Source organism: Mycobacterium shinjukuense (assembly GCF_010730055.1).
Lineage (GTDB): Bacteria > Actinomycetota > Actinomycetes > Mycobacteriales > Mycobacteriaceae > Mycobacterium > Mycobacterium shinjukuense.
Genome location: NZ_AP022575.1, coordinates 173,014 through 288,356, shown reverse-complemented (window position 1 = coordinate 288,356; position 115,343 = coordinate 173,014). Strand labels below are relative to the sequence as shown.

General features: G+C 67.8%; 100 protein-coding genes, 3 tRNA genes and 8 pseudogenes (2 of these 111 only partly in view). 53 read left to right on the top strand and 58 right to left on the bottom strand.

The genetic code is table 11. The annotated features are described in order from the left end of the window. The 4 genes and pseudogenes from G6N20_RS01285 to G6N20_RS20865 all read right to left on the bottom strand — a co-directional run. Positions 1-110: the beginning of a peptidoglycan-binding protein gene (locus tag G6N20_RS01285; RefSeq protein ID WP_083051645.1), read on the bottom strand. 904 nt of this gene lie to the left of the window's left edge; 110 of the gene's 1,014 nt are visible here — the first part of the coding sequence; the start codon lies at positions 108-110; its stop codon lies beyond the left edge, outside the window. Positions 111-309: 199 nt separating this feature from the next. Then, positions 310-383, bottom strand: a tRNA-Leu gene (locus tag G6N20_RS01280). 48 nt (positions 384-431) lie between these two features. Next, positions 432-638, bottom strand: a pseudogene (locus tag G6N20_RS20870) (tyrosine-type recombinase/integrase); the annotation flags it as partial. Then, positions 623-805 carry a hypothetical protein gene (locus G6N20_RS20865; protein ID WP_232065564.1) on the bottom strand — a complete coding sequence of 61 codons (183 nt, stop codon included), beginning with the start codon at positions 803-805 and terminating at the stop codon, positions 623-625. The gene G6N20_RS20865 and the pseudogene G6N20_RS20870, both read right to left, overlap by 16 nt. A 184-nt stretch (positions 806-989) precedes the next feature. On the opposite strand from G6N20_RS20865, the pseudogene G6N20_RS01270 reads away from it, so the two are divergent. From G6N20_RS01270 to G6N20_RS01255, 4 genes and pseudogenes are all read left to right on the top strand, one after another. Further along, positions 990-1,928, top strand: a pseudogene (locus tag G6N20_RS01270) (IS1380 family transposase); the annotation flags it as partial. Positions 1,929-2,371: 443 nt separating this feature from the next. Continuing rightward, a pseudogene (locus G6N20_RS01265) lies at positions 2,372-2,573 on the top strand (IS3 family transposase); the annotation flags it as partial. 8 nt (positions 2,574-2,581) lie between these two features. Continuing rightward, on the top strand, positions 2,582-4,210 hold the full coding sequence (locus G6N20_RS01260) for an EspA/EspE family type VII secretion system effector (RefSeq protein WP_158084801.1): 1,629 nt from the start codon (positions 2,582-2,584) through the stop codon (positions 4,208-4,210). A gap of 102 nt (positions 4,211-4,312) precedes the next feature. Beyond that, positions 4,313-4,675 (top strand): annotated as a pseudogene (locus G6N20_RS01255) (transposase); the annotation flags it as partial. A gap of 119 nt (positions 4,676-4,794) precedes the next feature. Here the strand turns inward: G6N20_RS01255 and G6N20_RS01250 are convergent. The 6 genes and pseudogenes from G6N20_RS01250 to G6N20_RS01225 form a co-directional block, all read right to left on the bottom strand. Next, positions 4,795-5,608 (bottom strand): annotated as a pseudogene (locus G6N20_RS01250) (ExeA family protein). Next, positions 5,605-7,013 (bottom strand): annotated as a pseudogene (locus G6N20_RS01245) (DDE-type integrase/transposase/recombinase). The pseudogenes G6N20_RS01250 and G6N20_RS01245 overlap by 4 nt, the downstream one beginning before the upstream one ends. Before the next feature lie 54 nt (positions 7,014-7,067). Next, complete coding sequence (locus G6N20_RS01240; protein WP_163662697.1) at positions 7,068-7,694, bottom strand: hypothetical protein; 627 nt, start codon at positions 7,692-7,694, stop codon at positions 7,068-7,070. A gap of 150 nt (positions 7,695-7,844) precedes the next feature. Continuing rightward, complete coding sequence (locus G6N20_RS01235) at positions 7,845-8,687, bottom strand: hypothetical protein (RefSeq protein ID WP_142272233.1); 843 nt, start codon at positions 8,685-8,687, stop codon at positions 7,845-7,847. Between the two features lie 197 nt (positions 8,688-8,884). After that, the gene (locus tag G6N20_RS01230) at positions 8,885-11,497 is read right to left on the bottom strand and encodes a S8 family peptidase (protein ID WP_083052439.1); all 2,613 of its coding nucleotides are present in this window, start codon (positions 11,495-11,497) and stop codon (positions 8,885-8,887) included. Then, positions 11,494-12,450, bottom strand: a complete 957-nt coding sequence (locus G6N20_RS01225; protein ID WP_083052442.1) for an AAA family ATPase — start codon at positions 12,448-12,450, stop codon at positions 11,494-11,496. Before G6N20_RS01225 ends, G6N20_RS01230 begins: the two co-directional genes overlap by 4 nt. 223 nt (positions 12,451-12,673) lie before the next feature. Here G6N20_RS01225 and G6N20_RS01220 point away from each other — a divergent pair, with 223 nt between their 5' ends. Then, positions 12,674-13,582, top strand: a complete 909-nt coding sequence (locus tag G6N20_RS01220; protein ID WP_142272232.1) for an RpnC/YadD family protein — start codon at positions 12,674-12,676, stop codon at positions 13,580-13,582. Between the two features lie 616 nt (positions 13,583-14,198). Here G6N20_RS01220 and G6N20_RS01210 read toward each other — a convergent pair. Next, entirely contained in the window at positions 14,199-14,687 is a 489-nt protein-coding gene (locus tag G6N20_RS01210; RefSeq protein ID WP_083052437.1) for a DUF6933 domain-containing protein, read from the bottom strand. A 417-nt stretch (positions 14,688-15,104) separates the two neighbouring features. On the opposite strand from G6N20_RS01210, the gene G6N20_RS21860 reads away from it, so the two are divergent. Beyond that, positions 15,105-15,353, top strand: coding sequence for a hypothetical protein (locus G6N20_RS21860; protein ID WP_308206079.1), 249 nt, complete (start codon positions 15,105-15,107; stop codon positions 15,351-15,353). A 411-nt stretch (positions 15,354-15,764) separates the two neighbouring features. Here G6N20_RS21860 and G6N20_RS20860 read toward each other — a convergent pair whose 3' ends face one another. Beyond that, positions 15,765-16,220 carry a hypothetical protein gene (locus G6N20_RS20860; RefSeq protein ID WP_232065407.1) on the bottom strand — a complete coding sequence of 152 codons (456 nt, stop codon included), beginning with the start codon at positions 16,218-16,220 and terminating at the stop codon, positions 15,765-15,767. A gap of 496 nt (positions 16,221-16,716) precedes the next feature. On the opposite strand from G6N20_RS20860, the gene G6N20_RS01190 reads away from it, so the two are divergent. From G6N20_RS01190 to G6N20_RS01175, 4 genes are all read left to right on the top strand, one after another. After that, positions 16,717-17,586, top strand: coding sequence for a PPE family protein, SVP subgroup (locus G6N20_RS01190; RefSeq protein WP_083052436.1), 870 nt, complete (start codon positions 16,717-16,719; stop codon positions 17,584-17,586). 72 nt (positions 17,587-17,658) lie between these two features. Then, positions 17,659-18,846, top strand: a complete 1,188-nt coding sequence (locus tag G6N20_RS01185) for a PPE family protein (protein WP_083052435.1) — start codon at positions 17,659-17,661, stop codon at positions 18,844-18,846. A gap of 148 nt (positions 18,847-18,994) precedes the next feature. After that, the gene (gene esxJ, locus G6N20_RS01180) at positions 18,995-19,291 is read left to right on the top strand and encodes a type VII secretion system ESX-5 protein EsxJ (RefSeq protein ID WP_163662691.1); all 297 of its coding nucleotides are present in this window, start codon (positions 18,995-18,997) and stop codon (positions 19,289-19,291) included. A gap of 38 nt (positions 19,292-19,329) precedes the next feature. Then, the gene (locus G6N20_RS01175) at positions 19,330-19,614 is read left to right on the top strand and encodes a WXG100 family type VII secretion target (protein WP_083052703.1); all 285 of its coding nucleotides are present in this window, start codon (positions 19,330-19,332) and stop codon (positions 19,612-19,614) included. Positions 19,615-19,701: 87 nt separating this feature from the next. Here the strand turns inward: G6N20_RS01175 and G6N20_RS01170 are convergent, their stop codons facing one another. Both G6N20_RS01170 and G6N20_RS01165 read right to left on the bottom strand, forming a co-directional pair. Continuing rightward, positions 19,702-20,631, bottom strand: a complete 930-nt coding sequence (locus G6N20_RS01170; protein WP_232065406.1) for an adenylate/guanylate cyclase domain-containing protein — start codon at positions 20,629-20,631, stop codon at positions 19,702-19,704. 295 nt (positions 20,632-20,926) lie between these two features. Then, positions 20,927-23,929 (bottom strand): protein kinase domain-containing protein, encoded by a 3,003-nt coding sequence (locus G6N20_RS01165; protein ID WP_232065405.1) that lies wholly within the window; start codon positions 23,927-23,929, stop codon positions 20,927-20,929. A gap of 480 nt (positions 23,930-24,409) precedes the next feature. On the opposite strand from G6N20_RS01165, the gene G6N20_RS01160 reads away from it, so the two are divergent. From G6N20_RS01160 to G6N20_RS01125, 8 genes are all read left to right on the top strand, one after another. Beyond that, on the top strand, positions 24,410-25,195 hold the full coding sequence (locus tag G6N20_RS01160) for a response regulator transcription factor (RefSeq protein WP_083047128.1): 786 nt from the start codon (positions 24,410-24,412) through the stop codon (positions 25,193-25,195). 7 nt (positions 25,196-25,202) lie between these two features. Then, the gene (locus tag G6N20_RS01155) at positions 25,203-26,717 is read left to right on the top strand and encodes a sensor histidine kinase (protein ID WP_083047126.1); all 1,515 of its coding nucleotides are present in this window, start codon (positions 25,203-25,205) and stop codon (positions 26,715-26,717) included. Between the two features lie 190 nt (positions 26,718-26,907). After that, positions 26,908-26,997, top strand: coding sequence for a potassium-transporting ATPase subunit F (locus tag G6N20_RS20855; RefSeq protein WP_142271963.1), 90 nt, complete (start codon positions 26,908-26,910; stop codon positions 26,995-26,997). Continuing rightward, positions 26,997-28,667 carry a potassium-transporting ATPase subunit KdpA gene (kdpA, locus tag G6N20_RS01145; RefSeq protein WP_083047122.1) on the top strand — a complete coding sequence of 557 codons (1,671 nt, stop codon included), beginning with the start codon at positions 26,997-26,999 and terminating at the stop codon, positions 28,665-28,667. The genes G6N20_RS20855 and kdpA overlap by 1 nt, the downstream gene beginning before the upstream one ends. A gap of 4 nt (positions 28,668-28,671) precedes the next feature. Beyond that, positions 28,672-30,804: a potassium-transporting ATPase subunit KdpB gene (gene kdpB, locus G6N20_RS01140; RefSeq protein ID WP_083047120.1), complete on the top strand. Its 2,133-nt coding sequence runs from the start codon at positions 28,672-28,674 to the stop codon at positions 30,802-30,804. A gap of 2 nt (positions 30,805-30,806) precedes the next feature. Continuing rightward, positions 30,807-31,739, top strand: a complete 933-nt coding sequence (locus G6N20_RS01135) for a potassium-transporting ATPase subunit C (RefSeq protein ID WP_083047118.1) — start codon at positions 30,807-30,809, stop codon at positions 31,737-31,739. 7 nt (positions 31,740-31,746) lie between these two features. Then, positions 31,747-34,323, top strand: a complete 2,577-nt coding sequence (locus tag G6N20_RS01130) for a sensor histidine kinase (RefSeq protein ID WP_083047116.1) — start codon at positions 31,747-31,749, stop codon at positions 34,321-34,323. Then, positions 34,320-35,000, top strand: coding sequence for a response regulator (locus G6N20_RS01125; RefSeq protein ID WP_083047114.1), 681 nt, complete (start codon positions 34,320-34,322; stop codon positions 34,998-35,000). Before G6N20_RS01130 ends, G6N20_RS01125 begins: the two co-directional genes overlap by 4 nt. Positions 35,001-35,117: 117 nt before the next feature. On the opposite strand, the gene G6N20_RS01120 is transcribed toward G6N20_RS01125, so the two are convergent. The 9 genes from G6N20_RS01120 to G6N20_RS01080 form a co-directional block, all read right to left on the bottom strand. Next, complete coding sequence (locus G6N20_RS01120; RefSeq protein WP_083047112.1) at positions 35,118-35,420, bottom strand: hypothetical protein; 303 nt, start codon at positions 35,418-35,420, stop codon at positions 35,118-35,120. Positions 35,421-35,522: 102 nt separating this feature from the next. Then, a complete protein-coding gene (locus G6N20_RS01115; RefSeq protein ID WP_142271969.1) occupies positions 35,523-36,482 on the bottom strand; it encodes a Ppx/GppA phosphatase family protein in 960 nt (319 codons plus the stop codon). Further along, on the bottom strand, positions 36,473-36,964 hold the full coding sequence (locus G6N20_RS01110) for a DUF501 domain-containing protein (protein WP_083047108.1): 492 nt from the start codon (positions 36,962-36,964) through the stop codon (positions 36,473-36,475). Before G6N20_RS01110 ends, G6N20_RS01115 begins: the two co-directional genes overlap by 10 nt. Continuing rightward, complete coding sequence (locus tag G6N20_RS01105; RefSeq protein ID WP_083047106.1) at positions 36,957-37,610, bottom strand: FtsB family cell division protein; 654 nt, start codon at positions 37,608-37,610, stop codon at positions 36,957-36,959. The genes G6N20_RS01110 and G6N20_RS01105 overlap by 8 nt, the downstream gene beginning before the upstream one ends. Before the next feature lie 11 nt (positions 37,611-37,621). Then, positions 37,622-38,911 (bottom strand): phosphopyruvate hydratase, encoded by a 1,290-nt coding sequence (gene eno / locus G6N20_RS01100; RefSeq protein ID WP_083047104.1) that lies wholly within the window; start codon positions 38,909-38,911, stop codon positions 37,622-37,624. A gap of 70 nt (positions 38,912-38,981) precedes the next feature. Continuing rightward, positions 38,982-39,713 carry a lytic transglycosylase domain-containing protein gene (locus G6N20_RS01095; RefSeq protein WP_083047150.1) on the bottom strand — a complete coding sequence of 244 codons (732 nt, stop codon included), beginning with the start codon at positions 39,711-39,713 and terminating at the stop codon, positions 38,982-38,984. A 210-nt stretch (positions 39,714-39,923) separates the two neighbouring features. Further along, complete coding sequence (locus G6N20_RS01090; RefSeq protein ID WP_083047102.1) at positions 39,924-40,949, bottom strand: nucleoside triphosphate pyrophosphohydrolase; 1,026 nt, start codon at positions 40,947-40,949, stop codon at positions 39,924-39,926. Beyond that, positions 40,946-44,611 carry a transcription-repair coupling factor gene (gene mfd, locus G6N20_RS01085; protein WP_083047100.1) on the bottom strand — a complete coding sequence of 1,222 codons (3,666 nt, stop codon included), beginning with the start codon at positions 44,609-44,611 and terminating at the stop codon, positions 40,946-40,948. Before mfd ends, G6N20_RS01090 begins: the two co-directional genes overlap by 4 nt. 72 nt (positions 44,612-44,683) lie before the next feature. After that, positions 44,684-45,277, bottom strand: a complete 594-nt coding sequence (locus G6N20_RS01080) for a TetR/AcrR family transcriptional regulator (RefSeq protein ID WP_083047148.1) — start codon at positions 45,275-45,277, stop codon at positions 44,684-44,686. Positions 45,278-45,526: 249 nt separating this feature from the next. On the opposite strand from G6N20_RS01080, the gene G6N20_RS01075 reads away from it, so the two are divergent. The 7 genes from G6N20_RS01075 to pth all read left to right on the top strand — a co-directional run bounded on the left by G6N20_RS01075 (position 45,527) and on the right by pth (position 50,720). Next, positions 45,527-45,598: transfer RNA gene (locus tag G6N20_RS01075), tRNA-Gln, on the top strand. Positions 45,599-45,656: 58 nt separating this feature from the next. Continuing rightward, complete coding sequence (gene glmU, locus G6N20_RS01070; protein ID WP_083047098.1) at positions 45,657-47,168, top strand: bifunctional UDP-N-acetylglucosamine diphosphorylase/glucosamine-1-phosphate N-acetyltransferase GlmU; 1,512 nt, start codon at positions 45,657-45,659, stop codon at positions 47,166-47,168. Positions 47,169-47,259: 91 nt separating this feature from the next. Next, a complete protein-coding gene (locus G6N20_RS01065) occupies positions 47,260-48,240 on the top strand; it encodes a ribose-phosphate diphosphokinase (RefSeq protein ID WP_083047096.1) in 981 nt (326 codons plus the stop codon). Next, positions 48,241-48,597 carry an arsenate reductase (glutaredoxin) gene (gene arsC, locus G6N20_RS01060; protein ID WP_083047094.1) on the top strand — a complete coding sequence of 119 codons (357 nt, stop codon included), beginning with the start codon at positions 48,241-48,243 and terminating at the stop codon, positions 48,595-48,597. Positions 48,598-48,647: 50 nt separating this feature from the next. After that, the gene (locus tag G6N20_RS01055; protein ID WP_083047146.1) at positions 48,648-49,256 is read left to right on the top strand and encodes an LpqN/LpqT family lipoprotein; all 609 of its coding nucleotides are present in this window, start codon (positions 48,648-48,650) and stop codon (positions 49,254-49,256) included. Between the two features lie 192 nt (positions 49,257-49,448). Then, positions 49,449-50,108 carry a 50S ribosomal protein L25/general stress protein Ctc gene (locus G6N20_RS01050; RefSeq protein WP_083047092.1) on the top strand — a complete coding sequence of 220 codons (660 nt, stop codon included), beginning with the start codon at positions 49,449-49,451 and terminating at the stop codon, positions 50,106-50,108. Positions 50,109-50,120: 12 nt separating this feature from the next. Beyond that, positions 50,121-50,720 carry an aminoacyl-tRNA hydrolase gene (gene pth / locus G6N20_RS01045; RefSeq protein WP_083047090.1) on the top strand — a complete coding sequence of 200 codons (600 nt, stop codon included), beginning with the start codon at positions 50,121-50,123 and terminating at the stop codon, positions 50,718-50,720. Positions 50,721-50,793: 73 nt separating this feature from the next. Here the strand turns inward: pth and G6N20_RS01040 are convergent, their stop codons facing one another. The 5 genes from G6N20_RS01040 to G6N20_RS01020 form a co-directional block, all read right to left on the bottom strand. Next, the gene (locus G6N20_RS01040; protein WP_083047088.1) at positions 50,794-52,428 is read right to left on the bottom strand and encodes a fatty acyl-AMP ligase; all 1,635 of its coding nucleotides are present in this window, start codon (positions 52,426-52,428) and stop codon (positions 50,794-50,796) included. A 301-nt stretch (positions 52,429-52,729) separates the two neighbouring features. Beyond that, complete coding sequence (locus G6N20_RS01035) at positions 52,730-53,689, bottom strand: 4-(cytidine 5'-diphospho)-2-C-methyl-D-erythritol kinase (RefSeq protein WP_179961532.1); 960 nt, start codon at positions 53,687-53,689, stop codon at positions 52,730-52,732. Positions 53,690-53,743: 54 nt separating this feature from the next. Next, the gene (gene rsmA, locus G6N20_RS01030) at positions 53,744-54,673 is read right to left on the bottom strand and encodes a 16S rRNA (adenine(1518)-N(6)/adenine(1519)-N(6))-dimethyltransferase RsmA (RefSeq protein ID WP_083047086.1); all 930 of its coding nucleotides are present in this window, start codon (positions 54,671-54,673) and stop codon (positions 53,744-53,746) included. Further along, on the bottom strand, positions 54,637-55,764 hold the full coding sequence (locus G6N20_RS01025) for a resuscitation-promoting factor (RefSeq protein ID WP_197745489.1): 1,128 nt from the start codon (positions 55,762-55,764) through the stop codon (positions 54,637-54,639). Before G6N20_RS01025 ends, rsmA begins: the two co-directional genes overlap by 37 nt. Positions 55,765-55,923: 159 nt before the next feature. Continuing rightward, positions 55,924-56,793: a TatD family hydrolase gene (locus G6N20_RS01020; protein ID WP_083047082.1), complete on the bottom strand. Its 870-nt coding sequence runs from the start codon at positions 56,791-56,793 to the stop codon at positions 55,924-55,926. A gap of 20 nt (positions 56,794-56,813) precedes the next feature. Here G6N20_RS01020 and metG point away from each other — a divergent pair, with 20 nt between their 5' ends. Continuing rightward, entirely contained in the window at positions 56,814-58,358 is a 1,545-nt protein-coding gene (gene metG / locus G6N20_RS01015) for a methionine--tRNA ligase (RefSeq protein WP_083047080.1), read from the top strand. A 50-nt stretch (positions 58,359-58,408) separates the two neighbouring features. Here the strand turns inward: metG and G6N20_RS01010 are convergent, their stop codons facing one another. Continuing rightward, positions 58,409-60,100 (bottom strand): hypothetical protein, encoded by a 1,692-nt coding sequence (locus tag G6N20_RS01010; protein ID WP_083047078.1) that lies wholly within the window; start codon positions 60,098-60,100, stop codon positions 58,409-58,411. Between the two features lie 515 nt (positions 60,101-60,615). Between G6N20_RS01010 and G6N20_RS01005 the strand changes: the two genes are divergently transcribed. Genes G6N20_RS01005 through G6N20_RS00990 form a run of 4 tightly spaced genes read left to right on the top strand, consistent with a single transcriptional unit; the run spans position 60,616 to position 65,302 of the window. Then, complete coding sequence (locus G6N20_RS01005; protein WP_083047076.1) at positions 60,616-61,797, top strand: NAD(P)/FAD-dependent oxidoreductase; 1,182 nt, start codon at positions 60,616-60,618, stop codon at positions 61,795-61,797. After that, positions 61,794-62,699, top strand: a complete 906-nt coding sequence (locus G6N20_RS01000; protein ID WP_083047074.1) for an RNA polymerase sigma-70 factor — start codon at positions 61,794-61,796, stop codon at positions 62,697-62,699. Before G6N20_RS01005 ends, G6N20_RS01000 begins: the two co-directional genes overlap by 4 nt. A gap of 50 nt (positions 62,700-62,749) precedes the next feature. Then, positions 62,750-64,015 carry an aminodeoxychorismate synthase component I gene (locus G6N20_RS00995; RefSeq protein WP_179961503.1) on the top strand — a complete coding sequence of 422 codons (1,266 nt, stop codon included), beginning with the start codon at positions 62,750-62,752 and terminating at the stop codon, positions 64,013-64,015. 51 nt (positions 64,016-64,066) lie between these two features. Next, positions 64,067-65,302, top strand: a complete 1,236-nt coding sequence (locus tag G6N20_RS00990; protein ID WP_179961531.1) for a hypothetical protein — start codon at positions 64,067-64,069, stop codon at positions 65,300-65,302. Between the two features lie 13 nt (positions 65,303-65,315). On the opposite strand, the gene rsmI is transcribed toward G6N20_RS00990, so the two are convergent. Further along, positions 65,316-66,179, bottom strand: a complete 864-nt coding sequence (gene rsmI, locus G6N20_RS00985; RefSeq protein WP_083047068.1) for a 16S rRNA (cytidine(1402)-2'-O)-methyltransferase — start codon at positions 66,177-66,179, stop codon at positions 65,316-65,318. Between the two features lie 25 nt (positions 66,180-66,204). Here rsmI and G6N20_RS00980 point away from each other — a divergent pair, with 25 nt between their 5' ends. Beyond that, positions 66,205-67,773 (top strand): dolichyl-phosphate-mannose--protein mannosyltransferase, encoded by a 1,569-nt coding sequence (locus G6N20_RS00980; RefSeq protein WP_083047066.1) that lies wholly within the window; start codon positions 66,205-66,207, stop codon positions 67,771-67,773. A gap of 12 nt (positions 67,774-67,785) precedes the next feature. On the opposite strand, the gene arcA is transcribed toward G6N20_RS00980, so the two are convergent. Then, positions 67,786-68,994 carry an arginine deiminase gene (gene arcA / locus G6N20_RS00975; protein WP_083047064.1) on the bottom strand — a complete coding sequence of 403 codons (1,209 nt, stop codon included), beginning with the start codon at positions 68,992-68,994 and terminating at the stop codon, positions 67,786-67,788. Positions 68,995-69,073: 79 nt separating this feature from the next. On the opposite strand from arcA, the gene G6N20_RS00970 reads away from it, so the two are divergent. Continuing rightward, complete coding sequence (locus tag G6N20_RS00970) at positions 69,074-69,670, top strand: alpha-ketoglutarate-dependent dioxygenase AlkB (protein ID WP_179961502.1); 597 nt, start codon at positions 69,074-69,076, stop codon at positions 69,668-69,670. 3 nt (positions 69,671-69,673) lie between these two features. On the opposite strand, the gene G6N20_RS00965 is transcribed toward G6N20_RS00970, so the two are convergent. Genes G6N20_RS00965 through G6N20_RS00955 form a run of 3 tightly spaced genes read right to left on the bottom strand, consistent with a single transcriptional unit; the run spans position 69,674 to position 72,052 of the window. Further along, positions 69,674-70,339 (bottom strand): DUF5642 family protein, encoded by a 666-nt coding sequence (locus G6N20_RS00965; RefSeq protein ID WP_083047142.1) that lies wholly within the window; start codon positions 70,337-70,339, stop codon positions 69,674-69,676. Positions 70,340-70,367: 28 nt separating this feature from the next. Next, the gene (locus G6N20_RS00960) at positions 70,368-71,060 is read right to left on the bottom strand and encodes a DUF5642 family protein (RefSeq protein WP_083047062.1); all 693 of its coding nucleotides are present in this window, start codon (positions 71,058-71,060) and stop codon (positions 70,368-70,370) included. Further along, on the bottom strand, positions 71,060-72,052 hold the full coding sequence (locus tag G6N20_RS00955; protein WP_083047060.1) for a GNAT family N-acetyltransferase: 993 nt from the start codon (positions 72,050-72,052) through the stop codon (positions 71,060-71,062). Before G6N20_RS00955 ends, G6N20_RS00960 begins: the two co-directional genes overlap by 1 nt. 85 nt (positions 72,053-72,137) lie before the next feature. Between G6N20_RS00955 and G6N20_RS00950 the strand changes: the two genes are divergently transcribed. Next, positions 72,138-72,884, top strand: a complete 747-nt coding sequence (locus G6N20_RS00950) for a class I SAM-dependent methyltransferase (protein ID WP_083047058.1) — start codon at positions 72,138-72,140, stop codon at positions 72,882-72,884. Positions 72,885-72,895: 11 nt separating this feature from the next. On the opposite strand, the gene G6N20_RS00945 is transcribed toward G6N20_RS00950, so the two are convergent. Both G6N20_RS00945 and G6N20_RS00940 read right to left on the bottom strand, forming a co-directional pair. Next, positions 72,896-73,147: a hypothetical protein gene (locus tag G6N20_RS00945; RefSeq protein ID WP_083047056.1), complete on the bottom strand. Its 252-nt coding sequence runs from the start codon at positions 73,145-73,147 to the stop codon at positions 72,896-72,898. 224 nt (positions 73,148-73,371) lie between these two features. After that, the gene (locus G6N20_RS00940; protein ID WP_083047054.1) at positions 73,372-75,018 is read right to left on the bottom strand and encodes an FAD-binding protein; all 1,647 of its coding nucleotides are present in this window, start codon (positions 75,016-75,018) and stop codon (positions 73,372-73,374) included. A 175-nt stretch (positions 75,019-75,193) separates the two neighbouring features. Between G6N20_RS00940 and G6N20_RS00935 the strand changes: the two genes are divergently transcribed. Further along, on the top strand, positions 75,194-75,334 hold the full coding sequence (locus tag G6N20_RS00935) for a hypothetical protein (RefSeq protein ID WP_158084751.1): 141 nt from the start codon (positions 75,194-75,196) through the stop codon (positions 75,332-75,334). Between the two features lie 392 nt (positions 75,335-75,726). On the opposite strand, the gene G6N20_RS00930 is transcribed toward G6N20_RS00935, so the two are convergent. The 10 genes from G6N20_RS00930 to G6N20_RS00885 form a co-directional block, all read right to left on the bottom strand. Beyond that, positions 75,727-76,026, bottom strand: a complete 300-nt coding sequence (locus tag G6N20_RS00930; protein WP_083047052.1) for a hypothetical protein — start codon at positions 76,024-76,026, stop codon at positions 75,727-75,729. Between the two features lie 4 nt (positions 76,027-76,030). Further along, the gene (locus G6N20_RS00925) at positions 76,031-76,891 is read right to left on the bottom strand and encodes a phage major capsid protein (RefSeq protein WP_083047051.1); all 861 of its coding nucleotides are present in this window, start codon (positions 76,889-76,891) and stop codon (positions 76,031-76,033) included. Between the two features lie 102 nt (positions 76,892-76,993). Continuing rightward, positions 76,994-77,449, bottom strand: coding sequence for a hypothetical protein (locus tag G6N20_RS00920; RefSeq protein ID WP_083047050.1), 456 nt, complete (start codon positions 77,447-77,449; stop codon positions 76,994-76,996). After that, positions 77,446-77,631, bottom strand: coding sequence for a hypothetical protein (locus tag G6N20_RS00915; protein WP_083047049.1), 186 nt, complete (start codon positions 77,629-77,631; stop codon positions 77,446-77,448). Before G6N20_RS00915 ends, G6N20_RS00920 begins: the two co-directional genes overlap by 4 nt. Then, entirely contained in the window at positions 77,621-78,925 is a 1,305-nt protein-coding gene (locus G6N20_RS00910; RefSeq protein ID WP_083047140.1) for a phage portal protein, read from the bottom strand. Before G6N20_RS00910 ends, G6N20_RS00915 begins: the two co-directional genes overlap by 11 nt. A gap of 29 nt (positions 78,926-78,954) precedes the next feature. After that, complete coding sequence (locus tag G6N20_RS00905; protein WP_083047048.1) at positions 78,955-80,409, bottom strand: terminase large subunit domain-containing protein; 1,455 nt, start codon at positions 80,407-80,409, stop codon at positions 78,955-78,957. Between the two features lie 406 nt (positions 80,410-80,815). Next, positions 80,816-81,058 carry a hypothetical protein gene (locus G6N20_RS00900; RefSeq protein ID WP_083047047.1) on the bottom strand — a complete coding sequence of 81 codons (243 nt, stop codon included), beginning with the start codon at positions 81,056-81,058 and terminating at the stop codon, positions 80,816-80,818. Further along, positions 81,055-81,351, bottom strand: coding sequence for a hypothetical protein (locus G6N20_RS00895; RefSeq protein WP_142271961.1), 297 nt, complete (start codon positions 81,349-81,351; stop codon positions 81,055-81,057). Before G6N20_RS00895 ends, G6N20_RS00900 begins: the two co-directional genes overlap by 4 nt. A 129-nt stretch (positions 81,352-81,480) precedes the next feature. Then, the gene (locus G6N20_RS00890) at positions 81,481-82,785 is read right to left on the bottom strand and encodes a hypothetical protein (RefSeq protein ID WP_179961501.1); all 1,305 of its coding nucleotides are present in this window, start codon (positions 82,783-82,785) and stop codon (positions 81,481-81,483) included. Further along, positions 82,782-83,729, bottom strand: a complete 948-nt coding sequence (locus G6N20_RS00885; protein WP_232065402.1) for a bifunctional DNA primase/polymerase — start codon at positions 83,727-83,729, stop codon at positions 82,782-82,784. The genes G6N20_RS00890 and G6N20_RS00885 overlap by 4 nt, the downstream gene beginning before the upstream one ends. Positions 83,730-84,027: 298 nt before the next feature. Here G6N20_RS00885 and G6N20_RS00880 point away from each other — a divergent pair, with 298 nt between their 5' ends. Both G6N20_RS00880 and G6N20_RS00875 read left to right on the top strand, forming a co-directional pair. Beyond that, positions 84,028-84,606 carry a helix-turn-helix domain-containing protein gene (locus G6N20_RS00880; RefSeq protein ID WP_158084750.1) on the top strand — a complete coding sequence of 193 codons (579 nt, stop codon included), beginning with the start codon at positions 84,028-84,030 and terminating at the stop codon, positions 84,604-84,606. After that, complete coding sequence (locus G6N20_RS00875; protein ID WP_083047044.1) at positions 84,603-85,802, top strand: tyrosine-type recombinase/integrase; 1,200 nt, start codon at positions 84,603-84,605, stop codon at positions 85,800-85,802. The genes G6N20_RS00880 and G6N20_RS00875 overlap by 4 nt, the downstream gene beginning before the upstream one ends. A 41-nt stretch (positions 85,803-85,843) precedes the next feature. Here G6N20_RS00875 and G6N20_RS00870 read toward each other — a convergent pair. The 5 genes from G6N20_RS00870 to G6N20_RS00850 all read right to left on the bottom strand — a co-directional run bounded on the left by G6N20_RS00870 (position 85,844) and on the right by G6N20_RS00850 (position 90,079). Then, a tRNA-Ala gene (locus tag G6N20_RS00870) sits at positions 85,844-85,916 on the bottom strand. A gap of 48 nt (positions 85,917-85,964) precedes the next feature. After that, a complete protein-coding gene (sepX, locus tag G6N20_RS00865; protein WP_083047043.1) occupies positions 85,965-87,014 on the bottom strand; it encodes a divisome protein SepX/GlpR in 1,050 nt (349 codons plus the stop codon). A gap of 177 nt (positions 87,015-87,191) precedes the next feature. Further along, positions 87,192-87,845, bottom strand: a complete 654-nt coding sequence (locus G6N20_RS00860) for a GNAT family N-acetyltransferase (protein ID WP_083047042.1) — start codon at positions 87,843-87,845, stop codon at positions 87,192-87,194. A 21-nt stretch (positions 87,846-87,866) separates the two neighbouring features. Continuing rightward, the gene (glp, locus tag G6N20_RS00855; RefSeq protein ID WP_083047041.1) at positions 87,867-89,141 is read right to left on the bottom strand and encodes a molybdotransferase-like divisome protein Glp; all 1,275 of its coding nucleotides are present in this window, start codon (positions 89,139-89,141) and stop codon (positions 87,867-87,869) included. A 26-nt stretch (positions 89,142-89,167) separates the two neighbouring features. After that, on the bottom strand, positions 89,168-90,079 hold the full coding sequence (locus tag G6N20_RS00850) for a UTP--glucose-1-phosphate uridylyltransferase (RefSeq protein ID WP_083047040.1): 912 nt from the start codon (positions 90,077-90,079) through the stop codon (positions 89,168-89,170). A gap of 76 nt (positions 90,080-90,155) precedes the next feature. Between G6N20_RS00850 and G6N20_RS00845 the strand changes: the two genes are divergently transcribed. From G6N20_RS00845 to mscL, 4 genes are all read left to right on the top strand, one after another. Continuing rightward, on the top strand, positions 90,156-90,749 hold the full coding sequence (locus G6N20_RS00845; RefSeq protein WP_083047039.1) for a 5-formyltetrahydrofolate cyclo-ligase: 594 nt from the start codon (positions 90,156-90,158) through the stop codon (positions 90,747-90,749). A 73-nt stretch (positions 90,750-90,822) separates the two neighbouring features. Next, a complete protein-coding gene (locus tag G6N20_RS00840) occupies positions 90,823-91,140 on the top strand; it encodes an FmdB family zinc ribbon protein (RefSeq protein ID WP_083047038.1) in 318 nt (105 codons plus the stop codon). A gap of 72 nt (positions 91,141-91,212) precedes the next feature. Further along, positions 91,213-91,881 (top strand): SAF domain-containing protein, encoded by a 669-nt coding sequence (locus G6N20_RS00835; protein ID WP_083047037.1) that lies wholly within the window; start codon positions 91,213-91,215, stop codon positions 91,879-91,881. 66 nt (positions 91,882-91,947) lie between these two features. Further along, on the top strand, positions 91,948-92,391 hold the full coding sequence (mscL, locus tag G6N20_RS00830) for a large-conductance mechanosensitive channel protein MscL (protein WP_083047036.1): 444 nt from the start codon (positions 91,948-91,950) through the stop codon (positions 92,389-92,391). Positions 92,392-92,413: 22 nt separating this feature from the next. On the opposite strand, the gene G6N20_RS00825 is transcribed toward mscL, so the two are convergent. From G6N20_RS00825 to rpmF, 5 genes are all read right to left on the bottom strand, one after another. Beyond that, positions 92,414-92,959: a MogA/MoaB family molybdenum cofactor biosynthesis protein gene (locus G6N20_RS00825; RefSeq protein WP_083047035.1), complete on the bottom strand. Its 546-nt coding sequence runs from the start codon at positions 92,957-92,959 to the stop codon at positions 92,414-92,416. Continuing rightward, positions 92,959-94,353 (bottom strand): S1C family serine protease, encoded by a 1,395-nt coding sequence (locus G6N20_RS00820; RefSeq protein ID WP_083047034.1) that lies wholly within the window; start codon positions 94,351-94,353, stop codon positions 92,959-92,961. The genes G6N20_RS00825 and G6N20_RS00820 overlap by 1 nt, the downstream gene beginning before the upstream one ends. 105 nt (positions 94,354-94,458) lie before the next feature. Further along, entirely contained in the window at positions 94,459-96,003 is a 1,545-nt protein-coding gene (locus tag G6N20_RS00815; protein ID WP_083047032.1) for a HAMP domain-containing sensor histidine kinase, read from the bottom strand. Beyond that, a complete protein-coding gene (mprA, locus tag G6N20_RS00810; RefSeq protein ID WP_083047031.1) occupies positions 96,003-96,689 on the bottom strand; it encodes a two-component system response regulator MprA in 687 nt (228 codons plus the stop codon). Before mprA ends, G6N20_RS00815 begins: the two co-directional genes overlap by 1 nt. A gap of 92 nt (positions 96,690-96,781) precedes the next feature. Then, the gene (gene rpmF, locus G6N20_RS00805; protein ID WP_083047030.1) at positions 96,782-96,955 is read right to left on the bottom strand and encodes a 50S ribosomal protein L32; all 174 of its coding nucleotides are present in this window, start codon (positions 96,953-96,955) and stop codon (positions 96,782-96,784) included. Between rpmF and G6N20_RS00800 the strand changes: the two are divergent. Then, a pseudogene (locus G6N20_RS00800) lies at positions 96,954-97,143 on the top strand (hypothetical protein). The gene rpmF and the pseudogene G6N20_RS00800 overlap by 2 nt on opposite strands. Here G6N20_RS00800 and G6N20_RS00795 read toward each other — a convergent pair. Then, the gene (locus G6N20_RS00795) at positions 97,104-100,334 is read right to left on the bottom strand and encodes a PecA family PE domain-processing aspartic protease (protein WP_163662686.1); all 3,231 of its coding nucleotides are present in this window, start codon (positions 100,332-100,334) and stop codon (positions 97,104-97,106) included. The pseudogene G6N20_RS00800 and the gene G6N20_RS00795 overlap by 40 nt on opposite strands. Before the next feature lie 203 nt (positions 100,335-100,537). Here G6N20_RS00795 and G6N20_RS00790 point away from each other — a divergent pair, with 203 nt between their 5' ends. The 6 genes from G6N20_RS00790 to G6N20_RS00765 all read left to right on the top strand — a co-directional run bounded on the left by G6N20_RS00790 (position 100,538) and on the right by G6N20_RS00765 (position 109,047). Then, positions 100,538-102,220 carry an acyclic terpene utilization AtuA family protein gene (locus G6N20_RS00790; protein ID WP_142271965.1) on the top strand — a complete coding sequence of 561 codons (1,683 nt, stop codon included), beginning with the start codon at positions 100,538-100,540 and terminating at the stop codon, positions 102,218-102,220. A 16-nt stretch (positions 102,221-102,236) separates the two neighbouring features. Further along, positions 102,237-103,385, top strand: a complete 1,149-nt coding sequence (locus G6N20_RS00785) for an acyl-CoA dehydrogenase family protein (RefSeq protein ID WP_083047134.1) — start codon at positions 102,237-102,239, stop codon at positions 103,383-103,385. Between the two features lie 103 nt (positions 103,386-103,488). Beyond that, positions 103,489-105,078: an acyl-CoA carboxylase subunit beta gene (locus G6N20_RS00780; RefSeq protein WP_142271964.1), complete on the top strand. Its 1,590-nt coding sequence runs from the start codon at positions 103,489-103,491 to the stop codon at positions 105,076-105,078. Positions 105,079-105,083: 5 nt separating this feature from the next. Continuing rightward, the gene (locus G6N20_RS00775; protein ID WP_083047132.1) at positions 105,084-107,084 is read left to right on the top strand and encodes an ATP-binding protein; all 2,001 of its coding nucleotides are present in this window, start codon (positions 105,084-105,086) and stop codon (positions 107,082-107,084) included. After that, positions 107,081-108,247, top strand: coding sequence for an acyl-CoA dehydrogenase family protein (locus G6N20_RS00770; RefSeq protein WP_083047026.1), 1,167 nt, complete (start codon positions 107,081-107,083; stop codon positions 108,245-108,247). Before G6N20_RS00775 ends, G6N20_RS00770 begins: the two co-directional genes overlap by 4 nt. After that, positions 108,247-109,047: an enoyl-CoA hydratase family protein gene (locus G6N20_RS00765; protein ID WP_083047025.1), complete on the top strand. Its 801-nt coding sequence runs from the start codon at positions 108,247-108,249 to the stop codon at positions 109,045-109,047. The genes G6N20_RS00770 and G6N20_RS00765 overlap by 1 nt, the downstream gene beginning before the upstream one ends. A gap of 60 nt (positions 109,048-109,107) precedes the next feature. Here G6N20_RS00765 and G6N20_RS00760 read toward each other — a convergent pair whose 3' ends face one another. Further along, a complete protein-coding gene (locus G6N20_RS00760) occupies positions 109,108-110,475 on the bottom strand; it encodes an HNH endonuclease signature motif containing protein (protein WP_163662683.1) in 1,368 nt (455 codons plus the stop codon). Between the two features lie 303 nt (positions 110,476-110,778). Here G6N20_RS00760 and G6N20_RS00755 point away from each other — a divergent pair, with 303 nt between their 5' ends. From G6N20_RS00755 to G6N20_RS00730, 6 genes and pseudogenes are all read left to right on the top strand, one after another. Continuing rightward, on the top strand, positions 110,779-111,381 hold the full coding sequence (locus G6N20_RS00755; protein ID WP_083050260.1) for a DUF1707 SHOCT-like domain-containing protein: 603 nt from the start codon (positions 110,779-110,781) through the stop codon (positions 111,379-111,381). A gap of 322 nt (positions 111,382-111,703) precedes the next feature. Beyond that, complete coding sequence (locus G6N20_RS00750; RefSeq protein ID WP_158084780.1) at positions 111,704-112,099, top strand: MarR family transcriptional regulator; 396 nt, start codon at positions 111,704-111,706, stop codon at positions 112,097-112,099. Further along, a pseudogene (locus G6N20_RS00745) lies at positions 112,095-112,542 on the top strand (hypothetical protein). Before G6N20_RS00750 ends, G6N20_RS00745 begins: the two are co-directional and overlap by 5 nt. Positions 112,543-112,641: 99 nt before the next feature. Beyond that, entirely contained in the window at positions 112,642-114,222 is a 1,581-nt protein-coding gene (locus G6N20_RS00740) for an alpha/beta hydrolase family protein (RefSeq protein ID WP_232065401.1), read from the top strand. Further along, complete coding sequence (locus G6N20_RS00735; RefSeq protein WP_083050265.1) at positions 114,219-114,890, top strand: LppA family lipoprotein; 672 nt, start codon at positions 114,219-114,221, stop codon at positions 114,888-114,890. Before G6N20_RS00740 ends, G6N20_RS00735 begins: the two co-directional genes overlap by 4 nt. After that, positions 114,890-115,343, top strand: the 5' portion of a protein-coding gene (locus G6N20_RS00730) for an LppA family lipoprotein (protein WP_083050268.1). The gene runs 215 nt beyond the window's last position; only the first 454 of its 669 coding nucleotides appear in the window; the start codon lies at positions 114,890-114,892; the stop codon falls past the right edge of the window. Before G6N20_RS00735 ends, G6N20_RS00730 begins: the two co-directional genes overlap by 1 nt.

Sequence of the window (115,343 nt, the reverse complement as noted above, 5' to 3'; positions counted from 1 at the left end):
TAGCTGCCGTCGACCACGAGGTTGGAGTACAGCGGATAGTCGCGATTGAGCCGAGCCTGCAGCAGCCGAACCAGGTCATTGGTGTCGCCGGGACGCAGCACTACCGCCATCGGAAACCCCTTCGGTCGGCGTTGACACCTCCCACGGTACGCCCGCGGGAATCCTTTCCTGAGCAAGGTGAAAACGCGGCAACCGCCGTACCCGCCGGATTCGCCGGTGTCCGCCGGCGAGGCGGTGGACAGGCTCGGCACGCCCGGACCGGTGGCCGAGCCGCCCTTCAGAAACGGTCCCTCACCGGCGCCCTTTCGGTGCCCCCAGTCGGACTCGAACCGACACTGGGCGGATTTTAAGTCCGCTGCCTCTGCCAATTGGGCTATGGGGGCTTTGCAGGCCAGAGCCTATTTCGTGGCTGGCTCCGGGTCTGCCTCCGGCTACAAATACCGCAGTGATACCGCGGTGCTCTCGATGGCCTTACCCAGCGCATCGGCCACGCCACTCAGATCGTCGTTGAGCAGATGGCCGTATCGGTCGAGCGTCATCGCCGCTGTTGCGTGTCCAAGGAGCCGTTGCACGACCTTGACGTTAGCGCCTGCGCTGATCGCCAGTGAGGCCGTAGTGTGCCTCAGACCGTGCGGGAGCCGTCCACCGACAATCCCCCCAGCCAGGTCGAATACGACGCATAGCCAATACGCTTCAGTGGCACGCCCGCCCATTTGGGAAGGACCACGGTGTCCAGCAGGGAGCGATAGCCCGCGACAGTTTTGGGCTTGCGGTGCTGCTTCGTAGCGAACCACTGCTCGGCCACCGAATCCGAATGTCTCGGCGCTCCTGCGTGGATCGACGTATTCCCCGCGCTGCGCATCGGCGGTCAGCCCGTTGAGGTAGGTCTGCGCGTCAGGTTTGCGCTGGAAGCTCTTGCTGCGCTCCTCTCCGGCGCCGTCAACTCGCCTGACGCGCCAGCGCGAAACCCGGCCGTAGACAGCACCCCGCTGCTGGCTGGCGCCGACGAGCAGATGTTCTTGGACATCGACTCGCTGCTGCGCCCGGTCTACGGCAAGGCCAAACAGGGCGCCTCGTGCGGGCATGCCAAGATCGCCGGCCGCGCGCTGCTGCGGCTGGGCCTGTCCCCGCAGATCACCACCATCTCCACGGCGACCGCCCCGCCGGTGATCGCCGAGGCGCAGCTACGCAGCGGCAAAGCCGCCTCCGGGCGCGGTGCCGCGTCCCAGCTCAAGCAGGCGATCACCACCGCGAAAGCGATCAACCCGGACGCGCCGATCATGGTGCGCGGCGACTCCATGTTTGGCACCAAGAAAGTGATCACCACCTGCACTCAGCGAGGCGTCGAGTTCTCCCTGTCGGTCAGCCGCAACAAGCGCATCAGCTCCGCGATCGAGTCCATCGACGAGGCCGCCTGGATCCCGGTGCACTACCCGGGCGCGGTCACTGACCCCGACACCGGGGCGCTGATCTCCGATGCCTAGGCCGCCGAGACCCCCTACAGCCTGCGCCCGGGCCGGCACCGCACGCTGACCGTGCGGCTGGTGGTGCGCCGGGTCAAAGACACCCGCTACCCCGACGCGCTGTTTCCGGTGTGGCGTTATCACCCGTTTGTCACCAACTCCACCCTGCCGGTCGCCGAGGCCGATATCACCCACCGCCGCCACGCCATCATCGAAACCACTTTCGCTGACATGATCGACGGCCCGCTGGCGCACATCCCGTCGGGGCTGTTCGCGGCCAACTGCGCCTGGCTGGCCTGCACGGTGATCGCCCATAACCTGCTGCGCGCCGCCGGGACCCTCGCCCGCGGCCACCACACCATGGCCCGCGGCGCCACCCTACGCCGCGACCTGGTCAACGTGCCCGCCCGCTTCGCCGCCCCGGCCCGCAAACCAATGCTGCACCTGCCCGCCCACTGGCCCTGGCAAACCGGGTTGAAAACCCCTGTAGGACAAAGTCATCGGCTCCTGCTACCCGACCGCCCAACCCCGCGCCGCCTGACCCCACCGACTAGCCCCTTCCACCCCGCCATCCCAGGCCCGACCCGAGAAACCCCAAAGGAAAGCTGGTACCGGCCAGCGGATCACACATGCCCCGTCACGCCACACTCGGCCCCAGATCAGGGCAACCGCATCCACGCCATCACGAAATCGCCCATCCACGGATTCAGGCTTAGTCTGGACCCCGCCGAGGGCTCATGACACAACCAAGCGCCAGATGGCGACCTACGACGCTGCCGGACCTCGAATCGGCGATCAGCAATGGGCTGATCGAAGAGAATCATCTGCTTGAAATCAAGCGTGAGCTCAAGTCCGGTCAGAGTGCAAACAAAGACATCGCAAAGGACATCCCTGTGCGCCAGGGTTAGGTGAGACAGGACTCCCCGTTTCGCCGCGGCCCGCTGAGCACCCTGAGCGAGGTCGAGTACATCACCGCCGACTACATCGCCTGGTATAACCAGCAGCGCCTGATGCACCGCCTCGGACGCATTCCACCCGCCGAGGCCGAGTCCCTGTACTATTCCCACTCGTGACCGACCGGCCGGCTCACAAAACCCCGAGGGTGCATGAAACCCGGGATGGTTCACTTTCACCGGGTCGGCAGTAGTTTTGACAAGTCGGTATACAGCGAAAGGATTCAACCGGAAATGACAAGTCCTCGAGAGGTAGAAAGTACTGGAAATCCGTTCTACAATGTCGGTTTCGACGAGACATCTCATCCTTTTCATTCGCGCGGTGTCACCTGGCGCTCGACAGGAAAAGAAGAGGATCCTGGTGACGAAATGGATCCTGGGGGCGAATCATCTGGTTCTGAACGTGGGGGTAAAGAGGAAGAGTCCGACTCCGAGTCTGAAGATTCAGAAGTAGAAACATCCAAATCCGAAAAATCTTTGGATCGTACTGGTGGCGGTAAAGAGGAAATACAAGCCGAAGACAGCGGATCTGAAACCGAAGAGACTAAAGACCTTAAAGCCGAAGAACCTGCTAAAGATGGGTCTGTTGATGAGGTTGATAAGTTAGGTAGCGACGCCGCTGAGCGTAATGTATCTGATGAAGTTGATTCTGTTGATTGCTTCGGTCACAAAGCCGCTGAGGTTCAAGAGGGCGTTAAGGTTGAAAATCCCGTTGAGCGTGCTGGTGGCAAACCTGATGAGTTGAAGACGTCGGGTGCGGCGATTATTCAGGCGACGATAGCTGTTCTCACCGCGATGACCTTGTTGGATGGGTTTGGGGATGAGAAGGGGGAAAGGTTCGGCGCGGGTGCCAAGAAGTTGGAGTCCCTTGCTGAGCGGCTGGGGTCGGCCTGGTCGGATCCCGAGTGGCAGGGGGTGGCCGCGCACGCTTATGACACCCGAAACAGCAGGCTGCGGGACCTGATCGAGCAGATGGCCGACGCGGACAAGACGATGGCACATCGAGTGAGCGAGCACGCCGAGAAGATCACCGCCACGCGCATTGCGCTGGGCACAAACATCGGGTTCCTTACCGCCTGCGGCTTTGTTGCGGCATATCTGGAGTCCCTGGGGCAGTTGGCCGCCTCGATCGCCCTCCAAATACAGGTGTGCACACCCGCGCTGGGCGTGTGCGCCACAATGCAGGGCCTGTTGATCAAGCATGCCGAACAGACCGCATCATCGATACATGACGCGATCGCCCACTACCACCAGGTGTCAGCGGGCGCCAGTGCAATGCGCCCGGCCATGTCGTTGACCGGCGGGGCGCCGACGGGGGCGGGTCCGACCGGTGGCGGCGTGGGCCGGCCCACGCACAGGACGCCACGGGTGACCCCGGACGAGCCCACAATCCCCCCCGGCGCGCTGGCCGGGCCCGCTACCCCCGAGAATCACACCGACGACCCAGGGGATCGCCGGCCCACACCACCACCACCCAGACCGCACCCGGTCAGTGCAATACCGCACACCGCGGCCCAGACCACCAACGCTGGCTTGCCGGCCACACCGTCAATGCCAGTCCAACCCCGCCGATCCGCGGCACCCACCCCAGCACGGCCCGGCGCCACCCCCCAAACCCCCACACCGCCCGAGAACACCCCAAAGACCACCCGCACCGCCACCCGCACCACCGACGCCGACGACCAGACCACGGCCGCCACCACCAACCACCCAAGCCGACGCGCACCCATCAACGACAACCACGCAACCAGCCACACCCAACAACCCCAGAATCCCACCACGCGCACCGGTTGACACCTATCGGCAAACACAGCACCGCCGCAGCACCAACAACCATGCACACACTGAACCGTCCCGCGTTTGATGCGCACCTTCTTCCTTGGGAAGGTGCATGCCATGCCGAGCAAGTACGACCCGGAGACCCGGGCGAAGGCCGTGCGTCTGGTGCTGGAGCATCGGGAGGACTATCCCAGCGAGTGGGCGGCGATCACGGCGGTGTCCAAGCGGCTGGGAATGACCGCCGAGACGCTGAGAAGCTGGATCCGTCAACATCAGGTCGATGACGGCGAGCGTGACGGTGTGTCGTCGGCGGCGGCCGCGGAGATCCGCGCGCTCAAGCGTCGTAACGCCGAGCTCGAACAGCGTCGAGATCCTCAAGGCAGCAACGTCTTTCTTCGTGCGGGAGAGCGACCCGCGCCGCCGCCACTGACCGGTTCGGTCTGCGAGTTCATCGCCAGCCACAAAGACCGTCTCGGGGTGTTGACCGGCATTCAGGATGAGCATGGTGGCGGCGTTGGTGATGAGGACGTTTGGCATGAAATGACCCCGCCGGGGGGTGTCCGGCGGGGTCGGTGGTGGCTAGGGTGTCGGTGTGGTGTTCAGTCTGCCGTGACTTCGGCGATGGCTGTGCGGGTGGAGGATTCATCCACGATGGCCTTATCGGCGGCGAACGCGGCAACGAGGGCTTGTAGTGCGAGGTTGTTGACCGCGCGTGGATAGCCTCGGCTTGTCTGATGCACGAGGGTGACCGTGTCGTTGGAGAACAGCGTGTCGTCACGCCCGGCCAGGGCCAGGTGGTGGCGCAGGTAGCTTGCGGTCTCCTTGTCGGTCATGGGCGGCATTGCGTAGCGCAGGCCGATTGGGCTGGTCGAGCGCGGCGAGCACGCCAAGTTTCATCCGGCGCCGTAGCGTGGGCTGGCCGATGAGCAGGCACGCGAAGGGGCTTGACGAGTCGAGGTCGTGATTGGTCAAGAGCCGCAACGCTTCCAACTGGTCATAGCCGAGCAGGTGTGCTTCCTCGACGACCACGACAGGGGTGCGTCCGCGCTCGGCTTGTTCGGCGGCTAGGGCGTCGGCGGCTTGGGGAGCCAAAGTTGCGTGGTGGGTAAGGGGTTGTCCGCCCAACGAGGCGACGATGCGGTGGTGGATGCCGCGCACCCCGACGGTGGGGTCGGGCAGGTAGATGACGGCGTGGCGGCTTCGGTCCAGGGCGGTCAGCGCGGCGCGCACGGCTACCGTCTTGCCGGCGCCGACCTCGCCGGTGATCACACCGATGCGGCGGTCGGCGACACACCAGCCGATGCGAGCGACCGCTTCGTTGTGCGCGCCGTGGCGGTGCAGCATGGAAGGGGCCAGATCGCGGCCGAAGGGGATGCGCGAAAACCCGTAGTAGGAGATCAGTTTGTCCATCATTTCGGTTGGGCCTCCTGGCCGGTGAGTAGGTCGAGTTGCCCGGGGATCTGGTCGGTGTTGGCGGTGAGGGCGGCGTAGTTGACCTCGCGGGCGAGCTCGGCGGCGTGGGCGGTTTCGATCAACTGCGCGTAGTCGATGCCCGACGGTCGGGGTGGTGCGGAGGGGGTTTCGGGTTTGGCCTTGGGGTGTGCATGGCGTCCGATGTGATGCGGGATGGCCAGGCCCATCGGTACGCCGCCGGCACGGACCTGGATGCGGGTCAAATCGAACGGGTCGAACACCAGCTCTACCTTGCGCCCGACCAGCGCCGGGTCGACCTCGTAGCTGTTGCCGTGCAGCGAGACGGTGGCGGTCTTGGTGACCCGGCGGTGCTCCTCCCACAGGAATGCCTCGGTGAGCGCCTCTGGGGCGGGCAGCGCGACGGAACCGGCAGCGCACCAGCGGGCCAGCGGGTCTGCCCGGTTTCGGAATGCACCTGCCGGTGGTAGACGGTTTCGACCCCGGCCGCGAACAGCCGATTCAATTCGTTCAGGTCGGTCACGTGGTGGCGGCCGACGGTGTCGGGTTCGCCGCTGATCTCAACCAGGAACTGCTCGCGCACCGTCCTGAAGAACCTCTCGATCTTGCCCCGCCCTTCGGGCCGACCTGGTGTGGAATGAACAAGACGCACACCGAGTTTCGCGCATGCCCGCAACAGCCACGTGTCGACGAACGCCGAGCCGCAGTCGACGTAGATCGCCTTGGGGACACCGCGGGACGCCAGCGCCGGGCGCAGCGCGGCGGCTAGGCGCACGGTGTCCTCGGCGTAGCCCCACCGGTAGCCGGGCAGCAGCCGGGAATGGTCGTCTAAGAACGCGAACAGATACGTCTTGTGGACAGTAATTCGTATGCCGTGCAACGCATCTCCAGTCCACAGGTCGTTCGGGTGCTCGGCCTGGAACCGGCCGAACACCGCGGGCGCCGACCCGGTGGCGGCGCCGGTCAGGCCGAGCCGGTGAAAGTTGCGCTGCAGGGTGCGTTCATCGGGCGCCCAGCCCAGCTGGGTGCGCAAGATCCGCCGGATCGCCGCCGCGGTGCGTTCCGGGTTTTCCCGACGCAGCGCCACCGCCAACTCCAGCACCTCGACCGGAGTGCGCGGGGTGCACTGGCGGGGGTTGGGCACCAGCGCGTCAAACCCGCCGGCCCGCCAGTCGCGGATCCAGCGGTCGATGGTTTGACGGCTCATCCGCACCCGCCGCCCGAACGGGTCGACGTGCTCCCGGGAAGCCAACTCGCGCACCATCTTCCCGCGCTCCTTGGTAGAAAGCGCCGCATCGGCGGCCTCCCGGATCAACTGGTACCGAAACAACCCGATCGCCCGCGCACGCTCCGCGCGCACCTTCTCCTCATCGCCGCCGACCGCCACCGGGCCGCTCCCTTCTGTTTGCTGTCGTTGAAAAACACACAACAGCGCACAGATTTACGGCGTGATTCGCGCCGCCGGCAGGGTCGACTCGTGTTGCACCGGCTCGCCGGGCCAGCCCGGCGCCAACAACCGGCCACCCGAAACCGCTACCGCCACCTCGGCCAGCGACACCCTGGGCAGCGAAAAACGACGCCCGATGGCCGCCGCGAGCGCGACAATCGCGCTCACCGCATCGATGAACACCCCGCCGGCCGCATCGGGCATCACCGGATCGGCAGCCACCGCGGCTAGCCACACGGTGAACACCCAACGCACCGCCTCGGCCCGCTCGGCGAAGCGCCGTAGCCAGCCCCGCACCGTCTCGGCCGGCCGAGCCACATCCGCAGCGATCCGCCGAAACCCCACCCGGCTGGCGCCCTTGGCCACCAGCGCCGACACGACCACCGCCGCGGTGTCCGCACGGCGCAGCAACGCCGTCACCGGCAACAACACATGCGTCACCCCGCACCCGGTGCACCGCGACCGGCGTGGATGCAGCTCCACCGGCCCATCCACGCCGCGCAACTGCCGCGCCCGCGCCCGCCCCCACCCCGCCAGCACACCCCCGCAGAACGGACAGCTCAGCTCACCAGCCGCCAACCTGCGCTCGACTAGACCGACATCTGCTTCTACGGTGACCACAGCGCCTCCGAGCGCGAAAAGGCGGCCCTCCCGTAGCACTCGGCCAAGAGACGACGGGAGGGCCGTCGCCTACCAATGACTTGATCACCGTGCCGCCCCGGCACCACACACACCAAACCGGGCACCAACCGGCCGACACGCTCCTCACCGTCAGCGCCGGAACCCTACCCCCGCGTGCTCACCCTGAATGCCCCCGAACATTCGGTTATCTCGTAGGTCGCTGAGCACCCCGATCAACACATCGCAAAACCGGTCGCTCGCATCGGAGATGTGCCGCAACAGCTCACTGTCCAACATCCGCCGAATCCGTTCGTGCGCATCGCGGTAGCGGTTGTTCTCGTCTTCGCTGAACGAACACACCTTCGTAAAGATGATGGCCACATCGAGATTGGGATCGCGGTAACCCAAGACCGCACCGTATGGATCAGCAGCCGCAGCCGCGTCGTCGGCGTCCTCATCAGCCGCAATCTTCGCGTTGACCTCCAGCGCCGACTTCATGCTCGCGCCAACGTCAGCAGTACGCTGCTTGATTTCTTCGAGTGATGGCAGCCCTTCGGCCAACCAGCGCCGGGCGTCGCGTCGCACACCGTCCAGGGCATCGGTCAGGGAGCCTTGCGCGGACTCCCGGGTTATTCGATCTCTGACGTCGGGTGTCGTGTAATAGTCCACCGTCGCCGACGTCATCACCTGGGCAAGTGCGCGAAAGGTCTCGAGGATGATCATCATCGCCGGACTGGTCGGCGGTGGTGCGGTGTCGGGCGAAACACCGTCCTTCCATGCGTCCATAGCGTTCTCACAGAAGTCGAACGGGTCATCACCCGCGATGTCGCCGAGGGCTGCGATGAAGTCATCCAGCCGGCTGACCCACTCGCGTACCTGCGCTACGTCTTCATGTTCGTCCACGTCCGTGCCTTTCCTTGTGTTGTCACATGGTGTGTAGCTCCCCTCTTGTGGGCAGCCGCCCAGAATGTCAGATGGGTCCGACAAAAACACGGCCTTCCCGCCGGGCCCCGAAGCACCGACGAATCGTCGTAAAAGTCGTCGTATCGCGACACATCGAAAGATGTTTGGCGAGCAGCGCTTTCGACAAGTGCATCAGCACACGGGTCTAGCCGCGATCTGGTTGAACTCGCTGGCCGTTCTGCCGAGCACGTGGTGGCCAGGGCTACTTACGGGTGTACGCACCATCGTCAACCGACCACTCGACCTCGCGCACGATCCCGCGCCCTCTGGCGCAATGCAATTCGCACTTCGTCGTGAATCGTGGTTGAGGTCTCCTCGGCCGTCTCGACCGAGACGACGAGCGCGTAGCGCACCTCCTTGCCGGCCCCCAGCCGTTGGGCATCGTCCATGCACTCAACGTGAATAGGGAACGTGTCGCCGTCGCCGAACACCATCGCCCGTGTTCCTTGGACAATTTCATGCTGGAGGCTGCCCCTTCTGACCGCGTTGTGCTCGGCGCCGTTCCGGTCTCCACCGGCAAGGGTGGTGTCGGGTGTCGCGAAATAGACCTTCGCCCCGCGATACCGCGTCAGCTGACCGACAGTAGGGGCCATGAACGCCAGTGTGATGGTGAAGCGATGCCATTCGGCGCGTGACCGAAGTGACGGCGGGAGCGGTAGCTCGTACGTGTGGCGCTCGTCCCGCGCGATGCTTCCGCCGGCAAGAAGAACGGCCCGATTCGTCGCGGCGGTCCCCAGTCTGTCGATGTCGATGCGGCCGTAGCCGAGTAGTGCGGTCACATGGCGGCGGGCCTGCTGGCTGTCGAGCCCCAGTTCTTGGCGGAGTCCCTGTTCCCACTCGCCCCAGCTGCTCGCATGGGCGAGCAAGGCCCGCACAAGTAGCGGGTGATATAGCCCGTCGGGCAGTGGTGTGTCGTCGGTGCCGGGCAGGCCGGCTTCGAGAATGTCGAACAGGCGACTGGCCTCGCGGGTCACCAGCGCGGCGGCGTTGCTGGTGCCAGCGGAGAAGGTGGTCTTGTTGGTTGCGCCCGCTCGGTCCGGAGCAGCGACCTGGAGGCCGGGGCCGGTTGCCGATGTCTGCGCGCGCTCAAGGGAGATGGTGTCTTCGCCGGAGATGATGACCGGGCGCGTGTAGAGGATGCGACCGCCGACATGGAGAAGGTCCGGCTTGACGGAGCGATCGACACCGGGCCCGGTTGCACCGTAGTGGGCAGGCGCGCCCGGATGGGTGATGTCCCACACGGTGTCGGGCACGTCGAGGTCGCCGAGACCATCGTCATGGGTCGCGCCGACGGTCAGTGCGTTGAGCGCGTCGCCTGGCGGGAGGATTCCCCGCGCAAGGGTCGTACCGTAGACGGCCCGCACCGCAGCTGACCGGGTGGCGTCAGGATCAGTCGCGGCGTCGGCGGGAATCGTGATCGGGTCGAGGTGGTTGCCCGCGCTGACGACGAACAACAGGTTGTAGGAATGGGCCAGCCAGTCGAGAAGCCGCCCGACAGGGCTCATTCGGCGCACGAGCGCCCTGGCCTGTGCGCCGATGGACAGATTGACGATCCGCACACTGGGCGCAGCCGGGTCGCGGCCCGCCTCGCCTTCCTGGATGCGCCGGATTGCGCGGTGAAGCAGGTCGGTGAACAGCTGGTTGGGGACGACTTGCTCGGAACCCGCCGGACGTTCACCGGGAACCATGATGGGCCGCACATACAGCGGCCGGTCCAGCGGTTCGCCGCGCGCGGAAAGATCGCCGTGAACGATGAGCGATGCCATCGCCGTGCCGTGATGGCGTGAGGACACCGGGTAGTTCTCCCCTAGCCCGTCGGGGTCGTCAATCAGCAGCCTGCCAGCCAAGGCGTCGTGGTTCGGGAAGGGAAGTCCGTCCAGCAGCGCGATCCGAGGAAGCCCGTCGACATTCTTCCCGGGAGGAAGTTGCACCTCAGCGACGGGGTCGAGAGTCGCCGGCGTGACGCTCATTGGGGTGAACGGGCTGACGAACATGACCTCGTCGGTGGTGAGTAGTTGGATCGATGCTGCGCCGTCGTTCAATACGGACTGCACCTGCTGAATCGGCAGCTCGGCCAGCAGTGCGTGGTAGTTGATGGCATCGATCTGGGAGCGATCGAGGATGCGTCCGCCGCTGCTCGTGATGATCTGCTCGACGTGCGACTCGGCTGTTGTGCGCTGTGCGGCGTCCCGGCGGTGCCACAGCTCGACTTCGACCATGACGTTATTGACGGACTGGCCGACGACCTCGAGGGTTTCCTGCCACCAGTCGCGCAGGCCCGTTTCCCGGATTCGGTCCTCAGGTCCCCAGCGCCGGATCGCGGTCAACTGCTCGAAGGCTGTCTTGAACTTCCCCAGCCCGCGCTCGAACGACGCCGACGGGTCTTGTTGCCACAAGGCGAACAGCCGCAGAAGCTCGTTGACAGCCTTGGCGTTCGACATCACAAGGTAAAGCGAGTGCGAGACGGGTTTGTCTGTGCGACCCGTGGCCCGATCAATCACGTGGAAGTCGTCGTCGGGTTCAGTGAAGTCTCCAAGCATCTCGGAGAGGAACTCCAGCCCGTCGATCTTGTTGATTGCGTTGCGAAAATCCTTGACGCTGCCCGCGAGGTCAAACACAACCACCAGAGCGGGATCAACCTCGTCCGTTGTGTCCGCGGCCAGGCGTACCCGCTCGGCGTCGAACGCCGCAATCAGTTCCCTGAACTGGGGTGTCAGGCGCTCTCCCTGTCGACCCGGGGTGGGCTTCGACAGGCGCGGCATACCCCGCGGGCGCTGCGCCGGCCGTTCAGAGACGACTGGCGGACCGAAGGCCAGAAGCGGCCTGCGCTCCGCCGTCAACCCTCGGCCTCACCGCGCCTGTGCTCGAGACGCTCCTGAACGATCCGTCGTAGGTTGCTGTCCGGCAGTTCCAACACCGCCCGGCGTCGTACGTCTATCGCGAACTCTTCGAGCTCTGCGAAACTCGCGCCCGCCAGCTTGTCAGCCAGAGTCCGCGGAGCGAAGCCGAGATCACCGCCCAGACGCTCGGTCAGCCGTTCCAGGAAACGGGTCGCCTGCGAGCGGCTTGGGGGGTCTAGCTCGGCGCGAATCTGGAAGCGCCGCCATGCGGCGCGGTCGAGCAATTCGCCGTGATTGGTTGCGCCGACAACGATTACATGGGCCGGGAGGCCATCGATTTGGAGCAGTAGCGTAGAGACGACGCGCTTGATCTCGCCTGTCTCGTGCTCGTCCGACCGCTCCTTGGCGATGGTGTCGAACTCATCGAGGAACAGAACACACCTACGGGTGCGGACGAAGTCGAAAACGTTGTCGAGCCGGGCTGCGGTCTCGCCGAGAAAGCTGGACACCACGCCCTCATAGCGGATCACGTAGAACGGGAGCATTAGCTCGGAGGCGATGGCTTCCGCGACACTCGTCTTGCCGTTGCCCGGAGGGCCTGACAGGAGGAGCCGATTGCGCGGTTCGATCCCGTAGCTGCGCAGCAGTTCGGCGCGCTTGTGCTCCTCAATCAGCTCGGTCACCACCCGCCGGGGAACCGGCGCGAGCTCCAACTCGTCTATACGACGGTTCGGCACGACCTCCTGCACCAGGTCGCGAATCGCTCTGGCACGATCGTCACGGACATGCCCCTGCCCCGTAGTGGTGATCAGCTCAGAGAGACGGTCGGCGAGCAAATGGTGCTGGTTGGCACGTTCCTCAGCGATAACGGCCTCGACCAGGACTCGGAAGCGATCCCGATCACCGCGACGCTCAGCCTCCACGAGGTCGAGGAGCAGGTCCGCGCGCGCCATCCTTGACCTCCGCATATGGTCACTCCGCCGCCAATGCCGCGATCCTATCTTCGGCGATGTCCACGCTATCGAGCTGCACCGACATTCACTTTCGCTGAGACGTTAGTGCCAAGGTCGTGGCGTCGCAGCTATGACCAAGCTGGAGCGTTGCGCGATGTCGCGATAACGAAGAGCTGGCAGCGAGACGGCTCGGCTGTCGGTGGGTGCCGATACCGTCGCGGGCGTGCCCTCACACCTGCATGAGATGTTGGTCGAGTTGTTCACCCACCGGCCGGTGTTGGCGGTCGAACTGCTCGCCGACGCCCACGGTGTGCGGTTGCCCGAGTTCGTCTCTGCGCGAACCGAACCCGGTGAGCTCACCGACACGGCCCCCACCGAGTACCGCGCTGACCGGGTGATCGTGTTGTCGGGAACCGCGGCGCCGGTGGGCGCGATCGTGCTCGAGGTGCAACTTGCCCGTGACGACGACAAGCGCTGGAGCTGGCCGGTGTACGTCGCGACGCTGCGGGCCCGGCTGCGCTGCCCGGTGACTCTGCTGGTGATATGCCCCGACCCGCGGGTGGCAGAGTGGTGCGCGGCGGCGATCGACCTCGGCGACGGCAACCGGCTGACGCCGCGGGTGCTGGGGCCGGACCGCATTCCGACGGTGACCGATCCGGTTCAGGCGGTGGCGATTCCGGAGTTGGCGGTGCTGTCGGCGATCGCGCACGGCGCCGACCCTGATCCGGTCGACGTGCTGGTGGCGTTGCATGCGGGGCTGGTCGCGATGGACGACGTCGCGCTGGCCCTGCGATACCATGACATCGTGCTCGCGGCGCTGCCGGAGGCGGCCGGACACACCCTGGAGGAACTGATGACGACCGGCACCGATTACGAGTGGCAAAGCGAGTTCTACCGCAAGCGGGCCACCCTCGGCCGCGCTGAGGGCCGCGCCGAAGGCCGAGCGGAAGGCCGAGCGGAAGGCCGAGCCGAAGGTGAAGCGAACGCGGTGCTGGCGGTGCTGGAGGCTCGTGGCATCGAGATCAGCGAGCCGGTCCGCGCCCGCGTCACCGGCTGCACCGACCTCGACCAGCTCGACACCTGGATCCGCCGCGCCGCCACCGCCACCACCGCCGACGACCTGTTCCACTGATCCGCCAACCCGGCGGGCACCACGTTCGGCATATCCACTGCCGCAACCGCGGGTCACGCCACGACCGGCGTCACCAGGTACGCGGGAGATTGGCTATTCCTCAACCGCAACCAACCCCGAATCGCGGTGCGGGCCAAAGAACCTCGCCGTCGATGACGACGTCGGGCTCCCGCTGGATCGGCACGAAGGTGCTCTTCGAAGTACTTGTGGACCTGATTGATCGTCACGACGTTCACGGCCGCGCCGATACCCGCGCCCGCAACTGGCACGAGCCGCAATTGACAACGCCGCTCACCGGCGCGGGTACCACGTCAATTCGGAGGAGGTGCGTACCGCTGTACTGGTGTCGCTTGTCGGCACGGGGGTAAGCGCGAGCGTCGGACAAGCTGGTGCCAAGATCGGCGAGAAAGTCGCCGTCGCGGCGCTCAAGCGGCTGCCCGGGGCGACGCTGACCAAGATCAACCGGGCAGTGGGTTCTCGCCTTCTGACCAAGTTCGGGACGACCACAATCGACGCCCTGTTTGCCGAGGAGGATCGGAAGCTTCCGCGGATCCTCGAAGAAGCTGCCCGCCTGGGCGCCCAACTGTTGATGCAAGCGGCCCCAGGAGGACAGTTCTTAACGCTGGTCTTGACGGCTTACCGTGACCAGGTCGATCGGTGGGATGTAGCCGGTGATGCTGTTGATGGTGCGATGCAGGCCGTGGTGGAGCGCGTCGATGTCGCAGCGGGCCAGGCCGCCAGCGGTGGCGATGACGTGTTCGGTGGTGAACGCTAGGTCGTTGATGGTGCCCAGGACGCGGCGGTCGGCGGTCTTGGCCACGGCCACCTGCTGGGGATCAAGATCGCCGAGCGTATCGACTGGCAGGCCTTCGGCTTGCAGCGCGTCCTGAATCGCCGAGACGACGGGCGGGCCGATCGGGCGCAACCCTGCGGCGGTGACGTTCGGCATGAACACCGAGAACAAGGTCCCGGCATGGGTCACCAGCAGGCATTTCCGTCGGTCGATCCAGACCAGGTGGGCATACCAGTCTCCCGTGCAGGCTTCGCCGATTGCCGGCTCAGACACCCCCAGCAGCGCCAACACCTTTGCGGTACATCGCAGCATCACGAGTCATGATCGTAGGCAGAGCCACCGACGATCGGTACGCAAGAACGCCGTGGCTTGGCGCCGGTACAGTGTGGCGACGTGTTGGTCGCTGATCTGCGTCACTTCCTCGACATGCCGCACGACGCTTCGGGGCCCGCGCGGCGCCTCGCGCGGCACTTGGGCGACATTGTCCGGGCGGGCACCGCCGGCGAGGTCGGTGATCCGTGGGTGTCCGCGTTGCCGTGCCGGCGCCGACCGGCCCATCGACGCTGTCCCGGCAGGATCACCATCGCCGTCGTGTCGGCCGAGGCGTCGGCGCCGATCCGATGGTGGTGCAGCGTCTGCGACGACGAGGGGGTGATCAGCAACTGGGCAGACTCCCCATACGACCTGCGCCGCCGCCGGCTCAGCCTTGCCGGCGACGTCGACGAGGTCATCGTCAGCGACAAGACCGCCACCGTGTTACGCGACCTGGTGTTGCTTGACCCCGACCGTGAGCGACTGGTGTTTGGCATGCGCGCCCACCCCGACGGCGCCGCCTTGCTCACCAGCGCAGACGACCTGGAGGAGCTGATCGGGTTCGTGGCCGCCGAAGCCAACCACGAACCCAACCGGCGCCGCCAAGACCGCCTCGACGCCGCGTTTAACGCACTGACCGAAGCCGCCCAAACCCTCTACGGCTGAACATCTCTCGGCCTTGCCGCCGAGGATGGTTCGCCGGCCTGACGCCAATCAACAGGCCACCACGCCGGAATCGCCGGGTCACGAACACTCCGCAGCCGGCTCGCCGCAAGAACGCAGGTATATCGAGAAGAAGCGAGCTCGCCGGTGAGCAACGCCGTCCCCGGAGCGACTCGAACCCGATAGTCGGACCAACAGACGCGCGTGCCAGGGCGCCGCGGGGCCGTTGTTCTGCAACAACTCCGCGAACCCACCGCCGGATCGCACCTGGTGGGCGTAGTCGACAAGGAGGTCCGGTACCCAACCCACCGGAGCACCGTGAGTCGCTGCGAGGAGCAGAGCTCGCGGATTCGGCGGTCGCCAGCCCGCAGCGATTCCGCCACAGCTTCTGTGCCATGCTGGCGTACTGCATAACTATTCACTGTGGGCGATCACTGCGTCGAACACGAGGTAGCCGGCGAAAACATCGAAAGCCCGGAACGTGGACGGGAGCGCTGAGTCGGGAGGTGTTGCGAACCGCGCAAGCGCCTGCCCGATCGCCTCGACGTTGTGCCCTCGTTGCCCCGGATCGTCTGGGTCGTCGTTGAATACCACCTCGGGCATCAATGCATGCCCTGCCTGCAGTTCCCAGTTCGGCAATCGCACGTCCGCGACCAGCGCACAGCGCACGCCGTCACGGACAGCCAGCTGGACCGGCGCCACTGGTATCCCGACGAGCCGCGCCAACTCGCTGGCCAGCTTCTCCACCACGTCTTCGCCGAACGATCGATCGCGCTCCGGTCGCGCCGGCTGGAAGAGCCCCGTCCGCTTCTGCGAAGGATGCTCGAGCCAATCGTGTGGGTGTTGCCCCTGGGTCTGCAGGCCGGCCACAGACCAGTCGTCAACGCAAACGACCGGCCAGGGATGGAGCACGAACTCATTGTGCCGGGGCCATCCGCGCGGAAGGCGTATTGATCAGCACGCCCTATCTGGGTGCGTCCGCTGCCTCTGCCAATTGGGCTATGGGGCCCGGCGGCGAATCTAGCGCGCGGCGGCCCGATTTGGGACATCGCGCCCTCGAAAACGCTCCGAAGCACCGACGTGCGCACGAGGCGCCTTTTGAGTAAGATCGCGCGCCGCGCGTCTCAAGGGTGTCTCCCCGTCCGGAACCAGATGACACTGCTATGTCATCCGCCAGAAGCCTGTTAAAACTGCCGGCGTCGGCGTTAAGAAGCCGTAAACGTCTTTCACGCTGAGCCTTTCGATCACGACTGTGGAGCTGTGGCTGGTTAGCGTTACGCCAACACACAGCGGCTCTTACGCAAACACGCAGGGTCGGTCGGGGGAACCACAGGTCGGCCAGGTTTCACACACAAGGAGTACATGAATGTCATTCCTGCAGATACTGCCCGAAGAGTTGACGGCCGCGGCCGCGCAGCTACAGACCGTCGGGACCTCGTTGACCGCGCAGAATGCCGCCGCGGCCATGCCGACCACGGCCATCGCTCCGGCAGCCCTTGATGAGGTGTCGGCGCTGCAGGCGGCGCTGTTCGCCGCGTACGGCACCTACTACCAGGAGATCAGCGCCGAAGCGCAGGCGATGCACGACATGTTTGTGAACACCTTGGGAATCAGCGCCGGCACGTATGCCGCCACCGAGGATTTCAACTCGGCGGCGGCCGCCTCGCCGTTCTCCGGGCTCGGAAGTGCGGCAGGGGCAGCAGCCACGCCGTTCAACGGACTGACAGCGGAAGCCTCGGCCATCATCCAAGCGACCACCGCGGCGTTCCCGGCCGAGTTCTCCGGCGGCATCGCCAACATCGCCAACATCGGGGCAGGGAACTGGGCCTCGGCCACGTCTACGCTGGTCGGCCTGGCGGGCGGTGGTCTGCTGCCTGCCGAGGAGGCCGCCGAGGCGGCCTCCGAGCTCGGCGGGGAAGCCGCCTTGGCGGAGTTGGGCGAATTGGGGGCGGCCGAAGCCGCCGTCGGCGGCGGTGCGATCGCGGCCGGCCTGGGCGAGGCATCCGCGGTCGGCATGTTGTCGGTGCCGCCCAGCTGGGCCGGCGCCGCCACCCTGGTGTCCAGCACCGCACCCGCGGCGCTGTCGGGCGCGGGCTGGACCGCCGCCGCGCCCGCGGCGGCGCCGGCGACGTTCCTGCCCGGGGGGTTGGCCTCGGCCGCGCGCAACAGCGCCGGTTTCGGTGCGCCGCGCTACGGCGTCAAGCCCATCGTCATGCCCAAGCCGGCGGTCGTATAGGCGGCAGGCTCCCACGCGGTTCAGCACAGCTAATAGACAGCGGAATTTTCGGCCTAGAGGAACGGGACAACAATGGATTTCGGAGCACTACCCCCTGAGATCAACTCGGCACGCATGTACGCCGGCGCGGGCGCGGCGCCGTTGATGACCGCCGCGGCGTCGTGGAACAGCCTGGCCGCCGAGCTGGGCACCACCGCGGCCTCCTACGAGTCGATCATCACGGCGCTGACCACCGAGCAGTGGCTGGGGCCGGCCTCGCTGGCGATGGTTGCGGCCGCCCAACCCTATGTGGCCTGGTTGACCTACACCGCCGAGGCCACCGCGCACGCCGGTGCGCAAGCCATGGCGTCGGCGGCCGCCTACGAGGCGGCATTCGCGGCCACGGTACCCCCGGAAGTGGTTGCCGCCAATCGGGCGCTGCTAGCGGCGCTGGTCGCGACGAACTTCCTGGGGATCAACACACCGGCCATTATGGCCACCGAGGCGCACTACATGGAGATGTGGGCGCAGGACGCGATGGCTATGTACGCCTACGCGGCCGCCTCGGGGGTCGCCGGGATGCTGCAGCCATTGACCCCACCGTCGCAGACCACCAACCCGGGCGGGCTCGCCGCCCAGTCCGCCGCGGTCGGCGCGGCCGCCGCGACCGCCGCCGTCAACCAGGTGAGCCTGCCGGACCTGATCAGCAGCTTGCCCGTCGCGATGAGTTCGCTGGCCTCCCCGTTGCAATCGGTTCTCGACGCGACTGGGATGAGCCAGATCATCACCGACATCGACGCCCTGCTCGCCACTCCGGTGGTGGCGAACGTCATCAACAGCGCGGTCAACACCGCCGCGTGGTATGTCATGGCCGCCATCCCCACCGCGATATTCCTCGGCAACACCCTTGCCAGCAGCGCGCCGGCGGAGGCCGCCGCCGAGGCCGCCGTCGAGGGTCTGGCCGCGGCGGGGGCGGCCGGAGCGGGGTTGGCGGACGCGGTGGCGCCGGCGGCCGGCGCCGGGGTGACCGCCGGTTTGGGCGAGGCTTCGCTGGTCGGCAGCCTGTCGGTGCCGGCTAGCTGGGCCAGCGCCGCTCCGGCGACGGTGTCCGCCGCCGGAGCTCTCGAAGGCAGCGGCTGGACCGTCGCCGCCGAGGAAGCCGCCCCACTTGGAATGGCAGGGATGCCCGGACTTGCGACGGCCGCCAAAGGCGCCGGGGCCTACGCCGGGCCGCGCTACGGCTTCAAGCCCATCGTTATGCCCAAACAGGTCGTCGTGTGACGCCGGAAAAAAGGGAGGACATGTCACTCGTTTGAGGCCAGCAATACACCATTAGGCCGTAATCTATTCGGCCATACGGCTACCGCCGTGCTGATTCAAGTGCTAGAACTTCTACAACCGAGACTTCGAGACAAAGGAGACAAGCAACATGGCAACGCGTTTTATGACCGACCCGCACGCGATGCGGGACATGGCGGGCCGGTTTGAGGTGCACGCCCAGACGGTCGAGGACGAGGCCCGGCGGATGTGGGCGTCGGCGCAAAACATTTCCGGTGCGGGCTGGAGCGGTCTGGCCGAGGCGACCTCGCTGGACACCATGACCCAGATGAATCAGGCGTTTCGCAACATCGTGAACATGCTGCACGGGGTGCGCGACGGGCTGATCCGCGACGCCAACAACTACGAGCAGCAAGAGCAGGCCTCGCAGCAGATCCTTAGCAGCTAGCACCGGACCGTCGGCTTCGATTCAGGAGGACATCAGCTATGACCATCAACTACCAGTTCGGCGATGTGGACGCCCACGGCGCCACCATTCGCGCGCAGGCGGCGTCGCTGGAGGCCGAGCACCAGGCCATCGTGCGCGATGTGCTGGCCGCCGGTGACTTTTGGGGCGGCGCCGGGTCGGTGGCCTGCCAGGAGTTCATCACCCAGTTGGGGCGCAACTTCCAGGTGATCTACGAGCAGGCCAACGCCCACGGCCAAAAGATCCAGACCGCCGGCAGCAACATGGCGCAAACCGACAGCGCCGTCGGCTCCAGCTGGGCCTGACACACAACACCACACAAATGGGGCCGCACACCGGTGGGTGTGCGGCCCCATTGTTGGCTGCTGGCCGGCTAGCAAACATTCCTCCTGCTACCGGCGCCTCAGGACCGCATAGACGGTCTGCATTCCGTGTCGGCCCTTGATCTCAACCCGCTCGGCGGGGCCCCAAACGTATTGCGCCTCAACGGCGGCGTGTACCACATCGGTGACCATCACCGGCGCACGCCCGCCCCGCCCGGCGATGCCGGCCAGCCGGAAGGCCAGGTTGGTCGAATCGCCAAGAACGGTCTCGGCATGCGCCATCGCGGTCAGTGCGGCCTTTCCCTGCACGACGCCCCACCCCATGTGTATGGATGAGCCGTCGGTGTGGCGCAACGGCAGCTCGTGTCCGATCTCGTCGACCCGTCGGTTTGCGGCCAGCGCGAAGTCGATGGCAAGCTCGTTGGCCCGCGGAAGCGTATTCAACTCCCACACGGCATACAGCGCGTCGCCGGCGTACTCGATGAGCGTGCCGCGATAGTCACGCAGCACGTGACCGAGTTGTTGCCAGAGGGTGTGCAACCCTTGCGCGATCAGCTTGTGGTCTGTGACCTGCGAGATCGTCGAGTAACCGGTGATGTCGCCGACGACCATCACCATCGCCGCCTCGTTGATCTCGCTGTAGGTCAAATTGGGATCGAGTTCTCCGACCGCGGTGAACCGATCCGTCTGAAACGTCAACTCCACCTTGCCGATCCGGATCCGGTCATGTGCCTGAATGGGCGCTGGAACGTCGCGGACCAGCCGCACGCCGTTGAGCCATGTCCCGTTGGTGCTGGTATCGATTGCGAAAGCCTGATCCGCGGCGGCGTCTAGCCGGATCTCGAGGTGGTTCCGCGAGACCGCCGGGTCGGCGATCAGCAGTCTGCGTTGCTCGCTGATGCCAACGCACTCGCGGCCGACGTACAACTGATCGAAAATCGGCACAACCAACTCGCGATCATCGATGTGTGTGACCAGATAGCCCAGCGGTTCGGACATCTGCTGACTGTGCCGAGCCGCGCCCTGGTCATCCACACTGGCCTCCTCGCAGCGATACAGGCCTTCATCTCCACAAGCGGGCTGGCGGATCGCTCTTCCGTCTCGATGATGATAGGCGGTCAAAATCCCGGCGATCCGGTGGGCTGGCCGGTCCCAATCACCACCCGCGCCGCCCGGGCAGCGCCCATCCGACCGCGTCACCGTCCAAGTTCTGCGCGAAAGGCATTACACCGCATCGATATTCACATGGCTAACATCGACCCCGCCGGCCTACCGCCCACAGCAGCCAAAAAACTCACGACCACTGCCGAAGTTCTAGCTCCAGCGACCAAGGTTCGCGATGCTCTAGCGACCAACGCTCGCTGGCGCAAGCCTGCGGGATCGCCTGAGCGACGTCAGTGATGTTCAGAGCGGTGCCGTCGTTCCAGGCCGCCTGAAACTCTGCTTCACCGAGCTGCTCGCGCACCCGACGTTCGCATTCGGCATGGAACCCTCCGAAGCAGGAACACGAGAGCGGGGCTCCGCTGGCGCGACTCATTTCGGCGGCCGCTGCCATCAGGACCGCGGCTTGTCGCGGCCGCTGGCGGGATTCAGTGATCCATGCCAAGACTTCCAGCCCATTTGCCAGGGCACATCTGTCATCGGTTTCCAGGGCAAATTGCACGCTCTGCTGGAGCGCACGTTCGGCGCGCCGCAGGTGACCCAGCTGCCATTGCGCAACGCCGACCGACCCCACCGCTACACCCCGGATCGCCAAGCCGCCGCGGGATTCGGCCAGAGCCAGACATTTGTCAGACCAACCCAACGCAGCGTGGGCGTCTCCTGAAATCAACTCGACCCAGCTCATGGCCGCCATCGCATACGCCTGCACTTCAAAGTCATCGGTTGCGGCCATTGCCCGCTGCAGGCCCTCACGCGCATGGTCCATGTCGCCGGTGAGCAACGCGGCGTAGCCGTCGGTGAAGTTGATCCCACCGCGGGTGACGGGGTCGTCGACTACCTCAAGAAGCTGACGCACCTCGGCGAGCCAGCCCGCGCCCGTCACCAGGTCGCCGTGTCGGAGGGTGAGGTAGGCCGCGGTGAACAGTGGCCGGATGCGCTGCAAGCTCGGTTCAGCTGGGATGGCGGCCAGCGCACGGCTTGCCCATTGGGAGCCTTCGCTGAGCGTGGCATGGTGAATCCAGAACCGGCGCAGGGCGGTGGTCATGTCGGCGGCCATCGCCGGGCAGTCGGTCAGGCTGAATTGCAGCGCCTCCCGGATGTTGGGCATTTCACGTGTGAGACGCAGAATCCACTGGAGTTGTTGGGGGCCAAACCATTGCGCCTCGGCCTCGGCGAGCAGCTGGTGATACCACTGGGCGTGGCGTCGACTCAATCGAATGCGCTCGGCCTCGGTGGCGCGGGCCTTTCCGTAGTCGCGCAGTATCTCTAACAGCCGAAAGCACGCCACGCCATGGTGTTCGGTGCGGATCAGGATCGACTTGTCGACCAGTGCGCACAGCAGGTCCAGGAATTCACCGGCGGGCATGTCCTCGCCGCAGATGCCGCGGGCGGTGGGCAGGTCGAAGCTTTCGCCGAGCACCGACAGCCGGCACCAAAGCCGTTGTTCGGACGGGGTGCACAGCTCATAGCTCCAGTTCACGCACGCGGCCAGGCTTTGTTGGCGGGTGCGGGCGCCGCGGTGGCCGTGGGTGAGCAGCGTGTAGCGGTCGGAGAGCTCCTCGGCGATCTGCTTGGCCGACATCGCGCGCATGCGGGCAGCGGCCAGCTCGATGGCCAGTGGCAACCCCTCCAGACGCGCACAGATACGCGCGATCGAGGTGGCGTTGTGATCGTCGAGCTCAAATCCGGGCGCCACGGCGCGAGCCCGCTGCACGAACAACTGGACGGACTCGTAGCCGGCCAGCGTGCGCAACGGGGGATCGTCATCGACGGCCGGACAGGACAACGGATCGAGCCGCAGCACCGCCTCCCCCTCGATGTCGAGGACCTCGCGGCTGGTGGCCAGAATCCGCAGCTGTGGGCAATCCCGCAGCAGTGCCTCGGCGAGGCTTGCCACGTCGGCGATCAGGTGTTCACAGTCGTCGAGGACCACCAGCGCCTGACGTTGGGCGAGGAAGTCGACCAGTGCCTCGATCGGTGCGCGGCCCAGCTGTTCACGCACCCCCAACGCCGCGGCCACCACCTCGGTCAGCAGGGTGCCCTCGCTCAGCTCGGACAACCCCACCCACCACACGCCATCGGTGAATTGCTGGTGCAGTTTGGCGGCGCTGTGGGCGGCCAGGGTGGTCTTGCCGACCCCGCCAACGCCGGTCAGCGTGACCAGACGCGACGACCAGAACAACTCTTGCAGGTGGGTCGCCTCGGCGTCACGGCCCACGAAACTGGCCACCTTCGACGGCAGCCTGCCCCCGCCACTGCTCACCGACGCCGACGTCACCGTGCACTTGGGGCGCCGATCGGATGCCCGGTCGTGCTGCAATGCCATCTCATCGACCGGCAGACCCAGATGCGACTGCACCTGTCGGATCAGTTCACCAAGCTCTAGCGCCGAGGGCCGATCGGCCGGGTCGTGGGCGGTGGCGCTGTCGACAACCCCGGCCACCCCCTCGGGGATGCCGTGCTCCCGCAGATCGGGTAGCCGGTCGGTGGCGATGCGCAACAACTGCGCCACGACCTGCTCATCGTTGCGCCGCTCAAAGGCCGCATGACCGGTCAGCGCGGCGAACAGGGTCATGCCCAGCCCATACACGTCCGAAGCCATACTTGGCGGGTCACCCGCCAGCAATTCCGGGGCAAGAAACGCCGGCGAACCCGTCAGCACCCCGGTGGCCGTGCGGTAGGCCCCGGTCATATGCGCGATGCCGAAGTCACCCAGCGCCGGCTCGCCAAAATCACTGAGCAAGATGTTGGCCGGCTTGACATCACGGTGCAAGATCTCGAAATGATGCGCCGATGCCAACGCCCCGGCCATCTTCACCCCCAGCCGCAACGCTTCCGCGGCCTCCAACACGCCCAGCCGGCGGATCCGCTGCTGAATGCAGCCCAGCCCGCAAAAGGGCATCACCAAAAACGGATGACCCGACGCGGTCTCCCCGACCTGCAACACCGGCACAATGTTCGGATGACCCGTCAACCGGGCCATTGCCTGCTGTTCACGCACGAACCGGGCCCGATTCCCATCGAGGTCCTTGAGTACCTTGACCGCCACCAACCGTTGCAGCGGCACCTGCCGACAGCGGTACACCACGCCGAACCCGCCCCGACCGATGGCCTCAGCGTCCGCAAATCCGGCCACACTCAACTCCGCGGCGATTGGATCACCCGCGCCCGTTTGCGTAACCACCGTATCCTCGCCCACCGCGGCTCCTTGCGCTCACGGGAAACATCGACAAACTAGTGCTGCCCAGCAACGTTACGGAGACAGGACAAAGATACGTCCTCGGCTCCCCAGCCCACCACCCCGAGTACCAGGTCGGCATTCGCGACGGGTACGACGAGCTGCCCACCCGCTGAAGCCAGCGGCGACCGCACTCTCCGCTCCAACGCCACGGCGCGCACGCGCTGGCTTTCCTCCAGCCCGCCGCCTGCACAACCAGCTCGCCACGCTCTCCGCCCGTTGCCCCAACAGCGGTGCGTCACAGCGAAATTGCGTGGCCGCCGGACGCATCTCAGCCGCCTGGTCGGCGTCGGACGCGAGCTGGCCGACCACCGTCACATGTGAGAACTCTATGAGCACCGTGACAACTACATGTGTGCTTGAAAACAATGTAGAAATATGGGCGCTGTGTCGGGATTCGCCTCGGGACACGCGCGCAGTCAACGCCCGCGCCAAGCCATCCTGGGGCAGTTGCCCCGAATCAATCGCGCCGATGGCTCACCGATCCGGGTGTTGCTGGTCGACGACGAACCCGCGCTGACCAATCTGGTCAAGATGGCGCTGCACTACGAGGGCTGGGACGTCGAAATCGCCCACAACGGGCGGGAGGCCATCGCCAAGTTCGACAAGATCGGCCCCGACGTGCTGGTCCTGGACATCATGCTGCCCGACGTGGACGGGCTGCAGATCCTGCGGCGGGTGCGGGAATCCGACTCCTACACGCCCACGCTGTTCCTCACCGCCCGTGATTCGGTGATGGACCGGGTCACCGGTCTGACCGCGGGCGCCGACGACTACATGACCAAACCGTTCAGCCTGGAGGAGCTGGTCGCCCGGCTGCGGGGGTTGCTGCGCCGCTCCAGCCATCTGGCCCCGCCCGCCGACGAGTCCCTCAAAGTCGGCGACCTCAAGCTCGACGCGGCCAGCCGCGAAGTCTCCCGCGGCGGCACACCGATATCGCTGTCGGCCACCGAGTTCGAACTGCTTCGCTTCCTCATGCGCAATCCGCGCCGCGCGCTGAGCCGCACCGAAATCCTCGACCGGGTATGGAACTACGACTTCGCCGGCCGCACGAGCATCGTCGACCTGTACATTTCTTACCTAAGGAAGAAAATCGACGCTGACAGGGAGCCGATGATCCACACCGTCCGCGGGATTGGATACATGCTCCGACCACCGGAATGAGCCTGCCGTGACGGGGATCCGCACTGGTCCCCGCTGGTTGCCCCGGTCGTTACGCCAACGATTGCTGCTGGGCGTATTGGCCGTCGTGACCGTGGTGCTGGTGGCCGTCGGCGCGGTCTCCGTGCTGAGCCTGCGCGGCTACGTCACCGCGATGAACGACGCGGAAGTCGCCGAATCCATGCATGCGTTCAGTCACGCATACGCCAGATACCAAAACGGCGAACATACTTCGACACACACCGGCACACCACCAATATCCCAAGCGCTGCTGGAGTTCACCGGGCAGACGCCGGGAAACCTGATCGCGGTGCTGAGCGACGGCGTGGTGATCGCCTCGGCGGTCTTCTCCGAGGACGAACCACGACCCGCGCCGCCGGATGTCATCCGCGCCATCGAGGCGCAACGCTGGGCCGACGGGCACCCACGCGTCGAAAAGCTGGGCAGCTTGGGTTCCTACCAGGTCGACAGCCGCATGGTCGGGCCCGACCGGTTGGTCGTCGCGGTTTCGCTCAGCGCCACCGAGGCGATCATCGCCCGAAAAAACCTCACCACCACGGCGCTGGTCGCGACCGCGCTGGTGATCACGGCCGCGCTCACGGTGTGGGTGGTGGGCTATGCCCTTCGCCCGCTGCGTCGGGTCGCCGCCACCGCCGCCGAGGTCGCCGCGATGCCGCTCGCCGGCGACGACCACCAGATCGGTGTGCGCGTCCGGCCCGAGGATACCGACCCGGGCAACGAGGTCGGCATCGTCGGGCACACCCTGAATCGGTTGCTCGACAACGTGGACAGCGCGCTGGCGCATCGCGTCGAATCCGACCTGCGGATGCGGCAATTCATCACCGACGCCAGCCACGAGCTGCGAACTCCGCTCGCGGCCATCCAGGGCTATGCCGAGCTGACCCGGCAGGACAGCTCGGACCTGCCGCCGACCACCGAATACGCGCTGGCCCGCATCGAGTCCGAAGCACGGCGGATGGCGTCGTTGGTCGACGAGCTGCTGCTGCTTTCGCGGCTGGGCGAAGGCGAGGATCTGCAGACCGAAGACCTCGACCTGACCGACCTGGTGAGCAATGCGGTCAACGACGCGGCGGTGGCGGCGCCGACCCATCGGTGGGTCAACGAGCTGCCCGACGAGCCGGTGTGGGTCAACGGGGATCACGCCCGGCTGCACCAACTGGTCAGCAACCTGCTCACCAACGCCTGCGTGCATACGCCGCCGGACGTCACGGTGACCACCGGGATCACCTGCCACCGCTTCGGCCCCGACGGGGCATACGCCGAATTGACGGTCACCGACGACGGACCCGACATCGACCCGGCCGTGCTCCCCCATCTGTTCGAGCGGTTCGTCCGGGCGGATAAGTCCCGGTCCAACGGGTCGGGCCACGGATTGGGCCTGGCCATCGTCAACTCGATCGTCAAGGCACATCATGGCTCGGTGGCCGCCGAGTCCGGCGATGGCCGCACGGTTTTTCGCGTCCGACTGCCGATGATCGACCCGCCGGACGCGCGTACCGGCTAACCCACGGGCGTTAAAAAACCGTTAAGGGTGCTCGCGTCGGGTTTGGGCCACGCTTAGCCTCTTTCTGGCGCTCCCACGGAGGGCTGGTTGGATGGTGCGCGTGAACGGAGCCGGGAATGTCGGTGGTGGTTTACCTGGCGCTGACGGTGGCGATCTTTGCCACGCTGGGCGCTTTGCTGAAGTTGGGATTATGAGTGCCGCCAACGCGATCGGTCTGACGCTGGCCATCCTCATCGCGCTGTTGCTGGTCGCGGCCCTGCTGCATCCGGAAAAGTTCTGATGAGCGACAGCACGGCGGGTCTGCTGTGTCTGACGCTGTTGGCTGCGGCGCTGGTGACCGTCCACGTGCCGCTGGGCGACTACATGTTCCGGGTCTACAGCTGCGAAAAACACTGGCGCGCAGAGCGGTTCGTCTACCGCCTGATCGGCGCCAACCCGGCGTCCGAACAGACCTGGGCCAGCTATGCCCGCAGCGTGCTGGCGTTTTCGGCGGTCAGCGTCATCGTCCTGTTCGTGCTGCAGCTGATCCAAGACAAGCTGCCGCTGCACCTGCACGACCCGGCGACGGTCATGACGCCCGCGCTGGCCTGGAACACCGCGGTCAGCTTCGTCACCAACACCAACTGGCAGGCCTATTCCGGGGAATCGACCCAGGGTCAGCTGGTGCAGATGGCGGGTTTGGCGGTGCAGAACTTCGTGTCCGCCGCGGTCGGCATGGCCGTTGCCGTTGCCCTGGTCCGCGGGTTTGCCCGCAGCCGCACCGGCGAACTCGGCAACTTCTGGGTGGACCTGGTCCGCGGCACCCTGCGCATCCTGCTGCCGATCGCCGTGCTGGGCGCGATCGCGCTGATCCTCGGTGGCGCGATCCAGAACTTCCACCTCAACGACCAAGTCGTCAGCACGTTGGCCGGTGCCCGGCAGAGCATTCCCGGCGGTCCGGTCGCCAGCCAGGAGGCGATCAAGGAGCTCGGCACCAACGGCGGGGGCTTCTACAACGCCAACTCCGCGCATCCGTTCGAGAACCCCACCGCCTGGACCAACTGGGTCGAAATCTTCCTGCTGCTGGTCATCGGTTGCTCGCTGCCCCGCACCTTCGGCCGCATGGTGGGCTGCAAGCGGCAGGGCTATGCGATCGCGGCGATCGTCGCCGTCATGGCGGCCCTCAGCGTCGGCGCGATGATGCTGTTCCAGGTGCAGCACCACGGCACCGTTCCCACCGCCGTGGGTGCGGCCACCGAAGGGGTGGAGCAGCGGTTCGGGGTGGCCGACTCGGCGATCTGGGCCGCGGCGACCACGCTGACGTCCACCGGCGCCGTCGACTCGATGCATGACTCCTACACCAGCCTGGGCGGCATGGTGGCGATGGTCAACATGCAACTGGGTGAGGTCGCGCCCGGCGGTGTCGGTTCGGGTCTGTACGGCATCCTGATCCTGGCCGTCATCACGGTGTTCGTCGCCGGGCTCATGGTCGGGCGGACTCCGGAATATCTCGGCAAGAAGATCACGCCGCGCGAGATGAAGCTGGCGGCAAGCTATTTCCTGGTCACCCCGCTCATTGTGTTGCTCGGTACCGCCACCGCCATGGCCCTACCCGGCGAGCGGGCCGCCATGACCAACACCGGCCCGCACGGCTTGTCCGAGGTGCTCTACGCCTTCACCTCGGCGGCCAACAACAACGGTTCCGCATTCGCCGGCCTGGCCGCCAACACCGTCTGGTACAACACCGCGTTGGGTCTGGCGATGCTCGTCGGGCGGTTCCTGCCGATGATATTGGTTCTTGCCCTGGCCGGTTCGCTGGCTCGTCAGGGCGTCACCCCCGAGTCCAGCGGCACCCTGCCCACCCATCGGCCGCAGTTCGTCGGCCTGGTGGTGGGGGTGACGGTGATTCTGGTCGCCCTCACCTTCCTGCCCGCGCTGGCGCTCGGGCCGCTCGCCGAAGGGATCCACTGAAACCGTGTCGCCGACAATCGATTCGGTCACCCGCCGGGCATCCGGCCGACGGCGTCGGCCGGGCTTGCTGGATCCGGCGTTGCTGCTGAAATCCTTGCCGGAAGCGCTGCGCAAGCTTGATCCGCGCACCCTGTGGCGCAACCCGGTGATGTTTATCGTCGAGATCGGCGCCGCCTGGTCGACGGTGCTCGCCGTGTACGACGAAACCTGGTTCAGCTGGCTCGTCGTGTTCTGGTTATGGCTGACAGTGATTTTCGCCAACCTGGCCGAGGCGGTCGCCGAAGGCCGCGGCAAGGCGCAGGCCGACTCCCTGCGCAAGTCGAAAGCCGACACCGTCGCGCACCGACTCAAGGATTGGTCACCGGGCAGCGCGGGCGTCGCCGAGGACGTCGCGGCGCCGCTGCTGCGGCAGGGCGACATTGTGGTGGTCGCCGCCGGCGAGGTCATCCCCGGTGACGGCGAGGTCGTGGAAGGCATTGCCTCCGTGGACGAATCGGCCATCACCGGGGAATCGGCGCCGGTGATCCGGGAATCCGGCGGCGATCGCTCGTCGGTGACCGGCGGCACCACCGTGCTGTCGGATCGCATCGTGATCAGGATCACCCAGGGGCCCGGCGAAAGCTTCGTGGACCGGATGATCGCGCTCGTCGAGGGCGCGAATCGGCAGAAGACGCCCAACGAGATAGCACTGAACATCCTGCTCGCGGCGCTGACCCTGATCTTCGTGTTTGCGGTGGCCACGCTGCAGCCGCTGGCGATCTACGCCAAGGCCAACAACCCCGGTGTGCCGGACACCCAGGCCCTCACCGGGCAGGGCATCAGCGGCATCGTGCTGGTTGCGCTGCTGGTGTGCCTGATTCCCACCACCATCGGCGCGCTGCTGTCGGCGATCGGCATCGCCGGCATGGACCGGCTGGTCCAACGCAACGTGCTGGCCATGTCGGGCCGCGCGGTGGAGGCGGCGGGTGACGTCAACACCCTGCTGCTGGACAAGACCGGAACGATCACACTCGGCAATCGGGAAGCATCGGAATTCATTCCGGTCAACGGCATCACCGCCGAGGCGCTGGCCGACGCCGCGCAGCTGTCCAGCCTGGCCGACGAGACCCCGGAGGGGCGCTCCATCGTCGTCTACGCCAAACAGGCCTACGGACTGCGGGCCCGCACGCCCGGAGAACTTGCGCACGCGTCCTGGGTGGAATTCACCGCGGTGACCCGGATGTCGGGTGTGGATCTGGATGGACGACAGCTGCGCAAGGGAGCGGCCAGCTCGGTTGCCGACTGGGTACGCGCCCACGGCGGCACCGTTTCGGCCGAACTCGGCCGGATTGTCGACGGCATCTCCGCCGCGGGCGGCACCCCGCTGGTGGTCGGTCAAGTCAGTGCCGGACAGGCGCGCGTGCTGGGCGTCATCCACCTCAAGGACGTGGTGAAGCAGGGCATGCGCGCCCGGTTCGACGCGATGCGTCTGATGGGCATCCGGACGGTGATGATCACCGGCGACAATCCGTTGACCGCCAAGGCAATCGCGGACGAGGCTGGGGTCGACGACTTCCTCGCCGAGGCCACGCCCGAGGACAAGCTCAAGCTGATCCGGCGCGAGCAGGAGGGCGGCCGGCTGGTCGCGATGACCGGCGACGGCACCAACGACGCCCCGGCGCTGGCACAGGCCGACGTGGGGGTGGCGATGAACACCGGCACCGCCGCGGCCAAAGAGGCCGGCAACATGGTGGACCTGGACTCCGACCCCACCAAGCTCATCGAGATCGTGGAAATCGGCAAGCAGCTGTTGATCACTCGCGGCGCGTTGACCACGTTCTCCATCGCCAACGACATCGCCAAGTATTTCGCGATCATCCCGGCGATGTTCGTGACCCTGTTTCCCGGCCTGGACCTGCTCAACGTCATGCGGCTGCACAGCCCGGAGTCGGCGATTTTGTCGGCGGTGATCTTCAACGCCGTCATCATCGTCGCCCTGATTCCGCTGGCGCTGCGCGGTGTTCGGTACACGCCGAGCCGGGCGTCCAAGCTGCTCGGCCGCAACCTCTACCGGTACGGACTGGGCGGGCTGATCGCCCCCTTCCTGGGGATCAAGCTCATCGACCTGGTCGTTCAACTACTGCCCGGGATCTCCTGAAGATGAACATGGCCAACATCGTTCGCCAACACTGGGCCGCGCTGCGCGCGCTGCTGGTGTTCACCGTGATCCTCGGCTTCGGCTATCCGCTGCTGATTTGGCTGGTCACATTGATTCCCGGGATTCCCGGGCTGCGCGACAAGGCGGATGGCTCGATCATCATGGCCAACGGCAAGGCGGTCGGCAGCGCGTTGATCGGCCAGCTGTTCACCGACGCGGCCGGCGACCCGCTGCCGCAGTACTTCCAGCCCCGGCCATCGGCGGCGGGCAGCGGCTATGACCCGAGGGCCAGCGGCGGCAGCAACCTCGGGCCGGAAAGCATCGTCGACGCCCCGGCCGATCCGGCCAAGCTGGCCGCCGGCGCGAACCCGGCCGAGGCCGGGTTCCGGCCCAGCCTGCTCACGCTGGTGTGTGCGCGCAGCGCGGCGGTCGCCAGGCTGGAGGGTGTGGACGGATCACGCCCGTTTTGCACCGCGGGCGGGGTGGGGGCCGTGCTGTCGGTGATCGGCCCCCGCGATCAGCGCGGTAACGTCGTCCACCCGATCAGGGTGGTCAGCGTCAACGAGCCGTGCGCGACCACCCGCCGGCCCTTCCTGGACCGCTACGAGAGCGTACCGGTCGAATGCGCGGTGTTCGGCCAGGACTACTCCAGCGGCCAGATCGTGCCGATCCGCGGTGCCGCCCCCGACAATCCGCAGGTTCCCGCCGACGCGGTCACCGCCAGCGGCAGCGGCCTGGATCCGGCCATCTCGCTGGCCTACGCCGACATCCAAGTCGCCCGGGTGGCCAGGGCCCGCCATGTCACCCCGGATCGGATCCGTGAACTCGTACGGCACTATCGAACCGGCCGCGCCCTGGGCATCTTCGGCGAGGCGTACGTCAACGTGCTGCAACTCAACCTGGCGCTCGACCAGCGCTACCCCACCGCGAACTAGCGGGTGGATGATTGTTGACGTGAGCGTCGCCGGTTTCACAGACCAGCATCCCAGGCGCGGGGAACTGCGCATCTATCTCGGTTCGGCACCGGGTGTCGGCAAGACGTACGCGATGCTCGGAGAGGCGCACCGGCGGCTGGAACGCGGCACCGACCTGGTGGCGGGCGTGGTGGAGCCGCATGGGCGCGCGAAAACCGCTGCGCTGCTTGATGGCATCGAGATCATTCCGCCGCGCTACATCGAATATCGCGGCGTCAGCTTCCCCGAACTCGACGTGCCGGCCGTGCTGGCGCGGCACCCGAAGGTGGTGCTGGTCGACGAGCTGGCCCACACCAACACCCCGGGCAGCAAGAACCCCAAGCGATGGCAGGATGTCGAGGAACTGCTCGACGCCGGAATCACGGTGATCTCCACCGTTAACATCCAGCATCTGGAGAGCCTCAACGACGTCGTCGCCCAGATCACCGGCATCGAACAAAAGGAGACGATACCGGATTCGATTGTGCGCGAGGCGTCCCAGGTTGAGCTCATCGATATCACGCCAGAAGCGCTGCGCCGCAGGCTATCTCATGGTAACGTATACGCTCCCGACAAGGTCGATGCGGCGCTATCAAACTACTTCCGTCGCGGAAATCTTACCGCGCTAAGGGAATTGGCGTTGCTATGGCTCGCCGACCAGGTGGACACCGCGCTGGCCAAATACCGCGCCGAGAACAAGATCACCGACACCTGGGAAGCCCGCGAACGTGTCGTGGTGGCGGTCACCGGCGGTCCGGAATCCGAGACGCTGGTGCGGCGGGCATCGCGGATCGCGTCGAAATCCAGTGCCGAGCTGATGGTGGTGCACGTGCTGCGCGGTGACGGACTGGCCGGCCTGTCGGAGGCGCGGATGAGCAAGATCCGGGAGTTGGCCGGCAGCCTCGACGCCTCGCTGCACACCGTGGTCGGTGACGACGTCCCCAGCGCCCTGCTTGATTTCGCTCGCGAGATCAACGCCACCCAACTGGTGATCGGGACATCGCGCCGGTCCCGCTGGGCGCGCGTCTTCGACGAAGGCATCGGCGCGCGGGTGGTGCAAGACTCCGGCAAGATCGACGTGCATATCGTGACGCACGAGGAGTCCCAACGGGGCTTTCGAGCGGCGTCCGTCCCGCCCCGGCAGCGCCGCGTCGTCTCCTGGCTGGGCGCGCTGCTGGTCCCATCGGCGATCTGTGCGACCACCGTCAACTACCTCGACCGGCATCTCGACACCGCCGGCGAAAGCGCATTGTTCTTCGTCGGTGTGCTGGTGGTGGCGCTGCTCGGAGGTGTTGCGCCCGCGGTCCTGTCGGCGGTGCTGTCCAGCCTGTTGCTGAACTACTACCTGACCACTCCCCGGCACACGTTCACCATCGCCGAACCCGACGCCGCGGTCACCGAGGTGGTGCTGCTGCTGCTGGCGATCGCGGTCGCGGTGCTGGTCGACGGCGCGGCCAAACGAGCCCGGGACGCCCGACTGGCCGCACAGGAGGCCGAACTGCTCACCCTGTTCGCCGGCTCGGTGCTGCGCGGCGCCGATCTCGAGACACTGCTGGAACGGGTGCGGGAGACCTACTCGCAGCGCGCGGTCAGCATGCTGCGCGAACACGCCGACGATGATCACCACCGGGGCTACGTTGTCGCCGCCGTCGGCAAAGATCCTTGCACCACTGTCGATTCCGCCGACACCGCGATCGAGGTCGGTGACCAGGAGTTTCGGGAGTTTTGGATGCTGATGGCCGGCAGGAAGCTGTCTGCGCGCGACCGCCGGGTGCTGACCGCCGTGGCCACCCAGGCCGCCGGCCTGGTGCGGCAGCGCGAGCTGACCGAAGAGGCCAGCCGGACCGAGGCGATCGTGCGGGCCGACGAACTGCGGCGCTCGCTGCTGTCGGCGGTCAGCCACGACCTGCGCACCCCGCTGACCGCGGCCAAGGTCGCGGTGTCCAGCCTGCGCGCCGCCGACATCGCGTTCTCCCCCGAGGACACCGCCGAATTGCTGGCCACCATCGAGGAATCCATCGATCAGCTCACCGCGCTGGTGGGAAACCTGCTGGATTCGTCGCGGCTGGCCGCCGGGGTGGTCCGCCCGGAGTTGCACCGGGTGTACCTGGAGGAAACGGTGCAACGTGCCCTGATCAGCATCGGCAAGGGCGCCACCGGCTTTTACCGATCGGCCATCGACCGGGTGAAGGTCGACGTCGGTGATGCGGTGGTGCTGGCCGACGCCGGGCTGCTCGAACGGGTGCTGGCCAACCTGATCGACAACGCGCTGCGATATGCGCCCAATTCGATGGTCCGGGTCAACGCGGGGCGGGTGGGCGATCGCGTGCTGGTCAACGTCATCGACGAGGGCCCCGGGATCCCGCGCGGGGCCGAGGAGCTGGTGTTCGAACCCTTCCAACGGCTGGGCGATCACGACAACACCACCGGTGTCGGCCTGGGCATGTCGGTGGCGCGCGGCTTCGTCGAAGCCATGGGCGGCACCATCGCGGCCGGCGACACCCCCGGGGGCGGGCTCACCGTGGTGGTGGATCTGGCCGCGCCCGAGGAGGAGCGGCGCCAATGACCAGGGTGTTGGTGATCGACGACGAGCCGCACATCCTGCGCGCGCTGCGGATCAACCTCACCGTGCGTGGCTACGAGGTGATCACCGCCTCGACCGGTGCCGGCGCGCTGCGCGCCGCCGCCCAGCACCCGCCCGACGTGGTGATCCTCGACCTGGGCCTGCCCGACATGTCGGGCATCGACGTGTTGGGCGGTCTGCGCGGCTGGCTGAGGGCACCGGTGATCGTGTTGTCGGCACGCAGCGATTCCTCCGACAAGGTTCAGGCCCTCGACGCCGGCGCCGACGACTACGTGACGAAACCCTTTGGCATGGACGAGTTCCTGGCCAGGCTGCGGGCCGCGGTGCGCCGCACTACCGCGGTGTCCGAGCTGGACCAGCCGGTACTCGAGACCGACGCGTTCACCGTCGATCTGGCGGCCAAGAAGGTCACCAAGGGCGGTGTGGAGGTGCATCTCACCCCGACCGAATGGGGCATGCTGGAGGTGCTGGTCCGCCATCGAGGCAAACTGGTGGGCCGCGAGGAACTGCTCAAAGAGGTGTGGGGGCCGGCGTATGCCACCGAAACCCATTACCTGCGTGTGTATCTGGCGCAGCTGCGGCGCAAACTCGAAGACGACCCGTCGCATCCCAAACACCTGTTGACCGAGTCGGGCATGGGCTACCGCTTCGAGGCGTGAGTCACATTTGCCACATGCGTCCCGGCGCAGACGGGGTTCACTTTTTGCCCGCCTCACAGCGACACCCGGGCGCTTCCCGACTACCCGGCTCCCCCGTGGGCCGTCGCAGCCCGCATCTCAGCCACCCCCGGGCCGAGCCGAAGCGCGTAACGCCAGCACCCGTTGGTGGATGCGGTATTCGGTGGAGCGCGGGACATACCCCGGTCCGTATCGAGCACGACCCAACCGTCGCACCCGGCCCCGTCCGATCTCCCAACGCAGCGCATCCGACACGGCTTTGGATGCCCTACCACGGACGCAGAATCCGTGATGACACAGCGCATCGATCATTTCGGCGATGGTCGCGGGTCCGTGTTGGGCCAGGTGCATCGTCAGCACATACCGAAGCTCGATCCCGCGCAGGCACAGCGAGTGGTTCATGATCGAACCGTCGCACGCGGGTCTGACATCGACCGACGTTGTCGCTACGAGGCGGGCACAAAGTGTGTCACCTCTTCCAGGGACGCGTGTGGCGGAAGTGACTTACCGGCCCATCGACAGCACGATGCCGTCGAGGATATCGTGCTCGCTGACGGTCAGCTCGTCGATGCCGGCCCGGGTGCGCAGCTCGCGGGCCAACTCCTCGACCACGATCGCGCCGCCGCCAATCACGTCCGCCCGGCCGGCATGCATCGGGGGCAGCGCGGCCCGTTGGCTTCGTGTCATGCCGATCAGCCGCTCACACACCGCCAACAGGTCACGACCCGGTACCCGCGAAAGGTGTATGGCCGCAGAGTCATATGTCGCCATCCGGTGGGCCAGCGCGGACAGCGTGGTCATGGTCCCGGCCAGCCCGACCCAGGTGCGGGCCCGCTCGACAGGCACCACCCGCAGCGCGTCTGCCAGCTTTTCGCGGACCACCCGCCGCGCTGCCATCACTTCCTGCGGGGTCGGCGGGTCGGAGTGCAGACAGCGTTCGGTCAGCCGGACACACCCGATGTCAGCGGAGTAGCTCGCCAAGACCTCGTTCTGACCGAGCACGATCTCGGTCGAACCGCCACCCACGTCCACGACTATGAAAGGCGCACCGGCGCTGTCTAATTCAGCGACGGCTCCGCGAAACGACAGCTCGGCCTCGTCGGCGCCGGTGATCACCTCCGCAGCCGAGCCAGGAAGCACGGCGCCCAACACGTCGGCCGTCATCGCAAAGAAGACGTCGCGATTGATCACATCGCGGGCGGCTGAGGTGGCTACCATCCGCACCCGCTCGACACCGTGAAACTTCAGCAGCTCGGCGTAGTCAGCCAGGGCGACCCGGGTCCGGGCAATCGCTTCCGGCGCGAATTGACCTGTGGCGTCGACCCCTTGACCCAACCGCACGATCCGTGTCTCGCGATGCACATCGTGCAGCGTCCCGCCCGCCAACCCGCCGTTCAAGTCGGCGATCAGCAAGCGAATCGAGTTGGTGCCGCAGTCGATCGCGGCGACGCGGCTCACAGCCAGCGCCCCGGCACCAACGTCGCCGCCGTCGCCGGCTCGGCGGCCAGCAGCGCCAGGGCCTCGTCGCCCAGCGGGTTCACCCCGGGCCCCTTGGCCAGCGAGTGCGCAATCAGCGCGTGCAAACACTTGACCCGGTCGGGCATGCCTCCGGCGGAGACGGTGGTCCCCAGCGGCTCGATTGCGTCACGCTCGGCCAGATACGACTCGTGCGCCCGCCGATAGGCCGCGGCCAGCCCGGGGTCGCGGCGCAGCCGCTTGGTCATCTCGCTCATCAGTCCGGTGGTCTCCAGCCGGCTCGCGGCCGCGGTCAGCACGGGATGCGTCAGGTAGTACAACGTCGGAAACGGTGTTCCGTCAGGAAGTTTCGGCGCCGTCTTCACCACTCCGGGTTCACCGTCGGGGCATCGGTAGGCGATCTCGAGCACACCGCGCGGCTCGCGGCCGAGTTGGCGGGCCACCACGTCCAGGTCGGCACGGTCAACCACCGGGGGTCGGCGGTTTCGACGGCGCCGGACCGGGTGGTCCGATCTCTGATTCCGGCGGCGCCACCGCGGCCGGCGGCAGGTGCGGGGCGTCGGCGATGGTGTGCCACAGCGAGGTGTACCAGGCTTCGTTGCGGGCCGGCGTGGCCGCATCGGTCCCCGGCTGCGTCGACAGCGCCACCCCGGGCGGCAACTGGACCTGAAACGGTATGTCGCCGGGCTGGACGAAGCCCAGCCGCTCGCGGGCCTGCGCGGCGATATACGCCGGATCGGCCAGCTGGTCCTTGCGCCGCTGCAGCTCGGCGATTTGACGGCGCAACGCGGCTTCGGTCGCCGCCAGCTGCTGCATTTCGGTGTGCTGCGCGAAGTAGGTGCGCACCGGGCCGGCAATGGTCAGCGTCAGCACGCAAACCACCGCCGCCAGGATCGCCGCCCGCCGCGCGGTGAAACCCAACCGTTGATCGGAGCGCAGCTCGACGGCTTCGCTAAGAGACCGCTTGATGGGTTGCACGATGTGTTCGTGCAGCGCGCGCGCCGTGTTGCGGCTGGCGTGCGGGGAAGGCTTGAAACGCCGGCCCGCAACCGAGCCGCCGGCCTTACCCGGACGCGGGGCCGGGGAGCGACGTTTCGGATCGGGTTTGGCGGCCAAGCTATTTCAACCTATTTGTGGTCCGGAGCGTAGCGCGGGAAGGCCAGATCGCCGGCGTAGCGGGCCGCGTCGCCCAGCGCCTCCTCGATCCGCAGCAGCTGGTTGTATTTGGCGACGCGTTCACTGCGAGCCGGCGCGCCGGTCTTGATCTGCCCGCTGCCGACGGCCACCGCCAGGTCGGCGATGGTGGTGTCCTCCGTCTCGCCGCTGCGGTGGCTCATCATTGTGCGGTACCCGCTGTGGTGCGCCAGCGCGACCGCGTCGAGGGTCTCGGTCAGCGTCCCGATCTGGTTCACCTTGACCAGCAACGCGTTGGCCACCCCCCGCTCGATGCCCTCCTCGAGCCGCTCGGGATTGGTGACGAAAATGTCGTCGCCGACGATTTGCACCCGGTCACCGATCGCCGCCGTCAGGGCCGCCCAGCCGTCCCAATCGTCTTCGGACAGTGGATCTTCGATGGACACAAGCGGGTAGGCGCCGAGCAGACCGGCGTAGAACTCCGCCATCTGATCGGCGGTGCGGGTGGTGCCCTCGAAGGCGTAACCGGCGCCGTCGGTGTAGAACTCGGTGGCCGCCGCGTCCAGGGCCAACGCCACGTCGGCGCCGGGGCGCAAGCCCGCCGACTCGATGGCGCGGCCGATCAGGTCCAGCGCCGCGGTGGTGCCGGCCACGTCCGGGGCGAAGCCGCCCTCGTCACCCAGCCCGGTGGATAGCCCCTCCTTCTTCAGCACCGACTTGAGCGCGTGATACACCTCGGCGCCCCAGCGCAACGCTTCAACGAAGCTGGGCGCGCCGATGGGCGCCACCATGAACTCTTGAATGTCGACCGCGGTGTCGGCGTGCGCGCCGCCGTTGAGGATGTTCATCATGGGCACCGGCAGGATATGCGCGTTGGGACCGCCGAGGTAGCGGAACAGCGGCAGCCCCGCCGAATCCGCGGCCGCCTTGGCCACGGCCAACGAAACCCCCAGGATCGCGTTGCCACCCAGCCGGGACTTGTCGGGGGTGCCGTCGAGGTCCACCAGCGCCTGGTCCACCAGCCGCTGATCGTCGGCGTTGAGTCCGATGACGGCGGGACCGATCTCATCAAGGACAGCGCGCACGGCTTTCTGTACACCCTTGCCGCCATACCGGTCGCCGCCGTCGCGTAGCTCGACGGCCTCGTGCTCGCCGGTGGACGCGCCCGACGGCACCGCGGCCCGAGCGAATGTCCCGTCGATCAGAGCCACCTCGACCTCGACCGTCGGGTTGCCGCGGGAATCGAGGATTTCGCGGGCCCCGACCTGCTCGATAATCGGCACTGGGTTCTCCTTACGTGTTCGCCGTCGGCGGCCGTCCTTTAGCGTAAGGCCTGGGTCAGCGATCATCCTGCTACAGCGGATGACCCGCCGCGTAGGCGGTCGCCCAGTCCCGCACCGCCCGCGCGTACACGCCGGAGTTGTTGTACGCCCGCAGCGCCGTTATCCACCCCCGGGGTGTCGCGAGATCCTTTCCGCGCCAGCATAAATAACCCGCGGCCGAGAGCGCGGCGTCGTCGATGTTGTCCGGGCTGACGATGCCGTCGTTGTTGGCATCGACACCGTACAACCGCCAGGTCTCGGAAATGAACTGCATCGGACCCATCGCGCGCTCCACCGCGGCATCGCCGTCCAAATCACCGGCATCGCTGTCCACGATGCGCAGGGTGCCGCCGGTGCCGTCCAACCGCACACCCCTGATCGGGGGAGTCACATCCCCGTTGGGCGCTATCTTTGCGCCCCGATAGCTGCCGTTATGGCTCTCCACCTGCCCGATGCCGGCCAGCGTGGTCCACGCCAGATGGCACTTGGGGTTCTCCACCTCGGCGACGCGGGCGGCATAGGCGTAGGCCTCCAGCGCGATGACCGGCATGTCCAACGCCGCAGCGCGATGCTGCGCCCACGCACGCAACTGATCGGCGGGCCGCCCGCGCGCGTAGGTGTCCACGGGCGGCACCGGATCCCCCGGCGGTGGCGGCACCCCGTCGGGGATGAAGAGGCTGAGCTGCCAGGTACAACTGGACGCCAATAGCATCGCGGTCGCCCCTAGCACGGCGACCGCGCGCAACCAACGTCTCGGTGACACAGCTCTCCCGATGAATGCCCGGCTATCGGCTTCGGTCACGATCATCGTCCCATGGGTTTCCGAGCCGGCCCATCCCATTGGCCGCCCAGCACAGCGACGTTCCCCCGCGTTGGCCTGGATTTTCATTAGCTACCAGTGATTTTGGTTGGCACATGCAGATGTGGCAAACTTCGCCGGGTTCGTCGCCGGCTCCCGGTAGAAAGACGGCTGCTAGCGCCGGCCTTTGCGCTTCTTGGACGGCTCCTTGGGAGCCTCATCGGCGGTGTACGCTGCCCCCGCTGAGGCCGACGCCGGCGTCCGATCCGGGCGTGCCGGCCAGTGCGCGAGCCATTCTTCGGCGGTGATGCCGGTCAGCGGTGCCACGTCGAGCTCCTCGGCAACGGTGTTACCGCGGCGCGCGGCGGCAATTGCCTTCTCCGCGGTACGTACCACGTCCACAAAGTCCAAAATAGCTGTCCGCAATGCACTTTCCGCATCGACACCGGCCGACACCGCGATCGAGGTGATCTCGACGGGGATCAGATCGGCGGGCAGGCCCGCCTTTTCGACACGCTGAATAACCTTCTGCGCCAACGCTAATGCCGGCTGACCCGTATTCACATCATCCAACACAGAGTTCCGCGACTTCTCGGCCGCCTTGCGCTTCTCCCACTGCACCATCTGTTCGTGCAGCGAAATCGATTCGCCGGCAAGCACTCCCGGCACACGATTGGCCAGCTTGCGCATCAGCGTGTCGGCGACGTCGTCGATGCTGAAGGGCAGCAACGCTGCCTCCTCGGCGATGCGGGCGTGAAAAAGCACCTGCAGCAGCAGGTCCCCGAGCTCCTCGCGCAACTGATCAACATTGCCGCTGCGCATCGCGTCGAGCAGCTCGTAGGTTTCCTCCAGCAGGTATCGGCGCAGCGAATCGTGGGTTTGCTCACTTTCCCACGGGCCGTCGCTGCGCAGCTTGTCCATCATCGCGACCGCGTCGACCAGTCGCTCTCCCCGCCGATGATTTGGCGCCGAGATCAGCCTGGCGCCGGCGGCCAAGCGTGCCACCACGGCGGGATGGTTCGGGTCCGACGACAACAACACCGGCGCGTCACCGCCAGCGTGCGCCGGATGGGCGTCGGGCAGCGACCAGGGCACCGCGACCGGCATCTCCTCGGTGTATTGCACCTCGCCGCACAGCAACTCGACCGCTTCGACCGGCACCAGCGAGGGCCGGCGAGGATCGACCAGGACGACCATCATCGTGCGTGCCGCTCCTTGCTGGTGCCGAGATCTTGTTGCGGTTTCCCGGCGACGGCCGTCACCACGTCGGCCACCATCTGGACCAGTTCCACATCACGGATGCGTGGCGCCCCTACCCCGCCGGCTCGCGGGATAGGAACCTGCACCGTGGCGGTGGTGGCGCGGTAGCGCGCACCCGGATACATCCGCGCCAGGCGCACCTGCGCCGAGTCGGGCAGATTCATCGGCGACAACCGCACCGTCGCCGCCGACGACGCCGTCACCTCGGTGATGCCGGCAGCTCGGCACAGCAGGCGCAACCGCGTCATCGCGACCAGGCGCCGGGCCGGTTCGGGCAGCGGCCCGTAGCGGTCGGTTAGCTCGTCAACCACCGCGGCGACCGCGCCCTCGGAGGCCGCCGCGGCCAGCCGCCGGTAGCCCTCCAGCCGCAGCCGGTCGCTGGCGATGTAGTCCGGCGGCAGGTGTGCGTCAACCGGCAGGTCGATGCGCACGTCCCTGGGCTCCTGGGCGGTGGTCACCGTGTTGCCGGCAGATGCCGCTTCATAGGCGGCCCGGTAGGCCTCCACGGCCTCCCCCACCAGCCGCACATACAGATCGAACCCGACCCCGGCGACGTGCCCGGATTGCTCCACGCCCAGCACATTTCCGGCCCCACGGATCTCGAGGTCCTTCAACGCCACCGCCATACCCGCACCCAGCTCGTTGTTCTGCGCGATGGTCGCCAACCGGTCGTGGGCCGTCTCGGTCAGCGGCGCCTGCGGTGGATACAGGAAGTAGGCATAACCGCGCTCGCGGCTGCGGCCCACCCGGCCGCGCAGCTGGTGCAGCTGCGCCAGCCCGAAGGTGTCGGCCCGCTCGACGATCAGCGTGTTGGCGTTGGAGATGTCCAGACCGGTCTCCACGATCGTGGTGCACACCAGGATGTCGTACTCGCGGTTCCAGAACCGTTGCACGGTGGTCTCCAACAGGTCCTCGGGCATCTGCCCGTGGGCGACCGCCACCCGCGCCTCCGGTACCAGCTCCCGCACCCGGGCGGCGGCCGCGTCGATCGAGCTGACCCGGTTGTGCACGTAAAACGCCTGCCCGTCGCGCAACAGCTCCCGGCGCAGCGCGGCCGCGATCTGCTTGTCGTCGTGCGGCCCGACGTAGGTCAACACCGGGTAGCGCTCTTCGGGCGGGGTCAGGATGGTCGACATCTCGCGAATCCCGGCCAGGCTCATCTCCAGGGTCCGCGGGATCGGGGTGGCGCTCATGGTCAGCACGTCGACGTGGGTGCGCAGCGACTTGATGTGCTCCTTGTGCTCGACGCCGAACCGCTGCTCCTCGTCGACCACCACCAGGCCCAGATCCTTCCAGCGCACCCCGGTCTGCAGCAGCCGATGCGTGCCGATCACGATGTCCACCGACCCGTCGGCCATGCCGTCGAGCACGGCGCGGGACTCGGCGGCGTCGGTGAACCGGGACAACCCCTTGACGACCACCGGAAACCCCGACATGCGCTGCCGAAACGTCTGCAGATGCTGGTCGGCCAGCAGCGTGGTGGGCACCAGGACCGCGACCTGTTTGCCGTCCTGAACCGCCTTGAAAGCCGCCCGCACCGCGATCTCGGTCTTGCCGTAGCCGACGTCGCCGCAGATCACCCGGTCCATCGGCACCGGCTTTTCCATGTCGGCCTTGACCTCGGTGATCGCGGTGAGCTGATCGACGGTCTCGGTGAAACCGAACGCGTCCTCCATCTCGGCCTGCCACGGGGTGTCCGGCCCGAACGGGTGTCCGGGGCTGGCCTGCCGCTTGGCGTACAACGCCACCAACTCGCCGGCGATCTCGCGCACCGCGCGGCGGGCCTTGGTCTTGGTGTTGGCCCAATCGCTGCCGCCCAGCCGGCTCAGCGCCGGCGCCTGACCGCCGACATACCGCGACAGCTGGTCCAGCGAATCCATCGGCACGTACAGCCTGTCGGCCTGCTGGCCCCGCTTGCTGGAGGCGTATTCCAGCACCAGATACTCCCGGCGCGCGCCGGCGACGGTGCGCTCGACCATCTCCACGAACCGCCCGATGCCATGCTGGTCGTGCACCACCAGGTCGCCGGCCGTCAGCGCCAGCGGATCGACGGTGTTGCGCCGCTTGGCCGCCAGCCGCTTGCCCTCCGTGGGGCTGACCCGACTGCCGGTCAGGTCGGTCTCGGTGACGACGACCAGGTTGGCCCCCGGTATCACGATGCCGTCGCGCAGCGGACCCTTGAGCACCCCGACGACCCCTTTCTTGAAGCCCTTCTGGAAGCCGGGTTGGGCGGCATCGCCCGGGTCCGGCATGGCCGCGGGGATATCGGATTCGGCCAGCCGCTCCACCAGCCGGTGCGCGGTTCCGGTCCCGGGTGCAACCAGCGCCGCGTACCCGCCGGTGGAGACCTGCGCGCGCAGCATCGCGAAGATGCCGTCGATGTCACGCTGGTGGCCGCGCGCCGACGGTGCCGGCCGGACGTCCAGCTTCATGGCCGACGGGTCGGACAGCTGGCTCAACGTCCACCACGGATGGCCGGATCGGGCCGCCGCGGCCCGCACCTCGTCCAGCTCGACGAACCCCGACCCGCCCAGCTGTTCGACATCGACGGGGGCGTCGGTTCCCAGGGCGGCAACCGACCAGGATGCTTCCAGGAACTCCCGGCCGGTCTTGATCAGGTCGGCGGCCCGGCTACGCACCCTGTCCGGATCGCACAGCAACACCGGGGTGCCCTCGGCCAGCTGGTCGGTCAACAGCTCATGGCCGTCGGGGCAGAGCACCGGAAGCAGCGCCTCCATGCCGTCCACCGGGACACCCTCGGCCAGCTTGGCCAGCATCGCGGTGACGCTTCCGGTGACGGCGGCCGCTGTGACCGGATGCCTCGCGGCCAGCTTCGCGGCCCGCGCTCGCACGTCGTCGCTGAGCAGCAGTTCCCGGCAGGCGACCGCAACCAGGGTGTCCACGGCCAGCTCGGGAATGGAACGTTGATCGGCCACCGAGAACATCCGCATCTCGGTGATCTCGTCGCCCCAGAACTCGACACGCACCGGATGTTCGGCCGTGGGGGCGAAGACGTCGAGAATTCCGCCGCGGACCGCGAACTCGCCCCGCCGACCGACCATGTCCACCCGGGTGTAGGCCAGCTCAACCAACCGGGTGATCACGTCCCCGAAGCCGATTTCCTGGCCGCTGCTCACCACGATCGGTTCCCGCTGCCCCAGCCCGGGTGTCATCGGCTGCAGCAGCGAACGCACCGAGGTCACCACCACCCGCAGCGGTGGGCCCATGCGGGCGTCCTCGGGATGGGCCAGCCGGCGCAGCACCATCAGGCGCGCGCCCACGGTGTCGACGCCGGGGGACAGCCGCTCATGCGGCAGGGTCTCCCAGGAGGGGAACGCCGCCACCGCACCACCGAAGACACCCCGCAGTTCGGCGGTCAGGTCGTCGGCTTCCCGCCCGGTGGCCGTCACCACCAGCAACGGGCCCTGCCGCGCCAACGCGCTGGCCACAAACGGGCGCGCGCTGGCCGGGCCGACCAGCGTCAATTCGTCGGGTCGATCGGAGGCGCGCGCGATGAGCTGCTGGAAGGTCGGCGCCGTCAGCGCCAATTCGACGAGCCCCGCGATCGGGGTATCTGGGCTAGCAGGCCCCGGTGCGGTCATGATGCGGCCATTGTAGGGCGCCCGGTTTCGTCGACACGGTGCCCGGCAGGGGCACGGCTCGTCTCCTCGCGGCTAGTCTTCCTGCAACCGGGGATCGGCCTCCAGATGGGTCAGGCCGTTCCAGACCAGGTTGACCAGATGCGCGGCCACCACTTCCTTTGTGGGCTCTCGCGCGTCGAGCCACCATTGCGCGGTCATCGACACCGAGCCCACCAGCGCCTGGGCGTACAGCGGCGCCAGATCCGGGTCAAGGCCACGGCGGGCGAAGTCGCCGGCCAGGATCGAGCTGACCTGGCTGACGGCGTCGTTGAGCAGGCTGGAATAGGTGCCCGAGCTGATCGAGGCCGGCGAATCGCGGATCATGATCCGGAAACCGTCGGTGCGTTCCTCGACGTAGGTCAGCAACGCTAGGGCGACCCGCTCCACCCGGACCCGGGACCGGTTGTTGGTCAGCGACGAGGTGATGCCGTCCAGCAGCGCCGACATCTCCCGGTCGACCACGACCGCGTACAGGCCCTCTTTGCCGCCGAAATGCTCGTAGACCACCGGCTTGGAGACGTTGGCGCGCTGCGCGATCTCCTCGATCGAGGTGCCGTCGTAACCGCGTTCGGCAAACAGCGAACGCGCGATGCCGATGAGTTGATGCCGGCGCTCGCTCCCGGTCATCCGAGCCCGCGGCGCCCGGGTTTCCTTTTCCGGCTCCTTGTCCGTCACGGCCACCACACCAGGGTATCGGCTGGTAGCAGGGTACCGGCCGGTGGCGGCCAAGCGTCCGGCCCGGGTCGTGCCCGCGTGGGTCTGCCAGGCCCCGTCCCCGCAAACCGTCTAAAGTCACATGAAGACATCAGCCGGCGCGGTTTGTCACGACGGCGGGCGGGTGGTTATCGCAACGACCCGCGTGCGGCTGGTGTGCGATCCGTCGTGGTGTAATCGGCAGCACATCAGATTTTGGTTCTGAGAGTTCAGGTTCGAGTCCTGGCGACGGAGCGTGGCTTTTCGGCGATCGGACACAAGCCGTTGGCGAGCCAAGGCTTAAGGAGAGGTGATGACGCTTCGTGGTGACACCGCGGTCCTGGTCTTGGCGGCCGGGCCCGGCACCCGGATGCGATCGGACACCCCGAAGGTGCTGCACACCATCGGCGGGCGCAGCATGCTGTCGCACTCCCTGCACACCATGGCCAAGCTGGCACCCCAGCATCTGGTGGTGGTGCTCGGCCACGACCACCAGCGCATCGCCCCGCTGGTCGCCGAGCAGGCCGAAGCCCTCGGACGCACCATCGACATCGCGCTGCAGGATCGACCACTGGGCACCGGACACGCGGTGCTGTGCGGGCTGTCCGCGTTGCCCGACGACTACGCCGGCATCATCGTCGTCACCGCGGGCGACACACCGCTGCTCGACGCCGACACCCTGGCCGACCTGATCGCCAGCCATCGCGCGGCCCACCCCGCAGGCAAGGCGGCGGTGACCGTGCTGACCACCACGCTGGACGATCCCGACGGCTACGGCCGCATCCTGCGGACCCAGGACCACGAGGTGATGGCGATCGTCGAGCAGACCGACGCCACACCGTCGCAGCGCGACATCCGCGAGGTCAACACCGGGGTCTACGCCTTCGACATCGCCGCGCTGCGCTCCGCGTTGGGCCAGCTGAGCTCCGACAATGCCCAGCACGAGCTGTACCTCACCGACGTCATCGCGATCATGCGCCGTGAGGGCCGGACCGTGCATGCCCGCCACGTCGACGACAGCGCGTTGGTGGCCGGGGTCAACAACCGTGTTCAGCTGGCCCAACTCGGCGCCGAGCTGAACCGCCGGATCGTGGCCACCCACCAGATGGCCGGGGTCACCGTGATCGATCCCGCGACCACCTGGATCGACGTTGACGTGACGATCGGCCGCGACACCGTCATCCACCCCGGCACCCAGCTGCACGGCCGCACCCGAATCGGCGGTCGCTGTGTCATCGGCCCGGACACCACCCTGACCGATGTCACCGTCGGCGACAACGCCTCGGTGGTGCGTACCCACGGCTCGGCGTCATCGATCGGTGACGGCGCCGCGGTGGGCCCCTTCAGCTACCTACGGCCGGGAACGGTGCTGGGCGCCGAGGGCAAGCTGGGCGCGTTTGTCGAGGTCAAAAACTCCACCATCGGCACCGGCAGCAAGGTGCCGCACCTGACCTACGTCGGCGACGCCGACATCGGCGAATGCAGCAACATCGGGGCATCCAGCGTGTTCGTCAACTACGACGGCACCTCCAAACAGCGCACCACCGTCGGATCCCACGTGCGGGCCGGCTCGGACACCATGTTCGTCGCGCCGGTGACCGTCGGCGACGGCGCCTATACCGGGGCCGGCACGGTGGTGCGCGAGGACGTCCCGCCGGGGGCGCTGGCGGTGTCGGCCGGCCGGCAACGCAACATCGAAAACTGGGTGCAGCGCAAACGGCCGGGAACGGCGGCCGCCGAGGCCGCCGAGAAGGCCGCTCAACATGGCGCGACCAGAACCTCGGCGACGGCCTCACGGCCACCCGAAGCCGATCAGACACCGTGAACCGGCTTGCTGGCTACCCGACAACACATCCCCGCCCCACGCTACGTACCATGGGTCATCCAACTCGATCCCGAACGGCGAGGGCGGCACGTTGAGCCACGACTGGACCGATAACCGCAAGAACCTGATGCTCTTTTCTGGCCGCGCGCACCCGGAGCTGGCCGAGCAGGTTGCCAAAGAACTCGACGTCCATGTCACGGCACAAACGGCGCGGGAGTTCGCCAACGGCGAGATCTTCGTGCGATTCCACGAGTCGGTGCGCGGCTGCGACGCGTTCGTGCTGCAGTCCTACCCCGCACCGGTGAACACCTGGCTGGTGGAACAGCTGATCATGATCGATGCGCTCAAACGCGGCAGCGCCAAGCGGATCACCGCCGTCATGCCGTTCTACCCCTACGCCCGGCAGGACAAGAAGCACCGCGGCCGTGAACCGATCTCGGCGCGACTGGTCGCCGACCTGCTCAAGACCGCCGGCGCCGACCGGATCGTGACCGTCGACCTGCACACCGATCAGATCCAGGGTTTCTTCGACGGACCCGTCGACCACATGCGCGCACAGAACCTGCTGACCGGCTACATCCGGGACAACTACCCCGACGGCAACATGGTGGTGGTCTCGCCCGACTCCGGCCGGGTGCGCGTCGCCGAGAAGTGGGCCGACGCGTTGGGCGGGGTTCCGCTCGCCTTCATCCACAAGACCCGTGACCCGCGGGTGCCCAACCAGGTGGTGTCCAACCGGGTCGTCGGCGACGTCGCCGGGCGCACCTGTGTGCTGATCGACGACATGATCGACACCGGCGGCACCATTGCCGGTGCGGTGCAGCTGCTGCACAACGACGGCGCCGGCGACGTGATCATCGCGGCCACCCACGGTGTGCTGTCCGACCCGGCCCCCGAGCGGCTGGCCGCATGCGGCGCCCGGGAGGTGATCGTCACCAACACGCTGCCGATCGGCGAAGACAAACGTTTCGCTCAGCTCACGGTTTTGTCCATCGCGCCCCTGCTGGCCAGCACTATCCGAGCGGTCTTCGAAAATGGCTCAGTCACAGGACTATTCGACGGAGACGCGTAGATGACATCGGGGTCGGACGATACCGTCATCTATCACAACCCCAAGTGCAGCACATCCCGCAAGACGCTGGAGTTGCTGCGGGACAACGGTTTCGAGCCAACCATCGTGGAGTACCTGAAAACGCCGCCGTCCCGGGACCTGTTGGTGCGCATGATCGACGACGCCGGCATCGACGTGCGGACCGCGGTGCGCAAGCGCGAACCGTTGTATGCCGAACTCCACCTCGCCGAGGCCACCGATGACGAGTTGCTCGATGCCATGGCGCACCACCCCATCCTGATCGAACGACCGTTCGTGGTCACACCAAAGGGCACCCGGCTGGCTCGGCCAATCGACGCGGTACGCGAAATTCTGTGAGATCACCGGCAATCAGGCTTCCCCTTGCCGGCGCGCTGGCCGCGCTGACGATGATCGTGGGCGGCTGTGGACCGAAAGTCCCTGACTACCAATCGATCTGGACGACCAGCGGGAACGCGAGCGCGAGCCCGACGACGACCGAACGACCGGTTCCCCTGCCGCAGTATCTGGAAAGCATCGGCGTTAGCGGGCAGCAAGTGGCCCCCAATAGCCTGACCGATCTGACCGTGTCGATCCCGACACCCCCGGGCTGGTCACCGTACAGCGGTCCGAAGATCACCCCGGAGACGGTGCTGATCTCCAAGGGCGGCAAGTATCCGACCGCGCGGTTGGTGGTGTTTGGGCTGCGCGGGGACTTCGACGCGGCCCAGGTGCTCAAGCACGGCAACGACGACGCCCACCTGTTCGAGAACTTCACCCAGCTGGACGCCTCCTCGGCGGACTTCAACGGCTTTCCGTCGTCGATGATCCAGGGCAGCTATGACCTCGAGGGCAGACGGCTGCACAGTTGGAACCGGATCGTCATCGCCACCGGCTCCGGGCCCGCCAAACAGCGCTATCTGGTTCAGCTGACCATCACCAGCCTGGCCAACGAGGCGGCCCAGCACGGTTCGGATATCGATGCGATCATCCGCGGCTTCGTGGTCACCGCCAAGTGACCGGGCGGGTTGCCCGCGCCGCAGCTCATGGGCACCGAATTTCCCCCCGAGGTGCCCATGCGCTAACCTAGCCGGGCGTCACGGCGAGGGTGGCTGGCAAGTCCGCACGGATTTCCAGCACCGTTATCGACGGCGACCGACGGTGTGTCGCCCTGCCGGCCGCGGCCCCTATCAGCCACACAGGAGCGACACATGGCGAAATCCGCAGTCAACCAGCTCAAGGTCACGGTGCGCACCGAGACCGGCAAGGGAGCGTCCCGCCGAGCCCGCCGCGACGGCAAGATTCCGGCCGTTCTCTACGGTCACGGCGCCGACCCACAGCACCTGGAGCTACCCGGACACGACTTTGCGGCCGTGCTGCGGCACTCGGGCAGCAACGCGGTGCTGACCCTCGATATCGCCGGTAAAGAGCAGCTGGCGCTGACCAAGGCCGTCGACATCCACCCGATCCGGCGCACCATTCAGCACGCCGATCTGCTGGTCGTGCGTCGCGGCGAGAAGGTCGTCGTCGAGGTCAGCGTCGTCGTCGAGGGCGAGCCCGGTCCCGACACCCTGGTCACCCAGGAGTCCAACACCATCGAGATCGAGGCGGAAGCGCTGTCGATTCCCGAACAGTTGGCGGTATCCGTCGAGGGCGCCGAACCAGGCACCCAGGTCACCGCCGGGAAGATCGCCCTGCCCGCGGGCGTCAGCCTGATCTCCGACCCCGACATGCTGGTGGTCAACGTGGTGAACGCGCCGACCGCCGAGCAGCTCGCCGAAGAGGGCGCCGGCGAGGAAGCCGAGGCCGCGGAACGGCCGGCCGCCGAGGAGGGCGCCGGGGCAGCCGAGGCCACCGACGAGTCCGAGTAGGCGGTCGCCGCCATGGCCGAGCCGTCGCTGGCGGGCGGGCGGCCCCCCCTCTTGGTGGTCGGCCTGGGCAACCCCGGGGAAAACTATGCCAGGACCCGACACAACCTCGGCTTCATGGTTGCCGACCTGCTGGCCGCTCGGCTGGGCTCAAAGTTCAAGGCGCACAAGCGTTCCGGTGCCGAGGTCATTGCCGGCAGGTTGGCCGGGCGGGCGGTGGTGTTGGCCAAGCCGCGCTGCTACATGAACGAATCCGGCCGGCAGCTGGCGCCGCTGGCCAAGTTCTATTCGGTGCCGCCGGCGGACATCATCGTCGTCCACGACGAACTCGACCTCGACTTCGGTCGCATCCGACTCAAGTTCGGCGGCGGCGAGGGCGGCCACAACGGGCTGCGGTCGGTGGCGGCCGCACTGGGCACCAAGGACTTCCAACGGGTGCGCATCGGGATCGGCCGTCCACCGGGCCGCAAAGACCCCGCGGCGTTCGTGTTGGAAAACTTCACCGCGGCCGAGCGACCCGAGGTGCCCGCGATCTGCGAGCGGGCCGCCGACGCCGCCGAGTTGCTCATCGAATTGGGGCTCGAGCCGGCGCAAAACCTGGTGCACGCCTGGTAACGACCCGCGCGAGCAGACGCAAAAGCCCCCACATCCGGCCGGATTTGGGGGCTTTTGCGTCTGCTCGGCGGCCTTAGGTGACCAACGCCAGCGAGGTGGACCGCCGCAGCTTGCCCGACGGCGTCTTCGGGATGGTGCCCGGACCCAGCACCACGACATTGCGGGGCCGCACGTCCACCTCGGCGAGCACCTCGTGCGCCACCTGGTGCTCGATGCGGCGCACCTCGGCGGGATCCTCGAAGGCGTTGGATTCGACGGCGACGGCAAAGGTCTCCCGCGAGTGTCCGGCGTCGAGTCGCACAGCGACCGCACAACCCGGACGCACACCCTCGACCCGGCATGCCGCCCGCTCGATGTCGGTCGGGTAGATGTTGCGGCCGGCCATGATGATGACGTCCTTGACCCGGCCGCACACCACGATGTGACCGTTCTCCATTCGATAGCCCAGGTCGCCGGTGTCATACCAGCCGTGCTCGTCCTGAGCGGGAATGAACCCGCCCATGGTGATGTAGCCCGGGCTGACCGACTCGCCGCGCAGCTCGATGACCCCGACACCCCGCGGCGGCAGGATGGTGCCGTCGTCGCCGACGATGCGGGCCTCGATGCCCTGCAGCAGCGGTCCCAGCGAGGCCAGCCGGCGGGTGTTGCCCTTGGTGGCCGGCACCGCGCGGCGCAGCGCGGCCATCAGGTCGGCGTCAACCTCGTCGACCACCAGACCCGCCCCGCATTCGGAGAACGCCACCGCGAGCGTGATCTCGGCCATCCCATACGCCGGCAGGATCGCCTGCGGCCTGAGTCCGAACGGCGCGCCGGCGTCGCAGAGATCCTCGACATCGGCCGGCTCGACGGGCTCGGCGCCGGACAGCGCGAAGCGCAGGGTGGACAGGTCGAACTGGCCGGGCTTGGCCTGCTTGCGCAGCCGCTTGGCGAACAGCGAGTAGGCGAAGTTCGGGGCCGCCGTCATCGTGCCCCGGTACTTGTCGATCAGCTTGGCCCACAGCAGCGTGTCCCGCATGAAGTCCATCGGGGTGACCTTGACCAGCTCACCGCCGAAGTACATCGGGACGGTCAGAAAGCCGATCATGCCCATGTCGTGGAACAGCGGCAGCCAGCTGACCATCACATCGGTGTGTTCGTTGTACTCGGCGCTGATGTACATCGCCTCGAGGTTGGCGAACAGGTTGCGGTGAGTGATCTGCACGGCCTTGGGTGACCCGGTGGATCCGGAGGTCAGTTGCATCAGCGCCAGATCGTCCTCACCGGCCTCGAGGGGGTCGACCGGATCGGCGGCCAGCAGCTGCTGGACCGGCACCACTGTGACGCCGCGCTCTTGCAGCACCGGCGCGGCGGCCATGAACGGATCGGAGATGACCACGGCCTTGGCCTCGATCATGTCGATCACGGTGCTGGTGTCCTCGGCCCACAGGGCCAGGTCGGTGCGGGGGGTGGGCTGGTGCAGCATGGTCAGGCTGGCGCCGCGCATCCACAGGCCTTGCGCGGTCGGGGCGATCTCCACCGGCGCTCCAGCCAGCACGCCGACCGCGTCGCCGTGGCCGACGCCGGCGGCGGCCAGGCCTCCGGCGATCCGCCGGGCCCGCTCATACACCTCGCGCCAGGTGTGCCGGACCGGGGTGTGGGGCTCACCGGTGACCATGCCCTTGCTGCTGTGGTGGGCACTGCGGAACATCTTCTCGGTAAACCTGCTCACGCAAACCTCCTCGGTTCCGGCGCATTCCCCAAGGTTCGAGTTCTCATGTTCCGCCTGCCCGCAGCCACCTGGTGGCAGGCGCGCGCACACAATTGGGGAGCGGTTATGTCTCGAAACGGCGATGAGCCGACACCCACCCGGTGGCGATTCGCAGTCCGCCCGGCGAGGTGCCCGGCGGACGAAGAATGCGCCTGCTCGTGCCTACCGCTGCTCGTCACCGCCGATTATCTTAAGCAACTCTTAAGTAACTGCCAAACTATGGCCCGCTTTGAGGTCGATGTCACATGCGGTCACGGCGAGGTCAGACGTCTGCCGGAGGGGCCGGCACCACACGAGCTCCGGGCACCGGCCCGGTGGCGATCCGAACGGTGCGACAGACACCCGCCCCCGACAGCTGGGTACCCACATCGATCGCCGCTGCCGCCGAGCCACACAGGAATGCGCACGTCGGACCCGAACCGGACACGATGCCGGCCAGCGCACCGGCTTCCGCCCCCGCACGCAACGCCCGCCGCAACGCCGGGTCCAGGCTCACCGCGGCGGCTTGCAGTTCGTTGCCCAACAGCGGCGCCAGCTGCTGCGGATCGCCCGCCGCCAGGGCCGCCAGCACCGGGCCGGGCTCGGCGAGCCGCGGCGGCGCCCCGACCTCCCTGAGCCGGTCGAGCTCGGTGAACACCGCCGGGGTGGGCAACCCGCCGTCGGCGAACGCCAACACCCAATGGAAGGTGTTCCGGGAGAGCACCGTAGCCAGCTCCTCGCCGCGACCGGTGCCCAGCGCGGTGCCGCCGTGCAGGGCGAACGGGACGTCGCTACCCAGCCGGGTGGCCAGCATGCGCAGGTCACGCCGGGGCACGTTGAGCTCCCACAGCGAGTTCATCGCCACCAGCACGGCGGCCGCATCGGCGCTGCCGCCACCCATGCCGCCGGCCACCGGAATCGACTTGTTGATGATGATCGACACATCCGGGGCCCGGCCCACGTGTTCGGCCATCAGCTCGGCCGCCCGCCAGGCCAGGTTGCGTTCGTCGGTGGGCAACTTGTCGGCCCCCTCCCCGACGACCGCGAGCGACAGCACGTCGGCGTTGCGCACCGTCACGTCGTCGACCAGCGAGACCGCATGGAACACCGTCGTCAGCTCGTGATAGCCGTCCTCGCGGCGATCTCCGACCGCCAGGTAGAGGTTGACCTTTCCAGGCACCCGAACCGTGACCGACCCGGTGGGCACCCACAACTCAGCGGTGTTGCCGTCAGACATAGCCAGCCACCGCCACCGCAGCAGACTATCGCTGCCGGCGGCGAACCACACCCCCTGCCGTCAACCCGCCGAGAACTGGGGTTGCGCCGCGGCCGCGCCGCCGCCGGACCGTCGCAACAGCCGCACGAAGTCGTCGATCGTCAGCGTTTCGCCGCGACGGGCGGGGTCGATGCTGGCCGCCAGCAGTCGCCTGGCCGACTCGTTTCCCGAACCCGCCCACTGCGCAAACGCGTTGCGAGATGTCTTGCGCCGCGCGGCGAAGGCGATGTCCACCAGCTCAAACACCTGCTGTCGGAACGCTTCGTCGGTCGGCCAAGGCGCGGTTTGGTACCGGTCGACGCGCACCAGCCCGGAGTGGACGCGGGGAACGGGCCAAAACACCGTCGGCGACACGGTGCCGCACCGGCGAACCCGTCCGTAAAAGCCCACCTTCACGCTGGGCGCACCATATTCCTTGCAGCCCGGCTCGGCGGCCAGCCGTTCGGCGACCTCGGCCTGCACCATCACCGTCACCACGCGGATGGTGGGAAATTCGGCCAGCAGGTGCAACAACGCGGGAACCGCGACGTTGTACGGCAGGTTGGCGACCACCGCGGTCGGCTGGTCGGCCAGATCTTCGCGGCGGACGGCCACGATGTCGCGGTTGAGCACGGTGAGCCGCTGTGCCTCGCTGGGTGCGTGCTCGGCCACGGTCCGTGGCAGTCGACCGGCCAGCAGCGGGTCGATCTCGACGGCGGTGACGGCGGCGCCGCGGTCCAGCAATGCCAGCGTCAGCGACCCCAGGCCCGGTCCGACCTCGAGCACTCGGTCGGACCGGTCGACCCCGGAGGCAGCGACCACCCGGCGCACCGTGTTGGCGTCATGGACGAAATGCTGCCCGAGGGACTTCCGCGGCCGAATGTCAAGTTCTTGGGCCAGCCGCCTGATCTCGGCGCGTCCGAGCAGCCGAATGGTCAGCGTGCACCCGCTCGGCCACTGCACGCCGGCCAGGCACCCCAGCCCTGCCGCTGCCGGGTCACCTCGGCCACGGCGATCTGCTCCTCGCGGGTGGCCAAATCGGCCCGAGGCGCATACCGTAGGCCGCCGTTGGCTTCCCAGGTGCCCTGGTCGAACTGCACACCGCCGTAATACCCGTTGCCGGTGTTGGTCGACCAGTTCCCACCGGCTTCGCAGCCCGCGATGGCATCCCAGATGGCCCCGTCGATCACCGGCGGCACCTCGGTACCGGGTTTGGTTCCCACCCGGACCACCGCCTCTCGGGCCGGCGTCACCACGACGTTGGCGATGGGCAGCCGGCCGGTCTCGACACCGTTGACCTCGGCCACCGCGAACGTCACGTCCTGCGTGCCGGGGGTGCCCGGATCCTCGATGACCGCCCGGCTCATGTTCATCCCGGGATCCTCGATGCGCCGCGCGGTCGGCGGCAGCGGCAACCGCTCGGTGACCCGCTCGATGCGGTTGCGGGTCACCCGAATCTGCATCCCGTCGACGATGGGCGTGGTCGCGGCGGGCACCACCTGGTCGCTACCCAGCAACGGCACGCCGGCGACATCCAGCAGGCCGGCGACGTTGGGCGCCGCCAGGTGCACCACGCGCTGCACACCGCCGTCGATGATCTGCACCGTCTTGGCGCTGACGACCGGCAACGCCATCCCCGACAGCGGAACGCGACTGCCGCGCGACGCCGCGGCCGGGGCGGTGTCGGTCATCGCCAGTTGGGCCAGCGCCTCATCCACCGTCGACGCGGTGGTCCACACTTGCTTCGCCTCGCGACCGTCCAGCGAGATCTGCAACGGGCGGCTGCGCCGCAGCACGATGTTGGCATCGTCGTGGACCACCACGTCGCCGGCCGGATACAGGTCGTCACGTTCACCGACGGAAAACCCGTTCTCCTCGATGATGTCGATCACCCGGGACTTCATTGTGGTGACCCGCATGGCGGTGCCGTCGACGGTCAGCGTCACCGTTTTGCATGCGCGCACCGCGTAACCGCCGGCGAACGCCAGCACCAGTAGCAGCGCGCCGACCAACAGGCGCAGCATCGGTGATTGGGTCTGATGAAGTTTCGTGATCACTGGCAATGTTCGTCTATCCCCGACCTCAGCGACTACCTCAACAACAACTCGTCGACCTTTTCAGCTAAAAATGACGAAATGGGCCTGCAGGCCCACCCGTTCGATCACAAGACGGTAACGAACCGGTCACTGCTGAGCAACTCCGGCGGCGGATGTTGGGGGCGATTAGGGGAAATCGGGCCGGTCGGGCCGCAGCCCATAGGCGCGCAGAGCGGTGCTCGTGGTGATCTGCGCCAACTCCTCCGGCCGGCGATCGACCAGCTCTGCCAGCGCCCGGACGGTGTAGGGGAGACAGTACGGTTCGTTGGCGGCGCCGCGGTACGGATGGGGTGTCAAAAACGGTGCATCGGTTTCCACCAGAAGCCGCGCGACCGGTATCTGTGATACCGCTTCCCGCAGGTCACGAGCGTTGCGGAAGCTCACCGTCCCGGACAGGCTGAGCAACCATCCGGCGGCCACACACGCGCGCGCCATCGCGGCATCCGACGAGAAGCAGTGAAAGATCACCGTGTCGGGCGCGCCCTCGGCCGCCAGCACGTCCAGCACCTCACGATCGGCCTGGCGGTTGTGGATCATCAGCGGCTTACCCGCCCGCTTGGCCAAGTCGATGTGCCACGCGAAGGCCTCCCGCTGCACCTGCGGCCGTGCGCAGCCGTCCAGCCGGCCCGGCCAATACATATCAAGACCGGTCTCGCCGACGGCCACCACCCGCGGATGAGCCACCAGCCGCTCGATCTCGGCGCGGGCGGCGTCGGTGAGCGCATCCGTGCGGGTGGGGTGCAGCGCCACCGCGGCATAAACCCGCCGATCCCACTCGGCGGCCCGGGTGACCCAGCGCGCCGACCGCAGGTCATCGGCGACGGTGACCACCGCGCCCACGCCGACCTCCGCCGCCCGGTCGACGATGGCACGCACGTCGTCTGCGTCGCGAGCACCGCAGGCGTCGAGGTGGGTGTGGGCATCGATCAGGGGGGCCAGCGGCTGCGGCGCAGGAGGAGCTTGGCGTTTACCGGAGCGCTGTGAACTCACCCGCACACAATAGGGTGAAGTCTGAGATGAAGCCTTACTACGTCACCACCGCGATCGCCTACCCCAACGCCGCACCGCACGTGGGTCACGCCTACGAATACATCGCCACCGACGCGATCGCCCGGTTCAAACGGCTCGACGGTTTCGACGTGCGCTTCCTGACCGGAACCGACGAGCATGGACTGAAGGTCGCGCAGGCCGCCGCGGCCGCCGGGGTGCCGACCGCGGAGCATGCCCGGCGCACTTCGGATGTGTTCCAGCGTGTGCAAGAGGCGCTGAACATCTCCTTCGACCGGTTCATCCGCACCACCGACGCCGACCACCACGAGGCATCCAAAGAGCTCTGGCGGCGGATGGCGGCGGCCGGCGACATCTACCTGGACGACTATTCCGGCTGGTACTCGGTGCGCGACGAGCGGTTCTTCGTCGAATCCGAGACCACGCTGCTCGACGACGGCACCCGCATCACGGTGGAGACGGGCACGCCGGTGACCTGGACCGAGGAGCAGACCTACTTCTTCCGGCTTTCGGCCTACACCGACAAGCTGCTGGCGCACTACCACGCCAACCCCGAGTTCATCGCCCCCGAGACGCGGCGCAACGAGGTGATCAGCTTCGTCTCCGGCGGGCTGGACGATCTGTCGATCTCGCGCACCTCGTTCGACTGGGGGGTGCAGGTACCCGATCACCCCGACCACGTCATGTACGTCTGGGTCGACGCGCTGACCAACTACCTGACCGGGGCGGGCTTCCCGGACACCGACTCGGAGCTGTTCCGCCGCTACTGGCCCGCCGACTTGCACATGATCGGCAAGGACATCATCAGGTTTCACGCCGTCTACTGGCCGGCGTTTCTGATGTCGGCCGGAATCGAGCTGCCGCGAAGGGTTTACGCGCACGGCTTTTTGCACCACCGTGGCGAGAAGATGAGCAAGTCGGTGGGCAACATCGTCGACCCGGTTGGGCTGGCCGACACCTTTGGCGTGGATCAGGTGCGCTACTTCCTGTTGCGGGAAGTCCCGTTCGGCCAGGACGGCAATTACAGCGAAGAGGCCATCGTCACCCGGATCAACGCCGACCTGGCCAACGAGCTGGGCAACCTGGCGCAACGCTCGTTGTCGATGGTGGCCAAGAACTTTGCCGGGGTGGTACCCGAGCCCGGCGAGTTGTGCGCCGCCGACACCGAGCTGCTGGCGACGGCCGACGGTTTGCTGCCGCGGGTGCGTGCCCATTTCGACCGGCAGGCCATGCACCTGGCCCTGGAAGCGATCTGGCTGATGCTCGGCGACGCGAACAGGTACTTTTCGGCGCAGCAGCCGTGGGTGCTGCGCAAGAGCGAGTCGCAGGCCGATCAGGCCAGGTTCCGGACCACCCTGTACACCACCTGCGAGGTGGTCCGCATCGCCGCGCTGCTGATTCAGCCGGTCATGCCCGCGTCGGCCGGTAAGCTGTTGGACCTACTCGGACAGGACCGGGATCGGCGGACGTTCGCCGCGGTCGGCACCCGGCTGGTCCCCGGCACGCTGCTGCCACCGCCCACCGCCGTGTTCCCTCGCTACCCAGCCGATTAGCCGGTAGTTCTACTGCGGCACAGGCGAATTCACGGCACCGGACCGGGACGTCAGTGCGTGTTCGCCGGCGTCTGCGGGCCACGCCGGATGTCGAGCGTCGCGATCGGATAGCAGCCGGAATCGTCGCGGCCGTCACGGGCCAACTGCATGGGCGGATAGTTCACCGGGTGCGAACCATTCGGTTTGTGCTGTTGCCAGTCGATTCCCGCCCGCAGCGTGTAGTGGCCGGCCGCCAATCCCGCCAGCTCAACACGAACCGTCTCGGTGGCCGACGCCGCTGTCGGCTGGTCGCTGCTGCGATCGCCCGGCGGGTCGGAGACCAAGGCCCTGAGGTCCACGGTGGCCGGCAACGTCCGAACCGTCCGTCCGGTGACATCCACCAGACGGTAGCCGGGCGCCCATTTCTCGGTGGCGGCGGCAGCGCCGTAATTGGTCCAGGTAACCGCGATCGTCGCCACCTTGTTCTGCAGCGATTGGGATCCCGCAACCGCCTCCACCGAGTACCGGTAGCCGGCGACGGCATTGGCTTGCGCCCACAGCAGGTACAGCTTGGGCTCCATCGGTGAGGTAGCGCGCTGGTCGGGGAAGTTGGTGCTCGACGTCATCGACACGTGATATCGGATGACGTCACGCAAACCCTTCTCGTAGTACGCCTGCGGCGGGGTCCCGCCCGGCAACTGGCACCATCGGGTGATCACCGGGGCCGTCGCGAGCCGCTGCCGCAGCGCGGCGACCAGCGGATCCCTGTGCTGTACGTAATGGGAGGTGCTGGATTCGGCCCAGCCCGGCAACGGCGCGGAGACGCCCAGGCAATCGGCGCGAATGCCTACCGGCGCGGCCAGTCTCTTGGTGACGTCCTCGGCGAACAGTTCGCGCACGATTTCCGGGTTTTGCGGGGTGACCACCAGCTGGGTGCGGGGGAAAGCGTTGACGTTCGACGCGACCAGCTGCTGAATGGACGCCTTGGTGATGTTCTGATCGCGGAATTGGCTGTAATAGCCCAGCGCCGCATCGCTTTCGTCCGGCCCCGGGCCCGGGGCGCCCAGCGAGTCCCGTAGGTAGGCGACGTGGTTTTCGCTGACGTCGCCGTAACCCGAAAACTCGAACACGCTAAGCCGTTCGTCGCCGTCGTAGCGGCGACCGAGCGCGGCCAGCAGCTGGCCGAAATCGTTGAGATAGGTGGGGTCATTGAAGTTCGGCACCACCTGGGTCACCCCGGCCGCGGGACCGTTGGCCGGCCCGGGATAGCTGGTGTTGGTGGCGGGGATGGCCCGCAGCCAGTCGGGAATCGCGATGTTGGTGTTGTTCGGATAGGGGGCGTTGCAGCAGGAGTTGTAGGTGTATACCCGCAGCGTCAGCCGCATCCCGCGATCGGCGAGCTTGGTCAGCGCGTCGTCGATCACGCTGAAGTCGTACTTGCGATCGTCGGGAGCGTCGGGGGGCAGCGTGGCAGGATCGGTGGGCTGCAATTGGCGCCACGAGACCCGCAGGCTGGCATCGTAGGACGCCGGCCAGGCCGGATAGCGTTGCTGCGCGGGTTGGCCTTGAGGGAACAGCGGTTCCATCATGTCTTCATACTGGCCGCGCAGCGGGTTGGGAATTTCCTGTGCGGCCGCCGGTATGGCCGGGCTCACCATCGCGGCCAACGGGCTGTCGTGGCCTTGGTTGCTGCCGCATCCGCTGAGCGCCAGCATCATGCATGCGACCACGACGAGTACGTTCTTGCTCATCGTGTCAACCATATTCACACTTGAGCTAGATCGCGCCGGGCGTCAGCGCCGTCGCGGTCGGAGGGGAAGGGCATCGGCATCCTGCGGGCGGACCATGCCGGGAACAAGCCCGCGAGCCCCCGCCGGTCTCACCAGCGTGACGACTGCGTCCAGGCTGCGCGGCAACGGGACCTCCGATGTGGGCACGTGTCCGTTGAGTGTGTTTGAGTTGCACGCTCATGCGGCGTCCCCTTGCGGGGTTGGGGGTTTTGGCCTCGCCGCTTCACCGGTTTCGACCGCGAAGCCACCAGAGTTGGTGTCGCAGCTGGCCACTGGCTGGGCAACCCAGGGCGGCCCGACGCGCTCGTCAGCTAGGGTCGCGAGCGGCTCGACGAACACCGCCGGCCCAGCGCGCAACTCCGCGCCGCCGAGGCCACCCGTGAGCCGGCTGACATTCTGGGCCCGCGATGTCACGCCCGGCGTGTCCGCGGTGTCTTGCGGGCACACCCGCACGACCCGCACGAACAGGAGACAACCCCATGCCTGAGATGACCGAGCTGGCCGGCCAACGCGTCGTCGTGGTCGGCGGCGGATACGCCGGCACCATGGCCGCCAACCGCCTGCGGCAGCGGGCCGATGTCGACATCACCCTGGTCAACCCGCGCCCGCAGTTCGTCGAGCGCATCCGGCTGCATCAACTGGCTGCCGGCACCGGCTCCGCCACCGTCGACTACCGCTCCCTGCTCGGCCGGGGCGTGCGGCTGGTCGTTGACAGCGCCGAGCACATCGACGCGGGTGCTCGACGGGTGCTGCTGGCCTCGGGCGCCACCCTGGACTACGACTTCCTCATCTACGCGGTGGGCAGCACCGGCGCCACCGCCATGGCCGTGCCCGGCGCGGCCGAGTTCGCATATTCCGTCGCGGAGCTGGAGGGCGCGACGCGGCTGCGATACGCCCTCGCCGATGTGCGCCCCGATGCCGCCATCACGGTGGTCGGCGGCGGCTTGACCGGCATCGAAACTGCCGCCGAGCTGGCCGAGCGGGGCCGTTCGGTGACGCTGATCTGCGGCGGTGTCCTGGGCCCGTCGCTGAGCCAGCGGGGCCGCCGCTCGGTGGCCAAGCAGCTGCGCAGACTCGGCGCCACCGTCCTCGAGTCCGCCGCGGTCGGTCAGGTTCGCTGGGATTGCGTGGTCCTCGATGACGGCGCCGTGCTGCCCAGCGCGGTGACGGTGTGGACGGCGGGTTTCGGTGTTCCGGATCTGGCCGCCCGCAGCGGCCTTGCGACCGACGCCCTGGGCCGGCTGCTCACCGACGAAACACTGACCAGCCTCGACGACGAGCGGATCGTCGCCGCCGGCGACGCCGCCGCCCCCTCGGGCCAGCCGCTGCGGATGAGCTGCCAAGCCGCCGGGCCGTTGGCCGCCCACGCCGCCGACACGGTGCTGCGCCGCATCGCCGGGCGCGCACCCGCGGCCTTGAACCAGGCGTTCGTCGGGCAGTGCATCAGCGTGGGCCGCGGCTACGGCACCATCCAGCTGGCGCGCACCGACGACACCCCGGTCAACCTGATCATCGGCGGCCGCACCGCCGCGTCCATCAAGGAGGCCGTCTGCAAGGGCACGCTGTGGGCGCTGCGGCGCGAAGCCGGCAAACCCGGCTCGTACTTCTGGCTCCAGGGCGGCAGGCGACCGGCCCCGCGGCCGGCCGGCCGACGGGTCGCGCTGCGATGACGCCCGCGTCGGATCGCACCGAGCACGCCGAACGCTTCACCCTGCTGCGACCGCTGCTGTTCACCATCGCCTACGAAATCCTCGGCTCGGCAACCGAATCCGATGACGTGCTGCAGGACAGTTACTTGCGGTGGGCCGATGTCGACCTGTCGACGGTGCAGGACACCAAGTCCTACCTGGCCCGGCTGGTCACCCGTCAAGCCCTCAACGCGCTCCGGGCCAGCGCCCGCCGTCGTGAGGAGTACGTGGGCCCGTGGCTACCCGAGCCGCTGCTCCTCGACGACCAGGACCCGTCGGCCGATGTCGTGCTGGCGGAATCGGTTTCGATGGCCATGCTGGTCCTGCTGGAAACCCTGAGCCCGGACGAACGGGCGGTGTTCGTGCTGCGCGAGGTGTTCGGATTCGACTACGGCGAGATCGCCGACGCGGTGGGCAAACCGGCCGCCACGGTGCGACAGGTTGCCCACCGGGCCCGCGAACACGTGCGGGCGCGGCGAAAGCGATTCGACGACATCAACCCGCAACGCAAAGCGGAGATCACCGAACAGTTCCTCGCCACGGCGGCCAGCGGCGATGTGGCGGCCCTGGTGGCCATGCTCGCTCCGGACGCCACCTGGATGGCCGACAGTGGCGGCAAGGTGTCGGCGGCCCGCAAGCCGGTGGTCGGCGCCGAGCGGGTGGCCAGGGCCATTATCGGGCTGATGCGTAAGGCGGGGGCGCAGCTGCGCGTGCAGCTGGCGACCTGCAACAGCGCGCCGGCGGTGGTGTTCTACCTCGGCGAACACCTCGAAGGGGTGATCACGCTGGAAGTCATCGACGACAAGATCACCAACTTCTATGTGATGCGCAATCCGGCCAAACTAGCGGCCCTGACCAGCGCACGCACCATCAGCCGCACCTAGGGGACCGACTCCTGGCGTGCGAAAATCCGCCGTTCTGTCAAGCTAGGGCGGTGCGAATCGAGCGGCTCGGCGATCTTGGCGGCGCGCCCACGCTGCTGCGCGCCGTCGGCGATGCCACCGGTCGACTCGGTTTGCCGCCGCCGGCCGCGCTGACCGGCGAATGGTTCGGGGCGTTGGCGGTGATCGCGCCCAGTGTGTCGGTGCTGCCGGTGAGCCGCGACGACGCGTTCTCGGTCCCGCCGGGTCGGCGGCGACCCGACCCGGGGCCCGTCGCCGTGGGCGGCGGCTGGGTCGGTTACCTGTCGTATCCGGATCCGGGCGCCGACGGACGGCCCAACCGGATTCCCGAGGCCGCCGGCGGCTGGACCGACTGCCTGCTGCGCCGCGACCGCAGCGGGCAGTGGCTCTACGAGAGCCTGTCGGGTGCACCCATGCCGGCCTGGCTGGCCGATGCCCTGCTGGCGGCACCGGGCGGGAGGCCGGCACCGACCTGGCGGATCGATTGGGATACCGCCGACCGGCAAACACACCGCGGCGGGGTGCTGGCCTGCCTGGAAGCGATCGCCGCCGGCGAGGTGTATCAGGCGTGCGTGTGCACCCAGTTCACCGGGACCGTCACCGGTTCCCCGTTGGATTTTTTCATCGAGGGGGTCGCCCGCACCTCCCCGGCCCGGGCGGCCTACGTCGCAGGCCGGTGGGGCGCGGTGGCGTCGCTCTCCCCGGAGCTGTTCCTTTGTCGCCGCGGTGACTTCGTGGCGTCCAGCCCGATCAAGGGCACCCTGCCGTTGGCGGCCTGGCCATCGGCGTTGCGGGCTTCGCCCAAAGAGGTGGCCGAGAACATCATGATCGTGGACTTGGTTCGCAATGACCTTGGCCGGGTGGCCATTACCGGCACCGTCACGGTGCCGGAGCTGTTGGTGGTGCGGCGCGCGCCGGGCGTGTGGCATCTGGTGTCCACGGTGGCGGCGCGGGTTCCGGTCGAACTCCCGACGTCGGCGCTGCTGGACGCCACCTTCCCGCCGGCGTCGGTCACCGGAACACCTAAACTTCGTGCCCGCCAACTGATTTCGCAATGGGAGCAGCATCGGCGCGGGATATATTGCGGCGCAATTGGTTTAGCGTCGCCGATAGCCGGATGCGAGCTTAATGTCGCGATCCGCACCGTCGAATTCGACGCCTGCGGCAACGCCGTGCTGGGCGTGGGCGGCGGGATCACCGCCGACTCCGAACCCGACGCCGAATGGGCGGAGTGCCTGCACAAGGCGGCGCCCATAGTGCGGCCGCCGGTCCCGGCGACGGCGCAGCGGGTCGGGTAGTCAGCAAATTTTTCTGAGCGCTCGGTGGGTGGAATTTCGCGTAACGCCCACATGGCGGGCCCGCTGCGCCTAAGCTCAAGCGACCGGGTGTTGAAATTCGAGAAGGGGTCAGTGATGAGAGTCGCCATCGTTGGCGCTGCGGCCGCTGCCGTGCTGGGTGGGGCGCTGGCGGTCACACCGTTGACGGCCACCGAGCCGGTGCGGATGCCGGGAGGCACGTGCAGCCCCGGTCAGCAGTGCGACCGCCTGGCTTCGGTCCTGATGCCTGGGACGAAGTCGGGGCCGCCCGCGGCGGCAAACGCGGTTCCGGCGCCGTTCGAGCCGCCCGCCGCGGCGATCGCGCCGGCCCTGGCGCCGCGGCCGGGCGCGCCGGCGGCCGCCGCCGCGATCCCCGGAGTGGCCACGCCGGGAATACCCGGCCCGCCCGGAGTGCCCAACGTGGGCCCCGCGGCCCTGCCGCCCCCGCCCGCGCTGGCAAACCCGGCCCTGCCGCCGGGGGTCGGGGTGCCGGCGATCCCCGGCATCGGCATCCCGCCCGGCATCGCCGTTCCCGGCATTCCCGACGTCGCCGCTCTCGCCGGCGTACCCAGCGGGGTGAACACCGCCGCCGCGGTCGTCAACGGCGTCTTGGGAGTGGGCGCCACCGCCGCCAGCGTGGTGACCTCCAGCGCGCTGGCCGTCACCTACGTCGTGCTGGCCTACAACGCGCTGCAGTCCTCGGGGATCCTGCCGGCCGCGAACGCGGCGGCCAGCACGGTGGGCTCGATGCTGTTGCCGTCGGCCGCACCGGCGGCGGCGCTGCCGGGTCTGCCGGGCGTGTCGCCGGCGACCCTGGTCGCGCTGGCCGCGGCGGGCGGTCTGCCCGGCATCGGGCTGCCGGCTCTGCCGGGTGTACCGCCGGCGGATCTGTTGGCGATGGCGGCGGCCGCGCTGCCGGGCGTGGCATTGCCGAGCCTGCCGGGCATGTCACCGGCGGACGTCGCGGCGCTGGCCGCGGGCAGCCTCCCGCAACTGGCGGCCGCCCTGCCGGCCCTGCAGGCGGGCCTTCCGGCCGGTCTGCCGGGGGTGGACCCGGCTGCGGTGGCCGCGGCGCTGCCGGCGCTGGCCGCCGCGGCCGGTCTGCCGGCGGGGCTTCCGGCTCTCCCGGGCGGTCTGCCGGCGCTGCCTGGGCCACCCCCGCTGCCGGCGTTGCCCGGGCCACCCCCGCTGCCGGCGCTGCCCGGGCCGCCCCCGCACCCGCAGCTGTGCACGCCCGCGATCGGTCCGATCGGGTTCTGCACACCCTGACCTGACGCGCCGGCTACGGTTGCTCCGAGTCACCCCTCGCACGGCGGGACAGTAGGACCGCGTCGTAGAGCTGGCGGGTGCGCACCGCCGGATGTGCCGAGGCCACCTCGCTACAGGCGTCCTTGACCCGGATGCCCACCGCGACAAGCTTTTCGACCTCATCGACCAGGGCCCGCATGTCGACCCGCGCGGTCACGCCGGCGCCGGCCACCACCACGGTGATCTCACCGAGCACGCCGCCGGCGGCCCAGGTCGCCAGGTCGGCAAGCGATCCGCGCACCACCTCCTCGTGCACCTTGGTCAGCTCGCGGCAGATCGCGGCCGGACGGGCACCGCCGAGCTGCTCGACGGCATCGCGCAGGCAGGCGGCCAATCGGCGCGGCGATTCGAAGAACACCCAGGTGCGCGGCTCGTCGGCCAGCGAGGCCAGCCAGGCCCTGCGCGCCGAGCCCTTCCGCGGGGCAAAACCCTCGAAACAGAATTTCTCCGCCGGCAGGCCCGACACCACCAGCGCGGTCGTCACCGCGGACGGCCCCGGTAGGCAGGTCACCGGAACCCCGGCGGCAACACACGCCGCCACCAGCCGAAAGCCGGGGTCGCTGATGACCGGCATCCCGGCGTCGCTGACCACCAGCACCGTCGCACCGGCGGTCATCGCGTCCAGCAGCGAGGTCACCCGCACCGCCTCGACCCGGTCATACAGGCTGACCAGCCGCCCGGTCATCGCGACGTCGAGCGCCTTGGCCAAATTCCGCACCCGCCGGGTGTCCTCGGCCGCCACCACGTCGGCACTGGCCAGCGCGTCGATCAGGCGCGGCGACGCGTCCGACGGCCGGCCCAACGGGGTTGCGCCGAGCAGAAGGCGACCGGAGCACATGACCGACAGCCTACGATCGACACCGATGACCGCCCCGCCCCAACAAACCTCCGTCCCCGACCAGGACCGAATGCTGGAGCGGACGGTACCGGTGCTCAGCCCCGGGCCGCTGATGCCGGTCGCCGATTTCGGGCCGACAGACCGGTTGCGCGGCTGGCTGGTCACCGCCGTGATCACGCTGCTGGCCGCGCTGACCCGATTCCTGAACCTGGGCTCGCCGACCGATGCCGGCACCCCGATTTTCGACGAGAAGCACTACGCGCCGCAGGCCTGGCAGGTGCTGCACAACCATGGAGTGGAGGACAACCCCGGGTTTGGCCTGGTGGTGCATCCGCCGGTGGGCAAGCAACTGATCGCCATCGGCGAAGCCCTGTTCGGCTACACCGGATTCGGCTGGCGGTTCAGCGGCGCGCTGCTGGGCGTGGTGCTGGTGGCGCTGGCGACGCGGATCGTCCGGCGGATCAGCCGCTCGACGTTGGTCGGCGCTATCGCCGGGTTGCTGCTCATCTGTGACGGCGTCAGCTTTGTCGCCTCGCGAACCGCGCTGCTGGACGGCTTTCTCACGTTCTTTGTGGTCGCGGCGTTCGGCGCGCTGATCGTCGACCGCGATCAGGTTCGCCGGCGGCTGCACGTCGCCCTGCTCGCGGGCCGCAATGCCCAGACCGTGTGGGGCCCGCGGCTGGGTGTGCGCTGGTGGCGGTTCGGGGCCGGGGTGCTCCTCGGGTTGGCCTGCGCCACCAAGTGGTCGGGTCTGTACTTCGTGCTGTTCTTCGGTGTGCTGTCACTGGCGTTCGACGTGGCGGCGCGCCGTCAGTACCGGGTGCCGCGACCGTGGCTGGGGACGGTGCGACGTGACTCGGTCCCCACCGGGTATGCGCTGGCGCTGATCCCGTTCGCGGTCTATCTGGCGAGCTACGCGGGTTGGTTCGCCTCCGAGACCGCGATCGACCGCCACCAGGTGGGGCTGACCATCGGCCAGGACAGCATTGTGCCGGTGCCCGACGCCATCCGCTCGCTCTGGTACTACACCGCCAAGGCTTTCCAATTCCATGCGGGGCTAACGAATTCCGCGGGCAACTACCATCCCTGGGAATCCAAGCCGTGGAGCTGGCCGATGTCGTTGCGGCCGGTGCTTTATGCCATCGACCAACAAAACGTGCCCGGCTGCGGCGCGCAATCGTGCGTCAAAGCCGAAATGCTGGTCGGCACCCCGGCGATGTGGTGGCTGGCGGTGCCGGTGTTGCTGTACGCGGGCTGGCGGATGTGTGTGCGCCGGGACTGGCGATACGCGGCGGTGCTGGTCGGCTATGGCGCCGGATGGCTGCCGTGGTTTGCCGACATCGACCGGCAGATGTACTTCTTCTACGCGGCGACCATGGCGCCGTTTCTGGTGATGGCCATCGCGCTGATCCTCGGTGACATCCTCTACCAGCCCGGTCAGGGCAAGGAGCGGCGCACGCTGGGGCTGATCCTGGTCTGCTGTTACCTCGCCCTGGTGGTGACGAACTTCGTGTGGCTGTTCCCGGTGCTGACCGGTCTGCCGATCTCCCAACAGATTTGGAACATGCAGATCTGGCTGCCCAGCTGGCGCTGATTGGGCGGCAAGCTACACCGGATCGCGGGCGACCGGACACGACATGCAGCGTGGCCCGCCACGGCCGGTGCCCAATTCGGAGCCCGCGATGGTGAGCACCTCGATGCCCGCATCCCGCAGGCGGGCGTTGGTCTGCACGTTGCGCTCATAGGCGACGACGACACCGGGCGCCAAGGCCAACGTGTTGTTGCCGTCGTCCCACTGTTCGCGTTCGGCGACGACGGGATCCAATCCGGTGTGCACGACCCGCAGCTTGTCCACCCCGATCGCCCGGGCGGCCGCCTGTAGAAACAAGGTTTCCTCGCTGATGCTCACCCCGGCCGGCGTGCGCCGGATCGTATATGCCGCAAGGGTGTCGACCACGTTGGCATACATCACCATGGTGTCGGTATCGACCATCGTGCACACCGTGTCCAGGTGCATCTGCGCGCGCCGCTGAGCGATCGGCACCGCCAGCACCGTGTTCGCCAGGTCGTCATCAAAAAGGCTGCGCGCCAACGCTTCCGCACCGGCCGGGGTGGTCCGCTCCCCCACTCCGATGGCGACCACACCCGGGGCGAGCAGCATCACGTCACCCCCCTCTACCGGAGCGGCCCTGGATTCGTAGGCCTTGCGCACACCGGTGAACCGCGGGTGATGGGCATAGATCAGGTCGGTCAGCGACGCCTCACGCGCCCGCGCCCGCAACGCCAGCGACGGGATCACCACCCGCGGCCCGATCCATATCGACGAGTCCCGGGTGAACACCAGGTTCGGCAGCGGGTCGATGACGAAATCGGCCCCCTGATGCATCCGCAGCACCAGCGACGCCTCGGTCCGGGCATCCGCGGGCAGCTCGTTGAACGTCATCCCGGCGGTCAAGACGTGAGCCAAGGTCACCGGGTCGAGGCCGCGCAGGTAGGCGGAAAGCTCTTGGGCCAACGGCGCTCCGAGCCGGCGCGCGTCAACCGCGGCGGTCACCCCCTGCATCCGGGCGGCCCCGCTGTGCTGCAACGCCTCGGTCAGCAGGTCCGAGAGCAGCAGCACCCGCACACCGCGGGCACGCAGCAGCTCGGCGAACTGGTCATGCTCCTGCTGCGCGCGGGCAACCCAGGGCAGCCCGTCGAACAGCAGCTGATCGTTGTTGCGGGGGCTGAGCCGCTGCAGCTCGGCACCCGGGCGGTGCAGGATGGCCTCCCGTAGCGTTCCCACCTCGGAATCCACGCCCAGCTGAGCTGCCACAGCTCAAACCGTAGCCGCCCGATCCCGGCGGCCGTGTCCTGCACCGCCTCCTCGAACGGGTGTGCGATAGGCTCGGGAGGTGGCGATCGCGGTGCAGGCCTCACTTTTCGAGCACCAGGAGCGAAGACAACTCGGTGACGGCGCCTTCATCGACTTCCGCTCCGGGTGGCTGACCGGCGCCGAGGAGCTGCTGGACGCGTTGTTGCGCGCGGTGCCGTGGCGAGCCGAACGCCGCCGCATGTATGACCGGGTGGTCGACGTCCCCCGGCTGGTCAGCTTTTATGACCTGACGGTTGAGGATCCGCCGCATCCGCTGCTGGCGCGGCTGCGGCGCCGGCTCAACGACATCTACGGCGGCGAGCTGGGCGAGCCGTTCACCACCGTCGGGCTGTGTTGCTACCGCGACGGCTCCGACAGCGTGGCCTGGCACGGTGACACCATCGGTCGCGGCAGCACCGAGGACACCATGGTGGCGATCGTCAGCCTCGGCGCCACCCGCACCTTCGCGATGCGGCCGCGCGGCGGCGGCCCGTCGCTGCGATTTCCCCTGGCGCACGGCGACCTGCTGGTGATGGGCGGATCGTGTCAACGCACCTGGGAGCACTCGGTTCCCAAGACATCCACCGCGGCGGGTCCGCGGGTCAGCCTCCAGTTCCGGCCGCGCGACGTGCGTTAGCAGTTAGCGTTGGCCGCGAACCGCGGCCACCGCCTTGACCAGCAGGTCGCGGGCACGTTGGGTGTCGACCCGGGCGACCGCCCGGTCGGGGATCACCAGCGGATTTGCGGTGACGATCACCTCGTAGTCGCCGAAGTGCGCCGAGTAGTCGTAGAGCTCGCCGGTGCGGGTTGACCCGTCGACGACCGCCTGCAGGACACGGTGGATGCCCAGGGTCTGGGTGCCGTCGATCGTCGGTGCATCGATCACCGCGATACCGCCGCGTATCTGGGGCCCGGTGAAGGCCACCTGGCTGCACTCTTTCCCCGGGGAACTGACCGGCAGCGGTTGGGAGGTCTCCACCGCGATCACGACGAACCGGTTGCCGTTGCCCTCCGCGGAGACGGCGGCCATGTTGCCCCGCAGGCCGGCGGGCAGGTCGGGCCCCGTGGCCACAGGCGCACAGTTGGCCGGATCGAAGCTGAGCCCCTCGGGCAGTTTGCGGGCGGAAAAGAACTGGGGGTCGATGCCTGTGGGCGGCACCTCGGTGACACTGAATTCGGGTCCAAAGCTCGACTTCACCGCGGCGACCTTGGCGATGTCGACGTGTGCGGGCCGCGCCGAGTTGGCCCCGGGTGCACAACCGACCAGCCAGCACACCGCCGCGACCGCCAGCACCACCTTCACCATCGTGGCCACCCTACCCAAGCGCGGCCGCTCAGCCGCGTACCGTCGACACCGTTTTGACCAGCAGATCGGCGGCGAACTGCGGTGGCAGCGGCGCGAGCATCGACCCGGGGTCGGTGGTCAGCGCGCCAAGCGCGTAATAGTCGCCCAGGTAGGCGACGAACGTGTATGCCCGCGAATCGATTTCGGCGCCCGCCTCGACGGATTTGCGGACGTCGGCCACCATGCCCAGCGTTTCCGCGCCGTCGATGTGCGGGGCGTCGGTGAGACTGACGCTGGCCGTGGCGTGCCCGTCGGTCATGGTCCAGTGCCCGCAGCTCGCGACCAGGTCGTGGTCGAGCAGCACCGGGCCCGGTGACAGGGCAACCACAACGGCATCGACGATGCCGCCGGCGCCCGACCCGGACACGCCCTGCGCGGCCTGGTGTTGTCCATAGCCGGGATCGGCCAGGGCCGCGCACTGCGGTGGCACGGCCCACGCCTGGGCTCCCAAACTCCAGATCACCCAGGGTGAGGCGCCGCGGATGTCACCGGTGACCTCATAGCCGCTCGGAAGTTCGCGGCCGACCCGCTTGATGTTGGCCGGATTGATCGCGGGGGCGCGGGACGCCGGCGGCGACGAAGCGGCCGACGATGCCGGCGCGGGCGGCCGCGCGCACCCGACCACCGACAGCACAACGACGGTGGCCGTCATCGGGCCAATCCAGAACGGCCGGCGGCGCATCAGCCGACCGCTTCGATCACCTGCCGGGCGACGCGGCCGATTCGGTCGGCCAGCTCACGCCCGAAGCCCAGGTCACCCGGGCCGGGCACATCGATCACCGTGGTGATCACCCCGACGTCCTCGCGTTGCCAGACCGCCCCGTGGCGGTCCATGATCGTTCGCATCGGCACGTTGTCGGAAAGCATTCGCGCGGAAAACTTTTCGACGCCGTCCACCCGGGCGGCGACCGCCAGCGCACCGATCAGAAAGCTGCCGATCCCCCGGCCCTGATAGTCGTCGGCGACGGTGAACGCGATCTCGGCGACCGCCGGGTCGGTCTGGTCGCGGACGAACCGGGCGTCGGCCACGGGGTCACCGCCGTCGACCAGCACCCACACGAAATGGTCGACGTAGTCGACCTCGGACAGGTAGTGCATCATCTCCGGGTTGGGAACGCGGGCCGACATGAACCGCCGATAGATCGTCTCGCTGGAAAAGTGCACGTGGCCGTGCACCGTCCGCGCGCTGTCGCCGGGCAGCACCGGCCGCAGCATCAGTTCGGTTCCGTCGCGCAGCCGCACCGGGATCGGCGTGATGAAGGCGGCCAGCCGTTGCCGAACCGTGCGCAGCAGCCGATCCATGATCCCCGGCATGTGCGCCATCACGTCCAGGGCGTCGTCACCGCCGAGCCAGCCGGTCAGCGGCTCGAGGGCGGTGACCGTTGCCGTTCGCGGGATGCGACGCAGCAGGGCGATCTCCCCGACGATCGTGCCCGGCAAGGCCTGCTCGACGAGCACCGTACCGTCCTCGCCGACATGGCTGACCCGGGCGCGACCCGAGGAGACGAGCAGGAAGGAAACGGCCCGTTCACCTTGGCGCATGAGCTGTTCGCCGGCGCCGACCCGCAGCGGCTTGAGGCGGGCCGCCAGTGGCCTTAGGTGCTCGGCGGAACATCCGTCAAAGATGTCCATTCCGGTGAGTTCTTCGACCGCCGCGCCGGTCAATTCGGCCATCCCATCCCATCCGTCACCGCGCCAGCCCTCAGGTTATGGCGTCGGCCGCCGGTGCGGCAAGGACGCGCATTAGCCTGACAACACGATGAACACCGGCCAGGATCCGTTCGAGCTGACCCGCGGTCTGCTGCCCAAGGGCGCCGTGCGGCGGCACGGATTTCTCGACGTGCTGGGCGAATCGGCGAGCTCCCCGGTGCCGACGGTTGCGCAGAAAGCGATGAACAGCACGGTGGTCGCGACCGTGTACGAGCGGTTGTGGCGTCCGGCCTCCTTCTACCTCGCCAGCGGCGTCACCACCCGCGCCGAACAGCACCGGGCGGCGGCCGCCCTACGGCTGGGGGCCGCCCACAGGTTGCTCGACGTCGCTTGCGGGCCAGGCAATTTCACCGCGCCGTTGGCTCGGCATCTGCCGGCCGGCGGCCTGGCGGTGGGGTTCGACATTTCCGAGCCGATGCTCGCCCGGGCGGTCCTGGACAACGGCGGACCACGGATCTGTTATGTCCGCGGTGACGCCCGCGCGTTGCCGTTCGACGACGAAACATTTGATGCCGTTTGCTGTTTCGGCGCGCTGTACCTGATGCCCGAGCCGTTTCGGATCGCGCACCAGATGGTGCGGGTGCTGGCGCCGGGCGGCCGGATCGCGATCCTTACCAGCTATTCCGGGCAAGCCGCCCCGATTCGGCGCGCGCTGACCGCCGCCGCCGGTGTGATCGGGCTCACCATGTTCGACCGGCACAGCTTCGTCGACCTGTTCTCCTCAGCCGGCCTGGTCAACATCGAGCAGCAGACCCAGCGGGCGCTGCAGTTTGTCACCGCCGCCAAGCCGGGGTGAGGACCACACGGCTAGCAGGCGGCCTGGCAAACACCAAGGAGCCGTACCACCGGCGTACCCGCTTCGTATTCCAGGACCCACGGCTGGCCACCCTCGGGCGCCTCCGAGGTGAGCTTGATCATCACGGGGTGCCCGGTTCGCCTGGACATCTGCGTGCATTCGACCTGGAACAGGCGATAATCGCCACCATCGCGGACGGCCAGCGAAAAGCCCGGCTCGACGGATTCCACAGGTACCTTCTGCAAGTAGTACTTGGTGCTCATGCCCCGAGACTAGGGCCACTACGGCCCGTCGTCCTGCGCCGAAACGCTGTCTTAGCGAACGTTCAGCTGAATTTAGGTACTTCATCAGACTTCGCGCCGGATTGCCGCCCACCGCAGCGCTTTACGGGCACCGCCCGCCAGCAAGCGGCCAAGGCAGCGGGCGCCGACACGACCGCGATGACATCGCGCGGGGAAACCGCTGCCGTGGCCTCGGGCAATCGCAGCTATGTCACCAAACCCGTTGCACCGGAATTGCGTTCGCTCGGATCATCCGATTGCTTGGCGGCATGCGTGCCGGCGCGGCGACCGGAGAATACGCAGTCGGCGATGGACAGGCCACTGACGTATGAGTTCGAGCAGACGCCGACCGCGCAGCGGCCCGCGCCGTAGAGGCCGGGAATCGGCTCACCGGACTCGGTGAGGACCGCGCCGGTGGCCTCGTCCACTCGGACACCGCCCAGGGTGAGCATCGGCGTGGGGTTGAGCAGGCTGGGTCTGATCGAGATGTTCAACAGCGTGTAGGGCGACTTGGCGATCCGGCGGGTGAATTCGCTGGGCTTTCCCGCGGGATCCGGTGCGCCCGAGTCGATTGCGTTGTTGTGGGCGTCCACGGTGGCGCGCAGGCCGTCGGGGTCGATGCCGGCCGCTGCCGCCGCCTTCGCCAGCGAGGAAGCGCGCACCGAGCCGGTGAGCATCAGCGCGGCGGTTTGGGCGCGTTGAAACCACAACGTCTGGGTGAACAATTGACGACGGGCTTCCCGCATCACCGCGGCGTCGGCGAGAATCCACCCCGTTCCGTGGTGATTTTTGACCATTGCCTGTCCGATCGCCGCACCGTATCGGCTTTCGTCGATGATCCGCTGTCCCCGTTGGTCGACGATGATGGCACCGAGGAACGCGCTGGGCGGGGTGATGAACCGCCACGCCGACACGTTGTCCATGCGCTGGCTGACCGCGCCGACGCTCTCGGCGAGCGCGATGCCGCTGCCGTCGTCGCCGCTGGTGCCCAGCGGAAGGCCGTTCTTGAACTCGGGTGCGTACCTGTGCAGCCACTCCGGGTTGGCGATGAAGCCGCCCGCGCAGATGATCACGCCGCGACGTGCGGCTACCCGGATGGGTCGGGCGTAGCGCCGTTCCAGCCGTCTCAGGCGGTGTTCCATCGCGCGGCGCAGCGGTGGGTAATAGATGCCCGGCTTCGATGACACCGCCGCCATGGCCGCATACATCCGGCGAATGTGTGGCGGCGCGTAGCCCATCGTCGCGGCTTCCACCCCGGTCACTCGGCCGGCGGAATCCTGCAACAGCCGGGTGACCGTGGTGTGCGGGCGGAAATCGACGCCGCGTTCGAGTGCCGAGTGCAGCAGCGGGCCATACAGTTTCTTGCCCGACGTGCCCTTTCCCTGGACGCGATGGCCGCGCTGGACCGGCGGGGTGTGGCTTCGGAAAGCCCCGGCGTTCTCGCTGCCCGAGTGATACAGGTAGTACCGATTGTTGGGGTAGGAGGTCTTGTAGGGGCACAGCGTGGAGTCGAACGGAACGCCGTGGCGCTGCAGCCAGTCGATCATTTCCGGGCTAGAGCGCACGAACGATTCCAGCGTTGCCGGGCTGACGGCGTCGCCGACTTCCAGCCGAAGGTAGGCCAGCATCCGCTCGACGGTGTCGTCCACCCCGGCCCGTCGTTGCACCGCGGTGCCCCCGCCGGCGTAGACGATGCCGCCCGAGATGGCGGTCGCACCGCCGCCGTTGGCGCGATCCAGCGCGATGACCTCCGCGCCCTGCTCGCGGGCGGCAAGCGCCGCGCACACGCCGGCCGCGCCGAAACCGACGACAACGACGTCTGCGCTGTCGGCGATCCGGCCCGAGCGGCCCATGCGCGCCTGCCTTGTGGTGGAGTCCAGGGCAGAAATGTAACAGGTCCCCACCCCGTTGATCAGGGATGACGACCGTTGCTTGGGGAATTGAAGCGGTTTCGCTGCCGGCTGGCAGGAGCCGACGTGACGTGGGTCGACGAGATGTGCACCCGATCCGGATTGCGTCACGACGGGCATGGCGATTTCCGGTCTGCATCCTGCCGGTGACCCGATCGAGATGATCGCCGAGCTCTATGGCTTGCCGCCGCACGTCGTTCAATCAGCCGTCCGTTACGAGCTCAAAGCCGCCGAGGCGTACGCGGCGCGAGCCAGCTAGGGCGGCGGGCCGCCGAGGATGGTCGCCGTCGATCGCCTTGTGCGGATGTCGACGAGAGCGCGATGGGCCTCGGCCTTGCGCTGGCCGCGGCGCGCAAGGACACGATTCACTGCGGGCACCCGCTCATCCCCGAATGCCCGCGCCGTGCTGAGTGCGCGAACAGACGCAAATGTCCCCAAAACGCCTGTTTTTGGGGACATTTGCGTCTGTTCGCGCACTGTGGAGCTAAGGGGATTCGAACCCCTGACCTACTCGATGCGAACGAGACTATCTCGGCGTTTGCTGCGTCAATCTGCGTTGGCTGTTCGAGAAACGTGCTGGTCACAGCGTTGGCTGCGTTGATTGGTGAAAGCTGTCGCTATTTCTGCTGCGTACTGGCTGCGTACTGGGGGTTACATCGCCCGCACCCGATACCGGTTCAACACCAACTGCTCGGCCAGCGACCAGGAGAACGACGACCGTAGAGCATACTCGTACTCGACGTCATCGATCTTCTTGCGCTGCAATTGCTCGCCGTTGGCAGCCAACCGGGCGGAAGCGGTGACGATCACCGCGGCGATGTCCTCATTCGGCTCGGAACCGGTGAACCCCCGACCACGGGTATAGGACTTGGCCAGTACCGTCACGATTGGCACAACCGTGGCCACATCCCCCTCGGTAAGGGCTGTGACATCGCCTGGATCGACCGGCATGTTCTTAGCTGCCGGTCTCGCTGAGCAGGGTGACGGCCTCGGGCTGCAGCAGTGCGGTGTCCCACCGGGACACGACCCTGATGCCGATGGAGTCGTAGTCACCCCAGGTCTGGTCGAGGATCTTGACCTCGGCGTTGACGTCGCGGGCCACGACGACCTTGGAGAAGTCGACCAGGGCAACGCGGGCGAGGTCGGTGACGTTGGGAATGTTGTCGGTGATGATCACCGGCAGGCCCAACAGCCGGAAATCGGTTCCGTTCTGGATTGTGTTCGGGTCGATCACGTACCGCTTGTCGCTGGCACCGACCTTGACTTTGCGGATCGCAGCGAAGCTGGCCGAGGTCATCACCCAGTGGGTCGGAGAGACCTTGTTGCCCTGGGCGGTGGCCAGCCCGTCGATGAGGGAGTCGGGGTCGGCGAGGTCCAGTGCGCCGGTGGCGATTCCGCTGGCCCTCAGGATGCCCTTGATGGTGTTGGAGCTGCCGGTCCCGTCCCAGAGGGCCGCGTCCAGAGCGTTGGCGACATCGGTGACCAGCCTGGTTTGCAGCACCGATTCCAGTCCCACGACTGAGGTGCGGATCAGCTCGTTGGAGAGCTTCACCAACACCTTGAGGCTCTTAAGAGTGGAGGGCAGCAGGGTCACTTCGTCGAATGCGACATCCCCGTCGGAGATTTGGTCGCCTTCGGCGACGAATCCGGCTGTCACGCCGTTGACGATGCGCGGCACCCGTACGGGGCTGGATGAGTCCAGGACGACGGGGCCTGCTGCCAGGAAGGTGGAGGCCTGTTCGAGGGGTTGGACGAGCAGGCTTGCGACCTGCGACTGAATTAGGGTTGAGTTATCACTGGTGACTTCTATAGCCACGGTATTGACCGTCCTTAAGATGTTGTGTCGGTTGGGGTTTCGACACGTCGCCAGGACGTCAATCGCGGACAGGCACCAGGCCCAATATTGAGTCTATCACGCTCAGGTTCGCTCTTTGAGCATCTGCAACAGGGAGAACGGCTGCGCCGACGATCCGCGGTTGCCTTGGCCGATATCGCCGGTGGGCCGGCGGCTGGCCAGGTGCGGCTTGGTGGCAAGCAGGTCGTCGATCGCGGCGCTCAGCGCATCCGGGTCGTCGAGGTGTTCCTCGGCGTACACCAGGTCGGTCGGGTCGGCCAATCGGCCTGTGGCCCGGACCAGTTCGGTGTGCAGGCGGCGGGCTAGCGCGTCGGCCTGCTGAGCGCGTTGCCGGTACTTCCCGTTTTCCTTGCGGAGCTGTTCGACAACTTCGCGCGGGAACGATTGGGGCTGTTCCTCCGGCTGGTCACTGTCGCTGTCGGTTTCGTCGCTCTGCTGTTCTTCGGAACTAGGTTCCGCATCGGTTGGCGTTTCGTCCTCGGTGCTGACAATCGGGGCCGTGTCGGTAGTGTCGTTCATGCTGACCTCCTTTCGTTTTCGACGTTGAGTTGGTTGACGGCGTCGGCGAGATCGGTGGCGAGTTGCAGGGCTTCGGGTGGGGTCAGGCCAAACGTCAGGCCGATGATCCGCAGCCGGACTGGCCGCGACGATTCGGGCGTCACGTCGACCTTGGCGTCGAAGTTGCGTGCGCTAAGCCGCATCAGAGTTCACCTGCCCGGCAGAGGTTTCCACGGCGCGGGCCGCGTTGATCTTCGCGATTTCGTCGTCGGAGTAGCCGAGCTTGCCCAACGCGTAGGTGACGGGCAGGATGCCGGCCTGCACCAGCTTGACGGTAGCGTCGGCCTCTTGCGCGACCGAGCGGGTTGCCGCATCAGCCCAGTGCACGCGGATGCCATCGATCATGTTGGGATCACGTCCATCTCGCACCGCGATCATCAGTCGAGCGACCTGCTCCCAGGCTCGTCCGAACGTCTGCTGGCGGGCTTCGGCGCGAGCGGTCAGGCTGGCCTCGGCGGCCCTCAGCGCATCGGCCGAAGCCGGGTTGTCGGTGAACACTCCGACGTAATGCGCGGGCAGTGTGGAGACCGCCATGATCTGGCCAAGGATCACCCGCACCGATGCCTCGTAACCAGCGAGGTCGGCGGCGTTGAGTTGCCCGAACTTGGCTTCGTTGTTCTCCGAGATCATTGCCCGGTGCCCTTCGGGGATCGGGTTCACCTCAGTCATCACCGGTTGGCCATCCTCGTCGAGGACCGGGTTGCCGTCGTCGTCGAGGACCGGTTCCTCGGTCAATTCGATCCCAGTGGCCCAACGACGCGGCCGGCCAACGTATTCGCTGGTAACCATCATGTCCGCTAGCGACTTGTTCAGCGCATCGACGAGGGGCTTAAGGTCGTCGATTTCCGAGCTACCCCAATCTCCGAGGATGCGGTCGGTGTTGCGCAGATTGACGACCGGGACCACGCCGAGCGGGTTGGTGATCTCCTCGACGGTTTTGTACCCGACAGTGGTGGCCCCGGTCTGGTTGGCCCGCAACCGCACGATCCGATCGGGGAGATATAAGACGGCTTCGGTGGTGTTGCGGTCTTCCCAGCGCTTGATCGCGGCGACGACGTTGCGGGTGCCCGGATCTAGCTGCACAGCAACCTGTTTCGCGCTTTCAACGGTGACCTTCGGGCGGCCGTAGCGGTCGGCCCACACGATCACGTAAGAGTCGCCGAGCAACAGGGCTTCGCGGTGGGCGACACCGCTGGTCTGGTCGAGGTCGTTGCGAATCCAGTCGGCCCACAACTCGGCGTCGCCGGCGAATCCGGTGATCCGCAACCGCTCAGCGAGCGCGGTCACGGCCAGCCGCGGGATGTTGGACGCCATCACGCCGAAGCGGTTGCCCAGCGCGGTCTTTGCTTCCGGGGACAGGAACGCCAACGGCTGGGTGCCGGTGTAGTAGCGGTCCAGGTCGGCGTAGCGGGCAGCCGGCTCGTTGAGCCGCTGCATCATCTGCTGAATCTGTTCTTCACGGGTCGTCACGAGGCAAAACTCCTTACTCGCTTCCGGTTTCGTTGTTGGTGCCACGCCGCGCGGTCGTAAGCCACGATCGCGGCTACGGCGGCGTCGATCTTTCGCGGGCTACCGCGCTTGTCTTTCGATACGAGATCCCCCATCGGGGTCGCTTTCGCGACGCAGTGCGCCACGTGGGCGGCCATCCGCGGATCACCGTCATGACTGATCACCCTGGCGACCACGGCCTGATACAGCCGGTCGGTGGCCGGTGCCATGCGGGCGGCGTGGGCGGTGTTCCATTCAAGGACGCGGCGCTCCCCGTGTCGCTTGGCCCAGTCCTCGATCTCCGAACGCCAGCCCCACGGGTCGGCCGCCAACTCGACCACGTCGTACTTGGCGAACGCGACATCGACGGCGCGGGTCACCTCCTCCCGCGGCACCCGCCACCGCAAATCGCCAGGGTTTTCCCACAACCCTTCGACCCATAGATGTCCGTCGAGGGTGCAGCCCACCAGCGCCGTGCTGTCACCAGAAGCCGAGCCGTCGAACGCTAAAACTACGCGTTCGCGTAGCTGTACACGCCGTTCGACCGCGCAGGCATCCCAGGCGCCCCACGGCAACCAGGCCTCGACCCCGGTCACCCACTGGCCGAGACGCAACCGCCGAAACACCGGCTCCCGGATCGTCTTACGGGCAGCCTCGATGCCGTCCTCAGACAGGAACGGCTTGCGGCACGCCAACGCGGGGTTGCCGACTCGCCAAGCCGCCCGGTCGTCGGCCGCGCACCCGTCCGGTGCCGCGAACTCCCGGAAGTAGAACGCCGGGTCATTACCGGCGCGACCGTGCTCCACCAGCCTCCACATGACGCTGTCCGGGGACGATGCCGGTGTGGATATCGCCAATGTCAGCGACTCCGGTCGCTTACCGGCCACCGAAGTGACCGCCTCCCAAACGGCTTCGGTTACAACGTGCAGTTCGTCGACGATCTGCAAGCTCGGATCGTGGCCGTGCAGGGCACCGACCTCGGCCGGCAACGGCAGCAGCGTTGCATCGTTCTCCGGCAAGTGCAGGCGGTCGGCGTAAATCTGTACCCGCTGCCCCAACACCGAATTCAGCTCAACCATGCGCCTGGCGTACTTCAGCGTGATGTTCGCCTGCCGCTGATCGGTGGCCACCACCAGCACCTCGGCCGAGGGCGGACCAACGAACAGCTCAGCGATACCCAGCGCGGCCGCCAGCATCGTCTTGCCGTTGGCCCTCGGGATCGAGATCAGCGCAGTCCTTATGCCCGGCGCGAACGCTCCCCGGATGATCTCGCGCTGAAAAGGCCTCAGCTCGAACGGCTCCCCAGCTCCCAGACCGCGCGGGAGCACCAGAAACTCGCCAATGAACCGCTCGCGACGCTTCGCGCGACCGCTGGGCCACCGCGAGAAGGCCAACGGCTCGGCGGTGACGGTGCCCTTGGGGCCGGCCCTCATCGCGTTTTCCCCTCCGGCTGGAGCAAACGGGGTGTGTAACTCAAACTTTGCCCCCGGCGGCGGTCAGGTAGCGGCCGGGCTGGGGCATCCCCCCTGGTCGCAGCGTTGCCTCGGGCAGCACCACGGCGGCGGTTGCACGGCCCGCACACCACCTCGATGTCCCGCAGGCGGATCGGCCTGCCCGCGGCCCTGCGTGCCCACGCTTGGGGCGTGTGGTCGGCCTGCAGGTCCTCGGTGACGCCGCAGTCGATGCAGAACGGTTGGAGGCGGCGGGCACGCCTGGACAACTTGGTCCATGCCCAGTCGTAGCCGCGTGCGGTAGCTACGAGTTGGGTGTCAACTGTGTGGGCTGGGCAGCGCGGACCCTCGGCAGGCTCGCCGCAGATAAGGCATGGACGCAGCAGGGTCATTCGGCGTACTCCTTGATGACCTTTTTTAGTCCGGCGATGCCTGAGTCGGTCGGCAATATCGAGCCCGGTGCCCATATGGCGACGTTCATGACGGCGAGGATGAGCGCCGAGGTGCGGTCTAGTTCGGATGCTTCGACCAGGACGGCGTTGACGCCCTCGGCGTCGCCACGGAGGCGGTGCAGGAACAACGCTGCGGCTCGCCGATAGTCGGCTCGATGCGGCCGTTGATCGGCGGTCATGCGGGGTCGCCCTTCGGCTCCTCGGTATTGCCAAGGCTTTCCAGGTCTTCTGCGAGCTTGAGCTGGGCGTCGATCTCGGCGGTGGCTCGCTCCCCGTCGCCGTCGTTCTTCAGGAGGTAGGCCTCCATCGCCAGCCCCACGAGGTAGGCAATCGCGTCCCGCAGATTCGGATCGTCCACCGCCTCGTCGATAGCGCGATGTAGGCGGTGAGGGGCTTGCTGTGCGTGGCCGAGCGCACTGAGCAGCCGAAGGGCTACTGCGCGTCGGGCGTATTCGTTTAGCATTTCGGTCACGGCGTCCTCCTTGTTTTGTTTGCTGGTTTTGGTAAGACTGAGGAGCGTGGGGTTGTAATTTACAACTCGGTTACAACCCCTATTTCCGCAGGTCAGGGCGTGTTTGTCGGGGTTGTAATTCGCTGTAATTTACAACCCTCCGTCATACTTGGGGCCGAACGTGTACTCGGGGGCGAACCGTTTGCCGGTTGATTCAGATATCACGATTATCTCCTCGTCAACCATCATTTCAAACACTCCATCGAATTCGCTGCGGATCGATGCGGCGCATGCGACGCGCAGCTCCGACCGGGTCGCTCGGCCGCGGCGGCGAAGTTTGCCACAGACTGCTTTTACGACGCGGCGCTGGGCCTGGTCGGCGAGGCGGGCAGCGACGATGGTTTCCCGTTCGGCGCGGTCGCGGGCCCTGGCGGCGTTCTGGCGCCGGCGGGCGGCGTCGACCGCGGCGCGCATCTGATCGCGAACCCGGATCGACACGTCGGTCAAGTCGCCGGCGATCTTCCAGTCGGTTTCGTCGATCGCGTTTCGGCCGTGGAGGACTGCGATGGCGAAGGCCGTCTTCAGCTGGGTCAGCATCAGGTGCCCATCGAGAGGGTCGACGTCGGGGTCGCCGATCAGGACGCGGTAACGGTGGACGTCGATCTCCTCTCGGGCGCTGTCGGGGATCTGCACCACGTGGCGCTCGTCGCAGCAGTTATGGCTGAACGTCGGTATCAAGACGCCCAGCGGGTCGACCGGGTCGGGGCGCCCCTCGGGCGCGTATGGGTCGACGGTGGGCAACCACAGGAAGCGTTGCGGGAGCCCGTCTTTCGCGCGCGCGAGAAAGAATTCGGCGTTCTCGGGCTGCGCGCCGACTCCCAGGCACAACCGGTAGGAGTGCGCCCTGATCGCGGTACTCGTGTCGTGCTGCGCGTTATGGAATCCGACCGGCTCGCCCACGAACGCCTTGAGCAACTCGCCGACGAGGGTTGCCCCCTGCCGCCCCGTCAACGCTTCCAGCGTCTTGACCTCGGGCACGACCAAATGCGCCCGCGTGAGGCCGGGGGTGTCCTTGGCGCCCTTGAACAGTCGGGCCAAGCCTTCACCTGAGCCGAGGCTGGGCCGCTCGGCGTCCAAGTCGTTGCCCATGTCGTCGTGGAAGCGCACGGCGGCGGTCCCGGCCGCGTCGGCTGCGCCTTTGCCCTGCCCGGATGCGCCGGTCGATAGGGTGAAGAAGTTTGCCGACACGTGGCCGCCGACGACGGGCGGCAGTACGACGTGCGGCTCGATGCAGGCGGTCGCGCGCCGCAGAACGCAGCCGAGGACGGCGTACGGTGCCACCCGGCGGGCACGGGCGAACGAGTGGATGTGGGCGAGTTCGTCCGTCTGCGACCAGAACCCGTAATCGGGATCGGGGCCGTCGGGGAGAGGGTCGACGGCGGCGGCGTCGATCATTGCACAGTCTCCTTCAGCGCGCGAGCGGCAGCCTTCAGATCGCCGTTGTGGTTTAGGGTGGCGTACGCGCGAAACCGGGTGTACCCCTTTGGATTTCCCGGTTCGGTCACGTCGAACGGGGTGTTCGTCGAATAAACGAAGAGGCAGCCGTGGCGAATCGTCGCCGAGCACGCCGAGGTGTGGGTGGGGTGCACCCAGCGGGCACCGTCGGCGTCGGGGTCGGTGTCGAGGCAGCGCCAGCCGCGTGGGACGAGAACGTCGTGCCACGATGTCGCGGCGCTGTATCGGTCAGCGATCGACGCCCCGCGCATCGGGGGCAGGTGTCGCGGGCGGCGCCGCGTCGCCGGTCTGGCGCGCTCGGGCAAAAGGAGGGCGACCAGCCACGCCGGGGGCGCGGCCACCGGCGCGACCACCCTCCTGTACGGCTGGCCGGTGCCGGCGTGGATCGATGGGGGCAACACCGTATAGCCGCTCGACGTTTTGACATCGAGTCCCGGCCCCAGCCGGCGGCCGGACAACTTCCCGGCCGGGCGTCGAAAGAACAAATGCCGCCCGCCGTCCCCGCGCCCCGAGAGCGTCGTCAGTGTCTCGGGTAAGCGGCCGTGGCGGCGCTCGTGCCGGGCGATCGAGTCGTTCCCGCCGTGGCGGGGATCGACGTCGATCACGACCATCGACTCGGGCACCCTGCCGCCGATGTTGGCGCCGGCGTGCTCGCCTCCCCACCAGCGAGCCACCGTCGCGACGTCGTCGGTGGCGTCGAGCACCCCGCGGCCACCGGCGATTGCTGGCACCTTGCCTCGAAGGGGCAACACCTGCCAGTGGTTCACCGCGTACTCGACGGCGGCGGCGGCGATGTCGCCGCCGACGATTGTTGCGCCGCCCAGCGCCGCGTTGATCGCGCGCATTGCGGCGGCTTCAGCGAGGAGATCGTCGGTCAGCGTCACGCGGCATCGCCTCCGCGCGGGTTGCCGGCGTTCTCCTGGGCGGCGAGCCACGCCGAAACGACCGATCGCTTCCAGATTCGGCGGCGGCCGAGCTTAAACGACGCCGGTCCGACGCCGAGGTGAGCCCAGTAGCGCCACGTCGACGCCGGCGTCCCCGTCCACGCCGCAAGTTCGGGGGCTGATAAATATTCGCTCTGCAACTTCGCGCTCCTTCCCGATCCGGCAGCATTTCCCGGTTTGGAACGATTGTGGATTCCAACGGTTGCGTTGGTCAACCCAAATCGGTATGGTTTCCGATATGGGGAAGCAGGGGCGGGTTGGCGACCAATTCCGGGAGCGCCTCAGGTGCGAGCGCGAGCGCCGCGGATGGTCCCAGGCCGATGTCGCGAAAAGGCTGTCCGACAGGGGGGTGCCTGGTATCTACCCCACGACGATTGCAAAGATCGAAGCCGGTGACCGCGGGGCGCGGATCGACGAGGTGACCGCAGTGGCCGACCTCTTTGCCGTCTCCGTTGACGCGCTGCTGGGCCGCAGGATCGGACTGGAAAACGATTTGGCCTACACCTTTCGGGGCGTGCTGGATACCGCGCGCCAGTCGGCCGAGCAGCTCAACTCGATCCGTTCGACACTCGAAGACCGGCTTCGGGAGCTGGCGACGCTGGATTTTGAAGGATTCAACGACCTCGCAGCCGACGCCGACAAGGCGTTACAGGCATTCGATGACGCAAGCGATGCGCTCGGGCGGATCGCGGCGTTTCGACTCAAGCCGGGCGCGGCGCTGAGGTTGCGGCAGGACCGCATCGTTGACGCGATGAGTGTGTTGCTCGGCCGCTTCATCGGCGACATGAGGATTCACAGGGTGGAGTCTGAGAAATGAAGCGCAATCGTAGGGCCGGCGTCGAGGACCTGTGGACAAAAACGGTCCGCGACGATCGCGGTAACGCGCAAGCGGTGCCGAGCGCACGCCACGGGGTCGGATTGCGTTGGCGCGCAAGGTATGTTGACGATGAAGGTCGGGAACGGTCAAAGGCGTTCGCCCGCAAGGCCGACGCGCAATCCTGGCTGGACAATGAGGTCACACCGAAGCTGGCGACCGGCACCTACGTCGCACCGGAGCGCGGCCGGCTGACCGTGGCCGCGGTATATGCGTCCTGGTTCAAGGCGCAAGGCCACACCTCGGCCAAGACCGCCGCGACCCGTAGGAGCGTCTGGGGTAGCCGCGTCAAGCCGCGGTGGGGTGACGTCCCGGTCGTCGATGTGAAGACGTCGGCGGTGCGGGCGTGGGTGGCCAAGATGCGTGCCGATGAGGTCGGCGCTCCGACGATTGAGAACGCGTTCGGTCTGCTGCGTCAGGTGCTCGGCGCGGCCGTCGAGGAGCGCTGTATACCCCGCAATCCATGCGAGGGTGTGCGCCTGCCGAAGCGTAAGCACGCTGACCGTGGATACCTCACGCACGCACAGGTGGCGGCGCTCGCCGGGGCCGTCAACCGCCAGGCAGAGGTTGTCCGTTTTCTCGCCTATACCGGCTTGCGGTGGGGTGAGATGGCGGCGCTGCGGGTGTGTGACTTCGATTTGTTGCGGCGCAGGGTGAATGTGTCGCGGTCGGTCACCGAGGCATCCGGCGCAGGTCTGGTGTGGAGCACGCCGAAGACGTGGGAGCGCCGATCGGTGCCGTTCCCGGCCTCGCTTGCCGACGAGTTGTCGGCGGTGATGGTCGGTAAGGGCCGTGACGCGCTGGTGTTCACTGATCTGCGTGGCGGGGTGCTGCGGAACTCCAACTACCGGGCCAGGGTGTTCCAGCCCGCAGTCGAGAAGTGTCAGAAGGCAGACGACACCTTTCCGTCGATCACGCCTCACGATCTTCGCCACACCGCGGCGAGCCTGGCGATCAGCGCCGGCGCGAACGTCAAAGCGGTGCAACGCATGCTTGGTCATGCCAAGGCGTCGATGACGCTGGACGTGTATGCCGACCTCTTCGACGAGGACCTTGACGGCGTGGCCGCGAACCTGGACGCGGCGATTCGCTCTGCTGCGTACCCACTGCGTACTGACGACAATGAGACCGCACTGTAGCGCTAACCGAAATTTTGCTATCTAGCTGCATGTTTAGACTGTGGAGCTAAGGGGATTCGAACCCCTGACCTACTCGATGCGAACGAGTCGCGCTACCAACTGCGCCATAGCCCCTGATCGCTAGCAGGCTACCAGCCGCGCCACCAAAGGCCGAACCGTGCGCTATTGGCCGACGGCTCGCGGCAGGTCCCGCGGCCAACCATACGTCCGCTGTGCCACCGGGTGATCCAGGTGCTCGAAGATCGGGTCCTCGTCGTCGATCTCTAGCACCACCGCACCCGGGCGCCGCAGCCGCGACGGCACGAGGTCGTATTCGCGGTCGTGGGCGTTCTCCACGCCCAGCCGCGCACGCGCCAGCCGCTGCATGCGGCGCCGACGCACCTTCTCCTCGATCCGGGTCTGCCGGCGCAGATATCCCAGGTAGAGCACCGTAATAACGGTCGCGCTGCCGCAGATCCACCACGCGACCCGGGTCACTTCGAAGGCCGCAACGGCCGAGCCAACCAGGATCACCGCCATCATCAGCAGCACACGCTTGCGGAACGCGTACTTGCGGGCGCTGACCGCGGCGGCGGTCTTGGTATCGAACCGCCGCCGCCGTGAGCCGCCCGGCGAGAACATCGCCGGCGCATCCGCGTCCTGCTCAGACTCGTTCTCTTCAGGCTCGTCGGGCTCCAAACCGCAGGAGTCCTCGACGTATTCGTATTCGTCGTCGGCCCGCCCGCGCTCCGCCCCGGCCGGGTCGTCCTGGTCGGTGACTTCCTCGTCAACCTCGGCGGGCCCTGCCGATTCGCCCGCCGCGGCACTGGCCCCCAGCGGCAGTGCCCCAGCTGTTTCGTCGACCACCTCGGCGTCCAGGTAGTCGGGTTCGTCGGCCGCGGCGTCACGGGAATCCTTCATGAGCACCGGGCGCGGGCGGACCACCAGGTCGGCACGCTGGTCGGGGTCGCCCTCGGCATCGGCAAGCTCCCCGTCGACGGCCTCGGGGCCCCCGTCCTGCTCCGGCCTCCAGTCCGGGTCGCCGCGATGACCGGCGGCCGGGCCGCGCCTGAGCAGGCGGGCGCCGGCGTCGCCGTTGAGCACCCGGGTCGCCAGGGCCACGTCGCTGGTCCGCCGGACCGCGTCCCGTTTGCTGATCAGCATCGGCACCAGCACGAACAGCCAGAGCACCACCAGCGAGATCCACAACAGCGACTGCGGGACGCTTGGCATGATGACCTGCTCCTTTCCCCGCGAGGCGCATCCTGGCCAGCGCGGCCGGGCCAACGGCGACCAGGACAATTACACACCTGTAATTCGCTGCTGACAAGCATCACACGCCACACATGTCACGATAGCCACAGGGGATCGCATGCCCGCCCGGCGCCTCGGCCTCAGGCCGGCGTGCCGTCAGACCCAGCCGGCGAGTCCGGTGCGGACCAGCGTCGACGTCACCGAGCCCTGCACCTCTTCGACGGTGAGGGCCACCAGCAAATGATCTCGCCAGGCCTTGTCCACCTCGAGGTAGCGGCGCAACAGCCCCTCCTCGCGAAACCCGACCTTTGCCAGCACGGCCCGGCTGGCCACGTTCTCCGGGCGTACGGTGGCCTCCACGCGGTGCAGCATGACCGGCCCGAAGCAGTGGTCCAGACCCAGCGCCAACGCTCCGGTGGCCACCCCGCCGCCGGTCACCGAGCTCTGCACCCAGTAGCCGATCCAGGCCGACCGCAGCGCCCCGTGAGTCACGTTGCCGATGGTCAGCTGCCCGCAGAACCGGCCGTCAAGCTCGATCACGTACGGCAGCATGCGGCCTTTACGAGCCTCCGAACGCAGACCCGAACACACCGCCGGCCACGCGGCAACCGAGTGCCGAGTCGTCCACTCACCGTCGGTGCTGGGCTCCCAGGGCTCCAGATGCGCACGGTCGGCCAACCGGATCCGGCTCCACTGCGCGCCGTCTCGGATCCGCACGGGCCGCAACCGGATCACGCCCGCGGTCACCCGCAGCGGCCCAACGACCATGGGCCAACCCGGATGCCGGGCGTTGGGGCGCAACAGGTTCACGGGAATTGCCGACGACCCGGCTCAGCCGTGCTGGGCCAGGAAGGCGACGTCGACGATCTCCCCGGTGCGAATCTGCTCGGCACCGCTGGGCACGACCACCAGGCAGTTTGCCTCGGCAAGCGTGGCCAGCAGGTGCGACGATCCGGGGGCACCGCCGAGAACCTGCACCAGGTACTCACCGGTCTCTTGGTCACGCATCAGCTGACCCCGCAGATAACCCTTGCGCCCGGCCACCGACGTGATCGGCGACAGCGTGCGGGCCTGCACGATCCGGCGCATTGCCTGCCGCTTGCCCAACGACAGCCGGATCAGCGGCCGGACCATCACCTCGAAGACCACCAACGCGCTGACCGGGTTGGCCGGCAGCAGAAACGTCGGGACACGGTCGCGGCCGAGCTGCCCGAAGCCCTGCACCGAGCCCGGATGCATGGCGACCCGGACGACCTCCATGTCCCCCAGCTCGGAAAGCACCGACCGGACGGCTTCGGCCGCGGCGCCGCCGACCCCGCCCGCGATCACCACCACCTCCGACCGGCTGAGCTGACCCTCGACGGTCTCGCCGAGTTCGGCGGGGTTGTTGCTGACGATGCCGACCCGGTTCACTTGCGCACCGGCATCCCGGCCGGCCGCCGCCAGGGCATACGAGTTGACGTCGTAAACCTGCCCATTGCCCGGCGTCCGTGAGATGTCGACCAACTCGCCCCCCACGGCCATCACGGCCAACCGCGGGCGCGGGTGCACCAGCACCCGTTCGCGGCCCACCGCGGCCAACAGCCCCACCTGGGCGGCGCCGATGATCGTTCCCGCCCGCACCGCAACGTCGCCCGGCTGCACGTCGTCGCCGGTCCGCCGCACGTAGGCGCCCGACGGCGCGCCACGCAGGATCCGCACGCGCGACGTCCCGCCGTCGGTCCACCGCAGCGGCAGCACCGCATCGGCCAGCGTGGGCAGCGGCGCCCCGGTCTGCACCCGGACGGCTTGCCGCGGCTGCAGCCGGGTGGGCGTGCGCGCACCGGCCTCGATGGTTCCCATCACCGGCAGGGTCAGCACCTCACGGCCGTCGAGATCCTCGTCGGAAAAGACCTCGACACCCCCCGCATCGCCGACACCGGCCACGTCCACGCTGCGCACCGCGTAGCCGTCGATGGCGGCCTGATCGAACCCGGGCAGTGGGCGTTCGGTCACCACTTCTTCGGCGCACATCAATCCCTGCGCCTCGGCGATGGCCACCCGGATCGGCCTCGGGGCCACGGCCGCGGCCGTAACTCGGGCCTGCTGCTCCTCCACAGAACGCACAACGCGCCTTTCTGGATCGCCCGGGGCTACCGCTCGGTCAGGCCCAATCGCGCCACCAACCATCGCCGCAAATCCGGGCCATAGTCGTCACGATCCAATGCAAAGTCAACCGCAGCCTTGAGGTACCCGCCGGGATTTCCCAGGTCGTGTCGGGATCCGCGGTGGACGACCACGTGCACCGGGTGGCCCTCGGCGATCAGCAGCCCAATCGCGTCGGTGAGCTGCACTTCCCCGCCCGCACCCCGGTCGATGCGGCGCAACGCGTCGAAAATGGCGCGATCGAGCACGTAGCGGCCGGCCGCGGCATACATCGACGGGGCGTCTTCGGCCTTGGGCTTCTCGACCATGCCCCTGACCCTCAGCACGTCGGGGTCCTCGGTGTCGGGGACGGGCTCCACGTCGAAAACCCCGTAGGCGCTGATCTCCTCGGGCGATACCTCGATGGCACACAACACCGTGCCGCCCCGGCTGGCCCGCACCTTCGACATGGTCTCCAGGACACCCATCGGCAGCACCAGGTCGTCGGGCAGCAGCACCGAGACGGCGTCCTCGTCGGGCAACAGCGAGGGTTCGACGCACCCGATCGCGTGCCCCAGGCCCAGCGGCTCGGCCTGCACCACCGACTCGACCTTGATCAGCTCCGGGGCCCGGCGCACCTTGGCCAGCATGGCCTTCTTGCCGCGCGCCTCCAGGGTGCCCTCCAGCACCAGGTCTTCGACGAAATGAGCGACGACGCCGTCCTTGCCTTCGGAGGTGACGATCACCAGGCGTTCGGCCCCGGCCGCGGCCGCCTCCTCGGCGACCAGCTCGATACCGGGGGTGTCGACGACGGGGAGCAGCTCCTTGGGCACCGTCTTGGTCGCCGGCAAAAACCGCGTGCCCAGGCCGGCCGCCGGAACGATCGCCGTGTAGGGGATCGGGACTTCTGCGCGAGACATCGTTCTCACGATAACCGTTACTGGCGTACCGAGTCGGTGTGGCGAGGGATAAACCGGGGCTGTCATCGTTGAGTCCATGGCGACCGAGAGCAAGGCAGCGCTGCGGGAACGGCTGCTTGCTGCCCGGCGCCGCATCGCCGACGACGTGCGGGCCGCCGAGGCCCGCATGTTGTGTGAGCACCTGCACCCACTGGTGAACAGCGGCGCCACCGTCTGCGCGTACGTGCCCGTGGGCGCCGAGCCCGGCTCGATCGGCATGCTGGATGTGTTGCTGCGCCGGGCCGGCCGGGTGCTGTTGCCGGTGGCGCGCACCGCGGCCGACGACACTCCACTGCCGCTGCGCTGGGGCCGGTACCGGCCCGGTGGGCTCACCACCGCGCGCTGGGGCCTGCTCGAGCCACCAGAGCCCTGGCTGCCGGAGTCGGCCGTCGCCGAGGCGGGACTGGTGCTGGTCCCGGCGCTGGCCGTGGACCGACGGGGGGTCCGGCTGGGCCGAGGCGGCGGCTTCTACGACCGCTCGCTGACCCGCCGGGACCGGCAGGCTCGGCTGGTCGCCGTGGTACGCGACCCCGAACTGGTCGACGAGCTGCCGGCCGAGCCACACGACATCCCGATGACCCACGCGCTCACCCCGGGGCGCGGGTTGATCGAGCTGCCATGTCGGGAATGATGCATGTCACGTAGCCGTTTAGCACTTGAGACGGTAGAGTGCTAACCCAGGCTTACATCTTCCGGAGGTTTGTGTGCCGACCTACACCTACGCGTGCACCCAGTGCGACAACCGCTTCGATGTTGTGCAGTCATTCACCGACGACGCGCTGACCACCTGCGAGCGGTGCTCCGGCCGACTCCGCAAGCTGTTCAACGCCGTCGGCGTGGTATTCAAGGGCAGCGGCTTTTACCGCACCGACAGCCGTGAGTCGGCCAGCAAAGCCAAAAGTTCGACCAATGGGTCCTCGACGGGCGAGTCGGGGACCGGCTCGGGATCCGGCGACAGCAAGAAGTCGAGCTCGGCCGAGAAGTCGAGTAGCAGCTCCACGCCGTCGGCGGCGGCCGTCTGACGTCAGCGGTTTATCCACAGGCAGGTTTGGGGCCGGCAGCGCCGGCGCACGCGCGGCGTTTACCGTCGTCGGGTGGCGCAATCTTCGCTGAATCCCAGCCTGGTCAGCCGGGTGGCGACGGCGCTGCGTCCGGATTGGACTCGAACAGTACTGGCCCGGCGCATCGCCGCGGGCGGACTTGTCGTGCTGGCCGGCGTCGCGACGCTGCGGTCGGATCCCGACGGTGATCGTGCCGACGTGGTGGTGGCCGCACGTGACCTCAGCCCGGGCAGCGCCCTGACCCTCGACGATGTCCGGGTGGAAAAGCGTTTGGCGACAACGATTCCCGACGGATCACCAGCCGACCTGGGTGCGGTCGTCGGCGCGACGCTGGCCAGCCCGACGCGGCGCGGGGAGGTGCTGACCGACGCCCGGTTGTTGGGGACCCGGCTGGCCGAGTCGACGGCCGGGCCGGGGGCCCGGATCGTGCCGCTGCACCTGGCCGACGGCGCGCTGATCGACCTGGTCCGGGTCGGCGATGTGGTCGACGTTTTGGCGGCGCCGGCCACCGACGCGCAGCCGGGCACCCCGGCGGTCGCCAAGGTGGTGGCCACCGACGCCGTCGTGGTGCTGGTGTCGGCCCAGCAGAAGGCCCGGGCCGGTGAGGGAGACCGCGTAGTGTTGGTGGCGCTGCCGGCGCGTGTGGCGAACACGGTGGCAGGCTTGGTGCTGGGCCAGACGGTCACCCTGACCCTGCACTAAGCGGCTGGCCGCTGTTGGGCACGCGATCGATAGCAAACTCGATTCCGACCACGAAGGGACATCCGCATGCTCAAGGGGTTCAAGGAGTTTCTGTCGCGGGGCAACATCGTCGACCTGGCCGTCGCGGTGGTCATCGGCACGGCGTTCACGGCGCTGGTCACCAAGTTCACCGACAGCATCATCACGCCGTTGATCAACCGGGTCGGCGTCAAGCAGCAATCCGACGTCGGCATCTTGAAGATCGGCATCGGGGGCGGTCAGACCATCGACCTGAACGTCTTGCTGTCGGCCGCGATCAACTTTGTGCTGATCGCCGCGGTGGTGTACTTCTTCGTGGTCGTCCCCTACAACCGACTGCGCACAAAGGGCGAGGTCGAGCAGGCGGACGACGCCCAGGTCGTGCTGCTCACCGAAATTCGCGACCTACTTGGGCAAGCCAACGCAAACTCGTCGGGCAAACACGGCGGCCGAGCGCCCGGTGCACCCCACGGGCTCGGCGCGGACACCTGATCTAGCTCTAGCCTAGCCCGGGTCAGATCTCCAGGCTGGACAGCTGCCCGATGATCTGGGCGGCCAGCGGATTGAGCGTCGCCATTCCGTCGCGCACCGCATAACGAGAACCGGCCAGATTGACCACCAGCGTGCTGCCGGACACCCCGGCCAGACCGCGTGACAATCCGGCGTCGATGATCCCCGCCGACAGGCCCGAGGCCCGGATGGCCTCGGCGATGCCGAGGATCTCCCGGTCCAGGATGTCCCGGGTGGCCTCCGGGGTGACATCACGCGGTGTCACACCGGTCCCGCCGACCGACACCACCAGGTCCACCCCCCCGATCACCGCGGTGTTCAGCGCGTTGCGGATCTCGACCTCGTCGGCCGCCACCGCGACCACGCCGTCGACGACGAACCCGGCCTCGGTGAGCAATTCGGTGACCAGCGGCCCACTGTGGTCCTCATCCCCGTGCGCGGTGCGGTCATCGACGACGACGACCAGTGCCCGCCCGACTACCAACTCCGCACCCTTTGCCATGGGTGCAACGGTATATCCGAGGTCCGACAACGGCGCGGCGGCCTTCATCACTGCTCCGCCTTACCCAGAGTGACCGGCACGGTGCGGCTGCCACCGGGATCCTGGAAGGTTAGCGCCACCCGGTCGCCGGGCGCCTTGGACCGCACCGCGGCGACCAGCGCGTCGGCGCTGTTGATCGGGCGATCGTCAACCTTGGTGACCACGACGCCCTTGGGAACTCCCGCGTTCGCGGCCGCGCCACCGGCCACCACCTCGACCACCTTGGCACCGGGAACGGCCTTGTCGGTGGTCACCTGTACGCCCAGTGAGGCATGTGAGGCCTTGCCCGTGCTGATCAACTCGTCGGCGATGCGCTTGGCTTGGTCGACGGGAATCGCGAAGCCCAGGCCGATCGAGCCGCTCTGCGCATCGCCGGAGTCCGCGCCCAGGGTGGCAATCGCCGAGTTGACGCCGACCAGCTGGGCGTTCATGTTGACCAGCGCGCCCCCGGAGTTGCCCGGGTTGATCGCGGCATCGGTTTGAATCGCGTCCAGCACGGTGTTCTGGTTGCCGGCCTCACCGGTGGTGGACACCGGCCGGTTGAGCGCGCTGACGATCCCGGTGGTCACCGTGCCCGCCAGGCCCAGCGGCGACCCGATCGCCAGGACCGGCTGGCCGACCCGCAGGTCCGACGAGGATCCCAGGGAAATCGGGGTGAGCCCGGAGACGCCTGTCGCCCGGATCACCGCGATGTCGCTGGTGGGATCGGCCCCGACCACGGTGAAGGGTGCGGTGCGGCCGTCGGAGAAGGTCACCGTCGTTTTCGGTGCCGGAGCTCCCACCGGGGGCTTGGCGGCGGCCGCGACCACGTGGTTGTTGGTCAAGATGAGCCCGTCGGCGGACAGGATGACGCCGGAGCCCTCCTCGGATTGACGGCCGAGATCGGTCTCCAGCATGACGACGCTGGGCACCACCTTGGCCGCGACCTGCTCGACCGAGCCCGCCGGCATATTGGCCGCCGGGACACTGGGGGCCGCCCCCGCCGCCACCGTCGCGCCGTTGCCCCCCGAGGGATGCCGACCCAGTTCGACCACCGATGCCGCCGCACCGCCGATGCCGGCCGACACCACCGCGATGACCAGCGCGCCGATGGCCAACGTTCCCGCACGGGGCCGCCGTTGGCCGACGACCACTGCAGGGGGGGCCATCGGCGGCAGCGTTCCGGGTATCGGACCCCCGGGTATCGGGCCGGTGCCGGTACCGGGTATCGGGCTCGCCCCGGTGCCACTGAAGGCGTCGTAGGGCTGCCGGAACGGCGGCCGGGCCGATTGCTGATAACGCCAGTCGAACTGCTGGTTAAACGGTTGCTGCCCCTGGGCATATGCGGGGGGCACCGGCTGATGAGGCCCGGTACCCAATCCCGGCTGCTGCGGCGGTGGCGAATACCTCGGGTGATTCGTCATGTCGCTAAGTGGCTCTTCCTCTGCGTGGGCGGCTCAAGGCTTGCTTGCGCCCTGCTCGGCCATGCACTGGGTGCATGGGGTCGGTTGTCAACAGTAACCGCACACCTACGTTGCGCGCGCGGACTGAGAATCCACTGAGATAACGTTTTCTGAAACCCGAGAGTTCTCGCCGTCTCCGGCGCCGTGGTGAACGGGCTCGCCGGAAACATCGACTGTCGGCCTCGGGTGCAGCGGCGCTGGCATCGGGCGACCCGGCAGCAGCACATGAATCGACGTTCCCGGGGGTTGACCACCGGGGTCGGTGTCCTCCACGCGCAACGACCCGCCATGGTTGAGTACCACCTGCTTGACGATGGCCAACCCCAGGCCCGAACCCGGCATCGCCCGTGCCGACGTGGACCGGTAGAACCGTTCGAACACCAGCCGCCGCTCCTGCGGGGGAATGCCTGGGCCTTGGTCGGAAACCACCAGCTCGGCGTGGGACGGGTCGAGCGGCGTCAGCCGGATGCCCACCCGGCCGCCCGGTGGGCTCCACTTGGCCGCGTTGTCCATGAGGTTCAGCGCCGCCCGCGACAACCCGGCGGCGTCGCCGTAGACCTGCCAGCCAACCACCTGGACGTCGAAGGAGATATCGTTGCGGCGCCGCCTGACCCGCTCCAGGCTGCGGTCGATGATCTCGGCCAGGTCGACCGGCTCGTGCACCACCTGTCCGGCGTCTCCCCGGGTGAGGTCCACCAAATCGCCTACCAGCGTGGACAATTCCTCGATCTGCGCCAGCACGTCGGCACGCAGACCCGCCATCTCCTGTTCCGGTAGCCGCGGCGCCCCGGGCGCCATCGACGCGATCAGCAGCTCGACGTTGGTGCGCAGCGATGTCAGCGGGGTACGCAGTTCATGCCCGGCGTCGATGACCAGCCGCGCCTGGCGCTCCCGGGACTCGGCCAGCGCCCGCAGCATCAAGTTGAATGCTTCGGTGAGCCGGGCCAATTCGTCGCTGCCGAAAACCGGGATCGGCCGCAGGTCGTCGGTGCGGGCCACCCGCTCGGCCGCCTCGGTGAGCCGACCCACCGGACGCAGCCCGGCGCGGGTGACCATCCCGCCGGCCACCGCGGCGACCACCACACCCACCCCGCCGACCATCAGCAGCACAAAGCGCAGCTTGCTCATCACCGCTTCGGTGGGCCGCAGGCTCTTGGAGATCAGCAGCGAACTGCCGTTGGGCAGGTGGATGGCCAGCACGCGTTGATCGGCGGCGGTGCGCCGCGACATGAACAAGTCGCCGCGGATGACCGCCTTCTCCGGCGTTCCGACCGGCAGGGTTTGGCCCGGCTGCTGGGCGGTGTAGATGGACCGGCCGGGGTTCACCAGCATCGCGTTGACGTCCGAATAGGCCGTGCCCTCGATCGCCTTTCCCGGGTCGGCTGCCAGCGAGCCGCTGGCGATCAGCAGCTGCGCCCGGCTCTGCAGCTGGTTGTCGATGTCGCTGTAAAGCGCGGCCGAGATCACCGCGTAAACGGCGAACGAGATCAGAACGACCACCATCGCCACCATCGACATCGCCAGCAGCATGACCCGCCACCGCAAGGACAACGAGCTGGTCGCTCGCAGCGGCACACGCCTGGACCGGACGGGCCGACGGAATCGGAACATCAGGGCGGCGTTTCGCGCAGCACGTAGCCGACTCCACGCACGGTGTGGATCAGCCGCGGCTCGCCCTCGGCCTCGGTCTTGCGGCGCAGATACCCGACGTAGACCTCCAGCGCGTTGCCGGAGGTGGGAAAGTCGAATCCCCATACCTCTTCGAGGATGCGGCTGCGGGTCAGCACCCGCCGCGGATTGGCGATCAGCATTTCCAGCAACGCAAATTCGGTCCGGGTCAGGCTGATGCGGCGCTGCCCGCGGGTGACTTCGCGGGTGCCCGGGTCCAGCGTCAGGTCGGAGAACCGCATGGCCACCGACTCGGTGGCATCGTCGGGCTTGGTGCGGCGCAGCAAGGCCCGCATCCGCGCCAACAGTTCTTCGAGGGCGAACGGCTTCGGCAGGTAGTCGTCGGCGCCGGCGTCGAGGCCGGCCACCCGTTCGGACACCGAGTCGCGCGCGGTCAGGACCAGTATGGGCAGGTCATCCCCGGTGCTGCGGAGCTGACGGCAAACCTCCAACCCGTCCAGACGCGGCATCATGACATCCAGGACGAGCGCGTCGGGCCGATCGCTGGCGATCATGTCCAGCGCCTCGACCCCGTCGTGGGCCAGCTCGACCGAGTAGCCATTGAAGGAAAGCGACCTGCGCAGCGACTCACGCACTGCGCGGTCGTCGTCAACGACAAGAATTCGCACAGACACCAGTGTCGTCCAGGCTCCTGAGACTGGGCTGAGAGGGGCGCCGCGGTGGGGCCTGTCCGACCAGCTGGGTCAACCGTGCGCCGGGGCTAGCGCTTATCGAGGTCGATCAGGCCAAGCCGGGCCGCCTTGAGCAGACGGCGGGGCACCTTGTGCTTCTGACCGGCGACGCTGACACCGACCAGCTCGGTCTTGGCGGCCTTCCACTGCGCGCGCCGGCTGCGGGTATTCGAGCGTGACATCCTGCGCTTGGGTGTGGCCATGGTCGGGTCTTCCTCTTTGGTGGGGGTCTCGTGGGGGCTCCGCACGCAGGTGGGCGCGGCGGCAATCGCGTTGACAATTGCGTCGAGGATACCCGTTGGAGACGGCCCGGCCCAATCGCGGGCTGGGGTTGGGCCGGGGCCGTGACCGTCAGTTGAAGGTTGTCGTCCCGATGGCGGTGGGGCTGTAGGAGACGTATATCGGTTGCTGCGCGAAGGGGACGTGCCCGGTGTTCATCACGCCGCCGGAGGTGACGAACGGCGTGTTTGTCGCGGTGGTCGTGTAGGAGTACAGCAGCGTCTGGCCGTCGCTGGTGTAGACCGAGATGGTCGTTCCCGCCGGCACGAATCCCCCGGAAGGCAGGCCAACCAGAGCGGACGGGATGGTCCCGTTGATACCGCCGGAGTCGAACATCACCGGAGCTTGTTGCAGGGGCCCGTTATTGATCTGCACGGCCACGTTGGAAATCGGGGCTCCGGAAATCGTGACGTTGCCGGTCGATGTGTTGGGGCCGAACTGCAGAATGCCCGCCGATTCGTCGATGAGCACACCGTTGTTGAGCAGGCCCGGCATCGCCGTGACGATGGAGCTGGTGCCCGGGAACCCGTTATTGGGCCCGATTCCCAACACCCCAACCGCACCGGATCTCGACAAGAAGTTGCCGAGTGTTCCCGGCGATGACGAGGTGACGACGTTAACGCTGGTCGGCAGGGTGACGAGGCCATTGCCGAAATCCACCGTCGTTGAGTAGGTGTTGTAGTTGTAGGTCAGCCCCCCGGCGTAGCCGGCGGTGCCCGTCCCGATGACGGGGCCGAAGTTCTGCGTCAGGAATTGGCTGTCCATGACGAGGCCAGTGGATCCGGTGTCGAGCAGCACGGGCACCATTGGGCCGCCGTTCAAGGAGATGAAGACCACCGGCTCGGTGGTGTTCACTATCTGCAGCGGAACGGTTGCGTTTGTCAATGTGGTGCTGCCTATGCCGCCCGTGGCCCCGTTGAGCCCGATATTGCCGTTGTGGCCGCCGAGCAGGGTGCCGAGCCCGCCGGTGCCACCGGCGCCGTTGGTGCCGAACGTGCCGTTAATGCCGCCGAAGCCGCCGTTACCACCGTTGCCACCGTCGCCGCCGTCGGCACCGTTGCCGCCGAAACCTCCGCTGCCGCCGGCGCCCGCGGCGCCGCCGGAGCCGGCGCCTCCGGCGTTGCCGCCGGCGCCCCCGCTGCCACCTTCGCCGCCGTAGGCACCGCGACCGGGGAATTCGGCGGTGCCGCCGTGGCCGGCGTTCCCGCCGTCACCGCCGTGGCCAGCGTCGCCTCCGCGACCGCCGTTGGCCCCGGCACCGCCGGTGCCGCCGGTGCCACCCGAACCCCCGGCGCCGCCGGCCCCGCCGTGGCCACCGTTGTTGGCTTGGGCGTTGAACGTGCCGCTGCCGTCCCCGCCGGCGCCGCCGCTGCCACCCAGGCCGCCGGCGCCACCCTGGCCACCGTCGAAGCCGATGTCGCCCTGCCCTCCGTGGCCCCCAGCGCCGCCGGCACCCCCTTGGCCTCCGGCCCCGCCGGTCCCGATGGGCAACCCTTGGGGCGCGGGCTGCTGGTGGTAGCCGTTGCCCGGCGCTCCGCCTGCCCCGGCCGCCCCGCCGTCGCCGCCGTCGCCGCCAGTGCCCCCGGCGCTGCCGACGCCGGTGCCGCCGGCGCCGCCGACGCCGCCACCGCCGCCATCGCCACCCGGACCGCCGTTGCCGTTGGATCCGAACAACCCGTGCCAGTCCTGGTTGAGGTTGGGTGGGCTAGCCGCGCCGCCTTGACCGCCTCGGCCGCCGGCGCCGCCGTTACCGCCGGCAAAGCCGGGGTTACCGCCGACCGCGCCGTTGTCACCGGCGCCGCCATCACCGCCATTGCCGCCAGCGCCCCCGCTGCCGCCACTGCCAAAGTAGACGCCGGCAGCGGCGGCGGCTTCCCTGCTGGACCCCAGGCCGGGGGTGCCACCGGCACCGCCATTGCCGCCGTCGCCGCCGCTGCCGCCGAGGCCACCGGGGCCGTTGATGCCCGCGCCGCCGTTGGTGCCCTGGCCGCCGGCACCGCCGTTGCCGCCGTTCCCACCGCCGCCGCTGACGGTGGTCACGCCGCCGTCGCCGCCGATGCCACCGATGCCGCCGGCGCCGCCGTCGCCGCCATTGCCGCCGTCGCCGCCGTTCCCGTTGGCGATGGCCACGCCGCCGTCGCCGCCGCGGCCGCCGTCGCCGCCGTTGCCCGCGGCCCCGCCGATGCTGCCGTTGCCGCCGGTGCCACCGGTGCCCCCGGCGCCCCCGTCGCCGCCGGCGCCTGCGCCGTTGCCGCCCTGACCGCCGGTGCCGCCGTGGCCGCCGTCGCCGCCGTGCCCACCCGCACCCTGGCTGGCGCCGGCCCCACCCGCCGGCCCACCGACCCCGCCGGTGCCGCCGTCGCCGCCGCGGCCGCCTTGCCCAGAACCGTCGACTGCGACGCCCTCGGCGGCCCAGCCGGTGCCGCCAGCACCGCCCTGACCACCCATACCGCCGACGCCACCGTCGCCGTTGATCCCCGGTTGACCGAACAACGCCGAGCCGTGGCCGCCGGCCCCGCCCGCGCCGCCGGTCCCGCCGATGCCCCCGATGCCGCCGCTACCGCCGGTGGGACTGGCAACGATGCCCACGCCGCCCATCCCGCCGGGGCCACCAAGCCCGCCGGAGCCGCCGCGGCCGCCGGCACCACCATTGCCGTATAGCAGCCCGCCGTTGCCGCCGGCGCCGCCGGCCCCGCCGATGCCGCCGCTGCCGCCGTTGATGCCGTTGCCCCCCGGCAGGCCCGCGGCGCCGGCGGCGCCGGCCATGCCAGGCCCCCCGACACCGCCCTGACCGCCGTGGCCGAACAGGCCGGCATCACCGCCCCTGCCACCCGGCTGTCCGGGCGCGCCGGATCCGCCGTTACCGCCGTTGCCCCACAAGATCCCGCCGGCCCCGCCGTTCTGCCCGGTCCCCGGCGCCCCGTGGGTGCCGTCGCCGATCAGCGGGCGACCCAACAACGTGTTGGTGGGCGCATTGATCACACCCAGCACCTGTTGCTCGGCGGCCCGCAACAGCACGCCATTGCCGACGTCGGCGGCCGCATACAGATGCTCCGCGGTGGTCAATGTCTGCACGAACTGCGCGTGGAAGGCCGCCGCCTGGGCGCCGAGCGTTTGATAGTCCCGCGCGTAGCTGGAAAACAGCGCCGCGATCGCCGCCGAAACCTCGTCGCCGGCGGCGGGCATCAACGCCGTCGTTCGGACCGCTGCCATCGCGTTGGCCTCGCCAATCGCGGACCCAATACCGCCCAGATCCGAAGCCACCGACGCGAGCGTCCGCGGTGCTGTGATGACGAAGGACACCGCACACCTCCTGGTACCGGCAGGGCGTTCGACGTGCCGTCGCGACAAGGACTCTAGCGACGAGCGGCGTACAATGCGCCGCTTTCTGCGCGGGGCAGCAATCTCCGTCGTGAATTCGCGGTGTTAACCTACCGGTTGGTTGGTGGGTCGCGCCACCGAACCGATCCTCAACGAAGGGAGTTAGGAGCATGGCTCCTGGTGCCGTGCGGATCGGGAACTGCTCCGGTTTCTACGGGGACCGACGCTCCGCCATGCTCGAGATGCTCACCGGCGGCGAGCTGGACTACCTGACCGGCGACTACCTGGCCGAGCTGACCATGCTGATTCTGGGCCGCGACCGGATGAAAAACCCGGAACGCGGCTACGCCAAGACCTTCCTGACCCAGCTCGAGGACTGCCTGGGGCTGGCCCACGAGCGCGGGGTGCGCATCGTCGCCAACGCGGGCGGGCTGAACCCCGCCGGGCTGGCCGATGCGGTACGGGCCCTGGCTGTGCGCCTGGGCATCCCGGCGCAGGTCGCCCACGTCGAAGGCGACGACCTGCAACCACGCGCGGCCGAGCTGGGCCTGGGGACGCCGCTGACCGCCAACGCCTACCTGGGTGGGTGGGGCATCGTCGCGTGCCTCGAGGGCGGAGCCGACGTCGTGGTCACCGGCCGGGTCACCGACGCCTCGGTGGTTGTCGGGGCGGCGGCCGCGCACTTCGGGTGGGGCCGCACCGACTACAACCGGCTGGCCGGCGCCGTGGTCGCCGGGCACGTGATCGAATGCGGTGCGCAGGCCACCGGCGGCAACTATGCCTTTTTCACCGAAGTCGCCGACCTGACCCATGCCGGCTTCCCGCTGGCCGAGATCAGTGCCGACGGCTCATCGGTGATCACCAAGCACCCCGGCACCGGCGGCCTGGTCAGCGTCGACACCATCACCGCACAGCTGCTCTACGAGATCACCGGGGCGCGCTACGCCAACCCGGACGTCACCGCGCGAATGGACACCATCGAACTGTCACCCGACGGCCCCGACCGGGTGCGCATCGGCGGTGTCGTAGGCGAGCCTCCACCGCCGACCTGCAAGGTGTCGCTGAACAGCATCGGCGGATTCCGCAATTCCATGACCTTCGTGCTGACCGGCCTGGACATCGAGGCCAAGGCAGAGTTGGTGCGTCACCAGCTCGACGCCGCGCTGACCGTCAAACCCGCCGAGCTGCAATGGACACTGGCCCGCACCGACCACCCCGACGCCGATACCGAAGAAACCGCCAGCGCGCTGCTCACCTGCGTCGCCCGCGATCCCGACCCCGCCAACGTGGGTCGGCAATTCTCCTCGGCCGCGGTCGAATTGGCGCTGGCGAGCTATCCAGGGTTCACCGCCACCGCCCCGCCCGGTGACGGCCAGGTGTATGGCGTGTTCACCCCCGGCTACGTCGACGCCGGCAAGGTGCCGCATATCGCCGTGCACGCCGACGGCACCCGCACCGAGATCCCCTGCGCCACTGAGACTTTGGAGCTGGCTCCGGCCGACCCCCCGGCGCTGCCGGAGCCACTGCCGGCCGGCCCGACCCGGCGCGTGCCGCTGGGCCTGATCGCCGGCGCCCGCAGCGGCGACAAGGGCGGATCGGCCAACGTCGGGGTGTGGGTGCGCACCGACGAGCAGTGGCGCTGGCTGGCCCACACGCTGACCGTCGAGTTACTCAAGGAGCTGCTTCCCGAGACGGCCGGCCTCGACGTGACCCGCCATGTGTTGCCCAACTTGCGGGCGCTGAATTTCGTCATCGAAGGAATCCTCGGTCAGGGCGTCGCTTATCAGGCGCGCTTCGATCCGCAGGCCAAGGGGCTGGGAGAATGGCTGCGCAGCCGTCACGTCGACATCCCGGAAAGGCTGTTGTGAATCTTTGGTCGACACCGTGAACATCTGGACCACACCGGAGCGCCAACAGCTGCGCAAGACGGTGCACGCCTTTGCCGAGCGGGAGATCCTGCCGCACATCGACGAGTGGGAAAGGATCGGCGAGCTGCCCCGCGACCTGCACCGGCGCGCCGGGACCGCCGGGCTGCTGGGCGCTGGTTTTCCCGAGGCGGTCGGCGGTGGCGGCGGCGACGCCGCCGACCCGGTGGTGATCTGTGAGGAGATGCACCAGGCCGGCGCCCCGGGCGGGGTGTACGCATCGTTGTTCACCTGCGGTATCGCGGTGCCGCACATGATCGCATCGGGCAACGAACGGCTGATCGACACGTACGTGCGGCCCACCTTGGCCGGGGAGAAGATCGGCGCGCTGGCCATCACCGAACCCGACGGCGGGTCAGACGTCGGGCATCTTCGAACCAGCGCGGTGCGTGATGGCGACCATTACGTGATCGACGGCGCCAAGACCTACATCACCTCCGGGGTTCGGGCCGACTACGTGGTCACCGCGGTGCGCACCGGTGGACCCGGTGCCGCCGGGGTTTCGCTGCTGGTGGTGGACAAGGGCACACCCGGCTTTGAGGTGACCCGCAAGCTGGACAAGATGGGCTGGCGGTCCTCCGACACCGCCGAGCTGTCCTACACTAACGTGGCCGTGCCGGCGACCAACCTGGTGGGCGCCGAGAACAGCGGCTTCGCCCAGATCGCCCGGGCATTCGTGTCTGAGCGCATCGGCCTTGCCGCACAGGCGTATTCGAGCGCCCAGCGGTGTCTGGACATCACCGCGCAGTGGTGCCGGGACCGGGAGACGTTCGGCCGGGCGCTGATTTCACGCCAGTCGGTGCAGAACACGCTGGCCGAGATGGCCCGTCGCATCGACGTCGCCCGGGTCTACGCGCACCATGTGGTGGAACGCCAGCTCGCGGGAGACACCGACCTGATCGCGCAGGTGTGCTTCGCCAAGAACACCGCCGTGCAGGCCGGCGAATGGGTTGCTCACCAGGCGGTCCAGCTCTTCGGCGGGCTGGGCTACATGGCCGAATCCGAAGTCGAACGCCAATATCGAGACATGCGAATCCTCGGCATCGGCGGCGGCACCACCGAAATACTGACCGCTCTGGCCGCCAAAACCCTGGGGTATCAATCGTGATTGCACCGCCTCTCCCCCGCACGCGGGTGGTACCCCCACCTCATCGCTCCGTCCCCCGCAAGCGGGCGGTGCCCCCACTGCATCGTCGGCGGTGGTCATGACCGTGCTGCAATCCACACTGGACCCAAACGCCCCCGCCTACGCCGAGGCGGCCGCGGCAATGGGTGCAAAGCTCGACGAGGTCGACGCCGAACTGGCCAAGGCGCTCGCCGGCGGCGGCCCCAAGTACGTCGACCGGCACCACGCCCGCGGCAAGTTGACACCCCGGGAACGCATTGAGCTGCTCGTCGACCCGGACTCCCCGTTCCTGGAGCTGAGCCCGCTGGCCGCCTATGGCAGCAACTTCCAGATCGGCGCCAGCCTGGTTACCGGCATCGGCGCGGTCTGCGGAGTGGAATGCATGGTCGTGGCCAACGACCCCACCGTCAAGGGCGGCACCAGCAATCCGTGGACACTGCGGAAATTACTGCGGGCCAACCAGATCGCCTTCGAAAATCGCCTCCCGGTGATTTCGCTGGTGGAGTCCGGCGGGGCCGACCTGCCCACCCAGAAGGAAATCTTCATCCCCGGCGGACAGATGTTCCGCGACCTGACCCGGCTGTCGGCGGCCGGAATCCCGACCATCGCACTGGTTTTCGGCAACTCCACCGCGGGCGGCGCCTACGTCCCCGGGATGTCCGACCACGTGGTGATGATCAAAGAACGCTCCAAGGTGTTTTTGGCCGGCCCGCCGCTGGTGAAGATGGCCACCGGTGAGGAGTCCGACGACGAGTCGCTGGGCGGCGCCGAAATGCACGCCCGCATATCGGGTTTGGCCGACTACTTCGCGCTCGACGAGCTGGACGCGATCCGGATCGGCCGGCGCATCGTGGCGCGGCTCAACTGGGTCAAACAGGGACCCGCGCCGCGGCCGGTCACCGAGCCGCTGTTCGACGCCGAGGAGCTGATCGGCATCGTGCCCGCCGACCTGCGCATCCCGTTCGACCCGAGGGAAGTGATCGCCCGCATCGTCGACGGCTCCGACTTCGATGAGTTCAAACCGCTCTACGGCTCGTCTCTGGTGACCGGCTGGGCCCAGCTGCACGGCTACCCGCTGGGCATCCTGGCCAACGCCCGCGGCGTGCTGTTCAGTGAGGAGTCACAAAAGGCCACCCAGTTCATACAGTTGGCCAACCGCGCCAACACGCCGCTGTTGTTCGTGCACAACACCACCGGCTACATGGTGGGCAAGGACTACGAAGAGGGCGGGATGATCAAGCACGGCTCGATGATGATCAACGCCGTGTCCAACTCGACCGTCCCGCACATCTCGCTGCTGATCGGCGCGTCCTACGGTGCCGGGCACTACGGCATGTGCGGGCGCGCCTACGACCCGCGCTTCCTGTTCGCCTGGCCCAGCGCCAAGTCCGCGGTGATGGGTGGCGCGCAGCTGTCGGGGGTGTTGTCGATCGTGGCCCGAGCGGCCGCGCAAGCGCGCGGCCAGCAAGTAGACGAGGCGGCCGACGCGGCGATGCGAGCCGCCGTCGAAGGCCAGATCGAAGCCGAGTCGCTGCCGTTGGTCTTGTCCGGAATGCTCTACGACGACGGGGTGATCGACCCGCGCGACACCCGCACCGTACTGGGAATGTGTTTGTCCGCCATTGCCAATGGCCCGATCAAGGGGACGTCGAACTTCGGCGTCTTCCGGATGTGATGCTCATGGGAATCAGTCGAGTTCTGGTAGCAAACCGTGGCGAGATCGCCCGGCGGGTGTTCGCCACCTGCCGTCGGCTGGGTCTGGGCACCGTCGCCGTCTACACCGAACCGGACGCCGCCGCACCGCACGTCGCCGAGGCCGACGCCCGGGTGCGGCTGCCGAGCACCGACGACTATCTGAACGCCGGCGCCATCGTGGCCGCCGCGCGTGCCGCCGGTGCCGACGCGGTGCACCCCGGATACGGATTCCTCGCGGAGAATGCCGAATTCGCCTCCGCGGTGCAGGACGCGGGCCTGGTGTGGGTCGGGCCGCCGGTGGATGCGGTGCGCGCGATGGGCTCCAAGATCGAGTCCAAGAAGCTCATGGCGGCCGCCGGGGTGCCGGTGCTCGACGAACTCGACCCGGAGACCGTCACCGACGCCCAGCTGCCGGTGCTGGTCAAGGCCTCCGCCGGCGGCGGCGGTCGCGGCATGCGGATAGTTCGCAAATTATCCGCTCTGCCAGCCGAAGTCGCTGCGGCTCGGCGGGAGGCGCAGTCCGCCTTCGGCGACTCGACCGTGTTCTGCGAGCGTTACCTGCCGACCGGGCACCACGTCGAAGTGCAAGTCCTGGCCGACGGCCACGGCACCGTGTGGTCCGTCGGCGAACGGGAATGCTCGATTCAGCGCCGACACCAGAAGATCATCGAAGAGACGCCTTCGCCGTTGGTGGAACGCGTACCGGGCATGCGGGCCAAGCTGTTCGACGCGGCTCGGGTGGCGGCCGGTGCGATCGGCTACACCGGCGCCGGCACCGTGGAGTTCCTCGCCGATGACGACGGCGAGTTCTACTTCCTGGAGATGAACACGCGCCTGCAGGTCGAGCATCCGGTCACCGAGGAGACCACCGGGTTGGATCTGGTCGAACTGCAGCTCATGATCGCTGAGGGCGGCCGACTCAATACCGAATCGCCGCCGGCCGAGGGGTATTCGATCGAGGCCCGGCTGTATGCCGAGGACCCCGCGCACGGCTGGCAGCCCCAGGCCGGCCCGGTGCACACCATCGACGTGCCGGGGGTTTCGACGCAGTTCTGCACGTTGGGACGGCGGACGGGAATTCGGCTGGACTCCGGGATCGTCGACGGATCGGTGGTGTCGATCCACTACGACCCGATGCTGGCCAAGGTCATCTCCTACGCGCCGACACGCCGGCAATCGGCGCTGCTGCTCGCCGACGCGCTGGCTCGCACCCGCCTGCACGGCCTGCGCACCAACCGTGACTTATTGGTCAACGTGCTGCGCCATCCGGCGTTTCTCGACGGCTCCACCGACACCGCGTTTTTCGACACGCACGGCATGGTCGAGTTGGCGACGCCGCTGGCCGACACCGCGACCGTCCGGCTATCGGCGATCGCCGCCGCGCTGGCCGACGCCGCGCACAACCGCTCGGCGGCAAAGGCTTGCGGGGTGCTTGGCTCCATTCCCAGCGGCTGGCGCAACCTGGCCTCCGGCTATCAGGTCAAAACCTACCGTGACGACGCCGACGTCGAGCACCGCGTCGAATACCGGTTTACCAGAACGGGTTTGGTGCTTCCCGGCGATCCGGCGGTGCAGCTGGTCTCGGCCGCCGTGGACCAGGTGGTGCTCGCCGAGGCCGGGGTTGCGCACAGCTTCACTGTTGCCCGCCACGGCCCCGACGTCTACGTCGACTCGGCCCGCGGACCCGTTCACCTGGTGGTGCTGCCACGCTTCCCCGAGCCGGGCTCGGCCGTCGAACAGGGCTCGTTGGTGGCACCCATGCCCGGCAACGTCATCCGGCTCGGCGCCCAGGTCGGCGACGCCGTCACCGCCGGTCAGCCGCTGATCTGGCTGGAGGCCATGAAGATGGAACACACCATCAGCGCGCCGGCCGACGGCGTGCTGACCCAACTCAACGTCGAGACCGGCCAACAGGTCGAGGTAGGCGCCATTCTCGCACGAGTGGAAGCACCTCAACGTGGCTCAGCAGAAGGAGATTCACGGTGACAGACACCAGCTTCATCGAAAGCGAGGAGCGCCAAGCGCTGCGCAAGGCGGTGGCCTCGTGGGTGGCCAACTACGGCCACGAGTATTACCTGGAAAAGGCGCGCAGACACGAACACACCAGCGAGTTATGGGCCGAGGCAGGCAAACTCGGCTTTCTCGGGGTGAATCTGCCCGAGGAATACGGCGGCGGCGGCGCGGGCATGTACGAGCTGTCGCTGGTCATGGAGGAGATGGCGGCCGCCGGCTCGGCGCTGCTGCTGATGGTGGTGTCGCCGGCGATCAACGGCACCATCATCGCCAAATTCGGCACCGACGAGCAGAAGAAGCGCTGGTTGCCGGGCATCGCCAACGGCTCCTTGACCATGGCGTTCGCCATCACCGAACCCGACGCCGGGTCCAACTCGCACAAGATCACCACCACTGCGCGTCGCGACGGCAGTGACTGGATCATCAAGGGCCAGAAGGTCTTCATCTCCGGCGTCGACCAGGCGCAGGCGGTGCTGACCGTGGGCCGCACCGAGGAAGCGAAAACCGGCAAGCTGCGCCCGGCGTTGTTCGTGGTGCCCACCGACGCTCCCGGGTTCAGCTACACCCCGATCGAGATGGAGTTGGTCAGCCCCGAACGCCAGTTCCAGGTCTTCCTGGACGACGTCCGGGTACCCAGCGATGCCCTGGTGGGAGCCGAAGACGCCGCGATCGCACAGCTTTTCGCCGGCCTGAATCCCGAGCGCATCATGGGCGCGGCCAGCGCGGTGGGCATGGGCCGGTTCGCCCTCAGCAGGGCCGTCGAATACGTCAAAACCCGCAAGGTGTGGTCCACCCCAATCGGCGCGCACCAGGGCCTGGCACATCCGTTGGCGCAGTGTCACATCGAGATCGAACTCGCCAAGCTGATGACCCAGAAAGCCGCTACCCTCTACGACATCGGTGACGATTTCCGCGCGGCGGAAGCGGCCAACATGGCCAAATACGCTGCGGCCGAGGCATCTTCGCGCGCAGTCGATCAGGCCGTGCAGTCGATGGGCGGCAACGGGTTGACCAAGGAATACGGCGTGGCGGCGATGATGACATCGGCCCGCTTGGCGCGGATCGCGCCGATCAGCCGCGAGATGGTGCTGAACTTCGTCGCGCAGACGTCGCTGGGTCTGCCCCGGTCCTACTGATGGACACCCTCGTCGAGTATGCCGGCCCGGCCGCCTGCGGGGGCCCGTTCGCCCGGCTGACGCTGAACTCGCCGCACAACCGCAACGCGCTGTCTAGCGCTCTGGTCAGTCAACTGCATCAGGGGCTGCGCGACGCGGCGGCCGATCCCGCGGTGCGGGTCGTGGTGCTCGGTCACACCGGCGGCACCTTCTGCGCCGGTGCGGATCTCAGCGAGGCCGGCGGTGGCGACCCGTACCAGATGGCGGTGGCGAGGGCGCGGGAGATGACCGCGCTGCTGCGCGCCATCGTCGAGTCGCCGCTGCCGGTGATCGGCGCCATCGACGGGCACGTGCGGGCCGGCGGGTTCGGTCTGGTCGGTGCGTGCGACATCGCCGTCGCCGGCCCGCGCAGCACCTTTGCGCTCACCGAGGCCCGCATCGGCGTCGCCCCGGCGATCATCTCACTGACGCTGCTGCCGAAGCTGTCGCCACGGGCCGCCGCGCGTTACTACCTCACCGGCGAGAAGTTCGGCGCCCGCGAAGCCGCGGACATCGGATTGATCACCATGGCGGCCGACGACGTGGACACCACGGTGGCCGCGCTGGTCGCCGACGTGGGCCGCGGCTCACCTCAGGGCCTGGCGGCGTCGAAGGCGCTCACCACCGCCGCCGTGCTGGACGGGTTCGACCGCGACGCCGACCGCCTCACCGAGGAGTCGGCCCGGCTGTTCGTGTCCGATGAGGCCCGCGAAGGCATGCTCGCGTTCCTGCAGAAACGCCCGCCGAGCTGGGCGCCGACCCCTAGCGACTTGGGCCAATAGGACCCAGACCGGCCCTAGCCCTTTGCCCTAAACCCGGTTCCGACCGGCTGGTGCCGGTGGTCACGGGTCGTCCTCCTCGTCGTTGTTGTGCAGGAGTTTTTCGGGGTGAAAGTAGCTGTTGGTTCTGGGTTGTCCATGGTCGAGGTGGGCGGGGGGAAGCCATGCGGTGGTGCCGTCGCGGTGTTTGCGGGTGGCCCAGCCGCCGGTGGTGGCCAGTTGGTGATGCGGGCCGCAGGCCTGGGTGAGGTTGTTGATGTCGGTCTTCTGGCACTGGGCGAAATCGGTCACATGGTGCACCTCGGTGAGATAGCCCGGCACATCGCAATTGGGAAAGGAGCAGCCGCGGTCCTTGGCGTACAACACGGTTCGCTGGGCCGGGGAGGCCAGCCGCTTGGTGTGATACAGCGCCAGCTCGCGGCCGTGGTCGAAGATGCGCAGGTAGTGGCTGGCGTGGGCGGCCAGCCGGATCACCTCACTCATCGGCAGCAGGCTGCCCCCACCGGTGAGCGCGTGCCCGGCAGCCGATTGCAACTCGGCCAGGCTGGTGGACACGATGATCGCCGCGGGCAGCCCGTTGTGTTGGCCCAGCTCCCCCGAGCACAGCAGCGCCCGCAGCCCGGCCTGCAGGCCGTCGTGGTTGCGCTGGGCGGCGCTGCGGGTGTCGGCGTCGATGGCGGCCTGTGACGGGGTGCCGCTGAGGCAGGGGGTGGGGTCGGCGGGGTTGGCCATGCCGGGGGCGGCCAGCTTGGCCAGCACGGCATCGAGGGTGGCGCGGGCTTCGGGGGTGAGGTAGCCGGTGATCGCCGACATGCCGTCGGCGCCCTGCTTGCCGAGGATGATGCCGCGGCGGCGGGCCCGGTCGGTGTCGCTGAAGTTGCCGTCGGGGTTGAGGCAGTCGGCGAGTTTGGCGGCCAGCTTGTGCAGCTGATCGGGCCGAAACCGGCCACCCAACTGAGCCAGTTCGGCTTCGGCCTTGTCCCGGGTGGGCAGATCCACCCCGCTGGGCAGCTGGTGCAGAAAGGAGCGAATGATCTGCACGTGTTGCGTGCCGAGCTGGCCGGCGCGTTGGGCTTCGGCGGTGGCGGGCAGCAGCGGCGGCAGGGGTTGGCCGGTCAGCGCGCGCCGCGGCCCCAGCTCGGCGGCCTCACCGATGCGCCGGGCTGCTTCACCGCGGGTGATGCGCAACCGCTCAGCCAACGCGAAGGGGAGTTTGCCGCCCAGTTCGCTGGCGTCGGCCTGGTCGGCGAGCCTGTTGATGAACGGGTGCTCGACGGCGGGCAGGCGGCGGCGCAGCGTTTCGCAGCGTTCCAGCAGGGTCAGGCATTCGGGGGTGGTCAGGGTGTCGATCGAGAGGTCCAGGGCCCGGTGAAGGGCGGTGTCGAGGGCGTCGAACACCGCGACAATCTCCTCCCGGCTACTCGAACGCATGTTCGAATACTATCACGGTTGGCCGACGCGTGCCACAACGCGCACAGGGTAAATCCGATGGTACGCCAGTGAATTCAGTGACTCGGGTGCCAGCAGGCTCGGCCCGGTAACGCGGTGTAATGAGCGGCGCCAGGGCATCTAGCAACATGATGCGACAGCGGCATTGGGTGCAGCGGTGCGTGTTACCCGCGGATACCTAAGACGCGGGTGCACGGGTCTAGCCCAAGGCCCAGCCCGGCGCGACCGTGGCAGGTTGGCCGTCACCTCTTGCAGCAGAATGGTGACGTCGTACGCTCGTGGGTGATGAGCGACTCGGCGCAACGTGACGCGAAGCAGGCGCGCGATCAGTCGGCGCGCGCGGCGGACACCGACCGCATACAGCTTGCGCAGTTGCTGGCCTATGCGGCCGAGCAGGGCCGCCTGGAGTTGAAAGAGTACGAAGACCGGCTAGCCAAGGCCTATGCGGCAACCACCTATCAGGAACTGGATCGGCTCCGTGCCGACCTGCCGGGTGCTCCGGTCAATCCCCGCCGGGGCGGCAGCTGCAATCCGGCGCCGTCCACGCTGCTGCTGGCCCTGCTGAGTGGATTCGAGCGGCGCGGCCGCTGGAACGTGCCGAGGAAGCTGACCACGTTCACGTTGTGGGGCAGCGGGGTGCTGGATCTGCGCTACGCCGATTTCACCTCGACCGAGGTGGACATCCGCGCATACTCGATCATGGGTGTGCAGACGATCCTGCTGCCACCGGAGGTCAACGTCGAGATCCACGGCCACCGAGTGATGGGCGGCTTCGATCGGGAGGTGGTGGGCGAGGGCACCCGCGGCGCACCGACGGTGAGGATCCGCGGCTTCTCGCTGTGGGGCGATGTGGGCATCAAGCGCAAGCCCCGCAAACCGCGCAAATAGCAGGCGGTCTCGCCGGCCGGTCTGGCGGTGGCGGTAGTGGGTCAGTTTGAATGTACTTTTGTCTAGCTCGGTCTTGACAAAATTTGTCTAGTGCGATCTAGACTGACAGCATGCCGAAGCGGACAGAGGTCATCAAGAAGATCACCAAGGCCGCCATGGCCAAGGGTATGTCGTTGGAGGAGTTGCGCCAGGGCGCCAACCGCACGATCTACAACCCCGATGGCTTGATGATCCCAGTCGGTCGGCACAACGAGTTCACAAACCGTTACGCCGAGGATGTGCATAGGGAATGTGAGGCCAAGTTGGGAAAGAGGTGGTGGCGTTGGGCACCTATGCCGCGATCGCCAGCCCAGACGGCAAGTACTGGCACATACGGATTCCGGGTCTCGGCAACCATCCTGAATATGGTTTACCTACGCAGGCCCGCAACCTCGATGAGGTTGAACCAACGGCACGCGACCTGATCGCGGTGTGGCTCGACGTGCCGGCCGATTCGTTCGATGTCGATGCGCAGGTGGAACTGCCTGATTCGGTTCGCCACCACCTCGAGCTGGCGTCCAAGCTACGACAGGAGGCTGCGGATGCTCAGGCCGCCGCTGCCGAGGAATACCGACGTGCGGCAGCCGAGCTCAAGAATGGCGGATTGACGGTTCGCGACATCGGCAAGGTGCTTGGCATCTCGTATCAGCGCGTGCATCAGCTGGTCAAATCACATTAGAGCCACGTACCCACTACCGCGGTGGCGGCCGAATGGCCCGACATGTGATTGTGTGCCATACTCCGCCGACAGTTCGGTTTGTGTGGAAACGAGGTGGTATGGCCGAAACGTTGCGGGCGATTCCTGAAGTCCTGTCCCAGGTGGGTTATGAGCTGGCTGACCACGGTGAGTCTTTGCTGACGTCACACCACTTCTGTCTCGGTGCGGCTGAAGGCGCGCAGTCGGGCTGGGTCGGTTCGTCGGCGGGCGCGTTATCGGGATTGCTGGATAGCTGGGCGGAGGCCAGCACCGCCCACGCGGACCGCTTCGGGGACCATTCTTATGGCATGTATTTGGCCGCGGTCGGGTTCGCAGAGATGGAGGAGCGCAACGCCGCGGCACTGGCCGCGGTTTATCCGGCAGGCGGTGGAACCGCCCGATGCGATGGCGTTGACGTTAGCTGACATTGAGCGCTGGGATCCCTCGGCGATCAGGACGGTGTTCAGGCCGCGATCAACCGCGCGCACGGCACGCGCACCGCATCCGCGGCGCTGCGTGAAACCATGCGGCTGCTCGACTTTGGCGGTGCGGCCGCCGACGCGGCGCGGGCGGCGACCCAGCACACGGCGGTGCTTCTCGACGACCATGCCGCCGCGTGTGAAGCGGTCGCACGGGCCGCGGAGAAGGCGGCCGAGGAGGTCGCCGCGATCAAGATGCGGCTACAAATGATCCGCGATGCTGCGCGGGATTATCACCTGACGATCGATGACGCGACCGGTACGGCGTTGCCACCACCCGACTTGTCGTCGTATTCCCCGGCCGATCAGCAGGCCATCCTCAACACCGCAATCCGGTTGACGGAAAGCATCAAACGTCTGCTGGCCGACGCCGAGACCGCCGATGAAGATCTGGCCGCGGCGATTCGGGGTGCCGCCGGGGACTTGTCACCCGAGCAGGTCAATGCTCAACTCAGCCATCAGCCACCCAAAATGCCGCAGATGCCGCCACCGGGCAGCGATCCCGAGGAGGTCGGAAAGTGGTGGCATGCACTGACCCCGAGCCAGCAGGATCGGGTCAAGCAATGGTTCCCGAATGCCCTACGCAACCGCGACGGCATCCCCATCGCTGTTCGTAACGAACTGAATCTGCCTGTGCTGCAACGAGAACTCGCCCGGCTGCAGAACGGCTGGTTGGACGGAAACGGAGTCTGGCACACCGACACCGACAAGCTGGCGGATCTGCAGGCGCTGCAGCGCACGCTGGAAGATCCTGCTAACAGGGGGGCCAGCATGATTCTGCTGGACACCGCCAGCAATCCGCGAAAGGTGTTGGCTGCAGTGGGAGTTGGCGACGTCGACAACGCCGAACGCGTCGGCGTCACCGTGGGCGGCCTGAACACTCGGGTCAGTTCGAGCGTCGAAACAATGGTGAGGGAAGCCGGAATTCAGCGCGCTAAGGCAACCGAGCTGAGGGGGCGAGCCGGATTGCCAAACCCGGAAGCGGTCGCTTCCATTGCGTGGCTAGGATATGACGCACCAGACAGCCTCAAGGACGTGACGCATGACTGGCTCGCGCGCGATGCCGCGGGGCCATTGAACCACTTCTATAAGGGTCTGGCCGCTACCACAAATGTCTCGGATCAGCACATCACCGCGTTCGGCCATTCCTACGGGTCCCTGGTGACCAGTCTGGCGTTGCAGCAGGGCGCACCGGTCAGCGACGTCGTGCTCTACGGTTCGCCGGGCACCGAACTCACCAACGTCTCGCAGCTGGGCGTTCAGCCCGGGCATGCCTTCTACATGATCGGGGTCAATGATGAGGTTTCCCAAGTGATCCCCGAATTCGGCGCTTTTGGCTCTGCACCGCAGGAAGTGCCCGGAATGACTGAACTGTCGACCAGTACGGGAGTGGTCCTGGGCCATGAGTACGGGGACGGGAATCTTCACGAGCGGGCCTATGGCCATTCCGAGTATGCGCGCATGGGAAGCAACGGCGAACTCCGGATGAGCGGCTACAACATGGCAGCGGTGCTTGCCGGACTCCCCGACGACCTCGTCACACCCCGCGCGGTCGGCGTGGACAGGCTTCCCGGCGGGTCCGGACCGTATGAAGTCCCTCCTCCGATCCCCCTTCACCACGAATGAGCCGAATACACCGTTTCCTGGCCGCCGGGTTGCTCAGCGTGACCCTGCTACTCGCCGGCTGCATCAAGCCCAACACGTTCGACCCGTACGCCAACCCCGGGCGGGGCGAGTTGGACCGCCTGCAGAAGATCGTCAATGAGCGCCCGGATCTGGAGACGGTCGAGCAGCAGCTCGCCAACCTGGACGCCACGATTCGTGCGGCGATCGCGAAGTATTCACCGCAGACCCGGTTCTCGAGCCTGGCGACCGGCCATCCGGCGGGCGGCTGCAACGACCCGTTCATCCGGACGATCGGTCGCCAAGTCAGTAGCGACGTGTTCTTCGGTCGGCCCGCGCCCACGCCAGAGCAATGGCTACAGATTGTCACCGAGCTAGCGCCGGTGTTCAAGGCGGCGGGCTTTCGGCCCAACAACTCCGCACCGGGCGACCCCCCGCAGCCGCTGGGCGCCCCGAATTTCTCTCAAATCCGCGACGACGGAACGTTGATTCGTCTGGTCAATGGCGATAACCGCAGCCCGCTCGGCTACTCCTACGACACCGGTTGCCATCTCCCGGCCGCCTGGCGCACCGCGCCGCCACCGCTGAATATGCGACCACCCAACGATCCCGATGTGCACTACCCATACCTGTACGAATCCCCCGGCGGCCGAACGCGCGACGCCTACTGATGAGCTGTCCACGACCCCGGCACCTGACTGCGATGCTCCTCGGCGTGACCCTGCTACTCGCCGGCTGCATCAAGCCCAATACGTTCGACCCGTACGCCAACCCCGGGCGCGACGAATTGGACCGCCTGCAGAAAATCGTCAATGGCAGACCCGATCTGGAGACAGTCCAGCAGCAGCTCGCCAACTTGGACGCCACGATTCGGGCGGTGATCGCGAAATACGCGCCGCAGACTATATTCTCGCGCAGCCCGCTCGGACACCCGCCAGGCGGCTGCAACGACCCGTTCACCCGCACCATCGGTCGGCAAGAAAAAAGCGATCATTTCTTCGGCGAACCCGCACCCACTTCAGAGCAATGGCTGCAGATTGTTACCGAGCTAGCGCCGGTGTTCAAGGCGGCAGGCTTTCGGCCCAACACCTCCGCACCCGGTGACCCCCCGCTGCCGCTGGGCT

Bases quoted from the DNA above. Each gene is read 5' to 3' on its own strand.
- G6N20_RS01055 (WP_083047146.1), top strand. From the start codon at position 48,648: ATGATCGTGGGCGGCTGTGGACCGAAAGTCCCTGACTACCAATCGATC.
- G6N20_RS20855 (WP_142271963.1), top strand. From the start codon at position 26,908: ATGAGTGCCGCCAACGCGATCGGTCTGACGCTGGCCATCCTCATCGCG.
- G6N20_RS01225 (WP_083052442.1), bottom strand. From the start codon at position 12,450: ATGGCGCGCGCGGACCTGCTCCTCGACCTCGTGGAGGCTGAGCGTCGC.
- G6N20_RS00755 (WP_083050260.1), top strand. From the start codon at position 110,779: ATGAGCGACTCGGCGCAACGTGACGCGAAGCAGGCGCGCGATCAGTCG.
- G6N20_RS00910 (WP_083047140.1), bottom strand. From the start codon at position 78,925: ATGCAGCGGCTCAACGAGCCGGCTGCCCGCTACGCCGACCTGGACCGC.
- G6N20_RS00935 (WP_158084751.1), top strand. From the start codon at position 75,194: ATGGCGATTTCCGGTCTGCATCCTGCCGGTGACCCGATCGAGATGATC.
- G6N20_RS01210 (WP_083052437.1), bottom strand. From the start codon at position 14,687: ATGCTGCGATGTACCGCAAAGGTGTTGGCGCTGCTGGGGGTGTCTGAG.
- G6N20_RS00735 (WP_083050265.1), top strand. From the start codon at position 114,219: ATGAGCCGAATACACCGTTTCCTGGCCGCCGGGTTGCTCAGCGTGACC.
- G6N20_RS00850 (WP_083047040.1), bottom strand. From the start codon at position 90,079: ATGTCTCGCGCAGAAGTCCCGATCCCCTACACGGCGATCGTTCCGGCG.
- G6N20_RS00760 (WP_163662683.1), bottom strand. From the start codon at position 110,475: ATGCGTTCGAGTAGCCGGGAGGAGATTGTCGCGGTGTTCGACGCCCTC.
- G6N20_RS00950 (WP_083047058.1), top strand. From the start codon at position 72,138: ATGAACACCGGCCAGGATCCGTTCGAGCTGACCCGCGGTCTGCTGCCC.
- G6N20_RS00740 (WP_232065401.1), top strand. From the start codon at position 112,642: ATGCGGCTGCTCGACTTTGGCGGTGCGGCCGCCGACGCGGCGCGGGCG.
- G6N20_RS00955 (WP_083047060.1), bottom strand. From the start codon at position 72,052: ATGGCCGAATTGACCGGCGCGGCGGTCGAAGAACTCACCGGAATGGAC.
- G6N20_RS00915 (WP_083047049.1), bottom strand. From the start codon at position 77,631: ATGCGGCTTAGCGCACGCAACTTCGACGCCAAGGTCGACGTGACGCCC.
- G6N20_RS00940 (WP_083047054.1), bottom strand. From the start codon at position 75,018: ATGGGCCGCTCGGGCCGGATCGCCGACAGCGCAGACGTCGTTGTCGTC.
- G6N20_RS00980 (WP_083047066.1), top strand. From the start codon at position 66,205: ATGACCGCCCCGCCCCAACAAACCTCCGTCCCCGACCAGGACCGAATG.
- kdpA (WP_083047122.1), top strand. From the start codon at position 26,997: ATGAGCGACAGCACGGCGGGTCTGCTGTGTCTGACGCTGTTGGCTGCG.
- G6N20_RS00945 (WP_083047056.1), bottom strand. From the start codon at position 73,147: ATGAGCACCAAGTACTACTTGCAGAAGGTACCTGTGGAATCCGTCGAG.
- sepX (WP_083047043.1), bottom strand. From the start codon at position 87,014: ATGCCAAGCGTCCCGCAGTCGCTGTTGTGGATCTCGCTGGTGGTGCTC.
- G6N20_RS00890 (WP_179961501.1), bottom strand. From the start codon at position 82,785: ATGATCGACGCCGCCGCCGTCGACCCTCTCCCCGACGGCCCCGATCCC.
- G6N20_RS00775 (WP_083047132.1), top strand. From the start codon at position 105,084: ATGGGAATCAGTCGAGTTCTGGTAGCAAACCGTGGCGAGATCGCCCGG.
- G6N20_RS01260 (WP_158084801.1), top strand. From the start codon at position 2,582: ATGGTTCACTTTCACCGGGTCGGCAGTAGTTTTGACAAGTCGGTATAC.
- G6N20_RS00825 (WP_083047035.1), bottom strand. From the start codon at position 92,959: ATGAAGGCCGCCGCGCCGTTGTCGGACCTCGGATATACCGTTGCACCC.
- G6N20_RS01185 (WP_083052435.1), top strand. From the start codon at position 17,659: ATGGATTTCGGAGCACTACCCCCTGAGATCAACTCGGCACGCATGTAC.
- G6N20_RS00900 (WP_083047047.1), bottom strand. From the start codon at position 81,058: ATGACCGCCGATCAACGGCCGCATCGAGCCGACTATCGGCGAGCCGCA.
- G6N20_RS00820 (WP_083047034.1), bottom strand. From the start codon at position 94,353: ATGACGAATCACCCGAGGTATTCGCCACCGCCGCAGCAGCCGGGATTG.
- mfd (WP_083047100.1), bottom strand. From the start codon at position 44,611: ATGACCGCACCGGGGCCTGCTAGCCCAGATACCCCGATCGCGGGGCTC.
- G6N20_RS01050 (WP_083047092.1), top strand. From the start codon at position 49,449: ATGGCGAAATCCGCAGTCAACCAGCTCAAGGTCACGGTGCGCACCGAG.
- G6N20_RS00965 (WP_083047142.1), bottom strand. From the start codon at position 70,339: ATGGTGAAGGTGGTGCTGGCGGTCGCGGCGGTGTGCTGGCTGGTCGGT.
- esxJ (WP_163662691.1), top strand. From the start codon at position 18,995: ATGGCAACGCGTTTTATGACCGACCCGCACGCGATGCGGGACATGGCG.
- pth (WP_083047090.1), top strand. From the start codon at position 50,121: ATGGCCGAGCCGTCGCTGGCGGGCGGGCGGCCCCCCCTCTTGGTGGTC.
- G6N20_RS01175 (WP_083052703.1), top strand. From the start codon at position 19,330: ATGACCATCAACTACCAGTTCGGCGATGTGGACGCCCACGGCGCCACC.
- G6N20_RS01130 (WP_083047116.1), top strand. From the start codon at position 31,747: ATGATTGTTGACGTGAGCGTCGCCGGTTTCACAGACCAGCATCCCAGG.
- mscL (WP_083047036.1), top strand. From the start codon at position 91,948: ATGCTCAAGGGGTTCAAGGAGTTTCTGTCGCGGGGCAACATCGTCGAC.
- G6N20_RS00765 (WP_083047025.1), top strand. From the start codon at position 108,247: ATGGACACCCTCGTCGAGTATGCCGGCCCGGCCGCCTGCGGGGGCCCG.
- G6N20_RS00990 (WP_179961531.1), top strand. From the start codon at position 64,067: ATGGCGGGCCCGCTGCGCCTAAGCTCAAGCGACCGGGTGTTGAAATTC.
- metG (WP_083047080.1), top strand. From the start codon at position 56,814: ATGAAGCCTTACTACGTCACCACCGCGATCGCCTACCCCAACGCCGCA.
- G6N20_RS01160 (WP_083047128.1), top strand. From the start codon at position 24,410: ATGGGCGCTGTGTCGGGATTCGCCTCGGGACACGCGCGCAGTCAACGC.
- G6N20_RS01005 (WP_083047076.1), top strand. From the start codon at position 60,616: ATGACCGAGCTGGCCGGCCAACGCGTCGTCGTGGTCGGCGGCGGATAC.
- G6N20_RS01120 (WP_083047112.1), bottom strand. From the start codon at position 35,420: ATGAACCACTCGCTGTGCCTGCGCGGGATCGAGCTTCGGTATGTGCTG.
- G6N20_RS01080 (WP_083047148.1), bottom strand. From the start codon at position 45,277: ATGACCGGGAGCGAGCGCCGGCATCAACTCATCGGCATCGCGCGTTCG.
- arsC (WP_083047094.1), top strand. From the start codon at position 48,241: ATGACATCGGGGTCGGACGATACCGTCATCTATCACAACCCCAAGTGC.
- rsmI (WP_083047068.1), bottom strand. From the start codon at position 66,179: ATGTGCTCCGGTCGCCTTCTGCTCGGCGCAACCCCGTTGGGCCGGCCG.
- G6N20_RS00905 (WP_083047048.1), bottom strand. From the start codon at position 80,409: ATGAGGGCCGGCCCCAAGGGCACCGTCACCGCCGAGCCGTTGGCCTTC.
- G6N20_RS00845 (WP_083047039.1), top strand. From the start codon at position 90,156: ATGGCGACCGAGAGCAAGGCAGCGCTGCGGGAACGGCTGCTTGCTGCC.
- G6N20_RS00960 (WP_083047062.1), bottom strand. From the start codon at position 71,060: ATGCGCCGCCGGCCGTTCTGGATTGGCCCGATGACGGCCACCGTCGTT.
- G6N20_RS00920 (WP_083047050.1), bottom strand. From the start codon at position 77,449: ATGAACGACACTACCGACACGGCCCCGATTGTCAGCACCGAGGACGAA.
- G6N20_RS00875 (WP_083047044.1), top strand. From the start codon at position 84,603: ATGAAGCGCAATCGTAGGGCCGGCGTCGAGGACCTGTGGACAAAAACG.
- G6N20_RS01125 (WP_083047114.1), top strand. From the start codon at position 34,320: ATGACCAGGGTGTTGGTGATCGACGACGAGCCGCACATCCTGCGCGCG.
- G6N20_RS01135 (WP_083047118.1), top strand. From the start codon at position 30,807: ATGAACATGGCCAACATCGTTCGCCAACACTGGGCCGCGCTGCGCGCG.
- G6N20_RS01190 (WP_083052436.1), top strand. From the start codon at position 16,717: ATGTCATTCCTGCAGATACTGCCCGAAGAGTTGACGGCCGCGGCCGCG.
- G6N20_RS01170 (WP_232065406.1), bottom strand. From the start codon at position 20,631: ATGTCCGAACCGCTGGGCTATCTGGTCACACACATCGATGATCGCGAG.
- G6N20_RS00880 (WP_158084750.1), top strand. From the start codon at position 84,028: ATGGGGAAGCAGGGGCGGGTTGGCGACCAATTCCGGGAGCGCCTCAGG.
- G6N20_RS01010 (WP_083047078.1), bottom strand. From the start codon at position 60,100: ATGGTTGACACGATGAGCAAGAACGTACTCGTCGTGGTCGCATGCATG.
- glmU (WP_083047098.1), top strand. From the start codon at position 45,657: ATGACGCTTCGTGGTGACACCGCGGTCCTGGTCTTGGCGGCCGGGCCC.
- G6N20_RS01000 (WP_083047074.1), top strand. From the start codon at position 61,794: ATGACGCCCGCGTCGGATCGCACCGAGCACGCCGAACGCTTCACCCTG.
- G6N20_RS00930 (WP_083047052.1), bottom strand. From the start codon at position 76,026: ATGCCGGTCGATCCAGGCGATGTCACAGCCCTTACCGAGGGGGATGTG.
- rpmF (WP_083047030.1), bottom strand. From the start codon at position 96,955: ATGGCCACACCCAAGCGCAGGATGTCACGCTCGAATACCCGCAGCCGG.
- G6N20_RS01090 (WP_083047102.1), bottom strand. From the start codon at position 40,949: ATGATGGTCGTCCTGGTCGATCCTCGCCGGCCCTCGCTGGTGCCGGTC.
- G6N20_RS00815 (WP_083047032.1), bottom strand. From the start codon at position 96,003: ATGTTCCGATTCCGTCGGCCCGTCCGGTCCAGGCGTGTGCCGCTGCGA.